Here is a 110,439-nt window from a genome sequence, read left to right on the forward strand (position 1 = left end):
AACGAACCCGACCGCGACTGGTTCGCGCCCCCTTCCGGCCAGCCGTCCCAACCTCCCCAGCCCGCCCACCCCGAAGACGCCGGCGAGCCGCCTTCGGCCCGCGCACCGCGGCACGCGCAGCCCGGACGACCGCAGCCTCCTCAGTACGGCCAACCGCCACAGCCCCGGGCACGGGGGCAGCGGCCGCAGCCCGTCCCCATGATGCCGCCCCGGCGCAGCGACGATCCGCACCCGGACCAGCAGGTCTGGCCGCCCGCCCCGCACCCCGACCCGCCGGGCGGCGAGACGCAGCCCCTCCCGGCCGTCCCCAGCGCGGGCCCCGTGCCGCGCCGGAGCATGGGCGCGCACACCCTGGGCAACTCGTTCGGCGCGCAGGGCGACAGCCCCCGGAGCCCGCGCGAGTCTCCCCCCGTCCAGCCGCCCGTCCCGCCCCCCGTCCAGCCGCCCGTCCCGCCGCCCGTCCAGCCGCCCACCTCGCCATCCAGCGAGCTGCCCGCCGAGCCGCCCGCCTCGCCACCCGCCGAGCCGCCGGCCGCCGGCCCCCCGGCCGCCGCACCGACGCCGCCGCGCCGGACGCGTACGCTCCTGCTCGGCGTGGGCGCGCTCGTCGCCTTCCTCGTGGGGGTGGGCGCCCCGACCGTGGACGCGTTCATCTTCTACCGCAGCGGCCAGCCGTCCGACATCGAGCATGTGGTCCCGAAGGGCGGGGAGCTGGCGTTCGAGCACGTGTCGTGGAAGGCCGCGATCGAGCCGATGGAGGCGCCCAGGACCACCGCGCCCGACAGGCAATGGCTGAAGATCATCATCACCAGGAAGGGCGTCGACGCCACGGGCATCAAGCTCACCGGCAAGCCCGAGTTGGAGCTGCGGGACCGCGAGGACCGCTCCTGGCAGGTGGAGGTCGCGGAGGACAACGTCGCGATCGACGACGCCGTGGTCGGCAAGCCCTACACGTACGAGGCCGTCGCCGTCGTGCCGAAGGCGGTGGCCGGCCAGGTGGAGCTGCACCTCAGGCCGAACACCACCTACCTGTCCGACACGCCGACCGACCAGCTCCTCGCGGTCCCGACGGACCCGGCGGAGCAGGAGAAGCGGAAGCACAAGGACGTGCTGGTGTTCAGGCGGTGATGTCCTCGCCCCGGAGCCGGGCCCTGGTCGCCGCGATGTCGAACGCGGCGGCCAGCACGCAGTAGCCCAGGCAGGTCACCAGCAGGTCCCCGATGAAGACGACGGGCTTGCTGGCCACCAGCCACATGTACTCGACGTCGGAGCCGATCAGCGTGCGCACGGCCCGGTCCAGGTACTGGCCGCCCACGTGCAGCCCCGAGTACAGCAGGCACGTGAAGCCGAACAGCGCCATCCCGCCCCTGATCGTGATCCGGAAGGCGTTGACCACGGGCACCCAGCGCTCCATGAAGCCGCCGATGGCCCGGTCCACGGCGCGCTGGGTGACGTCGTGGGTGCCCTCCAGCTTGTCCATGCCCTTCTCCAGCCGGGTGCCGCGCAGGGCCCGCCGGGCGTCGTCGATGGAGGTGCCGAAGATGAGCACGGCGATCGCCAGCCAGGTCAGCGGTACGGCCAGGGCCTCGATGACGTGCGGCCACATCTCCCCCACCCAGCCCCAGAAGGCCTCCCACCCGGGCACGTTCTCCTTCGCGTGCTCCCACGCCTCGGTCGCGCCGCTCACGACGGCCCGGTGCGAGGCCCAGTCCCCGCGCAGCTGGGTGAAGGTGAAGATGGCGTTCAGGCCGCAGAAGACGAACGCGAACTCGGCGAAGGCGGAGGCGACCCCCGCGAACTTCCCCGAGCCCTTCTCGACCATCCGGGAGAACAGCGCCCGGAGCCCGAAGGTCACCACCATGGCGCCCAGGGAGACCTTCCAGTCCAGGCCGACCAGGCCCATCCCGTAGGTGACCTCTTCGTCGGTGCCCTTGGCGACGTTGTTGAGCACCGTCGTGTAGAAGTCGTCGTCCAGGTTGTGGAAGCGGTCCATCGCGTAGAAGTCGGCGGCGTCCCGGTAGTACAGCTCCCAGGCCAGGTAGATGACCGCGAAGGCGGGCGCCACCCGGTTGAGCGAGACCCAGAACCGCTCGTCCTCCTGCCCGTCCTGCCTGCGGGCCCGGGTCTCCCACAGGGCGTTGCGCAGCGCCAGGAACATGCCGGTGGTGACGGTCATGGAGATCAGGATCACCACGGTCACCAGCGCCAGCGTCGCCACCAGGCGGGCCTGCCACCACGACCCGTGCGAGATCTCGGTGGCAACGTAGATCACCACCCAGCGCACCAGCTCGCCGACGGAGAACCAGAGGATCAAGGGCAGGGCGCACTTCCCCGCCAGGCGTAGTGCGTGCAGGGGCAGCGAGTACGGCGACGGCATCCGCTGAGCCGGCGCAGGCCCAGGTCGCGGGGGCGCCATCACACCTGACGAACCGGACATCTGTGGAATCGTATCGGTCTGTCCCTCTTACCGCAGCCGCAACTCCCGAAAGCGCTCTACCAGCACCTTGATCCCGACCGGGCACGTGTCACCGCCCGCGCAGTGACAAATGGATTATCCGCCGCGAAAGGCGGCCCCGAAGCCCCGCACGTGCGGCAGCATGACGGTATGGATCCGCAACCCGCGATCGACACCGATCCTCGCCTGGTGGGAGATCGATTGCGGCGGCTGCGACAGGCGCGCGGCGTCTCGCTCTCCGAGCTCGCCAAGCGCGCCGGCATCGGCAAGGCGCTCCTGTCGAGCGTGGAGACCGGCAGCCGCAGCCCCACGCTGGAGACGCTCTGGGCGATCACCGCGCAGCTCGGGGTGCCGATCGGGGCGATACTCGACGCGCCGCCCGAGCCGCAGATCATGCGCGGCACGGCGATGGAGGCCGAGCTGCTCGAGGTGTTCGAGGACGACCGCGTCACGTACGAGCTCTACCGCGTACGCGTCCCGCCCGGCCTCACCCAGACCTCCCCCGCCCACCACGAGGGCGTCAGCGAGCACGTCACGGTCTTCACGGGCATCCTCAGCGCGGGCCCCATCCACGAGCCGCTCACGGCCCGGCCGGGCGACCACATCTCGTGGATGTCCGACGTGCCCCACGGCTACCGGGCCCACGGCCCCGACATCGTCCGGGCCACCCTCCTCATGCGCTACCCGGTCAAGCCGATCTGATCCGGGCGGCAGGTGCGGCACGGGCGGTAGCCCGCGGCCCTGGCCTGGGCGATGCTGCGGAAGCCGTGCCGGTGGGCGGGCGTGATGCGCCGGGCGTTGTGGCAGGTCGGGAAGCAGACCACGCCGGTCGTGTCGCTGGCCAGGTAGAACACCCGCTCCCCGGCCAGCGCCCGGACCCGGTCCAGGTCGACGCCCTCGGCCAGCAGCAGCCGCTCCTTGGCCGCCGAGCCGAACACGTAGTCGCCCGCGACGCCGTCCGACCTGGTCACCCGGTGGCACGGGATGAGCAGCGGCACCGGGTTGCGGCCGAGCGCCGTGCCCACCGCGCGCACGGCCTTGGGCCGCCCGACGCGCGCCGCGATCCACGAGTAGGGCCGTACCTCGCCGCGCGGGATGGTCCGCGCCGCCTCCAGCACGTCGCGCTGGAAGTCGCTCATGCCGCGCAGGTCCAGCCGCAGCCCGGACGTCCGGCCCGTGCGCAGCGCGGGCAGCAGGCCGGCGGGCGGGCGCGCGGCGGGCAGCAGCGGGCGGCCGAACCGCTTCCTGAACGTCTCGGCGAACCCCTCCCCGGCGTGCACGTAGGCCACGCCCTGGTCGGTGAACGCGACCGCGAGCTCCCCGATCGGCCCCGGCACGCGTACCCAGCGGGCCGCGATCCGGTCGAGCAGCCCTTCCGGCGGTTCGGCGGCCAGTGCCGCGAGTCCGGCGAGCAGTGGATCCTGGGTCATCGGGCACCTCCCAGTGCGCGCAACCGCCTCAGCCCTCGCGAGACGTGCGATTTGACCGTCCCCTGCGGGATCTTCAGCACCATGGCGATCTCGGCGACCGGCAGGTCCACGACGTGCCTGAGCACGACCGCGGCCCGCTGCTCCGCGGGCAGCAGCCCGAGCAGCTCGGCCAGCTCGTCGCCGGTCTCCCGGCGCACCGCCGCCGCCTCGACGTCCTCGTTGGGGTCGACGGCCTCGATGGGTTCGTCCCGCAGGTCGGGTGGCGGCTTGCGGGACTTCGTACGGGCGCAGTTGCGCCAGATGTTCATGAGGATCGTCATCAGCCAGGCGCGCGGCTGGAGCTCGGCGACCCGGTCGCGCTCGTAGCCGGCCAGCGCCCGGTAGGCCCGCAGGAACGCCTCCGCGGTGAGGTCCTCGGCGTCCGCCCAGCGCCCGCTCAGCCGCAGCGCGGTCGAGAAGACCAGGCCGCGGTAGGTGCCGTAGAGCTCGGCGAACCCTTCGTCGAGGTCGTCGAGCAGCGCCTTGCGCACCGGGTCGAGACAGTCGATTTCACTCACGTCCACTACAACACCGGCGGGCCCGGACCCGTTGCACGCAAGAGGCCCGCGTCCGGCGGACGCGGGCCTCTTTCACGTTGTCTCGGGTCAGACGGCCACCGCGAGCTGGGCGACCTCGCCCAGCTTGGCCTCGACCTGGACGTCCCGGGTGACGCCGCCGCCCGCGATGATGCGGACGGTCCAGTCACCGGGGGCGGCGAAGAAGCGGAAGACGCCCTCGTCGGACACGACGACCTCACCGGTGAACTCGCCGGAGTGGTCGAGCAGCCGCGCGTAGGCGGTGCCGGCGCCGGTCACCACACCCTGGATCACGGCCTGGTTGGACAGATCGATCCCGGCCGGCAGCGCGATGGTCTGCTCCGGCGCTCCGCAACCCTGTGCTGCAGTCGACATCAGCGGGCCTCCCCCAGCTCGATCGGCACGCCCACGAGCGAGCCGTATTCGGTCCACGAACCGTCGTAGTTCTTCACGTTGGACTGCTCGAGCAGCTCGTGCAGCACGAACCAGGTGTGCGCGGAGCGCTCGCCGATGCGGCAGTAGGCGATGGTGTCCTTGCCGAAGTTGACGCCGGCCTCCTGGTAGAGGGTGCGCAGATCGTCGTCGGACTTGAAGGTGCCGTCGTCGTTGGCCGCCTTGGACCACGGGATGTTGCGGGCCGTGGGCACGTGGCCGCCGCGCTGGGCCTGCTCCTGCGGGAGGTGGGCCGGAGCGAGCAGCTTGCCGGTGAACTCGTCGGGCGAGCGCACGTCGACCAGGTTGAGCTTGCCGATCGCGGCCACCACGTCGTCGCGGAAGGCGCGGATCGCGGAGTCCTGCTCCTGCGCGACGTACTGCGTCTTGGGCCGCTCGGGCACGTCACGCACCAGCTCGCGCGAGTCGAGCTCCCACTTCTTGCGCCCGCCGTCGAGCAGCTTCACGTTCTGGTGGCCGTAAAGCTTGAAATACCAGTAGGCATAGGCCGCGAACCAGTTGTTGTTGCCGCCGTAGAGCACGACGGTGTCATCGTTGGAAATGCCGCGGTCGGACAGCAGGGCCTCGAAACCGGTCTTGTCCACGAAGTCGCGGCGCACCGGGTCCTGCAGGTCCTGGCGCCAGTCGACCTTCACGGCGCCACGGATGTGGCCCTTGTCGTAGGCGCTGACATCCTCGTCGACCTCGACGAGGACGACTCCGGGCGTGTCGAGGTTGGCCTCGACCCAGTCGGCGTCCACCAGGGCGGCGGAGCGGCTCATTGGGATACCTCCATTTTGGCGGCGGGCAGTAGACGGCGAATGAGCAGGTACATCTCGCAGCCAAGGCAGAATCCGAAGGCTGCGTTGAGGAAGGCGGCGAGAAGAGCCGCCGCCGTGGCCACCAGGGCCAGCGGCGTGATCCCGGCGAGGTATCCGGCCAGCCCCGCGACCGCGAAGACCAGCCCGACCCCCTGGGCGAAGCGGGGCGGGCGGGCATCCTCGGTCACCTTGGGAGTGCCCCGGACGAGCGCCTTGAAGAGCATCGCGTACGGCGAGCGCCATGCCGCGCCGATCGCGAAGACCACCGCCTGGACGGCGAGCAGCCAGGAACTCTCCGTCACCAGGACGGAGGCGAGGACCAGGGTGGTTACGGCCGCGCCGAAGCGCAGCGCTCTAGGATCGGCACGCATCGCGGGATGCTCCTGAAGGGGTCGATTTGGGGCGGATCTGATGTCCGCGCGAGATCGTCCTCAGGCAGCGCGACAGAGCGCGGTGGCCACGCGGCAGAAATCAACCGCGCGCCGCTTCGTGAGCAGCTCTGTCGACGGGTTCATGGCCACGACACTACTCGGCGTCTCGTCATCTGTCACATCTCGTCCGGTTGGTGAGACAACTTGTGAGACGGCTCACAGACGGGAATCCGGTACGGCAGCCGCCAGCGCGGCCAGGACGTCGGCCTTCCGCGGCTGGCCGGCGGCCTGCTTGACGATGGTGCCCGCGGCGTCGAGCACGAGCACGGTGGGCGTGCGCATGATGTCCAGCCGGCGTACGAGGTCGAGCCGGGACTCGGCGTCGATCTCGACGTGGGCCACCCCCGGCACGAGCGCGCTCACGTCGGCCAGCACCCGGCGGGTCGCCCGGCACGGCTGGCAGAACGCGGTCGAGAACTGCACGAGCGTCGCCCGTTCCCCCAGCCCGGAGCCGAGGTCGGCGGCGGACAGCCGGCCGCCGCCCGCCTCGCGTACCCGTCCGTCGCGGCGCAGGCGGACCACCCCGATCACCGTCCCGAGCGCCAGCGTCGCCAGCGCCACCCACAATCCCGTCATCGTCAGGTGCAACCGCGCGGGACCGCGTTTACTTCCGCGCGCTCTTCGGGATCACTTCCGCGTCCATCTGGGGTCAATTCCGCTCCTGCTTCCGCAGCGGCACCTCGACCAGCACCTTGCCGGCGCCGTCGACGATCTCGAACCTCGCGATCTCCCGCATCGTCTTCGTCGACTCCCGCCGGAAGACCGCCCGGTCCTGGTAGGCCTCGCGGCTGACGACCCAGCTCTCCGTGGGCTCGCGCGTGCCGTCCACGCCGACGACGACCAGGCTGCAGGTCGTGTCGACCGGCACGCCGCTGACCCGCACGCCCAGCTCCGTGCCCGCGTCCGTGGGCCAGGCCAGGACGGTGGCGCGGTAGTCGGCGGCCCTGTTCGCGCCGGTGAACTCGCGGCCCTCGGCCGCCTTCAGCGGCTGCTCCGAGGGCGGGAGATCGGCCTGCGTCTCCGGCGCGGAGCTCTGGGCCGGGCTCTGGGAGGGAACCACCTTCCGGGACGGCGCGGTGCTCCTCAACGGCTGGGCCAGCTGCGCGGAGCTCTGGTCCTGCTGCGCGCGGGTGTCGGACTCCGCCGACCCCGCCGACCGCGCCGCCGCGGGGGCCGCCGCCGAGCTCTCATTGGCCGACCTGGTCTGGATCGCCGTCCACACCGTGCCGCCCACCACCAGCACCGCCGCGGAGGCGGCCACGGCCATGAGGATCCGGCCGCGCCTGTTCCGCCTGACGCGGTCGTTCAGCAACCGGTCGAGCACCTGGCGCGGGGGGCTGGCCACCAGCTCGACGTCGCGTTCCGACACCTTGCCCAGGAACGAGGTCACGCCTTCGAGCTCCAGCAGCTCGGCGCCGCACGCCTCGCAGGTCGCCAGGTGGTGGTCGATCTCCAGCGCCTCTTCCGGATCGAGCGCGCCCAGCGCGTGGGCGCCCAGCGCGATCCGCACCTCCTCGCACGTCATCACGGTGCCAGCCCCCGTTCCTCGAGCGCCAGCTTGAGCGCGCGCAACGCGTAGTACGTACGGGACTTCACCGTGCCCGGCGGTATCCCCAGCGTCGCCGACGCCTCCTTCACCGATCGCCCCCGGTAGTAGACCTCCAGCAGCACCTCACGGTGCTCCTGCCGCAGCGCGGCCAGCGCCTCGGCCACCGCCCACGACTCGACCGCCCGCTCCAGCTCGTCGTCGGCCGGCAGGACCGCCAGGGCCTCGTCGCCGATCTCCGGCGGCCTGGCCTTCCTGGCGCGATGCTGGTCGACGACGAGGTTGCGGGCCACCGTGAACAACCACGCCCGGATCGGCCGGTCAGACAGGGCGTCGGGATGCCGCCAGGCCCGCAACAGGGTCTCCTGGACGACGTCCTCGGCCTTGCCGGAGTCACCGGTCAGTCGCAGAACGTAGCCGTAGAGCGGCCCGGCGTGCTCGTCGAAGAGGGTCTTCACAAGTTCCTCATCGGCGGTGCCCGCTGCTCTCACGCTCTCATCACGTACGGAGGGACGGAGCGGTTCAACCTCATCCACGGATCGGCACGTCAGTCGCCTCGGCCGAGAACTCCAATCCCTCGGCCACGCTCCTGACCCTGGTCACCTTCACGTCGAAGGGCAGGTCGCCCTTGAACGGGATGGTGTAGGAGACGAGGCGCGCGAACTGGTCGGGCACGCCCTGGATCTTCTCCGCCTGGATCCTGATGCCCCCGTCGGCGATCACGACCCGCATCTCGGCGTTGAACTTCACCTTGTTCACCCCCATCATCACCTCGCCCGACGCCGTGAGCCGCTGCCCGTTGCCGCCGATCTTCACCCCGCGCGGGGCGTATTTGTCGATGGTCGCCCTGGTGAGGGTGCCGCTGATGGCCACGCGACCCGCCCGGATGTTGGCTCTGTTCTGGATGATGTCGGCCAGGGGGGCCGTGACGTCGTAGGCGGCGCCCCGCAGGTTCCGCACCGGCACGTCGCCGTAGGTGAACGTGCCGAGATTGAACCGTACCTCCGGATAGCGGCCCGAGAGGGCCTGCGTGAGAAATGGGATGCCCTCAATTGTCACGGTCGGTGTGCCGGAGAGATCGGAGGCCGCCGCGATCCTGTTCGCCAGATCCCGTTCGACCCCGGCCGCCGCGACCCGATCGACGGCGACAAGGAGAACGATGAGCACGATCAGGAAAATGATCAGCTTGCGCATGGGGCTCCCTGTCTTGAGCGGGGGTCAAGAGCCTACCGACTGGCCTGTCTCATTCCCCCGCGATCCGCCCGCTCACCCGGTGGCGCCGCCGGCCGCTCAGCCACCCGCGAACGGCGGCAGCACCTCCACGGTCGCGCCGTCGCCGAGGATCACCTCGTCATGAGCGCGCTTCCCGACCGGGGAACCGTCCACGAGGAACGAACAGCGGAGCATCACTCGCGCCAGATCTGCACGATTTTGTGTGATTTTCGTCATTAGTTCACCAAGAGTGACCGCTTCGAACGGTTCCTCCGCGACACCCGCCGCCTCCTTGGCCGCCGCCCAATAACGTATCTTTCCTGTGGCCATGCCTGCCTCACAATCGGTTTCCGCTCTATTGTGCGGCGCCCTTAACAAGCTTGTTCCAGGAGACGCGCTGTTCACCTGGTGGACGCGCAATGGACGCGACTAACTCGTGGGATATCCTCCCTACAGGACCTGGGCGACGTAGCCCCCGGGTCCTTGCGTGTTTGAGGAGGCCGTAATGAGCAACCTGCTCCTGCTGACCAACGCCCTCGAGCCGTCCGCCGAGGTGCTGCCGGCGCTGGGGTTGCTGCTCCACTCGGTCCGCGTCGCTCCCGCTGAGGCGTCCGCTCTCATCGACACCCCACCCGCCGACGCGGTCATCGTCGACGCGCGCAAGGAGCTCGTGCAGGCCAAGAGCCTCTGCCGGCTGATCCGCACCACCGGCATCGACTGCCCTCTCCTGGTCATCGTGACCGAGGGCGGGCTGGCCGCCATGACCGCGGAGTGGGGCGTGGACGACGTGCTGCTCGACAGCGCCGGACCGGCCGAGGTGGAGGCGCGGCTGCGCATGGCCACCGGCCGCATCTCGCAGGCCGCGACCGAGGACGTGCCCGACGAGATCCGCAGCGGCGACCTCTCGATCGACGAGGCCACCTACACCGCGCGGCTGCGCGGCCGGGTGCTCGACCTGACGTTCAAGGAGTTCGAGCTGCTCAAATACCTCGCCCAGCACCCCGGCCGGGTGTTCACCCGCGCCCAGCTGCTGCAGGAGGTCTGGGGCTACGACTACTTCGGCGGCACCAGGACGGTCGACGTGCACGTGCGGCGGCTGCGCGCCAAGCTCGGCACCGAGTACGAGTCCCTGATCGGGACCGTCCGCAACGTCGGCTACCGCTTCGTCCCCGACCGCACCGACACCGCCAACGTCTGATTGACAGCCGGTTCCCGCTGCGCTCCACTGATGTGACAGGTCGTCGTACGGGCTGAAGCACGCCTGTCATGTCGAGGACACCGCCGTCCCAGATTGGTGGTGTTCGGGGTGGGTCTGTTCAGGTCGCTGGTGGACGAGGGCGCCCGTCCGCGTGTCTACCGCCGTAACGAGGTGATTTGCTCGCCATTGCGGCCGGCCAACCGCGTTTACGTCATCGACTACGGCTACGCCCGCGAATACGGCCCCAGCGGCGAGCGCGAGACCGTGCACGACCTTCGGGGCGACGGCGACCTCGTCGGCGAGCTGGCCTTCTGGAGCCCCGCCGACCGCGTCAAGGTGGACGCGCTGACCGAGGTACGCCTCTGGCCCATCGACCTGCGGCGGCTGCGCGAGCACGCCTCCGGCAGCACCGCCGTGGGGAACGCGCTGATCCAGGAGATGTTCGCCAGGAACATGGCCGCCCGCAGGCACGAGGCCCTGGCCCGCGCCCCCGTCGCCGCCCGGCTGGCCGTGTGGCTGCTGCACCTGGACGAGCGGTACGGGCTGGCCTCCGAGTCGGCGCCGCCGCTGTCCATGGAGACCCTGGCCGATCTCGTGGGCAGCTCCCCCGACGTGGTGCAGCGCCAGCTCGGGGAGTGGGTGCGGCGGAGGTGGCTGGTCCGGCCCGGCTACCGGCGGCTGCGGATCGCCGACCCGTCCGCGCTGCGGGCCGCCGCCGGGAGCTGGGAGCACCTGTCGGCGCCCTGGGAGGGGCGGGTGACGCCGTTCCTGACCCGGCCCGGCGGCCCCGCCGAGCCGCTGCCGGCGATCGAGGTGCCGAAGCCGCGCCAGCTGCCCGCCGCGGTGCCCGACTTCACCGGGCGGCAGCAGAGCCTGGACCTGCTCACCGCCTGGCTCGATCGGCCGCGGCGGACGAACACCATGGTCGTGCAGGGCCTTCCCGGCGTGGGCAAGACCGCGCTCGTCACGTACTGGGCGCACGTGCACGCCGACCGGTTCCCCGACGGGCAGATCGTCATCGACCTGCGGGGGCAGTCTCCGAGCCTGCCGCCGATGAACCCCGCCGAGGCGCTCGGGCAGATCCTGCGCTCGCTCGGCGTCGGCGAGCACATGCCGGCCGCCGACGAGGCCGAGCTGATGCTGCTCTACCGCAGCCGGATCGCCGGGCGCCGGCTGCTGCTCATCCTCGACAACGCCGCCGACCCCGCGCAGGTGCGAGCGCTGCTGCCGGGCAGCAAGGACTGCGTGGTGCTGGTGACCAGCAGGACGCGGATGGCGCCGCTGCGCGCCACCGGGCACGCCGACCTGATGGACCTGCCGGTGCTCGATCCGGGCAACGCGGTGGCGCTGCTGGTGGGGGTGCTCGGGGAGGACTCGCCGCGGGCCGCCGACCGGGACGCGCTGGCCGAGCTGGCGCGGGTGTGCTCGTACCATCCGTTCGCGCTGCGGATCTCGGCGGCCAAGCTGGCCGAGAACCCCGGGCTCAGCGTGCAGACGCGGGTGCAGGAGCTGCGCCGGCCCGACCGGCTGCTGGTGGGCGATCCCGAGGAGGCGTTCAGGTCGGCGCTGGACCTGGCGTACGAGTCGCTGAACCCGGCGCAGCGGCGGGCGTTCCGGCACGTCGGGCTGCTGCCGGGGCGGGACTTCACGCCGCAGGTGCTGGCCGCGGCGCTCGGCGTGCCGGTGAGCGAGGCGGTGATCGCGGTGGAGGGGCTGCACCGGGCGTACCTGGTGGAGCCGCTGCCCGGGCCGCGCTATCGGGTGCACGACCTGGTCAAGCGGCTGGCCAGGGAGCTGGGCCGGCACGCCGAGGCGGGCGTGCGGGAGGCCAGGGCGCGCCTGCTCGACCACTACCTGGCGATGGCGACCGACCCCGGCACGCCGCGCGAGTGGTTCGAGGCCGAGCGGCGCTCGCTGGTCTCGGCCGTGCGCCTGGCCGAGGAGAGCGGCGCGCAGGGGATGGCCTGGCGGCTGGCGGAGGCCGTGTTCGAGCCGTTCCGGCGGCTGCGGTACTACGAGAACAACCTGGAGGTCCAGCAGGGCGGCCTGACCTCGGCGATGCAGGTGAGCAACCGGCGGGCCATCGCGCAGATGCGCAGCAACCTGGGCTCGATCCACCGGGACATCGGGCCCTCGACGCTGGCGGCCCGGTTCATCGGGGAGGCGCTGGCCGACTTCGCCTCGCTCGGCGACGGCGTGGGGCAGGCACGCGCGCTCAACGACCTGGCCGAGGTGCACGGGATCGCGGGCAACAGCGAGGACGCCCTGCGGTACGCCGGTGAGGCGCTCGACCTCTACAAGGGGATCGGCGACCTGGCCGGGGTGGCCAGCTGCCTGCACACGCTCGCGCGGCTGCACCTGTCCCAGGAGCGGTACGAGCTGGCCCTGCAGCACGCCGGGCAGGCCCTCGACGTGCGCGAGGAGCTCGGCGACCGGCGCGGCACCGCCCAGAGCCTGATCATCCTCGCCCGCGTCCAGCAGAACCTGGGCGAGCCGAACGCGGCCCTGTCGGAGGGGCTGGAGGCGCTGTCGATCTGCCACGAGCTGGGCGACGAGCACGCCGAGGCCGAGACGCTGCTGTGCCTGGCCGAGATCTACGACCTGCTGCGGCTGCAGCACGACGCGCAGCGCGACGCGGAACGGGCGCTGGCCGGGTACACGGCGACCGGCGACCAGTACGGCTGCGGCCGGGCCCTGTGCGCGCTCGGCCGCATCGCGCGCAACGGCTCCCGGTACGACGAGGCGCTGGCCTACTACGAGCAGGCCCTGGCCGTACAGGTCGAGCTCCACCACGAGCAGGGCAAGGCCGAGACCCTGGGCGACATCGGGCTGGTGCACTGGCGGCTGTCGGACTACCTGCGGGCCGACGACTACCTGAACCAGGCGCTGACCATCAGCCGGGTGATCCGCGACGAGCCGGTCGAGGCCCGCATGCTCAACCGGCTGGCGCGGGTGCGGCGGCGGCAGGGACTGCCGCAGGTCGCCTTCGTGTACGCGCTCGAAGCCCTGGACATCGTGCAGGGCATGGGGAACCGGCGGGCCGAGGCCGACGTGCAGGAGACGCTGACGTACACGTACCTGTCGCTCGGCCGGCACAAGTCCGCGCTGCGGGCGGCCAGGGCGGCGCTGGCGATCAGGGAGGAGCTGCGCGACAACCGGGCCAGCGCGCTGCTGTCGATGGCGCAGGCGCTGCACCCGGCGGGGCGGGCGGCCGAGGCCCTGGAGCTGGCCAGGCAGGCGGTCGAGCTGCAGAACGAGAGCGGCACCAGGGACCGCTGGGCGGCGGCGCTCACCACCCTGGCCATGGTGCTGCTGGACCTGGACCGGGCGGACGAGGCGCTGGTGTACGCGCGGCAGGCCAGGGACGTGCACCTGGAGTGCGGGACGCGGCGGGACCTCGGGTGCGCGCTGCGGGCGCTCGGGCTGATCTCGGCCAGGCTCGGGCGGCGGGGGGCGGCGGTGGCGTATCTCCGGGACGCGGTGCGGACGCTCGAAGAAGTCGGCGATGTTTTCGAGGCCCAGCAAGTGTCGGAGGAACTCCGGGATTTCACGTGAATCGCCGATAAAAGTCGTGAAATCTCGGTATTGAGGTCGCAGATCTTTTCTGGATTGCCCCGTTAGCTGGTGACACCAGCTACTCCAATCGGAGGTGATCCGGATGCTCAAGAATCATCTGCGTCGAGACCTGCAGTGGTTGAAGCGACAGGCGCGCAAGGACAGGCGGATCACCGTCGCGCTGCTCGCCGGCCTGATGGCAGCCTGGGCCCGCCAGCTCTCCCCGGGTGAGGGGCCGGCCGGGTCCCCGGTGCTGCTGGGGCTGTCGTTCGCGCTGCTCATGGGGTCGGGGACGGCCTGGCTGCTGTCGGCGTACTTCGTCAGCAGGAGCCTCCGGGTGCGGCGGGAGCCGGCGGAGGAGCTGCGCTGGATCTCCCGGATCAGCAGGGGCAAGGAGTGGGCGGTCTGCTCGCTCAGCGCCTACGTGGCCTGGCACCTGCTGCAGTTCGTCACGGCGCTCATGCTGGGCTGACCGGGAGCGACCGCGTGGGGGGCCGCTCCCGGTCCACGAGGCCGGCGGCGGGGCGTCGCCTCAGGACTGGGGCCGGGGTGGCGCCCCGCCGTCTCTCACCCGGGCAGGCGGGTCCGTTCGAGGGACTCGACGCGGATGCCGGTACCGGTGTGCACGAACTGGACGATCTCCGCCGTGGGGAGCTCGGGCACGCCGAAGTCGGCGTCCGCGTGGGCGTCGCACCACGCGACGATCTCCCGCGGGTTCGCGAGCGGGCGGGCGAAGTGGACCAGGCTGACGTACCAGCGGTCGCGTACGCGGCCGTGCTCCAGGTCCCGGATGCCGCGCGACTCCATCGCGTGGGCGAAGCGCTTGCGCATCGTGACCAGGGCGTCGTCCTCCGTCCGGGCGCCCACCAGGACGCCGCCCTGATGGGGGCTCACGCCGGACAGGCGCAACCTGACCGGGGGCAGTCCCTCGGCCGCCTCGGCCAGGGCGGCGGCGTACGCGCGGCGGAGCGGGTCGTCCTCGGGGATGCGGGCGCGGTAGGGCTCCAGGGACCGGAGGGTGACGTGCAGGGTCCGGCCGCCGTGCACCCAGTGGCCGAGGGCCGGGACGGTCGCGGCCAGCTCCGTCATGCGGTCGACGACCTCGCCCTCGGGGCGGAGCACGGCCGCGGCCCCCCAGCGCCTGGCGCCCTCCACCATGGGGTCGTCATGGGTGGCTGCACCCTCCAGAAGGGCTGCCCGGCCTCTCGCTCGGAACTCGGCAAAATCGGACATTCGAGCAGTATGCCAGGATCATGTCCGCGCGACGGCCCCTCGATCCGCAGGTGGGCCGGGGTCAGGGGCGCAGGCCGTGGCGGACGATGGTGAGCATGCGGGCTCTGGCGGACGGGTCGGGGGCGTGGCGTTCGCGGTCGATGCAGCCCGTCAGCAAGGCCTTCACGTCGGCGATGTCGGCGTCCTCGCGGATCGTGCCCGCCCGCTGCGCTCCCTCCAGGAGGGCCTGCCACGCCCCCATGACGTCGTAGCGGCTCTCCGCCGCCACCGCCTCGAAGTCGAACCCGGCCCCGGCCAGCGCGTCCACCAGGCCCTTGTTGGCGGCGCCGGCCCCGACCATGGCGGCGAAGAAGGCGAAGAACGCCTCTTCGGGCCCCTCGCGCTCGGCCAGGTCCGTCGCCTGCCGCACGAGCTCCTCCATCCGGCCGAGCAGGATCGCCTGGAACAGCGACTCCTTGGTCGGGAAGTGGCGGCTGACGGTCCCCGTGCCGACGCCGGCGCGGCGGGCGATCTCGTGGACGGGCACCGACAGCCCCTCCGCGGCGAAGGTCTCGGCCGCCACCTCCAGGACGCGCGCCCTGTTGCGCTGGGCGTCGGCGCGCAATGGCCTGCTCATCCGGGTATCGCTCCAAGCTCCGTAGACAAACGGGATGGGCGTCCCGTATATTCGAGCTAACCGGGACGGCCATCCCGATTCTATCCCTCCTGACTTAGGACACGCCATGCGTATGGTCAAACTCGGCGGGGGCCTGGAGGTCTCCGCGCTCGGCCTGGGATGCATGGGGCTGAGCGAGTTCCTCGGCCCGACCGACAGGGACGAGTCGCTCGGCACGCTCAGGAAGGCCGCCGAGATCGGCATGACCTTCCTCGACACCTCCGACTACTACGGGATCGACTTCGCCAACGAGCGGCTGATCGGCGACTTCCTGGCCGGGTGGGAGCGGGACGAGGTGGTGGTCGCCACCAAGTTCGCGGCCGTCCGGGCTCCGGGGACCGGGGAGCTCGTCGGCGTACGGGCCGATCCCGCGTACGTACGCACCGCCTGCGAGGCGAGCCTGCGCCGCCTCGGTGTCGACCGCATCGACCTCTACTACCTGCACCACCCCGACCACGTCACCCCCGTCGAGGACACGGTCGGCGCGATGGCCGAGCTGGTGCGCGACGGGCTGGTCGGGCACCTGGGCCTGTCCAACGTCACCGCGGAGCAGCTGCGCGCCGGGCACCGGGTGCATCCGATCGCCGCCGTGCAGAACGAGTGGTCGCTGTTCAGCCGGGACGAGGAGGAGTCGGTCGTGCCGGTCTGCGCGGAGCTGGGCATCGGCTTCGTGGCGTACGCGCCGCTCAGCCGCGGCTTCCTGACCGGCCGCCACACCTCCACGGAGGGGCTGGCCGAGGACGACATGCGGCGCGGCCTGCCCAGGTTCGACGCCGCGAACGCGCCGCACAACGCCGCCCTGCTGGCCCCGGTACGGGAGATCGCCGAGGCCCGCCGGGTGACGATGGCGCAGGTCGCGCTGGCCTGGCTGATCCACCGGCAGCGGGCGCACGGCATCCCGGTCGTGCCGATCCCGGGCACGCGCAGCCAGGCGCGGCTGCTGGAGAACGCCGGCTCGCTGGAGATCGAGCTCGCGGAGGAGGAGCTGGCCGCGCTCGGCCCCATCGCGGCGCGGGTCGCGGGCGACCGGATGCCCCCGCCTCCCGAACTCGGTCACGACACGTGAACCGCCCCCGCCTCCCGACTTCGGTCACGACGCGTGAACCGCCCCCGCCTCCCGAGCTCGGTCAGGGTGCGTGGATCAGGGCGAGCAGGGCCGGGATCCAGTGCTCGCCGTAGCGGTCGCGCAGCTCGGGGCGGCGCCAGTCCTCGCCCGTGACCCGGCCCCGGCAGAGCGCGGTGCCGCAGCGGCAGTCCAGGGTGAAGCCGGGCTCGGCGGTGCTGGTGGCGTAGTCGTTCGTCACCTCTTCATCCGGGTGCAGGTCGCGGCGGGCGGCCAGGGTGTAGGGGCCGGTCCACCACAGGTTCGGATCGCAGCTGTGGTTGCTCTTGCCGATCGGCCGGCCCGGGGGAAGGACCAGGTGGCGGTCGGCGGCCACGGTGATGGTGTCGACGTATGGCCGGCCGGGGGCGGCGAACAGCTCCGCCAGGCGCTCCCCGGTCACCAGGCGGCCGCCCAGCCGGGCGACGACGGTGCCGGCCGGGATGGGCGCGGTCGCGAACAGGCCCTCACCCTCGATGGGCGAGGGGCGTACCTCCAGGTGCGGGTGCAGCCGGCAGTCCGGCTCGGGTTCCTCCAGCATGAGGCCAGCATCTCCCGATCAGTCGCGCCCGGGGAAGGCCGCTCTGTGCGGGCCGGTGTCCGGGTCGAACTCGTGGCGGATCCGCGCGCAGTCGTCGAGCAGCGACCCCTGCAACAGGCTCAGCTCGGCCTGCCGGGTCTGCCGGAACTCCATCACCAGCCGGCGCTGCTGGTTCTCCCCCTCGTCCAGCGCCGCGCACAGGTCCTCCAGGTCCTCCCGCCGGCCCCCGCCGACCTGGAGCATCCCGAAGTCGCGGAACGCGCGCCCCAGCGCCGCCAGCTCGTCCGCGAGGGGTCTCGGCAGGTCGGCGCCGCGCTCGCCGGGCAGGCCGCGTACGCCGGAGACGAGGTCCAGCAGCCCCCTGGCCAGGCTCCTGAGCTGGTGGCAGGCGTGGTCGAGGCAGGTGGCGGCCTCGGCCACCTGGCGCAGGCGGCGGTCGTAGCGGCGGCGGCGCGGCGACAGCCGTACCGACTCCGCCGCCTGGTCGGCCGCCGACTCCGTGTCCTCCAGCCGCTGCGACAGGCTCCTGGCGCGCTCCAGCCAGTCGCGCGCCATGTCCTGGGTCCAGCGCCCCTTCAGCCCGCGGGACATCTCCTCGGCGAGGTCGGCCAGCTCGGCGGACAGGCCGCACAGCTCCTTGCCGGCCTTGTCCACGAAGCGGGGCGGCAGGACCAGGAGGTTCGCCGCGATCCCGATGCCGGCGCCCAGGAGCACGTCCGAGAGGCGCTCGAAGCCGTACGTGCTGCCCAGCGCGAACACCAGCAGCGCCGTGATCGGGATCTGCACGTTCTGGGCGGGCAGGTTCAGCAGCCGGGTCAGGACCAGCCCGGCCACCACGAGCACGGCCAGCGTCACCGCGTTGGCGCCGATCAGCCAGATCAGCACCGTGGCCGCCCCCACGCCCACGACCACGGCCAGGATCTGCTGGGCCCCGCGCACCAGCGTGCTGTACGCGGTCGCCGACACCGTCAGCAGCACGCCGACCGGCACGAGCACCGGCAGGTCCACCTTGAGCACGTACGCCGCCAGCCACCACCCCAGCGCGCACGCCCCCGTCACCTTGACCGTCTGGGCCAGCGCCTCCCGCTCCATGCGCAGCCAGCGCCCGACCCCCATGCTCCGCACCATGGCGAGCGCCGACGCCCCGCCCGACACGATGCGTTCGAGCGGGGAGCCGGCCATCGCGCGCCCGCGTCCCGTTTCGGTCTCCATACCGGATGAGCTGCCCTTTTGCGCGGCTGATAGAGCTGCCCGCAACCGGGTAGCGGCAGGCTGCAGCGAGGGGAGTATGTCTGATGTCCGGCGATCTGATCGTTCCTGACGCCGCTCTCGGCGTGGTGGTGTTCGTGCACGGCAGCGGCAGCAGTCGGCACAGTCCGCGTAACCGTTACGTGGCCGGCGCGCTCAACGAGGCGGGGCTGGGGACGCTGCTGTTCGACCTGCTCACGCCCGAGGAGGAGGCCGACAGGGCGAACGTCTTCGACATCGGGCTGCTGGCCGGGCGGCTGCTGGAGCGTACCTCCTGGGTGCGGGAGCAGCCGGAGGCGGCGGGCCTGCCGATCGGCTACTTCGGCGCCAGCACCGGCGCGGCGGCGGCCCTGTGGGCGGCGGCCGAGCCGGACAACGAGATCGCCGCGATCGTCTCGCGCGGCGGCCGGCCCGACCTGGCCGGGCCCCGGCTCGCGGCGGTGCGCGCGCCGACCCTGCTCATCGTGGGCGGCCGGGACCCGGTGGTGATGGAGCTCAACGAGGAGGCCCAGCGGCACCTGCGCGCGGACGGGAGGCTGACCGTGGTGCCCGGCGCCACCCACCTGTTCGAGGAGCCGGGCGCTCTTGAGGCGGTAGCCGACCATGCCGGAGACTGGTTCACGACGCACTTCGCCGGCCCCAGGGGGCACCTGTGAGATGGTCCACCGTCTGCCTGGAAGCGGCGGACGGGCCCGCGCTGGCCGCCTTCTACCGCGAGTTGCTCGGCTGGACGGTCAAGGCCGAGGAGCCCGGCTGGGTGCTGCTCGCGCCGCCGGACGGCGGGCCGGGGCTGTCGTTCCAGAGCGAACCCGGCTACGTCCGGCCCACCTGGCCGGCCCGGCCCGGCAGGCAGCAGCTGATGATGCACCTCGACATCGAGGTGGACGACCTGGACGGGTGCAGCGCCCGGGCCGTGGAGCTGGGCGCCACCGTGGCGGACTACCAGCCGCAGGATGACGTCCGCGTGCATCTCGACCCCGCCGGGCACCCGTTCTGCCTCTGGGTGAACACCTCTCTCTGAAGCGGTCAGCGGCCTCGTGCGGTGATGGGTTCGGCGCCGGTGGCCTCGGCCGTCAGGCGTTCGTAGACCTCGGCCGCCGTCGTCTCGCAGCCCAGCCGGTGGCCGGTCAGCTCGCCGTGGTCGTCGCTGGATCCCGTCACGGCCAGCCCGAGGTCGCGGGCCAGGGCGCGGACGTGCTCCCGGGCGGCCGCGTCGTGGTCGAGGTGGTCGGCCTCCAGGCCGAAGAGCCCGGCGGCCGCCAGCTCCGCGATCCACTCGTCGGGGACGACCTGGCCGCGCCCGGCCGCCTTCGGGTGGGCCAGCACCGGCACCCCGCCGGCCGCCCGGACCAGGCGTACGGCCCGGTCGGGGGCCAGGGCGTAGCGGGAGACGTACGCGCGCCCGCCCGCCCCGATCCACTCCGGCGTGAACGCCAGCGCGGGCTCGGCGATCGCGCCGGCGGCGACCATGGCCCGGGCGATGTGCGGCCGCCCGACGGGACCGCCCGCGGCCAGCTCGGACACCTGCTCCCAGGAGACCGGCACGCCCAGCTCGGTGAGGCGCTCGACGGTCAGCCGGGCGCGGACCACCCGGGCCTCCCTGATGCGGGCGCACTCGGCCGCCAGCTCCGGCTCCGCCGGGTCGAACAGGTAGGCCAGCAGGTGGATGCTCCGGCCGCCGCGCCGGCAGGACAGCTCCATGCCCGGCACGAAGGTCAGCCCGGCCGGCAGCGCCTCGACGGCCGCGGCGTGCCCGGCGACGGTGTCGTGGTCGGTCAGCGCGAGCACGTCGAGCCCCCGCTCGCGGGCCCGGCGCACCACGTCGGCCGGGGGCTGCGTGCCGTCGGAGGCGCTGCTGTGGCTGTGCAGGTCTATGCGCATCGTGTTCGTCCTACACCGCCACGGTGGCCAGGGTCCTGCCGTCGAAGGTCTGGATCGTGAAGTGGTTCAGCTCGGACTCGGAGAGGCTGGTGCCGCCGTGCAGGACGAGGGGGTCGGGAGCGCCGGGCACGCCGTACCCCTTGTCCGGGACGCCCCAGCTCGCCACGACCTCCGAGCGGCCGTCGTCGCCCACGGCCATGAGGCGGCACTGCAGCGGCCCCTTCACGCCCTTGAGCTCCAGCGCCACGTGGGTGCCCCAGCCCTTGTCCTCCAGGCCGACGACCCCGGACACGCCGGTGGCGGGGTCGGTGGCGGAGTAGGTGCGGCCGGTCATGAGCAGGTCGCGGGCCGGGCCGTGGACGCTGTCGGGGTCGGGGCCGCCGGTCATGGAGCTGACGCCGAGATAGACGCCGGCCGCCACCACGAGGCACGCGGCGGCGGTCATGAAGGCGCGGTGGAAGCGGCGCCGCCGCCGCTCGGTGGCGGCGCGGCGGACCAGGAGGGACTCGACCTGCGGGTCCGGTGGTTGGGGCAGGAGGTCGTCGGGGTGCACGCTCTTGATCAGCTCGCCCATCGCGGCGAACGAGCCCACCTCGGCGGCGCAGCTCCCGCAGCCGTCGAGATGGCGCTCGAAAGCGGCCCGCTCGTCCTCCCCGAGCAGGCCGAGCGCGTAAGCGGCCACGTCCTCGTGGTGTACCTCGGTCATGGCGTCACCCCCCTGTCATCGTGACGCACCTCGATCACGGCAACGTCACCCCCCTTTCCTCCAGCGCGACCCGTAACGCGCGCATGGCGTAGTACACGCGGGACTTCACCGTGCCCACCGGCACGCCGATCGTCTCCGCCGCCTGCTGGATCGTGCGATCCAGCAGGAACGTCTCCGTGAGCACCTGGCGGTGCGCGGGTGAGAGCGACAACATCGCATCCGTGACGACGATCTCCCTGAGCAGCTGCTCGTCCTCGGCCGCCACGGCCTGGAGGCGTTCGGGGATCTCCTCGACCGTGTCGAGGGGGCGCGAGCCGGAGCGGCGGCGGTTGTCGATCACGACGCGGCGCGCGACGGTGGCCAGCCAGGGCATCAGCGAGCCGGACTCGGTCCGGAGGTCGTGGAGGTTGCGCCAGGCGCGTACGAGGGTCTCCTGGACGACGTCCTCGGCCCAGCGGCGATCGCCGCCCGTCAACCGGATGGCGAAGGCCATCAGGGGGGCGCCGTATTCGCGGTAGAGGGCACGGACCATGGCCTCGTCGGTTACGCGGTGATTCACAAGGGGGCGGGCTCCTCGAGCTGCGGATATCACGAAATATCACGCTCGGTACGCTGATAATGAGAATAGTCACTCTAGCCACGCCTGCGCGCCCGAGTCAGGTAGTTTGCCCGTCTCGCCATATAGCTAGATTTATTGGCTGAATCATGCTTCTCTCCCCTGGAGAGGGGATTATGATCATTCGGTTGACGATCCGCGACCCGGCGGCGTCCACCGCCGTCGACGTCGAGGTGACGGCGGAGCCGGAGACGCCGATCGGGTCGCTGCTGCGGTCGCTGCCCTTCCCCGTCAAGGGCCGGCCGTGTTACGTCGGAAGCGGCAAGCTCGATCCCGAGGCGACCGTGGCGGAGAGCCCGCTGGTGCCGGGGGCCACGATCAGCGTGGGCGAGCCCGAGCGCACGCAGCCCTGGCGGCCCCTGGCCGCGGCGGGCGCGATCCGGGTCTTCGCGGGCCCCGACGCGGGCCGGGTGGTCTGGCTGAGCCCCGGCAGCCACGTGATCGGCCGCGAATGGACCGACATCAGCCTGCTGCGGGACCAGCGGGTCTCCAGGCGGCACGCCCGGCTGGACGTGTCGTGGACCGGCGAGGCGACGGTGGTCGATCTCGGCTCGCGCAACGGCACGCTGGTGGACGAGACGGTCGCGCGGGTGCCGGTGGCGCTGCGGCCGGAGGGCGTGCTCCAGGTGGGCGACGACCGGATGCGCTGGGCGCCGCTGCCGCCCGCCAGGCTCAGGACCAGGCGCAGCAGGGACGGGCGCATCGACTTCGACCGGGCGTTCTCCCCGGCCCCCGCCGTCCCGGCCGCCCGGATCACCATGCCGCGCGACGAGGTGCCGCAGCGCAATATCGCGGTGGCGCTGCTTTCGTCACTGCTGCCGCTGCCCATTTCCATCGCGATGGCGATCCTGTTGAAAAGCGCGTATTTTCTCCTGTTCGGAATTCTGACGCCGATCACGTTCTTCGCCACGCAGTGGGTGGAAGGGCGGCAGCGCAGGAAGAAAGAGCGCGAGTTCGAGCAGCGCAAGCGGGAGACGGTCGAGCGGATACGGCGGCACGTCGTGCACGAGCAGTGGTTGCGGCACGTCGTCGCCCCCGACGAGGTGGACCTGACGTTCGCGGCCACGCACGAGGGGCCGGGGCTGTGGCCGCGCAACGCCGACTCCCCCGACGGGCTGACGCTGCGCGTGGGGGTGGCCGACGAGCCGGCCACGATCACGTTCGACGGCGAGCCGTGGCCGGAGTTCGTCCAGCCGGTGCTGCGCGGCGTGCCGGTCACCGTGGACCTGCGCGAGATCGGCGTGCTGGGGGTGATCGGCCCGCCGGACCCGGTGGACGCGCTGCTGCGCTGGCTGCTGGTCCAGCTCGGCACGCTGCGCGCGCCGGACGAGCTGCGCCTGGTCGTGATCACCGCGTCCGGCGGCGAGCACCTGGCCTGGACGCGCTGGCTGCCGCACCTGAACGTGGACGCCCCCGTCCCCTGCCTGGTCGGCAACACGCCGCAGACCAGGACGGAGCGGATCGAGGAGCTCAAGGACCTGGTCACCGAGCGGCTCAAGCACCGCGACCGCCGCTTCGGCGAGGACGTGGTCGTGGTCCTCGACGGGGCCCGCGCGTTACGCGACATCCCGGGCATGAAGGAGGTGCTCAGGGAGGGTCCCTCGGTCGGTGTGTACGTGATCTGCGCCGACCAGCGCAGCCTGAACGAGTGCCGGGGCGTCTGCGAGCTGGACGGCGCCGGCATGCTGCTCACCCGGGGCCGCCAGGGGCTGCCGGTGCCGGTGCAACCGGAGAGCCTCGGGGAGCAGGCCGCCGAGCGCATCGCCCGCGCCGTGGCGCCGATGCGCGACCGGCTCACGCTGGCCAGGGCGGAGAGCGTGATCCCGGCCTCCGTACGCCTGCTGGACGCGCTGGGCCTGGAGGCGCCGGGCGCGGAGGCCGTGCTGGCGCTGTGGGCCGCCGACCCGGGGCCGACCACGCGGGTGTGCGTCGGGGCCGACGGCTCCGGCCCGGTCACGGTGGACCTCGCGGCGGACGGGCCGCACACGATGCTGGGCGGGGCCACGGGGGCGGGCAAGAGCATCCTGCTGCAGACCCTGGTCACCTCGCTCCTGCTGGCCAACCGGCCCGACGAGCTGAACCTGGTGCTGGTCGACTTCAAGGGCGGCAGCGCGTTCCTGCCGTTCGAGCACTGCCCGCACGTCGTGGGGCTGATCCGCTCGACCGGCGACACGGCGGCGGACGTGTTCGACGAGAGCGCGGCGCGGCGCGTGCTGGCCTCCGTACGGGCGGAGGTGCGGCGGCGGGAGGCGATCCTGGCCCGGTACGGCGGCGAGATCGACGTCTACTGGAACGCCGGCGGCCGGCTGCCCCGGCTGGTCATGGTGTTCGACGAGTTCGCCCGCGTCCTGGAGGTCTCCCCCGACTTCCTGCGCGAGCTGGTGAACGTGGCGGCCAAGGGGCGCTCGCTGGGCATGCACCTGGTGCTGGCCACGCAGTCGCTGCAGGGCAAGCTGTCGCCCGAGCTGAAGAACAACATCTCCCTGCGCATCACGCTGCGGCAGAACGAGCCCTCCGACAGCACCGAGGTGCTCGGCGTGCCCGACGCGGCCACGATCCCGTCGCGGCTGCGCGGCCGGGGCATGATCATGCGGGTGGGCGGCGAGCAGCGCACGCCCCAGCTCTTCCAGACCGGCTACCTGGGCGACCCGCCGCCCACGGGCACGGCCTCGGCCTCGGCCCGGCCGGCGCCCTGGCCGGCGCTCGGCCTGCCGCGGCCCGAGGTGAGGGGCGCGCGGCGGGCCAGCCGTACCGACCAGGACCTGGCCATCGCGGCGGTGCTGGCGGCGGCACGCGGGCTCCCCGTCGAGCCGCCGTTCCGTCCCCTGCTGCCGCCGCTGCCCGCGGAGCTGCCGCTGGACGAGGTGGCGGGGGCGGGCGGGGTGCCGTTCGGGCTGGTGGACGATCCGGCCGGCCAGGCCCAGCCCGCGATGGCGCTGGACCTGGGCGGGACCGAGCGGCTCATGGTGGCCGGGGGGCCGCAGTCGGGGCGGACCACGTTCTGCCGGACGCTGATCTCCAGCCTGGCGGCGCGCTGCTCGCCGTCCCAGGTGTGGCTGTACGTGGTGGAGAACCAGCCGGGCGGGCTGTCCGCGTACGCGGATCTGCGGCACTGCGGGGCCGTCGCCTCTGGCGCGGAGCCCGACCGGATCAGGCGGATCGTGACGTGGCTGGCGGACGAGGTGGAGCGGCGGCGGCTGGCGCGGCTGTCGCCCGGCGGGCCCGGCGCGCCGGTCGTCGTGTTCGTGATCGACGGGTGGGAGTACTTCGAGGACCGCGGCAACCCCGACTTCTTCGAGACGCCGCTGCTGGTCACTCTGCGCGGGATCGTGGCCGGCGGGCCTCCCGTCGGCATCCACACGGTGGCCGTCGGCGGGCACGACATGTTGCGGGGGAAGACGCCGGACCTGTTCTCGCGGCGGTTGTTCCTGCCGTTCCCCCGGGAGGAGACGCGGCGGTCGTACCTGTCGTCGGGGATGGTGTCGCCGCCCGTCCTGCCCGGCCGGGCGATCGAGGCGGCCGGTGGGCTGCACGTGCAGATCTGCCTGCCGCCCGAGCGGATACCGGCGCCTCCCGTCCCGGCGCGGCACAGCCGCGAGCCGGCGGGGCGGGCACGCGCCTTCCCGCCGCTGCCGGGGAGCGTCCCGCTGAGCCGGCTGGAAGGCCCGGCCATCGGGGTCGGCGGGCCGGAGGTCGCGCCCGTCGAGCTGGACCTGTTCGAGCTGGGCCCGCACCTGGTGCTGGTGTCGGGGCCCGGCGGGTCGGGGCGCAGCAACGCGGCGCTGGTCATGGCGACCGTGCTGCTGCGCGCGGGGGTGAGCGTGCTGGCCGTCGGGCCGCCCCGCTCGCCGCTGGTGCGCTCACTGCCCGGGGCGCGGACGCTGGTGGGCACCTCGTTCGCCGACGCCGACCTGCGGGAGGCGGTCGCGGCCTTCGGGGACGGCCGGTACGCGGTGGTGGTGGACGACTTCGACCAGGTGACGATCACCCCCAGGGAGCAGGGCTTCGACACGCTGCCCACGCTGCTGCAGGACATCATCGCGCCCTCGGAGCTGGGCCGGCGCGCCCTGGTGCTGGCCGGGGACGCGACGCCGCTGCTGGAGGGGCACCGGCGGTCGCTGGCCGGGGAGGTCACGGAGGTGCTGCGGACGGGGACCCGGCTCCTCCTGACACCGGCGAACCGGGTGACCGCGCGGGAGCACGGGATGAGCCTGGAGCCCGACCAGTTCTTCGCCGGCCCGGCCGGTCGGGCGTACCTGGCCACCGCCCGCCGCGTGGAGCTGGTCCAGCTCGCGGCGCTATGAGATCTTGACCTCCGACCTGCGGATGATGACCATCGGGTGCATGCGTCTCCCCCGGGTCAAGCCCGAGCACGCCCCGCAGCGGCTCAGCGACGGCACCATCCGTCTCGGCGGAGTCATGTACGGACTGGCCTCGGAGATCAGCGATGCCGACGGCTGGGCCTGGTCCGCGCTGGCGCTCATGGACGGCACCCGCGCACCCGCCGAGATCGCCGCCCGCCTCCGCGCCGCGCACGCCGCCCTGACCCTGGAGGACGCCGACGACATCGTCGCGACGCTGCTCTCCTCCGGCCACGTGGAGGAGGCCGCGCCCGGCCCCTGCGAGGAGCTGAGCGAGCGGGAGAAGGAGCGCTACAGCCGCAGCAGGGAGTATTTCCGCTGGGTCGACCTCACCCCGCGGGACCACGGCTGGGAGCCGCAGCTCCGGCTCAAGGCCGCCCGGGTGCTGGTGGCCGGCCTGGGCGGGACCGGCAGCCACGCGGCCTGGTCGCTGGCGGCCGCCGGGGTGGGCCGGCTGCACCTGGTGGATCCGGACGTCGTGGAGCTGTCGAACCTCAACCGGCAGATCCTCTACACCGAGGCCGACCTCGGCCGGCCCAAGGCGGAGGCGGCGCTCGACCGGCTGCGCCCGGTGAACTCCGACATCGAGATCACCGCCGAGGAGGCCACGATCGACGGCCCCGAGCGGCTCGCCCGCCTGCTGCACGGCTTCGACGTGCTGGCGCTGTGCGCCGACCGGCCGCGCGAGCCGGCCGGCATCCGGACCTGGGCCAGCCGCGTCTGCGCGAGGGCCGGGATCCCGTGGGTGAGCGGCGGGTACGACGGGCCGCTCGTCAGCGTCGGCGTCTTCGGCCCCGGCGGCCCGTGCTTCGAGTGCGTACGCGCCGGCATCCCGCCGCAGCCAGGCGGCGGCTACGGCTGGCCCGGCGTGACCGGCGCGTCGGCCGGGCTGTCCGGGCAGCTGGTCGCGCACGATGTCCTGGCCCTGCTGACCGGGCTGTCGGCCACGCCGCCCGGCTATTTCCACGGGCTCGCGTTACTCGACCCCGACGCGCATGTATATGCCCGCCATCCCTCCAGGGACGAATGTGATTTCTGTTATTGATGAGGTCCGGAAAGGAACCGTAATATCCGGTTTACCGTTTCCAACTTCGCTCGGTAAGGAGTGCCATGAGCAACACCCCTGCCCCGGAACCTCAGCAGGAACGGAAGTCCCCGAAGAAGATCACCGTCCGGCGCCTGGACAAGATCGAGACCGGCGGCGTGCTCCAGCCCAGCCAGGGCACCTCAAACTGAAGGGCTGAGTTCCGAGCGCAGGGCGGCCAGGACCGCGTCGGGCTGGTCGGCGAAGAAACGGATCGAGGTGATCTCGGCGCGGCGGCCGAGCGGGCGGATCGCGGTGACCGGCTCGGCCAGCTCGATCGTCACGTTGGTCTGCGAGGAGACCGCCACGGTGAGCCGGCCGTCCTTGACCGCGACCATGCTCGACTCGTTGTAGGTGCGGCCGGCGCGTACGGCGGTGATGAGCTCGCGGGGCACCCGCAGGTCGAAGTAGGCGGCGTACCGGAGGCGCAGCTCGCCGGGGGTGATCACATGGGGACGGGTGACGCAGGCGGCGGCGAGCATGACCCCGAACAGCAGGCCGTACACGTCGGCGACGAGCACCGTCCAGCGGATCCACGCGGGGACGTCGAAGGCGACCAGGAGCAGGTCCACCACCACCGTCTCGACCGCCATCGCGAACAACATCAGCGACAGCATGAACGTCTGCTCCTTGGCGTACGTCACGACGGTCGCGCCCGGGGGCACCCCGTGCCTGCGGCGGGCGATCCACATCCCGATCGCGGCCAGGCCCTTGAGCTCGAACCCCACGATCCGTAGCGCGGCTGCGACCATCACGTTCCTCTCTCTCGGCTGCTCACCACCGATTAGAAACGTTGACGTCGCGTCAAGGTCAAGCCCCCGGCTCCCTCTCGATCGCCCGCCATGCCCGCGAAATGTCCGGTCGCTGCCCTGTTCAGGGCGTATTTCGGTGGCCGAGAATCTGTAGCCCCTGGGCGCCGCGGCCGATGAGTAATTCCGCTGTGCCGGGTCTACAGCAGGTGACCAGTTCGGGCCGAAATTACAGAAGGTCGAAGCAATGACGGAACAAATGGGCAGGGTGGTCTGCGACATCACGATCTCGGCCGACGGGTACGTGGCCGGGCTCAACCAGACCGAGGAGCACCCGTTCGGCGAGGACGGCGGCGACGGCTGGGGCGACAAGCTGCACGCCTGGATGTTCGACGATCCCGACGAGAACCGGGCCGAGGTCGAGCAGGTCGCCGCCGCCGAAGCGGTCATCATGGGGCGCAACATGTTCGGCCCGGTGCGCGGCGAGTGGGATCGGCAGTGGAACGGCTGGTGGGGCGACAATCCGCCGTTCCACGCCCCGGTCTTCGTGCTCACCCACCACGCGCGCGACCCGCAGCCGATGGACGGTGGCACCACGTACCACTTCGTCACCGACGGAATCGAGTCGGCGCTGGCACAGGCACGCGCGGCGGCCGGTAACGGCGATGTCGTGATCCTGGGCGGCGCGATCACCATCAACCAGTACCTCGCCGCCGGCCTGATCGACGAGTTGCGGCTGCACGTCGTGCCGCTCACGCTCGGCGCCGGCGCGCGGCTGTTCGAGGGTGTCCCGCCGCTGAAGCTGGAGCAGGTGAAGGCGCGAGCCGCGACCTCGGTCACGCACGTGACCTACCGCGTGCTGGCCTGAGCCGGGGATGTCGCACACGACCGCCGCGGGGTTCGCCGCCCCGCGGCAGTCGTCCCCGGACTTTCTCCGGCCCTCTTTCAGGATTTTCGTGAATGGGATTGAACCCCTCGCGGGGCGGCGGCGTACAACCTGACGGAAAACGGCAGGAGCCGATGGCCGGAGAAATGCCGGCCTCACCTGTGCGAAAGCGAATCATCGGCCTGCCTTCTGCGCTGACCGGCTGCCACGGGGATGGCGATGGAATTTCAGGGATGGAGCGACGGTCTGGCCCTGCGGCCGCGCGATTACCTGGGAAAGGGCGAATCGCTCGCCGCTGTCGTCAGGGCGGCGGGCCCGTGCACAGGAGAGGCGCTCTACCTGCTCGCGCTCGGCACCGCCGCGACCATGGCCAGGCTGCACCTGGGCGGGATCGCGGGGCTGCGGCTCAGCCCGGGCAACGTCATGATCGGGCCGCTCGGCCAGGCGTTCTTCGCGCCGGGGCCGCGTGACAGCGAGTTCCCCGCTCACGACGTCAAGGACTGGGCCGACGTGGTCGTCTTCGCGGCGACCGGGCACGAGGCGGGCGCGGGCGGGGAGCCCGACCTCGACCGGCTGCTGCCCGCGCTGCGCGCGGTGATCGACGAGTGCCGCCGGCCGGACCCGGCCGTGCGCCCGTCCGCCGTCGACCTGGTCCGCATCCTGCTCGGCCACTCCGGCGCGGCCCGCGGCGCCACGGTGCACGAGCTGCTGCTGGAGGCCGAGAGGCGGACCAGGCCGTACGAGCCGCCGCCGTACGAGGACGTCCCCGCGCCCACGCCCTTCTGGCGCAGGCCGGCGTACCTGGCCGGCCTCGCCGTCGGGGTGCTGGTCGTCGCGGTGGCGGCCGGGCTGGTGACCGTGATCTCCGGCCAGGCCCGGCGGGCTCCGGTGGACACCAGCGACGTGCTGAGCGTCATAGGCCGCCGGACGGCCACGTTCCAGCAGGAGATCCGACCGGCGCGGGGCGAACCGGAGCGCTCCGAGGGCCGCCTCAGCTTCGACCGGAACGCCGCCACGTCCTACGACATGAAGCTGACCTGCGGGAACACTCCACGCCCGGCTGTCGTGTCCCTCGTCGGGAACAGCGGCGTGGCCGACGGCGTGCCGTTCGACGCCGAGCGGCCGCCCTTCGAGCCGTGCGCCCTCCAGCGGGCGGGGACCGTGCGCCACTTCAGCTCCCCGCACGGGATCAAGGCCCTGATCGACGCGGCCGAGCCGAACGTGACCAGGACCGGCCGCACGATCACCGGGTCGGCCCTGGCCCACCGGATCAGGGGTGACGAGAGCGCCTACGCCGCCGCGGAAGGGCCGATCGAGTTCACCCTGCAGATGGACGAGCAGGGCCTGCCGGCCCGGCTCGAGCTGAGCATGGACAGCCGGGTCGGCGGCCCACGAACCGTCGAGACCGTCTACCGGGACTGGCGCGCGTTCGAGGCCATCGAGGGAGGGGCGCCGAATGGCTGAGGAATTCACCGCCGACCGCCAGGAGGCCGCGAAGGTGTCGGGCGACCTCAAGGCCATCCGCGCGGCACTGGGCGGCGGCATGGCGGGCGCGCTCGACGCGAACACCGGCTCGGAGAAGGTCGACGACGCCGTACGGAGGTTCTTCGCGGAGTCCTCCGACAACCGCGAGCGGATGGACCAGCTCCTGGAACGCGCGGCCGGCCTGCTCGACGCCCTCGTCGAGGGCACCGGCACGCTCGACGGCGAGCTGGCCGGCTCGCTCTCGACCACCTCGGGAGGCACCCGATGAAGGCACTCGGGCTCGGCGTGCTCACCGGGATCCTGGTCGCGACGATCGTGGCGTCCCTCGTGTTCGCGCTGACGGACCGGACGTCGCCGGCGACCACCACGCGCACCGCCTACACGGAGGAGCTCTCCGATGGCTGACCTGCCCTTCGGGTTCACCGTACGGGTGCCCGAATCCTGGTACGAGTTCGACGTCTGGCGCGCGGGCCGCACCGGCGACCTGGCCCGCCTGGTGGACGCCCGCGTGGCGGCCGAGCCCGCGCTCGCCCCGCACCGCTCGCTGCTGATCAAGGTGCTGCGCGAGGTCGCCGACCTGGCGGCGCGGCACGGGGCGGTGTTCGGCGCGGCGATGACCGACCACGTGGACGACGTGGGCACCGTCCTGGCCACGCTCATGGCCCTGCACACCCGGGGCCGGGCGGACCCGGAGGACAACACCGTCGAGGCGATCGCCGCGGGCGTCGGCACCATCCCGCCCCAGCCCGGCACGCCGGCCTGGCGCGACGTCGAGATCGTGGAGCTGGACGCGGGCCGCGCCGTACGCGTGACCGGCGTCGAGTCCGGCGAGCTCGAATCGGTGGTGATGCAGACCCTCATCCCGGTGCCCGGCGGGCACGGCGTGCTGGACCTGGTGCTCGCCAGCCCGCACCTGATCCTGGCCGAGCCGATGCTCGACCTGTTCGACGCGATCAGCGCCACCCTGGCCTGGTCCGGCCCCCAAGGAGAGTGAACCCGTCATGGCAGGTGGGACCCATCACCTGAGTTTCCCCCAGGTGGAGAACAGCGCGACCCGGCTGAACAAGGAGAAGGAGGACATCGAGAGCCGACTGACCCAGCTCAAGTCGATGATCGACCAGCTCGTGAGCAGCGACTTCGTCACGGAGCGGGCCTCGGGCAAGTTCCAGCAGGACTACGACCAGTGGAACAACGGCGCCAGGCAGGTCATGCAGGGCCTGGACGGCATGAGCCAGTTCCTCAAGACCGCGATCGCCAAGCACCGTGAGCTGGACGCCTCGCTCAGCGGTGGCGCGGGGGCGTGAGACCGTGCCGGGCGGATGGGAAGCCCTCGGACCGTCGAAGGCCGAGGCGGCACGTGCCCATACGGCGGTGAGCACAGCGGCGAGTACGGCGGCAGGCACAGCAGCGAGCACAGCAGCGAGCACTGCGGCGAGCACAGCAGCGAGCACAGCAGCGAGCACTGCGGCGAGCACAGCAGCGAGCACTGCGGCGAGCACTGCGGCGAGCACTGCGGCGAGCACGGCCTGGCAGCGCGGCCGCCGGTTCTTCGGCCGCGAGCCGGTGCACTTCCCGACCGGCGTCGTCCTGCTGGCCCAGACCGACGTCGAGCTGCCCGGCGTGCTGCCCCTCCGGCTGGGCCGCGTCCACCTGTCCAGCCATCGCACCGGGCGCTGGTTCGGCCGGTCCTGGGCCTCCACCCTGGACCAGCGCCTGGAGGTGGACGCCGACGGGCTGTGGCTGGCCACCGAGACCGGCGCCCTGCTCGCCTTCCCCCACCCGGAGGCGGGCCACGCGGCGTACCCGGAGGCCGGCCCCCGGCTGGCCCTGCGCGCCGCCGGGCCCGGGTACGCGGTCACCGACCCGCTCACCGGCCGCACCACCCACTTCGCCGCGACCACCGAGCCGGGCGTGCTGCCGATCGCGGCGATCACCGACCGCAACGGCAACCGCGTCGACGTCCGCTACACCGACGGCCTGCCCGCCGAGGTGACCCACTCCGGCGGCTACCGGCTCGACATCGAGACCCACCACGGCCGCGTGGTGGAGGTCCGGCTGCGCGGCGCGGGCCAGCGGCTCGTCTCCTACGCCTACGACGAGGACGGCGACCTGACCGGGGTGACCAACTCCTCCGGCCTGCCGCTGCGCTTCACCTACGACGAGGACGGCCGGCTGACCCGCTGGCACGACCGGATCGGCACCTGGTACGCCTACACGTACGACCTGGAGGGCCGCTGCGTCTACGGCACGGGCGCGGCGGGCGTGTTCAACATTGAGCTCTCCTACGGCGACGGCGTCACCCGGGCCCGCGACTCCCTCGGGCACCTCACGACCTACCACTACAACGAGCTGCTCCAGGTGACCAGTGAGACCGACCCGCTCGGCCACACCACCCGCTACCGCTGGGACCGCCACGACCGGCTGCTCGCGCGTACCGACCCGCTGGGCCGTACGACCCGCTACGCCTACGACGACGCCGGCGCCCTGCTGTCGATCACCAGGCCCGACGGCGCCACCCGCCGCTACACCCGCGACGCCCGGCACCTGCCGGTCGCCGTCACCGACTACGACGGCACCACCACGTCCCTGAGCCGCGACGAGCGCGGCAACCTCGTCGCCGGCCCGGGCGGCACCCGCGCCTACGACGACCGGGGGCACCTGATCGCGATCACCAACGCCCTCGGCCACACCCGCACGATCGAATCGGATCCCGCCGGGCTGCCCGTCGCGGTCACCGACCCGCTGGGGGCCACCACGCGCTTCGAGCGCGACGCCTTCGGCCGCGTCACGGCCGTCACCGACCCGCTGGGCCACACCACCCGCTTCACCTGGACGGTCGAGGGGCTGCTCGCCACCCGCAGCACGCCCGGCGGCGCCACCGAAAGCCGGCGCTACGACGCGGAGAACAACCTGGTCGAGCACGTCGACGCCATGGGCGAGTCCACGCGCGTCGAGCTCGGCCCCTTCGGCGCGCCCGCCGCCCGCACGACGCCGGACGGCGCCCGCCTCGAGTTCGGCCACGACAGCGAGCTCCGCCTCGCCACGGTCACCAACCCCCAGGGCCTGACCTGGCACTACGCCTACGACCCCGCGGGCAACCTCACCGAGGAGACCGACTTCAACCGCCGCCTCCTGACCTACGTCTACAACCCCGCGGGCAAGCTCACGGCGCGCGTCAACGGCGCCGGGCAGTGCACCAGCTACGTCTACGACGTCCTGGACCGGCTCATCGGCCGGCGGGCGGGCGACCGGCTCACCACGTTCCGCCATGACGCGCTGGGCCGCCTGACCCACGCGGCGAACCCGGACGCCGACCTCACCATCGCCCGCGACGCCCACGGCCGCGTCGTCGCCGAGACCTGCAACGGCCGCACCGTGACCTCCGAGTACGACGCCCTGGGCCGCAGGGTGCTGCGCCGCACCCCGTCAGGGGCCGAGACCACCTGGACGTACGACGCCCGCGACCTCCCCCTGACCCTCCGGACGGCCGGCCACACCCTCCGCTTCACCCACGACCCGGCAAGACGCGAAATATCCCGTGATTTCGGCACCGACGTCTCCCTGACCCACGTCTGGGACGACGACTCCCACCTCCAGGCCCAGACCCTGGCCAGGGGCCCGGCCCACCGGGTGGTCCAGCGCCGCACGTACGGCTACCGCAGGGACGGCCGGCTCACCGAGATCGACGACCTGCTCGGCGGCCGCCGCCGCTTCGACCTGGACCCGGTCGGCCGGGTCACCGCCGTCCACGGGACGGGCTGGTCGGAGCGCTACACCTACAACGTCTCGGGCCAGATCACCGACGCCCACTGGCCCGAGCCGGCGGACGCCCGGGGCCCGCGCGCGTACACCGGCACCATGGTCCGCCAGGCGGGCCGCACCCGCTACGAGTACGACCGCCAGGGCCGCACGATCCTGCGCCAGCGCGGGGTCCTGTCGTCCGAACCCCGCACCTGGCACTACACCTGGGACGCCGACGACCGGCTGACCGCCGTCACCGCCCCGGACGGGACCCGCTGGCGCTACCTCTACGACCCGCTGGGCCGCCGCATCGCCAAGGAACGCGCCGACGGCGCGCAGCGCACGGACTTCGCGTGGGACGGCCTCACCCTCGCCGAGCAGGCGTGCGAGGACCGCGTGACGGCCTGGGACTGGGCGCCCGGCTCCTTCCGCCCGCTGGGCCAGACCGAGCGCACGGCCATCCCCCAGGAGGGCACCGACGAGCGGTTCTACGCCATCGCCACGGACCTGATCGGCACCCCGGCCGAGCTGGTGGACGCCGAGGGGAACGTCGCCTGGCGGCTCCGGCAGACGCTCTGGGGCGCCTCCCCGGGCGCGATCACGTCGGGGACCGACTGCCCGCTGCGCTTCCCCGGCCAGTACGAGGACGCCGAATCGGGCCTGCACTACAACTTCCTGCGCCACTACGACCCGGAGGCCGGCCGCTACGCGACCGCCGACCCCATCGGGCTGAGGGGCGGGTGGGACCCGCACGCGTACGTGGTCAACGCCACGACCTGGTCCGACCCGCTCGGCTCCACGCCCTCCCCGCTGGAGCCGCCCGAGTTCCGGTGAAGACGCCGTGGCCGGGTGGAACGACCTCCCACCCGGCCGGGCGTCACAAGGTCATTCAGCCGCCTCCGCCGACAGGGCGGCAGCCGCCTGCGGCGCCTGCCGGGGCGGGATGGCGCGCAGGTTGAAGGCGAACCGGGCCACCGAGTCGGCGATCGCGTCCGCGTCCACGTCGAGCGCCGTGGCGTTGACGTTGGCGATCGTGTCGCACGCCTGGTGGTAGCAGACGTCGTACGCCACCCCGGCCGTGCCGCCGAACAGCGCCGCCTCCTCGGCGGTCTTGATGCCTTCCGCGCCGGTGAAGATGCCACCGGCCGGGATGCCGACCGCGATGAAGGGCCCGTAGTCGGAGCGCCCGTCGAAGTCGGTGCCGACGGTGGCCAGGTCACGCGAGTCGTAGTAGGCCGCGAGCTGCTGCTCGATCTGGGCCGATCCGGGCGGGCCGGCCGGCGAGCCGACGCTGTCCGAGTCGTCCCCGTCGTACAGCTTGTAGGCGTAGTTCGGCGAGGCGACCATGTCGAAGTTCAGGTACACCCTGATCCGGTCGCGCTGCGCCTCCGACAGGGATTCCACGTACTGGTCCGAGCCGAGCAGGCCGATCTCCTCGGCGGCCCAGAAGGCGAAGCGGACCTTGTTCTTGACCGGGTAGAGCGCCATCTCCTCGGCGACCTCCAGGATCGCCGCCGTGCCGGAGCCGTTGTCGTTGATGCCGGGCCCGGCGGGCACGCTGTCGAGGTGGGCGCCGACCATGACGACGTTGCGCGGGTCACCGAAGCGGGACTCGGCGATGACGTTGTCGTTGGTGCCGAGCACGAGGTTGGAGTCGACCTTGAGCCGGACGGTCGCCCCGGCGGTGGTGGCCAGCTCGTTGCCCACGGCGAAGCTGGCGAACACCATCGGCACGCCGGCCCGCCACTCGCCGATGTCCAGCGGGAACGCGTCGGTCCGCCCCGGCTGGCCCTCGTTGAACACGATGATCCCGGAGGCCCCGGCGAAGCCCGCGTTGCGGATCTTCTGGGCGAAGGCGCAGGTGCCGCGCTGGATGAGAGCGATCCGGCCGGCCACGAAGCCGGCGAAGTCCGACGCCTCGCAGCCGCTGGTCGAGCTGGACGCCGGGGTCGGCGGCAGGGTCACGTCCACGGCCTGGACCTGCGCGGTCACGTCGCCCGCCGGGGAGGGCTGGAAGGTGAAGAAGTCCTGGTTGGGCACGAACGACTTCGATGTCGGCGCGGTGAGGTCGAGCACCGGCGGGGAGTTCTCGGACCAGCTCTCGACGAAGTTGATCGGCTGGAGCGTGACCTTGTACCCGGCCTTGCGCAGCTTGCCCGCCACGTAGTCGACCGAGGCGTCGTAGCCGGGCGTGCCGGCGGCGCGGTTGCCGCCGTTGGCGGTGCCGATGGCCTGCAGGGCGTCGAGGTGCTTCTTGGCGTTGGCCCCCTTGACCTGCTTGACGAGGAGCTTGGCGAACACGTCGTCGAGCCCGCCCGCGTTGACCGGCGCGGCCATCGTCAGCGGTAAGGAGAGTGCGGCGATCAGAACGATGAGCATTCTTCGCATAGGGGTTCCCCCAGGAACAGACCGGAGATCGCGGCGATTTCCCCCGAGCCGCCGCCACCGGAACGTAACCCGGCCAGGAACCCCTGAGAAGACCCACTAATGCTGCAAATTCCGGACATTTACTCCGCGCGGCGGGCGCGGGCACGCCGCTTGCCCTCGTGCATCGCCTGTACGCGGGCGACCGGGATCGTGTGCCCCTCGGCGATGAGGTCGTCCGGCAGCCGCTGCGGCGCGGGCATGTGCTCGGCCCACGGATCACCCTCGGCCAGCAGCCCGGGCGCGGTGCGCATGGTGAAGTCGGCCGGCGCCACGCGGTCGAGGTCGGCCCAGGCCACGGGGAAGGAGACGGGCACGCCCGGCCGGATGCGGGGGCTGTAGGCGGCCGCCACCGTGGCGCCGCCCGCGCGCGTGGAGTCGAGGAAGACCTTGCCCGCGCGGTCCTCGCGGATGAACGCCGTGGTGGCCAGCGCCGGGTCCACCCGCTCGGCGCGGGCGGCCAGGGCCCGGGTGGCCGCCGCCAGGTCGTCCGGCGCCGTGCCCTCGGCCACGGGCACGAACACGTGCACGCCCTTCGCCCCGCTGGTCTTCACCGCCCCGCTCAGCCCGGCGTCGTCGAGGGCCTGGCGGACGAGGAAGGCGCCGCGCACGGCCAGCGAGAAGGAGTCGTCGTGCTCCGGCGGGTCGAGGTCGAGGATCATGTGGGTGGGGTGGTCGCCGACGAACAGCGCCGGGTGGTATTCCACCGCCCGCTGGTTCGCGAACCACAGCAGCGTCCTGCGGTCGTCGCACAGCGCGTACGTCACCTGCCGGCGCGACGCGTCCGCCCACATGGACACCGAGCGCACCCAGTCGGGGGCGTATTTGGGCAGGTTCTTCTGCACGAACGGCTCCTGGCCCGGGCGCACGCGGATGACCGAGAGCGCGCGGTCGCGCAGGACCGGGAGGATGCGGTCGCGGACCGCGTCGAGGTAGTCGACCAGGTCGCGCTTGGTGGCGCCGGCACCGTCGAACAACGGCTGGTCGAGGTTGGTCAGGGCGACCCCGTCGCGCGTCTCATCAGCGGCCACCCGCCCTACGATGCCGACACTCGAACGTGTGGTCAACATTCGCGGGCCACAATGATCCCCATGACGCGTCTCCTCTACCTCACCCGGCACAGCGAGGCCACCCCGGACGAGAGCGGCCTGACGGACGCCGGCCGCCGCCAGGCCGCGCTGCTCGGCGAGCGGCTCCGCGGCGTCCCGCTGGCCGCCGTCCACCACGGGCCGCTCCCCCGGGCCGCCGAGACCGCCCGCCTGATCGGCGAGCACCTCCCCGGCGTCCCGCTGCGCGTGTCGGAGGCCGCCGGCGACTACGTGCCGTACCTGCCGGCCAGGGAGGAGCTGCCCCCCGAGTACGCCGACCACTTCCTCGGCTTCCTCGCCCGGTTCCCCGGGGCGGAGCCGAAGCTGGCCCGCGAGGCCCTCGACCTGTTCACCGGCCCAGTGGGCGGAACGGTGGACACGACGGTGGACGAGACGGTGGACGAGACGGTGGACGAGACGGTGGACGAGACCCGCCACGAGCTCGTGGTCACGCACAACTTCCTGATCGGCTGGCTGGTACGCGCCGCCCAGGACGCCCCCGAGTGGCGCTGGCTCGGGCTCAACCACGCCAACGCCGCCCTGACCGCCATCCGCTACGCCCCCGGCCGGCCGCCCTCGCTGCTCTTCTTCAACGACATGGGTCACCTTCCCGTGGAGCTGCGCTGGACCGGCTTCCCCCCGGAGCTGCGCGGCTGAGCGCCTGTTACAGTGGGCCACTGACGCGGGGTGCCCGGAGACCCGGGCTGAGATCACACCCGTCGAACCTGATCTAGTTCGCACTAGCGAAGGGACGTCATCTCGGTGAGCGACGCACCCAGAGTCCTGTCCATCGCGGGCACCGACCCCAGCGGCGGCGCCGGCATCCAGGGCGATCTGAAGACCTTCTCCGCGCTCGGCGCCTACGGCATGACGGTCGTCACGGCGCTGGTCGCGCAGACCACCACGGGCGTGACCGGCATCCACGAGGTGCCGGCCGAGTTCGTCGCCGCCCAGCTCGACACGCTGCTGACCGACGTGCCGGCGGACGCCGTGAAGATCGGCATGCTGGGCACCGCGCCGCTGATCAAGGCGGTGGCGGCGGCACTGGACACGTACCGGCCGCCTTTCGTCGTGCTCGACCCCGTGATGGTGGCCAAGAGCGGCGACCGGCTGCTGCCGGCCGACGCCGTGGCCGAGCTGCGCGAGACGCTGCTGCCCCGCGCCGACCTGATCACGCCCAACCTGCCCGAGGCGGCGGACCTGCTCGGCGAGGAGCCGGCCCGCGGCCTGTCCGAGATGCACGGGCAGGCGCGGCGGCTGCGCGCGCTGGGCGCCCGGCAGGTGCTGCTCAAGGGCGGCCACCTGGACGGCGACACCTGCGTGGACGTGCTGGCCACGCCCGAGGGCGCGATCGAGCTGGCCGCGCCCCGCGTGGACACCCGCAACACCCACGGCACCGGCTGCACGCTGTCCTCGGCCATCGCGGCGCTGCGCCCCCGCCACGACGACTGGCCGGGCGCGGTGCGGGCGGCGAAGACCTACCTGACGGAGGCGCTGCGCGCGGCCGACACGCTCGACGTCGGGCACGGCCACGGCCCCGTCCACCACTTCCACGCCATCTGGTGAGCACGCTCCCGAAGACTGCGCCCCAAACCTGCGCCCCCAAGATTGCCGCCCCCAGATTGCCGTTCCCAAGGAGACGCGATGTTCTGCGATGACATCTGGCAGCGCACGGCCGAGCTGATGCGCGCCATCCACGAGCACCCCTTCCTCGTCGCGCTCGGCGACGGCACCCTCGACCCCGACCGGTTCGGCTTCTACATCGTGCAGGACGCCCGCTACCTGGAGGCGTTCTCCAAGGCGCTGGCCACGGCGTCCGTGCGGGCGACAGACCCCGCCGACGCGGCGTTCTGGGCCCAGAGCGCGCACACCGCGCTGGCCGCCGAGCGCATGCTGCACGCCGGCTACGCCGAGGAGCTCGGCGCCGACGCCAAGGGCCTGGCGATGTCGCCGACGTGCCTGGCGTACGCGTCGTTCCTGCAGGCCACGGCGCTCACCGCGCCCTACCCGGTGATCGCGGCGGCGGTGCTGCCGTGCTTCTGGATCTACCAGGACGTCGGTACGGCGCTGCTGAAGTACGCCACCCCGGAGCACCCGTACGTCAAGTGGATCTCCACCTACGCGGACCCGGCCTTCGCGGCCTCCGTCGAGCAGGCCAAGGGCATCGCCGACCGGCTCGCCGCCGCCGCCGACCCGGCCACCCGCGAGGCCATGGGAGAGGCCTACGGCCGGGCGGCGGCGTACGAGTGGATGTTCTGGGACAGCGCCTGGCGGCGCGAGACCTGGCCGACGGAGCGGTGGCTCGCGCCCTGACCATCACGGCGCCTTGGCCATCATCTCCTTCTCCTCGCGGGTGGCGATGAGCCCGGCCGGGGCGAGGATCTTGGACTCCTCGAACGGCGCCTCCGTGTCCGGCAGCGGCTCCCGCGTCCTGATCGCCTTGATCCACACGCGGGCCGCGTCGAGGATCACCACGATGATCAGGATGGCGAACAGCGCCGCCAGGACGCCGTCGACGGTGGAGTTGATCACGATCTGCTGCATCGCGCCGGTCGTCTTGGCGGGCGCGAGGAGCTGTCCCTGGTCGAGCGCCGTCTGATAGCGGTCACGCTGGGCGAAGAAGCCGAGCGTGGGGTCGGTCGAGAACACCTTCTGGTAGCTGGCGGTCAGCGTGACCGCCACGTCCCAGGCCAGGGGCACCCCCGTCACCCAGGCCCACTTGAGCCGGCCACTCTTGATCAGCAGCGTGGTGGCCACAGTGAGCGCGACGGCCGCCAGGAGCTGGTTGGCGATGCCGAACAGCGGGAAGAGCTGGTTGATGCCGCCGAGCGGGTCGTTGACGCCCTGGTAGAGGAAATATCCCCAGGCCGCCACGACCACGGCGCTGGAGGCGACCAGCCCCGGCCACCAGCTCACCCGTGCGATCGGCTTCCACAGGTTGCCCAGCGTGTCCTGGAGCATGAACCGCCCCACCCGCGTCCCGGCGTCGACGGTGGTGAGGATGAACAGCGCCTCGAACATGATCGCGAAGTGGTACCAGAACGCCTGCAGCCCCGCTCCCCCGAGGAACCCGGAGAAGATCTGCGAGATGCCCACCGCCAGCGTGGGCGCGCCGCCCGTCCGGGCGATCAGCGTCTCCTCCTGCACGGCCGCCGCGGCCGCCTGCAACTCCTCGGGCGTTATGACGAAGCCCATGTTGGTGACCGCCTCGGCGGCGGTCTGCACGGTGGCCCCGACGACGCCCGCCGGGGAGTTCATCGCGAAGTAGAGCCCGGGGGTCAGCACGCAGGCCGCCGTGATGGCCATGATGGCCACGAACGACTCCATGAGCATGGAGCCGTAGCCGATCATCCGGACCTGGGTCTCTTTCTGGATCATCTTCGGCGTGGTGCCCGACGAGATCAGCGAGTGGAACCCCGACAGCGCCCCGCAGGCGATGATGATGAACACGAACGGGAACAGCGACCCGGCGAACACCGGCCCCTTGCCGTTGAACGCGAAGTCGGTGAACGCGGTGGTCTGCAGCGGAGGCGCGGTGACGGCGATGCCGATGGCGATCAGCACGATGGTGCCGATCTTCATGAAGGTGGAGAGGTAGTCGCGCGGCGCGAGCAGCATCCAGACGGGCAGCACGGCGGCGACGAACCCGTACGCGATCAGCCACAGCGCCAGCGCCGACGGGCTCAGCGTGAAGAACGGCGCCCAGCTCGAGTCCTGCACCCACCCGCCGGCCACGATCGCCAGGATCAGCAGCGCGACCCCGATCACCGTGGTCTCGACGACCTGGCCCGGCCGGATCACCCGCAGGTAGAAGCCCATGAACAGGGCGATCGGGATGGTCATGGCGATGGAGAAGACGCCCCACGGCGACTGCGCCAGGGCGTTGACCACCACCAGCGCCAGCACGGCCAGCAGGATGATCATGATGGCGAAGACCGCGATGAGCGCCGCCGCCCCGCCGAACGGCCCGATCTCGTCGCGGGCCATCTGCCCGAGGCTGCGGCCGTTGCGGCGCATGGAGAAGAACAGGATCACCATGTCCTGCACGGCCCCGGCGAAGATCACTCCCGCGATGATCCAGATGGTGCCGGGCAGGTAGCCCATCTGTGCCGCCAGCACCGGACCGACCAGCGGGCCGGCCCCGGCGATGGCGGCGAAGTGGTGACCGAACAGGATCCGCCGGTCGGTCGGCTGGTAGTCGATGCCGTTGTCGAGCCGCTCGGCCGGGGTGGCCCTGCGGTCGTCGGCGCGCAGCACCTTGCGCACGATGAAGCGGGCATAGAACCGGTAGGCGATGGCGTACGAGCCGAGCGCGGCGCACAGGAGCCACACCGCGTTGACGTTCTCGCCCCTGGACAGGGCGAGCACCCCCCACCCCACGGCGCCGACGATGGCCACCGCCGTCCAGATGATGATGGAACGCAGCTTCACCGGTTACCTCCCATATATCGGGCCATATATAGGGCGCCCCAGGCAGCAGCGCAGTCCGGCGTCCGGCGGCAGATCGGTGGTGAAGCGCCGCCAGCGCCACAGCGGGCGGCAGTCGATCGTGACGGGAAGCTCGGCGAGATGCACCCAGGCGGTCGGATGGGCGTACACCAGATCGGTCGCTCCGAGGCGGCGGGCGCGACGGGGCAGGCGGGACCGGCGCAGCGGCCTTACCGAGAACTCCCCCGCGTCCGCGCAGCACAGGCCGGTCACATGCCAGTCGAAGAAGATCACTTCTTCGTCGCGCAGTGCTTCACGAGCGGCAGGCGTGAGCGTGATACGGGACATCTGTGGCTCCTGAAACCCAGGTAGCTCAGAAATTAACCCCGGCCTTACCCAAAGGTTTCCTTTCCAAAACGCGGGCGCCCCCGGTCCACCGGGACCGGGGGCGCCGCGTTTCGTCAACGGACGGTCAGGGCTGCTTCCACGGCTCGAAGTAGGCCACCGTGGCGAAGTCGACCTCCAGCGCGTCGGGCGGGGCGCCGCCGGTCGCGCTGGATCCGGTCACGAAGATCCGGACCCCGGCCTCGCCGCTCGTGTCGAGGGCGAGCGCGTGCGCGTTGTCGCCGGCTCCGACCGCGCCGTCGTAGCGGCCGGTCCAGATCGGCTCGCCGGTCGCGGCGTCGTACGCGATGGTCACGTAGTCCGTGCCCTTCGCCGCGTCGTCCGCGCTCTGCCCGGCGATGACCACCTTGCCGCCGTCCGGCGTCACCCTGACGCTCCAGGCGTAGTCCTCGCCCTTGGCCTGCCCGTCATGGCGCTGCACCCAGGACCGCTGCCCGGTGGCCGGGTCGTAGGCGATCGTGGTGAAGTCCGACCCCGTGCCCTCGCCCTCGGTGTTGCCGGTGACGTAGAGCTTGCCGCCGCCGGGCGCGAGCGTCATGTCGTGCGGGACGTCGCTCTTGTGCGCCGGGCCGTCGTAGCGGTCGGCCCACGTCTCCTTCCCCGTGGCGGTGTCGTACGCGATGGTCATCAGGTCGCTCTGCGTGTCCGGCGTGTTGCTGTTGCCGCTGAGGAAGACCGTCTTCCCGTCGCCGGCGACCACCATGGCCGAGGGGATGTCGATCCCGTTCTCCGGCCCGTTGTGCCGGGCCGTCCACAGCTGGGCGCCGGTGGCGGCGTCGTAGGCGACCGTGCCCCAGTCGGACAGGCCGGTGCCGGCCTCACCCTGGCTCTGGCCGCTGACGAAGAGCCTGGTCCCGTCCGGGGTCACCTTGATCACCCGGGCGTCGTCGGTGCCCGAGCCAGGACCGTCGTAGTGGGCCAGCCACTTCTGCTTCCCGTCGGCGGTGTCGTAGGCGACCGTGAAGTAGGACTCGTCGCCCGCCTCGGCCCGCGTGGTCATGCCGGTGACGTACGCCGTCCTGCCGTCCGGCGAGAGAGCCAGCGCGTTGCCGAACTCCGTGCCCGCGCCGGGGCCGGTGTGGCGGGCCGCCCAGAGCTGCTCGCCCGTGGCGGCGTCGTAGACGAGCGTGACGGCGTCGTTGCCGGTCTCCTTGCCGGCGCTGATGCCGACCACGAAGACCTTGCTCCCGTCGGGGCTCACCTCCAGGCCGTGCGGCTCGTCGAAGTCGCCCGCCGGGCCGGCGTAGGTCTTGCTCCACAGCTCGGCGCCGGTGGCCGCGTCGTAGGCGACGGTGGCGATGCTCGGGGTGAGCAGGCCGGGGCTGGACCCGTAGCTCGCGCCGGTCACGTAGACGCGCTTGCCGCCGGGGTCGGTGACGATGAACTCGGCGGAGTCGTTCCCGCCCGTGACGCCGTACGTGGCCGCCCACTTCTCGGGCACCGGCCGCACGAGGACGGGGACGCGTACGGCGTGCCGGCGCTCCTTCCAGGTGAGCTGCCCGCCCACGTACGCGTTCATCGGGGCCGTGGTCCGGGTGAACGTCACCGTGAACGACCTGGTCTGCCCCGCCTTCAGGGTGAGCCGGCTCGGGGAGACCTTGGCGGTGACCCCGTCCAGGCCGGTGACGGAGGCGGTGTACGTCGCGGTCGAGCGGCCGACGTTGGTCACCTCGCGGGTGACGGTCTGCGTGCCCGGCAGCCTGCCGATCGCGATCGACGGCACGTTCAGGTCACTCGCGTCGAACGAGTAGCCCTTCCCGGACAGGTCGTCGCAGGCCTTGGGCTCGACGGCCTTGGTCGTGCCGCAGAGGAAGGCCAGCCAGTCCTTGATGCCGCTGTCGTAGACCAGGCCGGGGTCGGCGGCGCCGTTCGGGGTGACGTGGCCGGCCCCCTGGCCGAAGATCACCGTCGGGTCGGTGGAGGGGCCGTCCTTGACGTCGGAGCCGGTGGTCATCAGCGCGGACTTGATCGCCATCGGCGACCAGCGCGGGTTCAGGTCCTTCAGCAGCGCGGCGAGCCCGGCGACGTGCGGGGCGGCCATGGAGGTGCCGCTGGAGACGTTGAACTCCAGCCCGTTCGCGCCCGGAGGCGCGTAGGCGGCCAGGATGTCCTGGCCGGGGGCGGTCAGGTCGGGCTTGAGCAGGTCGCCGCCGCCGGCGCTGAGCGGGCCCCGGGAGGAGAAGGCGGCGACGTACGGAGCGGGGGCGTCGCTGGTGATCTTCGCCTGCTCGACCGTCGCCGTCGCGCCGTCCGTGGCGGCGTAGTCCTTGACCGCCTGCCGGTCCTTGTCGGACAGGTGCACGGTGGGGATGGTGTGCAGGTCGGAGTTGAGCGAGTTGTCGTCGGTGTTGGTGAGGATCACGCCCGCACCGCCGGCCTCGGCGACCGCGACGCTCTTGTTGACCCGCGGCGTCACGCCACGGTCGCAGATCACGATCCTGCCCTTGACCTTGGCCGGGTCGAGCACCGCCGTGCCGCCGTTGTCCCTGGCGGCCCAGCACTGCGCCACGCGCGTGGCGTCGGCGCCGGGCAGCCCCGCCGCCGCGGCGTCGATGAGCGGCGCCGGGCCCGCCTTCGTGGCGGCCAGCGAGGCGCCGGTGTACGCGGCCCCGTTGCCGAGCGTCACCGAGCCCTGCGTGCCGCGGTTGTGCGTCCCGGCCGCGACCGTGGTCACCCAGGGGGACGGGTGCGCCACGGTGCTCGCGGCCGGGCCGCTGTTGCCGCCCGCGGCGGCGACGAAGACGCCCGCCTCCGCGGCGGCCAGGAAGGCCACCTCGGCCGGGTCGAGGAAGTCGGTGCTGGTGCCCGAGACCGAGTAGTTGATCACGTCCACGCCGTCGGCCACCGCCTGGTCGATGGCGGCGACCAGGTCGGAGTAGTAGCCGTTGGCCGTGGCGGCGTCCTGGGTGGACCACAGCGCCTTGTACGCGGCGATCCTGGCCCGCGGCGCGATGCCGCTGATCTTGCCGAACGCCGCGGCCGGGCCGGTCACGGCCACGTCATGGTTGCCGGCCGCCGTGGAGGCGGTGTGCGTGCCGTGCCCGTTGTAGTCGCGCGGCGAGGCGAACTCCCACGGGAGCTGCTCCTTGAGCGCCGCGTCGCCGCCCCAGCCGGCGTCGAAGTGCCTGGCCGCGACGATCTTGCCGTTGCACAGCGCCGCGTCCCAGGACTCGTCCGGGCTGCCGGTCGTGCAGGTGCCGTTGAACCCGCGCACCGGCTCATACGCCTTGCCGCTCGCGTCCGGGTTGGCGAAGCTCTGGCTGCTTGCCCAGATACCGCTGTCGATCACGCCGATGACCAGGCCGTCGCCGGCGCCCTTGCCCTTCCTGCCGCCGGTGGGGCCGCCGAGCTGGTCCCACAGGCCGCCGCGGGCGTCCAGGCCCAGGAACGACGGCGTCGAGGAGGTGGCCACCGAGACCTTCCGGTCCTCGGTCACGGTCAGGACGTCGGGTAACGCCCGCAGCTGCGCCGCCTGGGAGGCGGTCATGCGGGCGGCGAAACCGCCGTAGGAGTAGACGTACTCGTAGAGCTTCCTGCCGCCGACCTTCTTCAGCGCGGCGTCGTGCCGGCCCTTCAGGTGGTCGACGTACTCGGTCACCTCGGCGGAGCGAGGCTCGATCTTCTCGCCCTCGGCGGGCTTGGTCTTGGACAGGCCGGCCACGTCGCCCTCGTACGTCGCGACGGGGTCGGCGGCCATCCGCACGATGTAGGTCTTCTGCTCCTCCGAGCCCGCCATCGCGGGGGCCGAACCGGGCCAGGCGAGCCCGGCCATCGTCAGCGCGGTCACTGCCGCGGTCGTCGCCAATCGTCTGGGAAATCCAGGGGATGTGGACAGATGCATCGTCGCCCCTTCATGCGTCACCGCGCGTCACGCGGACGATCGCCGACGCTATTGAGGGGCGGGTGGCGGAGGCATCCGTACCGTATACGGATTTTTGGGCGGCACTTAACGGGAGTTGAAGATCCGGTAGCCTGTTTGCGCTGGTATATCGCCATTAGCGCAGGTAGGGGGTTGGCCGCATGCCCCTGGGACCGGCCCCCTCGGGCTCGCTGTCCGACGTGCTCATCGGCCGCCGGTCCGAGCTGGCGCTCCTGCGCTCGGTCATCGCCTCCCCGCCCTCGCTAGCCCTGGTCGAGGGCGAGGCGGGCATCGGCAAGAGCCGCCTGGTCGCCGAGCTGTTCGCGGCGCCCGACCTGGCCGGGACGCGCCGGCTCGTGGGGCAGTGCGAGCAGCTCCAGGAGCCGCTGCCGCTGTCACCCCTGCTCGACGCCTTCCGCCTGGCCGGGGACGAGCTGGCCCGCTCCCGGCCGCCCAACCCCGTGGTGGGGGCGCTGGCGCCGCTGCTGCCGGAGATCGCCGAGCACCTGCCCCCGCCGCTGCCCCCGCTGCCCGACCAGCGGGCGGAGCGGCACCGGGTGTTCCGGGCGGCGGTCGCCCTGCTGGAGCACCTGAGCCCGCTGGTGCTCGTGCTGGAGGACGTGCACTGGGCCGACGGCGGCACCCACGATTTCCTCGCCTTCCTCGCCGCCCACCTGCCGCGCGACGTGACGGTGATCCTCACCGTACGCACCGAGGCCGGCCTGCTCCCCATCCGCGAGGCGTTCGCCCGGTCTCCCTCGGGCCCCGCGCGCACGGTCGGCCTGACCCCGCTGAACCTGCCGGAGGTGGAGGCGCTCGCGGGGAGCATCCTCAAGGCCGGGCTCCCCCGCACGTTCACCGAGCCCCTCTACGAGAAGACCGGCGGCATCCCCTTCGTCGTGGAGGAGGTGCTCCGCACGCTGCTGGAGCGGCTGCCCGCGAACGAGATCCCCGCCCGCCCCGACGTGCTGGCCGGCCTGGCCGTGCCGACCGTGCTGCGGGACGTGGTGCTGCAGCGCCTGTCCACGCTCGACGACGCGGCACAGGAGATCCTCGGGGCCGCGGCCGTCATCGGCATGACCCCCGACGACCGGGTCCTGGCCGAGGTCAGCGACCGCAGCCCGCCCGAGGTGGCCAGGGCGCTGGCCCGGGCGCAGGCGGTCGGGCTGCTGCACGAGGAGGACGGCCGCTGCCGGTTCCGGCACGCGCTGGCGCGGCAGATCGTGTACGAGTCCGTGGCCGTGTCCGGGCGGCGCTGGCTGCACCTCAGGACCGCCCGGGCCCTGGAGTCCGGCGCCGGGCCCCGGCCGGTCGCCCGGCTCGCTCACCACTTCCGGCATGCCGGGCGGACCGCGGACTTCGTGGGCAACGCCGAGGCCGCCGCCGACACGGCCCTCTCCCACGGCAACGACGCCACCGCGGCCCGGTTCCTGCTCCAGGCACTGGAGATCGGCGAGCCGTCCGGCGCGGCCGCCGCCGTGTCCGGGCCGACCGGCTCGCCTTCCGGGCAGGCCGGTGAGCTGTCCAGCGAGGTACGCGTGCGGCTGGCCGTCAAGCTCGGCCGGGTGGCGGTGGACGGGCTGGCGCACGCGGAGGCCGTACCGATACTCGAGCGCCTGCTGGCCACCGAGCCGCTGCCCGCCCACCTGCGCGGCGAGCTGCGCTTCGCGCTCGGCCGCCTGCTGCGCCAGCACGGCGAGGCGCGCGCCGGCTACCTCCAGATCGAGCGCGCCGTCGACGACCTCGGCGACCGGCCCGACCTCCTGGGCCGCGCGCTGGCCGTGCTGGCCGCGCCCGAGACCGTCGTGGACCGGCACGTCGGCGAGCACGCCGCGCGCTGCGACCAGGCGGACGCGGCCGCCCGCCGCAGCGGCGACCCCGACGTCGCCATCTCCGTACGCATCGCGCGCGCCTCCCTCCTGCTGGAGCAGGGCGACCCGGCGAGCTGGCGGCTCATCGACGACCTGCTGGCCGACGACCGGCTGCGCGCCACGCCCAGGGAGCACGCCCGCGCCTGCCTCAACTGGGCCCAGGGCGCCCTGCACATCGGCCGGCTCGACCGCGCCACAGCACTGCTGGCCGAGGGCCGCCGCGTGGCCGGCCAGGCCGAGTACCTGCGGGTGACGGAGGTCGTCGCCCTGGTGACGGCCGCCGTGGACCACGCGGCCGGGCGGTGGGACGGGATCGAGGCCCGCCTGCGGAGCCTGGGCGGGGCGGCGGCCACGTTCGCCGCCGCGTCCCTGGACTCGCGCCTGCTGCTCGGGGCCCTGCTGGCCGCCACCGGCCCGGCCGACCAGGCCACGGAGTGCCTGCGCGAGGTGATCGCGATCGCGGAGCGGGTGGGGGCGGTGTGGCCGCTCATCCCGGCGCGGATGACGCTCTCGCGGCTGCTGCTGACCCTGGACGACGCCGCGGGCGCCGCCGAACAGGCCACCGCCGCCCTCGCCCTGGCCCGTGCCAAGGGCAACTGGGTGTGGGGCGCCGAGAGCGTCCTGTGCCTGGTGGACGCCCTGGACGCGCTGGATTCCCTGGACGCAATGGATGGCGGCGGGGCGGTGCGAGGGCTGGGCGCGGCGGCGGGGCTGGTGGAGGAGCTGCGGGCCGGGATCGAGGGGGCCGACGCGCCGATCGCGCAGGCCGCCCTGCTGACCGCCCAGGCCGTCCTGGCGCGCGCGGCGGAGCCCGAACGCGCCGACCGGCTGCTCGACCAGGCCCGTGCGGTGCTCCGAGCGGCCGGACTGCGTTACGAGGAGGCCCTGACCTGCGAGCGCCTGGGCCGGTGGCGCTGCGAGCGCGACACACCCGATGACGGGGCGGACGGGGGCGGGGTGCTGCTGGAGGCGGCGTTGCGTGCGTACGGGGCGATGGGGGCGGATCGCGACATCGCTCGGGTCTCCCGGGTCATGCGGCAGAACGGCGTGCCCATCCCGTACCCCTGGCGGGGCGGCCGCCCGTCCCACGGGCAGACGCTGTCGTCGCGGGAGCGCGAGGTGGCGCTGCTGGCGGCGGCGGGGAAGACGAACCAGGAGATCGCGGACGCGCTGTTCCTGTCCAGGCGCACGGTGGAGAGCCACGTCGCGAACGTGCTGCGCAAGCTCGGCCTGCCCTCCCGCAAGGAACTGCGGACCTACCCGGGAGGCTAGCCCCGGGGCGTCAGCCCACCAGGCGCCGCTCCCAGGCCCAGGCGGCGACCTCGACCCGGTTCCGCATGCCGAGCTTGGCCTGTACGGCGGACACGTGCCCCTTGACGGTGCTCAGCGAGATGCACAGCTCGGCGGCGATCTCCTGGTTGGTGGACCCCCGGGCGACGGCTCGGACGACCTCCTTCTCGCGTTCCGACAGCATCTGGACGGCCCGGCGGGCGGGCTCGGTCCTCGTGAGGTGGCGCAGCAGGCGCAGGGTGATCTGCGGCGAGATCAGCGCGTCGCCGGCGTGCGCGGCCCGTACCGCCTCGACGAGCAGGTCGGGGCCGGCGTCCTTCAGCACGAAGCCGGCCGCGCCGCCGCGGATCGCGCCGTGGACGTACTCGTCGAGGTCGAAGGTGGTGACCACGATCACCCGCAGGGGGTCGCGGATGCCTGGACCGGCCAGGGCTGCGGTGACCTCGATGCCGTCGAGTCCGGGCATCTGGACGTCCACCAGGCACACGTCGGGGCGCAGCCGGCGGGCCAGGGCGACCGCCGCGGCACCGTCCGCGGCCTCGGCGACCACGCGGATGTCGGGCTGGTCCTCGAGGATGAGGCGCAGGCAGTCCCGGATCATCGGCTGGTCGTCGGCCAGCAGGACCGTGATGCTCACGACCGCCCACCGGGTCCGGGCGGGAGGGGCAGCGTGGCGAGGACGGACCAGCCGCCCCCGGGACGCGGGCCCGCCGCCAGCGTGCCGCCGAGGGCCTCGACCCGCTCGCGCATCCCCACCAGGCCATAGCCGCCGCCTCGGTGCGGGCGGGCCGGCGGGGGCGGGGCGTCGTCCGCCACCTCGACCGCCAGCGCGCCGCCGCGCTGCGCGACGCTGACGGTCACCGAGCCGGCGTGCGGGGCGTGCCGCGAGACGTTGGTCAGGGACTCCTGGACGACCCGGTAGACGGTCCCGGCCACCTGTGACGGCCACACCGGCTCCCCGTCTGGCAGCCGCAGGGACACCGGGGGCCCGTGGAAGCGGCCGACCAGCTCCCCGAGCCGCTCGGCCGGCCCGAAGGCGGCGGATGCGCCGCCGCCGGGTTCGCGCAGCAGGCCGACGACGCGCCGGGTCGCGGCCAGCGCGTCCGAGCCGGCCAGCTCGATGTCCGCGAGCGAGCCCGCCACCCTCTCGGGGGCCTTGCGGGCGACCAGCCGGGCGGCCTGGGCCTGGAGCACGACGCAGGTGACGTGGTGCGCGACGACGTCGTGCAGCTCCCGGGCCAGCTCCAGGCGTTCGTTGCGGCGTACGCGCTCGGCGGCGTCCCTGCGGCGATCCTCGAGCACCCGCTGCCACACCCCCGTCACGAGGGCGGCGATCCAGGCCACGCCGGCCAGCACGGTCGCGGAGGCGTGCGTGCTCATGGCGAGCGGGCTGCCCAGGACGACCGCGAGCCCGCCGGCCGCGACGCCGGCGGCCTGCGGCACCGGCAGCACCCTGGCGGCCGAGCCGATCAGCACGGAGAGCCCGAAGGTCATGCCGGGCCCGGGCTCGGCGGGCAGTCCGGCGAACCGGGCGACCAGGATGGCGACCCCCGCGACCGCCAGGCCGGCGACCGCCGTCCACAGCCGGTGGCGGCGGCGTACGAGGGCGAGCAGGCACACCACCGCGCCCGCCGCGCAGTCGAACAGCCAGTAGCCGCCGCCCCAGCTGTCCGCGATCTGGTAGGCCCAGAAGGCGAGCACCACCGCGAACGCGACGCCGAGCCCGGCGTCCGCCCACCGCTCCAGCTCCCGCACAATGCACAGGTTAGGAGCCGGGGCTCAGGCGGCGTACCGGCCGAAAGTACGGTTCCGCCGCCCGTTCGCGGCCGAGGCGGGTTCCCTAGGCTGGGCACCATGGCACACGAGCAACGGGAAGTCCGCGTCGAGGTCCAGATGATCATGTCGATCGCCGACGTCGAGGCGCTGACGAACGCGGCCGTCGAGCTGATCGAGAGGGAGGGCGTCTGGCACGTCGGCCCCGACGCGACGCCCGCGCAGAAGCAGGAGGAGATCGACCGGATCAAGGCGGACCCGGCCCACGCGGTGAGCAACCTGGTCGCGTTCATGAGCCTCGACGACCAGGTCGCCAGGGCGGTCCCGGGCCTGCGGCCCGACCGGGCGAGCGTGGCGGCCAGGGTCGGCGACGCCGGCGAGTTCGACTGAGTCGCCGGCGCTCTAACACCATGGACAACATTCCGTCACGTTGTTACGTTCGCTGATGACAACGCTGTCAGTCCTGGTCTCCCCATGAGGAGCAGTGAACGCCGATGGTGTCTCGACGTAGTTTCCTCTGGGCGAACGGCGTGGTCCTCGCGGCCGGCGGGCTCGGGCTCACCCTGCCCACCTCCCCCGCCGCCGCCTCCGCCACCCGCGCCGCCGTCCCCCTCCTGCCCGGCTTCGGCCGCCCCACCCGCCTGGACTTCGCCGACATCAGCACCCTGCACGGAAACGACCAGCTACTCCTGACCACCCTCCAGGGAGTCGTCAACCGCCGCCGCCCGCGCCTCTACTTCAACTACAGCGCCGAGGACCACGACGTCCGCTGGTTGTCGAGCACCGGCGCCGCCGTCACCCGCCACGACCGCCCCCTCGACCTGATCGCCCGCCACCGCGGCGAGGTCCGCGGCGCGATCCTGCACGACCCGGCCGTCCCGGACTCGGTGAACGTCGCCACCACCCTGGCCGGGCTGGAGAACGCCGTCGCCGCCACCGCCGAGCAGGCCGCCGAGCACGGCCTCAGGGTCATCACCGACCTCCGCGGCCGCTTCGACCCGGACGACGTGCTCGCCACGTACCGCTGGCAGCTCGACACCCTGTTCCCCCGCTGCACCCACGCCCTGCTCGGCGGCCTGCCGCCCACCAGGACGGTGCGGGTGGAGGGCGTCCAGTGGCGCGAGGTCGCCAGGGAGACCGAGCGGGTGCGGGACTCCTCCAACCGGGAGGTGCGCACGTTCGACCTCAGCCCGGAGCTGTCCGGGCAGGACGGCGTCTACCTGCGCTTCCAGGACTCCCTGGGCGACGACGGCTGGGGCGCCTCGGTCGGCTCGGTCGTGGTCAGGGCCGACGGCACGCAGATCGCCTCCTTCACCCCCGGTACGGACGCCGAGACGCCGTACCTCTTCGACGGCCTCAACTCCGCCATCGGCGGGGACTCCAACCGCTTCGCCGACGGCGGCAACTACTTCGTCTACCGCTTCACCGCCCCCGCCGGCGCCCGGCAGCTCCTCGTCGAGGTGGACCTGTGGAACCAGTTCCTGGTCACCGCCACCACCACCGCCCCCACCCGGGTCGAGCCCTTCCCCTACTTCCGCGACTACACGGTGGCGACGCGCGCCATGGTCTTCTGGCTGCCGCCCAGCGGCCCCACCGGCGAGCTGCTGGACGAGATCTTCGGCAAGGTGGCGCCGACCACGCCGTACGCGGGCTGGTTCGCCAACGACGTGGCCGGGGAGTGGGGCGGCGTGGACCGGGCCTCGCAACACGCCGTCGAGGTCGTGCCCGCCGACTACTACATGAACGCCACCGTGCACGCGGGCGTCGGCGCCAAGGTCTCCGACCGCGTACGCCCGAGGCCGCCGGCAACCCTGCGCAACCGGGTCTACCTCACGCTCACCGTCGGCGAGGGCGACAACATCCAGTACTGCCAGCGCCGGATGCGGCAGATCTGGGACGACCCCGCGCGCGGGCGCGTGCCCGTCAACTGGACGGTCAGCCCGCTGCTGGCCGAGATCGGGCCGGCGCTGCTGGCGTACTACCAGCGCACCGCCACCGGCAACGACCTGCTGATCGCCGGACCCTCCGGCGCGGGCTACACCTACCCCGGCTCCTGGCCGGTGGCCGACCTGGACGCCTACACCGAGCTCACCGGCCGTTTCCTGCGCCGTACGGGGATGGACCTGGTCTACGCCTACAACCATCGCAACCCCGAAGGCGACGGCTGGGTGGCCTTCGACGAGCGGATCGTGGCCTCGTACCGGAAGAACACCCCGCTGCGCGGCATCATCCAGTCGTGGGAGACCGGTGACCTGCAGCTCCACCTGGCCGGCCGGCCTGTCATCGGGAACTTCTCGCCGCAGGGCAGAGCGCAGGAGTACCGGGACACGCTGGTGCAGCGCATCGAGGGGTGGGACGGCGGGCGGCCGCTGTTCATCGCCGGCGCGGTCAACGCCTGGAACTGGACGCCGAGCGACATCGCCGAGCTCAGTGACCTGCTCTCCGACCCGTTCGAGATCGTCCGCGGCGACGTCTTCTTCCACCTGCTGAACGATCATCTCGACGACGGCTGATCTTCCGGACCTGCCCTCCCGGACGTACACTGCGGGCATGAGCCGCTGGAGCGCCGCGTTGCTGTGCGCCTTGGCCGCAGCGACCCTGGCCGGATGCGCCGAAGACGACGAGATCTACGTCTCCAACTTCAGCGACTCCCACGGCCGGGCCTGCACGTTCGTCTACACCGCCCGGGAGGGCGAGGGCTGGAACGACAGCCGGGACGTGGACGTCAGCCAGCTCGACTGCGAATACCCGCCGGCGGGCCGCAGCCCCGGCCCGCCCGTCACCAGCCATCTCGACGCCCGGCCGGCCAAGTGACAACAAGTAGGGGTCACCGGTCGCGTTCTGACTTCACGGCATGACCGGACAGGCACCAGACTGTTGCCGCGGCCATCGCCCTGTTCTTCGTCGAAACGCGAACCGTGGCTCTTCGGCGGAGCGCCCCGCGATGGCCGTCACCATGTCCTCGGGCCGTGCGCGCCGCCGGTCGGCCCTCGCCCTCGCCCTCGCCCTGGCCACAGCGGCCCTCACCGCCCTGCTCGGCTGCTCGCCCGACCCGCCTGCCATCACCTCCCCCTCGGCCCCGCAGATCGTGAAACTGCGGGCGGCGGCCAGGGATTCGCTCACCGACCGGCTCGACCGGGCGGCCCGCACCGCCGGCGTGCGGCGGGAGCTGCCCCGGAGCGGCCTCGACCGGTGCAGGAAGGGCAACGACGACGCCAAGAACGACGAGAACTTCGCCGCGAAGTGCACGCTCACCCTGAACCGCGCCTACCTCTGGAACGGAAACGTGGACGCCCTCCTCGACCGCTTCGACAGCTGCCCCGCCGAGGTCGCCGACGTCCGGGGCTACTGGAAGGAGTTCGGCGGCAAGTTGCGCTCCCGGGGCGACTCGCACCCCTACGACCCCGGCGACCTCCCGGAGCTCGCCTGCGACGGCGTGACGATGGCGTTCGCGAGCTCCCGCAGCGAGGCCCGCCTGGACACCATGCCCGGCTCGCAGGTGTGGGATCCGGACGGGGGAATGTACAACCCGTACCACTGGGCGCCGGAGGGCGAGCCGTGGCCGGAAGCCTGGAAGCGTACGCGCGGGAAGGGGCGGTTCATGATCGCCATGACGGTGTCCGAGGACTACTGGAAGCTCGAAGAGACCTATTTCCACAGGTAGTCGTGGCGCGGCGCGGCCGGGCCGACGAAGACCTCCCCGTCGCGCACCTGCCATTCGCTCTGCCCGTCCCCCTCCTGGAAGGCGAGGAACAGCCCGCAGACCCGATCACCGTCTTCGTCGGCGGCGGGCAGGGCGGCGATCCGGCGCACCAGGTCGAGCAGGTCGTCGAGGGCGCTCGCGCGCACGGCCCTGGCGTAGCAGGCGGCCTCCAGCCAGCCGCCGTCGGGGAACGTCCAGCCGGCCGGGTCGCCGCCGTCCCGGATGGCGCGCTCCGCCTGTGACCGCTGCCCGTAGAACTCCAGCCAGCCCCGTACGTACACCCATGCGCCCATGACCACATGATGACGATCGGAGACCATCGTGGCGGACACCGCAGAGCAGTACCGGCGATTCGCGGCCATGGAGGCGCGCGGCGCGTCACCGCTCTACGAGCAGCTCGCCCTCGGCGTGGCGGGCGACCGTGACCTGCTCGACCTGCTGTCCGCCCTCCCGCCCGCCAAGCGCCAGCCCAACCTGCTCTTCGCCGCCACCCGGTACGTCAGCGGCACCCCGTCCGGCTACGACGACTTCCGGCTCGCCGTCCTCGCCAACCGCGACACGATCGTCGCGACGATGCTCTCCCGCCGGACGCAGACCAACGAGCCGGCCAGGTGCGCCGCGCTGTACCCCCTGCTCGCCTCGCTCCCGCAGCCGCTGGCACTGATCGAGGTCGGCGCCTCGGCCGGCCTCTGCCTCCTCCCCGACCGCTACGCCTACACCTACTCCTACACCGACCCGGCCGACGCCCACACCGACCGGCACGGCCACTCCTACAGCGATCCGCACGGCGACGGCCCGGTCGGGGCAGCGGACAGCCCGTTGCGACTGCACTGCCAGGTCAAGGGCACCCCGCCCGCCCGGTTCGCCGAGCCCGGCCCGATCACGGTCGCCTGGCGGGCCGGCCTGGACCTCAACCCCCTGGACGTCACCAACCCGGACGACGTCCAGTGGCTGCGCACGCTGGTCTGGCCCGGGCAACGCGACCGGCTGCGCCGCCTGAACACGGCCATCGCCCTGGCCCAGTCCGACCCGCCGCGCATCGTGCGGGGCGACCTGACCACCGCTCTCGCCGGCCTGGCCGCCCAGGCCCCTCCCTCCGCCACGCTCGTCGTCTTCCACACCGCGGTCCTCTATTACGTGCCGGAGGCGGACCGGGCCACGTTCGTGGAGCAGGTCGAACGCCTCGACGGCCACTGGATCTCCCAGGAGGGACCGGACGTCCTCCCGGACATCACCGCCCGCCTCCACCAGCCACCCCCGTCCGACACGGTCTCGTACGTGCTGGCGCTGGATCACGAACCGGTCGCCATCTCCGCGATGCACGGGGGCTGGATGGACTGGTCGGCCCGCGGGTGATCGGGGAAGGCGTACCCCCAGTCGGACACCATGTGACAATGGGCACATGCCACTCGACCCCCACCTGCTGGCCCTGTTCACCGTCACCACCATCATCGCCATGGTCACGCCGGGGCCGGACATGCTGTTCGTGCTGGGTTGCGGGATGCGCGGCGGCCCTCGGGCCGGCCTGCTGGCCACCGCGGGCGTGGCCGGCAGCGAGGCGGTTCATGTCGTGGTGGCCGCCGCGGGACTCGCGGCCCTCTTCGAGGCGGCGCCCATCGCTTTCACGGTGGTACGGATCGTCGGCGCCGCCTACCTGATCTACCTCGGCGTCCAGGCCATTCGCCACCGCAACGACCAGCCGGAGATCGAGATGGGCGGGGGCATGTCGGGCCGTCGCGCGTACCTCAGCGGCTTGATGACCAATCTGCTGAACCCGAAGATGGTGACGTTCACGATCGCTTTCCTGCCCCAGTTCATCAATCCGGCTCTGGGCCAGGTGTGGGTGCAGTTCGCCGTCCTCGGCGCCATTCTGATCGCGCTGGAGTTCGTGGTGGACGGCACGGTCGGGGTGCTCGCCGGCCGTATCGGAAAGTGGCTGCGCCACCGGCGGGCGGTCCGCCGTCGCATCGATGTCGCGACGGGAGGCATCTTCGTCGGGCTCGGCGTGAAGCTGGCCATCGATCGCTGATCGTCCGGCACGCGCGACAGCCGGATGAGACGTTCATGACGAGTCATAGGGTGCTCGCATGACGACAGGTCTCCGGCTGGCGCCCGTCACCCCGTCCAACCTCGAAACGGCCATCGCCGTGAAAGTCCGCCCCGACCAGGAGCGCTTCGTCTCGCCGGTGGTGAAGTCGCTGGCTGAGGCGTATGTCCACCCGAGAATGGCCTGGCCCCGCCTCATTCTGGACGGCGACAGCGCCGTGGGTTTCCTCATGGCCTTCCTCGACCTCGACTGGAACCACCGGGAACCGACTTCCGGTCCGGCCTGTGGCGCCTCAACGTCATTCCGGAGGCGCAGGGCCGCGGGGTCGGCCGCTTCGCCGTCGCGTCGGTCGCCGCCGAGATCAGGCGCCGCGGCGGCACCGGATGTACGTCAGCTGGGAGACGGGCGAGGGCGGTCCGGAGAATTTCTACCTGAAGCTGGGTTTCGAGCTCACCGGGGAGCAGAACAGAGGCCAGACGGTCGGGATGCTGGACCTGACCGCGGACGTCCCCGTACGTTGACCGTTCGAGCAGTTTCCGCGCCACGGGGATTGCCGGCGCAGGCCGGCACCATCCGATGCCATGGCTCTTCCTGCAGCGTTCCCGGCAGGTAACCAGCAGCCCGGCCGAGCGCCTGAGCCGGCTCGCCGCCCAGCTCTCACGACGTCCGCCGGCCCCGGTCAGCGGACAGAACCCGACCCGGCTCAGCCGGATGGTCCCCTTGAGCGTGTAAGAAGCCGGGCGCGTCGATGCCCCCGTCAATGGCGGGCCGGGCGGCGCAGGAACGACCCGAAATCACTATTCGTTGCCCCAGCGAGTGTCCACCCTCACCCTCCACTCGCACATTCCGCGTGTCCCGTCGCGGGGTGCCTGATCGCTGAGGGGCTCTGACTTTGACGGACTACGAGATCGGCGACCGCCTCACCCCACGTACCGGAGACAATCGTTCCCATCGATCAGCCCGCGACTCCGTCTCTTGAACCTCCCCCTGAAATGGATGCCTGTGCGCCTGTCGAAACTCCTTGCCGGCTGGTTCTGGCGACTCGATACGTTCTTGGGCGGCGATGCCAAACCCGGCCGCGGTCCGTGATTCTCTGCGGCGCATCCCGTGCTCCTCGGGCTGATCGCCGGCCCGGCCTTCGGCGCCTTCATCGGCGTCATCCTGCTGATCAGTGCCGTGGCCGGAGCGAAGAACGTGTTCACGCTGACGTCGTTGTTCCTCTGTCTCGCCCTCACTGCTTTCACCGGGGCGTTCTTCATGGTCATGGGCTACTTCGAACGCCGGCGTCAACGGCACCATGGCCACTACGAAGGTTGAAAGGTCGAGGTGCCTCGGCGCGGCCGCTGTCCCGCACTCCGCTGTCAGCGGTCGTGTCAGGTCGGGGACGGCCCGGTATCAGAACGCTCCGCGATCGTAGAGGCCATACCACCCGGTTCTGAAGGAGCACACCATGACCATCACCCTCACCGACCAGGACAAGCTCACCCTCCGCACCGCCGCCTGGGGCGCCGTCTCCCTCATGTCCGCCGCCGGCGCCGCCGGCTCGGCCCACAAGGTCGCCACCCACGGATCCATCGCCCTGACCTCCGCCACCGGCACCGTCGGACACGTGCTGACCAAGGCACCCAAGGGCATCAAGTACGGCAAGACCGTCGCCTCACTGGCCGACGTCGTCCTCCCCGCCCTCGCCGAGGGCATGAGCCTGCTCAAGCAGCAGGATGCGGCCGAGGCCGACAACTTCCGCGCCACCGTCCTGGTCGCCATCGACGCCTCCGCCCAGGCTCAGAAGGGCGAGCCCGGTCCGGCCCTGGTCGAGATGGCCCGCAAGATCACCCAGGCCCTCGACGCCGCCTGACGCCGGTTCCTGCTCAGGCGTTCGCTCGCCGGAGGCGTTCGGCTGAGGCGTTGGGCGGAGGCGTTCGGCTGAGGCGTTGGGCGGAGGCGTTCGGCTGAGGCGTTGGGCGGAGGCGTTCGGCTGCTCGCGTCCAGAGCGCCTTGCCCGACACTGCGGCGTGCCCGTGGAGTGATCCCCACCTGAGGTCGTGGGCTGCCGGCCACAGGCCGGCCGCCCACGCGACCTGCTGCTCTTCGGCGGTGAACGAGCGGCCCCGAGCGTCCTGGCAGGCGGCCAGGACCATGGCCCGCTGCCGCTGGATCTGCTCGGCCTGACCGAAAGCGGACGGCCGGGCGGTTAGAGCCGGCCGGGACGAGGAGGACGTTCGTCATGGACTTCCTGACCGGCGAGCGCGCCACCGTGACCGATGCGGTGGACGGCATGGGCTTCATCACCGTCCTCGCGGTGCTCGCCCTGGCCCGGCGTCGCGACCTTCCGGCGGGTCGGGCAGGGCGAGGCAGAGGGCTTCCAGCGCGGCGGTGATCGCGTGCTCGGGTGGTGTGCCGTACCCGATGACCAGGCCGTCGCGTGGTGGCATCGCGCTGCCGGGATGCCGGTACGGGCCCAGGCCGTCCACGGCCAGGCCGAGGCGGCGGGCGGCGCGGAGGGTGGCCTGCTCGGTGTCCGGGGGAAGATCGAGTACGGCGTGCAGCCCCGCGGCGATGCCGCTGACCGTGACGTGCGGGGCACGTTCGGCGAGCAGGGCGGTGAGCAGGTCACGACGATGCCGGTAGATCTTGCGCATGCGACGCAACCGGCGGTCGTAGGCGCCGCAGGCGATGAAGTCGGCGAGGGTGAGCTGGTCGGTCACCCCTGACCAGAGCTCGCGCCGGCCCTTGGCGGCGAGGACATCGTCCACCAGCCGGCCGGGCAGGGCCATCCAGCCGAGCCGGAGCGAGGGGGACAGGCTCTTGCTGGCGGAGCCGAAGTGGACGACGCGGTCGGGATCGAGGCCCTGGACGGCGCCGACCGGTTCGCGGTCGTAGCGGAACTCGCCGTCGTAGTCGTCCTCCAGCAGCAGGCCGCCCGTGGCACGGGCCCAGTCGATGACCGCGGCGCGGCGTTCGGAGTGGAGGGCGCCTCCGGTGGGGTACTGGTGCGCGGGCGTGAGCAGCACGGCCTGTGCGCCCGTGGCCGGAAGGTCCTCGACGCGCGCGCCGTGGTCGTCCACCATGAGCGGCACGGTCGTCAGCCCCACCTCGGTGAGGATGGAGCGGTGGATGTCGAGCCCGTACGCCTCGACGGCGACCGGCCCGCGCAGCACCCGGCACACCAGCCGCAGCCCGTGCGCGTAACCCGAGCAGATCACGATGTGGTCCGCCCGGGTGCGCACGCCTCTGGTCCGCGCCAGGTAGTCCGCCAGCGCCTGGCGCAGCTCCGGCCGCCCCCGGGGATCGCCCACGCCGAAGGCGTCGCTGGGCGCGGCGACCAGCGCACGCCGGGCCGAGGCGATCCAGGACGAGCGCGGGAAGGCGGCGGCGTCAGGGGAGCTGGGCATCAGGTCGTGGACGATCCACAGGCGGGACGGGCGCGCGGGGCCCCGCCGCGTACCCGGCTCCACGGGCGCGGCCCGGTGCGCGACCTGCGTGCCCGAACCTTGACGGGAGGTGAGCCAGCCTTCCTCGACCAGCTCGGAGTACGCGGCCGCGACGGTGTTGCGGGCGATTCCCAGGTCGAGGGCGAGGGCGCGATAGGGCGGAAGCCGGGTGCCGGGCGCCAGCCGTCCCGAATCGATCGCCTCGCGCAGCGCCCGCATCAACCGCACGCGGGCGCCGCCACCGCCGGTGAGCTCCAGATGCAGATCGCTGCCGCCGTCCGGGCGGCGTTCGCTCACCGCCACATCCGGCGTCGGAAATTGGCCCACGAAACATCCATGGGAATGCACCATACCGTGGGCCGATCGCGCTCCTAGGGTCATGACCATGACGAACGTTGTCGCCCAGCTCATCGCGCTGATCTTCACGGTGAACGCCTGGAACCGCATGAACGTGACGACGCGAAGGACCCCAGGCACCGAGTGACCCCGGCTCGCGGTCCTCGCCATGACGCTGGACTCCTTGGCGAAGACCTGGTTCACCCAGGCGACGGCGAGGACGGGTGGCGCACCATGAATACGTCCACCTCGTCCTCGGTCTCCACCGTGAACCCGTACCGCTCGTACAGCCGGCGGGCCGGACTGCCCTGCAGCACGTTCAGCCGAATCACGGCGTCCTCGCGGTCGCACCGCTCCAGCAACCCGCTCAGCACGGCGGAGCCGATGCCCCTGCCGTGCAGATCCGGATCCAGGTAGAAGTGCTCCAGCCAGTACGTACGTTCCGCCGGCCGCAACGCCACGCACCCGGCCGACGTGCCGTCCACCTCGATCATCCAGGTGTGCTCCGGTACGAACGCGTCCCGCAGCCGCTGCCGCACCCGGTGCTCGTCGTATCGCCCGAGCCGCTCGAGATCCGGCCTCAGCACCACGGCCCGCAACTCGGCCACCGCCTCAACATCCGCCACCAAAGCCGGACGAAGCTCCCAATCAGCCATGATCGGGATGTTATCCCCTCTGGTTGCCGTCCACTCCGGGAGCTCGACTCATCCGCCGACGCAGCGGTCTCCACCGCCTTCGGCCACATCCACGCCCCCGAGCTCGGAAGCTCCCTGTCCACCTCGACAACCCTGACGCACACGGCCTTCGAGTTCGAGTTCCTGCTCAACGAGCGCTCCGACCACGACTGGATCCTCAACAGGGAACAGAACATCGCCGTTCCGCTGGAACGTTGCGTCAGGCTGTCCTCATGGGGCCTGCCGACGGCCGCCCCGGAGATCGTTCTCTTCTTCAAAGGCGGGGGCCACCTCACCGCCGCCGAGGTGGAAGCCGCGAACGACGTACTCCGGCCGCACGATGAGCAGGACCTCTTCGCCCTCGTCCCGACCCTTACCGCAACGCAACGCTCATGGCTCGGGGAGTCGCTCGGCAAGGCACGGCCCGAGCATCCATGGCTGCCCCACCTGGCCGGGGCCTGATGACTCACCTCACCAGAGGTCGAGCAGCGGCACGCGGTGCCCATCCGGGCGTACCACCAGGTGAGGCCGGCCGTCACACTTGGGAATCGCCGCAGCGCCGTCGAGGTCGACCACAGTGACCCCGCCACAGGAGAGCGGCTTGTCATCGCGGACCTTCCCCGAACTCGAGGCCCCGCCGAAGCCTGGCTGGCCGGCCGGCCTGCTGTAGCCGAACAGCAGGGCGCCACTGGCTCGCAACCGGGGCACGTTCCGTGACCTCGCTCCCCCTCACCAGCTCAGCACCTTCGAACGGCCGATGGGGCTCGGCAGCCGCGCACGCAGCACCTGCGTGCCAAGCGGAACCAGGGCCACGCAGAGCAGGCCGGCGACCAGCACGTCAGGAATGGAGGCGCCCTTCAGCACCCCCATCCAGGTGCCTCCGGCCAACAGCAGCATCACGGCGCGGGCGGTGCCGAAGAGGCCTGAGCGCCAGGCGGCGACGGCCAGGAGAAGCGAGCCCGCGAACTGGCCGACCGAGGCCCAGACCGGTACGCGCCACGGTCCGTAGGAGATGTCGACATATTCCTTCATGATCGCGGTTGTCGCCTGGTCCAGCCCGATGACCTCGGTGAGCTGGAAGGCGGTCTGGTCGGCACCGGCGAAGTACAGGCGGGCGAAGAGCCCGGCGACCAGGAGCCCGGCGCCCCAGAAGGCGAGGCCACCGCCCACGTGTTGGGCCAGGGTGATGAACGCGGGGAAGAGCAGTATCGCTCCCAGCGCGAAGACCGCGTAGGAGAGGGTGAGCAGGGCAGGTTCTGAGGTGTAGGCGAGGAGCTGACCGTAGGCGGCGAAGGGCTGTGCCTCGGCCCATGCGTACTGCTGAGGGCTGAGGGCGGTGACCGTGCTCAGATAACGCAGCAGGAATCCGGCACACATGATCACCGGCCCCAGGACGAGCGTCCCGCCACCGATCCACCGTCCGGGAAAGAGTGTGTTCACGGAAACGATCCTGGCGAAGGCGACCCAGGCGATTCATCCGTCGATCGTCAACGCATATCCCTGTCGAAAGTAAGGTCAGCACACGCACTCCCTGGTGGCCAAGCACCGGGTTCGCCGTTCGGATCTGCACTTCCCCTCCTCCCGCGCACCGGAGTATGCCGCCCTCTGCGGCGTGCCGAGCCCCGGAGATTTCACGGCGGGACGCTGACTCGTGGCGTGTGACCTGAGAGGACTGACATAGCGCATTCTCATGCTCTTAGGCTGCTCGTCATGGACAACGGTGGAATATTTCTCCGAGTGGCGGACATCACTGCGGTGCTGGACACGGTGCTCACCACCATGCGAGCCGTAGGTGCCGACATCACTTACCGTCTGGGGGGAACGAGCGCAGCTCTTCTCCAGGGTGTTCAACTTCCTGTCGGGGACATCGACCTCCTGGCGGCGCGGCGAGAAGATGTGGATAAGTTCTGTTCCGCGCTCGCCTCGTTTCCCTGCCTTCATACTGCCTCGTGGCTTCCAGAGTCCTCGCAGTATTTCGCCAGATACGAGGTGCACAGGGTCAAGGTGGAGATAAGCATCGTTGAGAGGGAGGTGGACTCTGACGGTATGGAATGCGTTGGCCGCGGCCCATGGCAGCACTACGTGTGGATCGCGTGTGGCTCGCACCAGGTTCCTGCGGTTCGGTTGGAACTACGGTTGGCAACGGAACTCGTACGAGACAGAGCAGACCGTTACGAACCCCTCCTCGACCACATGAGCGCGCAGGGGTGCGATTTCGACCTATTGCATCAGGCTATGAGGAATCGGGGCCTGTCACCGGAACGCCAGCGCGTGGTCTGGGATCGCCTCGGCTACTCTGCTCGCACCCTGTGATAGGTGCCGAAGATTTTTCGGCAACCATGCGACTCAGAACTCGGAACCTGCGGATTATTATGCATGGTCCATCTAAAACGGCTCCGGACGGCCTCGTATCGCAACCCAAACTGCAACCCTGGCGGCCCCTGACAGATACGAACGGGAACGCTCTGACCTTCTGTTCAAGATCTCAAACGATCTTCGCCGACGTTCGGCCTCGTTCGCCGTGCAGCTCGGCGGCGTTCTCGTCGTCCGCGTGCGATCGCGTGCGTTGCGTCGATTCAAGATCGTCCACCCGCCGAGCCTCGCCAGGCTTCACCTCTTGCCTGCGCACCCCGACCGCTGCCCGATTAGGTGCCGCGACCGATCGCACTTCACCCTGCGAGAATGATGACGAGATATACGGCTGGGCAGACTACCCACCCGGACCAAACGCAACAGGCCGCGGCAATGGTCGCGTGGGCGCCCATGCTGTGCGTGCTGCCGTCAAGATCGACCACCGCCGCTTGCGCCTCTCCGGCGAGGAGGACGCCCGCAGCGGTGTCCCCGGATTGTTGCTGAGCATGATGTTGGCGTCGATCCTGCCGTCTGCCACCCATGCGAGATCTATCGCGGCTGAGCCGAACATCCGTATGCGCCGGACGCGGGCGGCCAACTCTTGTCAGGGAATGGTTGACTCCTCGGTACCGCCCTTGATGGCACGACGATCAGCCTGTGTTTCCGTGCGCCGCGCGCGCACGGCAGCCCGAGCCCGCCCGCACCAGAAACCGGTCACCCCTACCGTGTCGTCCATGCCCCGACGTTGACGAATCAGGCGGTGATCCGGGTCATCTCCCGCAGTCCCCTCCGGGTCGACTCGCAGTCCATCGCCCGCAGCCGGGCCAGCACCGGTCCGGCGTCCGCGTTGAATCGCAGCTCCTCCGGGCACCCTTCGACGATCCGCCACAGCAGCGCCATGGCCGCGCTCGAGTCGCCGTCCATCGCGTGCGCGGTGGCCACGGCCAGCAGGTGCCGCGCCTGGCGGTCCTTGTCGGGGAGGCGCTCGGCGTCGACGCCCGCCGCGAGGCGGATCGCCTGCGCGTACCGGCCCATCCGGACCGCGACCCCCACCCGGTGCAGTTCCACCTCCAGCGCGAACTCCGGGCCCAGCCGGTCGCCGATCTTGCGGGCGTGGTTCAGCAGTTCCTCGGTTCGCAGCACGTCGCTCGCCCCGGCGGCGGCGAGCGCGGCCGTCAGGTAGCAGAGCCCGGTGACCTCCAGCGACTCGGGCCGGTCTTCGATCACCGCCCGGCACAGCCAGCGCGCGTCGGCGTACCGGCCGAGCGAGACGAGCACGCCCGCCACCTCGGCCTGGGTGATCGCCGAGCCCTCCGAGGAGGCCACCGCGCGATCGGCGGCGACCAGGGCCAGCGCGTGCTGGCCGCAGCTTCGCAGCAGCGCCGCGAACAACCGGTACACCTGGGTGAGGCCGGATGTACCGGCTTCCCGGTCCGCGCCGGTGGCGGCCCTGGCCGACAGGTCGGCCATCGACAGCAGCGGCGGCAGGCGGCGGCGCGTCTCGGTGTAGCGGTGGGGCGAGCGCTGCCAGACCTCCCACGCCGCCATCACGTGCTGCTGCACCCGCGGCACGCTCTCGGTCGCCTCGCCGGGGAACCGGCCGGGTAGCAGCAGCGCGTTCCCGACCTCGTCGGATTCGCCGTGGTCGCAAGCGGGCGGGAGTTTCGTCCGGCCGCCGACGAGCTCGGAGAGATCCTCGACGCGGAGCACTTCGGCGATCCGCATGATGGTCGACAGCCGATCCAGGGGTTTCACCCCGTTCTCGACCAGGCGGAGCCATTCCTCGCTGCAGCCGACCAGGTCGGCCAGAATTCTCCGGGTAAGGCCGCGCGAGCGGCGCCTGGCCATGATCCGCGTGCCGTCAACCAAGAAATCGCCGGCCATGCCGCCACATTAGGCGAGGAAATCGAGGTCCTCGGTGGCCGGAAATGACGGCAACTCCTGGTCACCCTGGCCCTCCTGAAATGTGGGTTACGCTGGAGGGTTCGCCATGACACAACTCCAGTTGGATCTAGCCCGTCGGGCTCCGCCGACACTGCCGCTACACCGTTCGGCAGGAGGAGACCACGATGGCGATCGACGTCGAGTCGATTCGAAAGGAATTCCCGTTCTTCGAAACCGCCCCTGACGATTCCCGCCCACCCGTATACCTCGACAGCGCCGCCACCACGCAGAAACCCGCCGTTGTCCTGGACGCGTTGAACCACTACTACATCCGCGCCAACGCGAATGTGCACCGGGGCGTGTACCGGCTGGCCGTACAGGCGACCGAGCTGTACGAAGGGGCGCGAAGCAAGATCGCCACGTTCGTGCGCGCACCACGAGCCGAGGAGATCGTGTTCACCAAGAACGCGACCGAGGCCGTCAACCTGCTGGCCAACTCGTTCATCTGGGCGGACGGGCGGCTCCAAGTCGGTCCCGGCGACGAGATCGTCCTGACGGAGATGGAGCACCACTCCAACCTGATCCCCTGGCGGCTGCTGGCCGAGCGGGTGGGGGCGAAGGTCAGATATCTCGGCATCACCGACGACGGCCGCCTGGACCTCTCCGACCTGAGCGAGAAGATCAACGAGCGGACCAAGGTCGTCACGGTCGTGCACGCCTCGAACATCCTGGGCACGGTGAACCCGGTCGCAACGATCGCCGCCCGCGCGCACGAGGTCGGCGCTCTGATGGTCGTCGACGCGGCCCAGTCGGTCCCGCACCTCGGCATCGACGTCACCGCGCTGGGAGCCGACTTTGTCACGTTTTCCGGCCACAAGATGTGCGGCCCCACCGGAATCGGCGCCTTATGGGGCAGGTACGAACTCCTGGAAGCGCTCCCGCCCTTCCTCGGCGGCGGCGAGATGATCGAGAACGTCGCGGTGGACGCCATGCACTACGCCGCACCCCCGCTCAAGTTCGAGGCCGGCACACCCCCGATCGCGCAGGCCGTCGGCCTCGGCGCCGCCTGCGACTTCCTGAGCAAGATCGGCATGGACGCGATCGCCGACCATGACCAGGCCCTGATCGAGTACGCCCTGGACCGGCTCGGCGACGTGCCCGGCATCCGCTTCATCGGCCCGACCGACACCGCGAACCGGCTGCCGCTGCTGTCGTTCGTGGTGGACGGCATCCCGCTGCAGCGCATGCGAGCGAGTCTGGACGAGGCGGGCATCGCCGTCCGGTCCGGCAACCACTGCGCGCAGCTCGCGTGCAGCCGGTTCGGCGTCCCCGCCGCGATCCGGGCCTCGTTCTACCTGTACAACTCCCCCGACGAGGTCGACATCCTCGCCGAGACCCTGGAGACGGCCACGAGGTCCCGGGCCGCCGTGACCGCGGACACCTCCTTCGATGTCAGCCAGGTACGGCCGTACAAGGACATCCTGCTCCCATCGATCTTCCAGCCGTGGGCGGAGCACATGGTCGAGGCGCTGGCGCCGGCCCCCGGCACCAAGGCGCTCGACATCGGCACCGGCCCCGGCACCGTCGCCCGGGTGCTGGCCAAGGCGGTCGGCCCCACCGGCGCCGTTGTCGGCACCGACCTCAACCCCGCCATGCTCGCCCTCGCCACCGAACTACCTGCCGTCGACGGCGCCCCCATCCAGTACACGGCATGCGGCGCTACCCTGCTGCACGTCTCCGACCAGGCGTTCGACCTGATCACCATGCAGCAGGTCCTGCAGTTCGTTCCCGATCGCGGCGCGGCGCTGGCGGAGATGCGGCGGGCCGCCCGACCCGACGCGCGGATCGCCATCGCCACCTGGCAGCCGCTGCACCGCAACCCGCTCTTCCGCGCCCTGCACGATGCCGTCGCCACCGTTCTCGGCCCCGACAAGGCGGATCTTTTCGAGGAGCCGTGGTCCCTGCCCGGGATCGAGGTCGCCACGCTGGCGAAGGAGGCCGGTTTCGTCGACATCGAACTCCGCGAATGGACGCTGCCGACCACCGTTCCCGGCGGGCCTGACGCGATCTGCTGCCTATTCGACTTCTCCGCGGTCAGTCCGTACATCGGTTCGCGTCGCGCCGACCTCACGGCCGCCGTACGCGCGAATCTGGCGCACTGCACGGATGAGACCGGCGTCCACTCGGAGACCGCGGTGACCCTGGTGACCGCCCGAGCCTGACCGCCGGCTCTCTCCCACGAAGGCCACTTTCCGCCGGGAGGTGGCCTTTTCGGCGCCCTTCATCTGCCCCGGCCGTCCAATGAGAACAACGGAAACAGGCCAGCGAGCCGTCAGGGTGAACTTCACTCATGTGGCCGCCTGGTGCGGGGTGGTCTACGTCGCGTTCGTCGCGGACATCTACTCCCGGGCGATCGTCGGCTGGGCCGCCTCGCCGGCCAAGCACACCACCCTCGTGCTGGACGCCCTGGACATGGCCCTGTGGCGGCGCGAGCGCACCGGACACCCGGTCGGGCCGGGACTGATTCATCACTCGGACGCTGGCAGTCAATCCGTCATGCATCGTCGATACTGCGCGGAAGGTCTCGCTTGCCTCGTTTCATGCAGTGGGCGACACTGCAGCGTGCACTCCGAAGAGCAAGCCAGGCAAGTGGTCGACGCGTTGAGTGGCCGCATCTACACGGCGTTGCGCGACGGTGGCCTCGACGCCGAACCCGTCCTCGAACTCGCCTCCTCATTGGAGGAATGGGGTATGAGCACGCCGGCAACGCAAGAGCTCCTCGAACGCCCCGCCACCCGTCTGACCACAGCCGACCTGACCCGCCTGGGTGAGAGCCTTCTCCGAGACACCAATTTCGAGCCGACCTTCGCCCTCGAACCTCGTCTGTGGGCGACGCTGGAGCACGCGCTAAAGGTCGTGGAGCGCGACGTTCGCGCCCGAGGCATCACCGGTAAGCTCCGCCTGGTCACCCACGACTGGGACAACGGCGGTCATGCTTGGGTGGAGTTCCAGGGTGACCACCACGGCAACGGCATCTCACCCATCACGGGACGCGACCCTCAAACAGCGCTCGCCGCGGTCGCCGATGCGGTCCAAGAAACGATCATGGAGCTGATCTGGAGAGTCTGGCCCGTATGCGCTACGCACGATCTTGGCCTGCACGCCGGGTGGGAACATGGGATCGCCATTTGGTGGTGTACCGGCAATGGAACGCATACCGTCGCGCCGGTCGGTGAACTGCCCTGACCACGTCGGCGGACGCATGGGGATGCGCGCAGGAGTACGGACAGACGACCGCTATCCGGTGAGCCGGTGCTGGGGAACGAAGCATCGGATCGTCGATCGCCCCGGCCATCTACGGATGGCGAGCCCATACGGGGCGATCGTAGGGCTGTACTCGCACGGCGGCGGGGCGCTGGGGTCGGCGCGTTCGCTCGCATCGGCGGAATCGGCGGTCGGCGTGGCAGCCCGTGCTGCTGCCGCCCGGGACCGACCCCCAGGCCGCATGCCCGGGCGGCGGGCAAGCGGCGGGCCGCTTGATACCTACAAGCGGCACGACGACCGAATTGAAGGATGGCTCGGTGACGATCGGTCCGCCCAAGTCAGCTGCCGGCATGCGCCTCGTCAGCATCCCAGCGACCCGGGTAACGCTTTGGCTGGCAGGGCGCCCAGGCTCGAACCTGGAGCCTACGGATCAAAAGATCCAGTTCGGGCCGTTCCAGATCGTTCAATGCAGGTCAGAAGGTGTTCGCGGTCCATCCTGAACGCCCTCGGACAGCTCTGTACTGCAACCCGAACTGCAACCCTCAGAAAGGTCATCGGCGGCATCCGTGGAGCCCACAACGAACGCAACGACCAGCCGTATCCCTGTGATAAACACCGCCGGTAGAACGAAGAAGAGCCCGAACCCCCAAGCCTCCCGTCCCGCTGTCCAGGCAATCAGGAGCACCGCGATCAGGGCGGCGAGAGTGGTGAACAAGTAGAAGGTCTTGCGTCGCGAACTACGGGACGTCACAAAGAGAGATGCCACGGCAACAACGACAGGTACCGCGTACACAAGGATCATGGCAGCGACTATCACGCTGGACTCCTCAGCTTCCACGAGCGTTGGCAGTGCGTTGCCCTCTTGGATGCTCTCACAGAGCTTCAGGCCGGGAGCGCTTGGGCACCTAATTAGGGATCGAATGCGAAACCTGCGGATCAAAGGAAGACGATTCGATTAAGCTCCAAGCCTCTGGCCTCGGCGTCCGGTGTCCGTGGACGTTCACTGAGCTCCGTTGATGTTCCCCTCGTGGCTGTACAACCAAGCGCTATTGGCTTGGGGCATTTCCAAGCCTGTCAGGGGTTCAGGAGGGACCATGGCGGGCTGGACCCAGCAGTTCTTCCTCCCATTCCGGCACCTTGTTCAGGTCATACCGCTGGTCGGCCCTGCCGATATTTGTTGAAGACGACGTCGTATCATCTGACTTCGTACCCTGAGCTGAAGAATAGGCCTCCGCTGCGACGGTGACTACCGTGGAAATGACGAGGGAAATGCGGTTTGGGCGCTTGTCACCGGGAAAGCGGTGGCCCCATGAAGTGGCCGAACTCGGCATCACTCATGACCGAGAGCGGCCTGGCGATGGTGAAGCCGACATGGGGCCCGGCTGGCCGTTGGTGATCGGCCGGAAAGGTAGCGCCGGCGATGCGTTCCAGCATGGTGATGCAGGCGTCCTCGTGCCGGGAAATGGCGCCCTGACTCTGTCCCGAACCTCTCTCGGACGGCTGCTGTGTCTCGACCATGAGCGGGCTGAAGTCCAGGTCATGTAGGTAGGCGTCGACCGCCCCGGTATTCCAGCCGCATCGGGCGGCCGGGTCGGACTTGTCGAAGTCGTCAGGGTCGAACCCGACCTCCAGTCTCCCGTTGGCGGCGTAGGCGAAGTACGCGAATAAAGCCCCCGCCGAGCGCCACGGATCCATCGTGGAGCGGGTTTTCGACCACGGGGCGATCGAGATTCCCCAAGTCACGCAGACGGCCAGGTGGCCATCGCGGGACAGGGCCCTCATGACCTCTTGGCAGGCACATAGGTCGCTGTAGTAGGGATGTGTGACCAGGATCCCATCACCCCAGCGCATGATGGTGACGGTGCTCTCGTTGTAAGCCTCCGGCATCCGGTAGTCCACCGTCAGAGGCACTGCGCCGATCAGCGACGTGACAGTCCCGATGTCGTCGTGGGTGGTGAACACGGTGCAGAAATCCGAAACTGTGGAATAGAGCATTGTCACGCGTTCCACCGCCCAGGACGTCCAGTTACGACGCAATGCAACTGGCCTCCCCGCCTGACAAGGACAGCACCGAGCACGATCAGCCGGCCCACGCCGAGCAGCAGCCACCCGACACCGACGAGCATGAGCCACCCGAAATGCCACCCGGGAACACTCGTCGCATAAATCGTCCCGCGTCCCAGCAGTACGGCGACCGTCCCCAGACCCTGCCACTGAGGTTCATGGGAGCTGGCTGGCGAGACCGATTAGGCAGATCGCTCGTTATGTGCACCGCGTGATCCTGACTTTCGCTGGTGGCGATTCCGCCGCGCCGGTGTGTACGTATTGTGCATGAATCCACGACCGATGTCGGGAGCTCCGTTCATGGCACTCATGCGCGCTCCATCGCCGAACGGCAGCGACGGCGGGGTCACCTGAGACGGCTCGAAAACTTCGGCAACTCCGCAGGCAGCCTCAGAGGAGGAGATCTTGGACCAACTGTTCACCGTCAGCTTGGGAACCGGCTGCTGATCTTTCCGGTTGACCTGGGAAAACGGGGGTGCAGGTCAGCACGGGTCGCTTGCCCGTGAGTGACCGTGAGAGACCGCGACTGTCCGACTGTTCTGGCACGGATCTGGCACGCGATCGAGGACTTCCGCGTCGCGGCATTGTCAGTCGAGCCTGGCACCATGCAGCGTCATGAACGTTGACGAGTTCTGGCTCTTCATTCGGCGGTCCCAGGAAGTGACCAGCGATCCTGATGAACGCCTGCAGTGGCTCGCCTTCCACCTCGCGCGGAGCCCGCTGGCCCGGATCGTCGACTTCCAAGTCCTTCTCAACCAGATACGACGACGATCCGACACGTACGGCATGTGGGAAGCCGCCGACCTGATCCTCGATGGCTACTGTTCCACCGACAGCTTCTGGTACTTCCAGGCTTGGCTGATCGGGCTTGGCCGTGACACATTCGACCTCGTAGTAGCCGACCCCGATAACCTGGCCGACGTGCCCGAGGTGCGACGGCTGGCAGACCGTCCAATGCAGGAGTGGGCCGATGATGAGTGGCCAGAGTGGGAGGCGTTGTCCTACGTGGCCGCCGAAGCCTACGAAGAGGCCACCGGTGAAGAAGAGGGCGTCTACGACACGATGGCGGAGCGCGGGTACGCCAACCAGAGCGATCCCAACCCAACAGGACTTCCACGGGATTCCCGGAATCCGGCAGAGGTGGCACGGAGATTGCCCCGGCTAAGCCGCATGTTCCACTAAATAGGTCAGAGCCTTGATCCCATCTTTGGGAGCGTCAAGACTGTAGGCCCATGGCACTCGCCTGGCATCCCCTGACGCCAGATCTCATCGGTACGATTACGGCCCTCGCCCGTGCACCATGGAACGAGGGAGGGTTCGACCGAGCATGGTCACAAGCTGGATGGCCTATCCCTCCCGGCGGTTCCGGGGTCGACTTCGGCAAAGCATCACCAACTGGCCTGTCTTCACTGTTGGCGACTGGGAGATCACGCTTCCCTGGGGAGCCTGGGCAGACGACGCACGAGCGAAAATGCTCGATTTGACGTTCGCCCTGTACTACGAACCCGACGACGATGAGGACCCGGACTTGGCGCAGTTTCCTCAGACGTTGCCCTCCGCGCGGTGGCGGGTTGATCGGTCAGGAAGCCGCGAGAAGTTCAACACCGTCTGGCACTCGGCGCTCTTGTCCATCTCTCAGGCCCACGGACACCCCGACGTTGTGGGCGTGTACGAGGATAAGGACGAATGGAGCTACGCCGTTTGGCGCGTAGAAGGCCGACTTCTGGCCCTGAGCCAAGCCGAGGACTTCCAAAGCCACAGCCTGTATGACAGAGCCACCCTCCACCTCGCGGACCACCCAGCGGAATCCCCAATCCCGCAAGGGTGGGATCTCTACGGATTCCTCATGGGCGGAGAAGAAGACTGACACGCGCACCTAATGGCTCCCATTGATCGCAAAGGCCCAGGACTTGCCTTGGCTCGGCAGCAAACCGCAACCACGTTGCCCGGTGGGCCAGGGGCTGAGGAACGAAGCCCTGGACCTTCGATCGCCCCCGACCACGTGCGATGGCCAGCCATGCCGTGGCGATCGTAAGAGCTGCATCTGTGCGGCGGCGTGGCAACCCCGGTCGAAGCGTTCAGTCCGTACGGCGGGGCCGGCGTGCGGTGCCCTGCCCAGGGTCCCGCCGCCGTCCGGGACCGGCCCCCAGGCCGCACGCCCGGACTGCGGACGGACGGAGGGCGGGGATACGGCGGCGCGCCGCGCCGCCGCTTGATGTGTTCGTTGGCGGCCCACCTTGTCAAGATCATTTGATCTGGCACGAATCTGGCACGCGGGCGAGAGCAAGCCCCTACAACATCAAAGCCCAGGCACCGAATCCATCGGTCTACCTGGGCTTTCAGTCTGAGAGCGGGTGACGGGAATCGAACCCGCGCTGTGAGCTTGGGAACTCGTTCAAGATCACGCTACCTGCGCTGACGAATCGCTGACCTGGGCGTATATCGGTCCAGTAGCCGTGAGTCCCCGTGAGTCTCCGCTGATCGCTCTACGAACGGGCACGCAACGGGCACGCGGCTTGTGGCGCTGGTCTCGTTCCGGCGCGAGATCATGATCGGGTATTCGGAGCGCCTGCTGCGCCGCTTGATCTAACATCGTCGCCGTGGTGTCGTGGGCCGGAAGGTATCGGTCAGGCGACTACGTCGCCGTGTGGAATGAGATGCGTGCCTTCGGGTCGGCTGGAATGCCGGCGAGCCTGCGCGAGGATGCCGAGGACGTTGCCCGAGAAACTATGCGGCGTGTGGCTGTCAATGCTGATGCGTTGGTGGACCGGCTTTCGTCTGCGGGGTACAGGTTCGCCTGCGCTGATGCGGTCCGGCAGCCGCCGACGACGGATGATTTCGATGCCATCGCCAAGGCCGAGACCGTCCTTGGCCCCCTCCCGCTGGCGCTGCGCGCCTGCCTAGAGATGGTGGGTGTGGTTGATCTGTGCGGAGATGGAGGCTCACTGCTGCCCCACGTCCGTTACCACGAGCCGCCAGGGAAGTCTTGGGACTGCGGGCCGGATCCCCTGGTTCTTCACTCGGGCATGATGCTGCTGGACATGTTGGAATCCGCTGTGGGAGACCTCAGCCTGGGCTGCGCATGTACCGATTCGGAAGAAGACGAACAGTGCGGGTTCCACGAAGACGGCTTCTTCTTCGACATCGCACCCGATGCGGCGGCCAAGGCGAACTACAGCGGAGGCGGTCACGGTATCCATCTCCCGAACGCTAACCCCGACCCATTGGTCGAGGGCACGACGGCGGGGGAACCGATTTCGCTCATCGAATACCTACGCTGCTCGCTCTCCTGGGGAGGATTCCCCGGCTACCGCGATCGGCCTGCACACGTTCCGGTGCCCGAGTTCGTCGAGCGGCTTCGCAGCCGACTACTGGAGTTCTGAGCGCGGAACAGAGATCACGCTCATGCACCTGCGCTCTTTGCTGTGAGAGCGGGTGACGGGAATCGAACCCGCGCTGTCAGCTTGGGATCTTTTTCGACTTGCCTCTGTGCCTGCGCTGGCATTCTGTCGTGCATGTCACATGACGATCTGATCCAGCGCATCCGTAGACGGGCCTGGGATCCCGCACGCCGCCATGACCGGGTCTACGTCCCGCTGGACTGGCTCAAACGTGAGTACGGCGAGAACATCTGGAGCCGTATCCACCACACGCGGCAACCGCTCCGTGAAGGCGGCAGCATGACCCAACTCAGCTTCGACGACCCCACACTTGATCATCTCATCATGGCGGCCTTGGAAGCAGGTGCCCCCGAAGCCGTCAAGTACTTCAGCGATGTCCCGCATGAACCCCCGTACCCGCCGATCTCTGAGGCGGACTTCCGAGCCTGCGAGCAACGCATCGGTCACGAGTTACCCGAGCTCCTGCGGAGGGTGTACACGGAGGTGAGCAACGGCGGCTTCGGCCCCTCCTACGATCTCCTGGGTCTCCCACCTGGAGGACACGGGAAGTACGAGGGCGGCCCGGGCGTGCTCGAAGAATACGAGAAGTACCCGGAGGTGAGCAGCGTGCTCGGGCTCCCTCTCGTGTACGCCGGATGCTCCATGTACTGGTACATGTCGCTGACTCAGCCCGGTAACCCCGCCTATCTGTGGGATGGCGACGCATGGGACTTTCCCGACAAGCAGTCGCCCGAGGTCGGGATCGTGGCCATCTGCTCATCCCTAGCAGAGTGGTTCGACCGCTGGGTCGACGGACGCAGCCTGGAAACTTCATATCCTGAACGCCAAGATCAGCAGCAGCAAGACGGCATCGTAAGCGGACGCAACCCGGAAACCTCGCATCCGGACGATGACCCCTGGGCTATCCCCGAAAATGACCCATGGCTAGCGGCCACGGAATGGGAATACGGGGTGGAACGCGATCTGACAGATGGCGGGGATCGCCCTCCCCATTGAATCAGGCGCACTGAACCGGCTCGATAGCCCGCACTGATGCGGTGATCAGCCGCGTTGCTCGTTGAGCCAGGGTGAGGAACGAACCCTGGATCGTCGATCGCCCCCAAGCACGTACGGCGTCCAGCCATGCAGTGGCGATCGTAGGGCTGTGTCTGTGCGGCGGTGTGGCAACCCCGGTTGGGGCGTTCGGTTCGTACGGCGGGGGCGGCGTGCGGTGCCCGGCCCGGCGTGGACCGTACCGCGCCGAACACCTTCGCCACCAAGAAGGAAGCCGAGATCTGGCTGACCAAGAAGGAGGCCGAACTGCTGGCCGGCGACTGGCTGAACCCCGATCTGGGAAAGGTCGCCTTCAAGGAGTATGGTTCGACGTGGATCGACGAGCGTCCGGGACTGCGGCCGAAGACGGTCCAGCTCTACGAGGGCCTTCTCCGCATTCACCTCCTCCCGTCTTTCGGCAACTGCGCGATGAGCGAGGTCAAGGTCGCTCATATTCGCAAATGGCGCAAGCAGCTCCTCGACAAGGGGTAGGACCGGTCACCGTGGCCAAGGCGTACCGGCTGCTGAAGGCTATCTTCAACACGGCGGTGGAGGACGGGCTGATCAAGGCCAACCCCTGCACCATCAAGAAGGCGGGCAAGGAGGACTCACCCGAACGCCCCGTCCTGACCATGAAGCAGGTCTTCGTCCTGGCCGACGCCATCGAGCCGCGGTTCCGCATGCTGATCCTGCTCGCCACCTTCGCCGGCCTGCGTTGGGGCGAACTGGCCGCACTCCAGCGCAAGAACCTGGACCTGGACGCGAGCACGATCCGCGTCGTCAGCACCACGACCGAACTCAAGGACGGCTCGGTGACGATCGGGCCGCCCAAGTCCGAAGCGGGCAAGCGCCTCGTCAGCATCCCCGCGACCCTGCTCCCGGACCTCCGGAAGCACAAGGAGACGTACGCCGAGAATGGCGAGCACGGGCACGTCTTCGTCGGCCCCAAGGGTGCCAAGCTCCGCCGCGCGAACTTCACCCGCGTCTGGGCGGCAGCGCTCAAGAAGGCCGAACTCAGCGGCTTCCACTTCCATGACCTTCGCCACACCGGAAACACCCTCGCCGCCCAGTCCGGCGCGACTCTGCGGGACCTGATGACCCGCATGGGCCACTCGTCCACCCGAGCCGCGCTGATCTACCAGCACACCGCGATGGAGCGCGACAGAGCCATCGCAGACGCTCTCGGCAAGCTCGCCGAGGAAGCCCTGAAGCCCGAAGAACCCGAGCCGGACGAGCAAGATCCAGACGGATCAGGCACGTAACGGGCACGGAAGATCGAAAAGAGCCTTAGAAACGATCAAAGCCAGGTCGGAAATCCATCCCTGACCTGGCTTTTCATACTGAGAGCGGGTGACGGGAATCGAACCCGCGCTGTCAGCTTGGGAAGCTGATGTTCTACCATTGAACTACACCCGCGTACGACCCGAAGTCGCGTCCCCCACTGTAGCGGAAACTTGGCGCACAACAGCAATCCCAGCCCCACACACTTTCGGCGCGACCGGTAAGTTGCTCACCGTGTTGCTATCTGACCGTGACATCCTCGCTGCGATCGACGCCGGACGGCTCTCCCTGGAGCCGTTCGATCCGGGCATGATCCAGCCCTCCAGCATCGACGTTCGGCTCGACCGCTTCTTCCGGGTGTTCGAGAACCACCGGTACCCGCACATCGACCCGTCCGTCGAGCAGCCGGATCTCACGCGGATGGTGGAGCCCGACGGGGACGAGCCGTTCATCCTGCATCCGGGTGAGTTCGTGCTGGCCTCCACGTACGAGGTCGTCAGCCTGCCCGACGATCTGGCCTCGCGGCTGGAGGGGAAGAGTTCGCTGGGCCGGCTGGGGTTGCTGACGCATTCGACGGCCGGGTTCATCGATCCGGGGTTCAGCGGGCATGTGACGCTGGAGTTGTCCAACGTGGCGACGTTGCCGATCAAGCTGTGGCCGGGGATGAAGATCGGGCAGCTGTGCCTGTTCAAGCTCAGCTCCCCGGCCGAGCACCCGTACGGGTCCAGCAAGTACGGCTCCCGCTACCAGGGCCAGCGCGGCCCCACCCCGTCGAGGTCGTTCCGGAACTTCCACCGCACCAAGATGTGACTCAGATGAACAACAGGTGAACATCGGGGGAACAAGTAGGTGAGCGCAGCCGGTTGACCCGCCTCGCGCGCGTGGCTTTGCGATGCCCCCAAGCCACCGCAACCTGCCAAAAAGGCCCAAAACTACGCGGAACAGCGGTGTCGCACAACCAACGCCGGGTAGCCAGTAGGCGAAGGGGACATGAAGTTCGCATTTCGCCTGGTAAGCCATACCCTCTTCCACGGACCATCCCCGCACATCTGGAGAACGACGTGCGCCTGCGTCTCACGCCACGTGAGGACAGCTACTACGACCTGTTCGCCGACTCGGCGAACAACCTGGTCACGGCATCCCGTCTACTGGTCGAGATCATCAGTGACGGCTCGGACAGGGAAGCCCTGGCCGAGAAGATGCGCGCTTGCGAGCACGCCGGTGACGAACGCACCCATGCGATCATGAACCGGCTCAATGAGAGCTTCATCACTCCGTTCGACCGCGAGGACATCTACCGGCTGGCCTCGAACCTCGACGACGTGATGGACGCCATGGAGGCGGCCTCCGACCTCATCGTCCTGTACCAGATCGACCATCTCCCCAAGGACGTCGTACGACAGGTGGAGGTGCTGGAGCGGGCGGCGGAGCTGACCGCCGAGGCCATGCCGCGCCTGCGCTCGATGAAGAACCTCAACGAGTACTGGATCGAGGTCAACCGCCTCGAGAACCAGGGCGACCAGGTCTACAGGAGGCTGCTGGCCAAGCTGTTCAGCGGTGAGTACGACGCCCTCACCGTCATGAAGATGAAGGAGGTCGTCGACGCCCTCGAGGAGGCGGCCGACGCCTTCGAGCACGTGGCCAACACCGTCGAGTCGATCGCGGTCAAGGAAAGCTAGGCCCAGCTGTGGACCTCACGCTCGCCCTCGTCATCGGCGTGGTCGTCATCGCCCTTGTCTTCGACTACACCAACGGTTTCCATGACGCGGCGAACGCCATCGCGACCTCCGTCTCGACCCGGGCCCTGACCCCCAGGGCCGCGTTGTTCATGGCCGCGGCCATGAACTTCATCGGCGCCCATCTGGGCACCCAGGTCGCACAGACGGTCGGCAAGGGCATCATCGACGCACCGAACGGCTCCCACGGCCTGGTGATCGTGGCCGCGGGACTGATCGGCGCGATCACCTGGAACCTGATCACCTGGTATTTCGGCCTGCCCTCCTCCTCCAGCCACGCGCTCATCGGTGGCCTGGTGGGCGCCGCGATGGCCTCGGCCAGCGTGGTGCACTGGGACGGCGTCCTCGAGAAGGTCGTGATCCCGATGATCCTGTCGCCGCTGGTCGGGTTCTCCCTGGCCGCGGCGATCATGATCGCAATATATTGGATCTTCCGCAACAGCCAGCCGGGCAAGACCAACCGCGGCTTCCGCTACGCGCAGACCGTCTCGGCCGCCGCCATGGCGCTCGGGCACGGGCTGCAGGACGCGCAGAAGACGATGGGTGTGATCTTCCTGTCCCTCACCGTCGGCGGCTTCGCCGAGCCGACGGATCCCATCCCGCAGTGGGTCATCCTCGCCGCCGCGGGAGCGATCTCGCTGGGGACGTACGCGGGTGGCTGGCGCATCATGCGTACGCTGGGCCGGCGCATCATCGCGCTGGACCCGCCACAGGGGTTCGCCGCGGAGTCGGCGGCGGCGACCGTGCTGTACGGGGCCGCCATCGGGTTCGGGGCGCCCATCTCCACCACGCACACGATCACCTCGGCGATCATGGGTGTGGGGGCCACCAAGCGGCTCAGCGCCGTGCGGTGGGGGGTCGCGGGGAACATCGTGACCGCCTGGATCCTCACCATCCCGGCGGCCGCCCTGGTGGCCGCGCTCTCCTACTTCGTGCTCCACGCGATCGTGGAGTGAGCCGGGTCTCCGCGACCACCCCGAACCGAAGGGGCGGTCGCGGCCGGTACGTCACCCGCCCCCGTACATCACGTCCACGTCCCAGCGGGCGAAGCCCAGGGACTCGTACAGACCGATCGCCGCCGTGTTGGCCTCGTCCACGTACAGCATCGCCTGGGCGAGGCCGCGCGAGCGCAGATGGTGCAGGCCGGCCAGGGTGAGCGCCTTGCCCAGGCCGGTGCCCTGCTGCGAGGGGTCGACGCCGACGACGTAGACCTCGCCGAGCGGTTCGTGCCCGTGGTCGGAGGAGCCGTGGATCTTCGTCCAGTGGAAGCCGACGAGCCGGTCGTCGCGGAAGGCCAGGAAGAAGCCCTCGGGGTCGAACCAGGGCTCCTGCTCGCGCCGGAGCAGGTCGTCCACCGTCCAGGCGCCCTGCTCGGGGTGGTGGGCGAAGGCGGCGGCGTTGACCTTGAGCCAGCCCTCCTCGTCCCGCCCGGGCACGAACGTACGCAGGCTCACGCCCTCCGGCAACGTGTAGGGCGCCAGGGGCGCGAACAGGGAGCGGCGCATCTGCCAGAGGGAGCGCACCCGCTCGAAGCCGAAGGACGCGGCCAGGGCCCCGGCGCCCGCGTGGTCGCCGTGCGCCCACAGCCGTACGCTGCCCCCGGTCAGGTCCAGGACCGCCCGCAACAGCCGCGCGCCGTGGCCCCGGCGCCGATGGGACGGGTGGATGACGAGCTCGACGCTCGGGCCCTCGACCTCGTCGGTGGGGTCCACGTGCGCGTAGCCGACGAGCGTGCCGTCGTCCGACCGCAGCAGCAGCGATCGGGCGCGCGGATCGCCGCCGTAGCGGAGATGGAGCATCACATGTTCGTTGAGCGGGCGGACACCGTCCGCATCCGTGGCCGCCTGGACGACGTCCAGCACGCCGGCGATCTCGGGGTCGTCGAGCCGTTCACTGATCTTCACGTGCGCACTCACAGACGAACTCTAGGCGTATCACTGGCGAACAATGCCATAGGGCGGCCCCGTCAATCGTTACCTTTGCGACATTCGTTGCATAGACAGAAGCCGTAACGTCCCCTTCATGACCTCACGCACCCTCCTCCGGCTGCTCACGGCCGGAGCCGCGGCCGCGGCCGGGATCGCCTTGGCAGTGGCGCCCGCAGTCGCCGTGACGGGCGGAACCCCGAGCCACGGCAAGCAGACCGTCCCGGTCCGCCTGCTCAGCATCAACGACCTGCACGGCAACCTGGAGCCTCCCTCGGGCTCCTCCAGCCGCATCCTGGACCCCGACGGGCCCCTCGTCGACACCGACGGCTCCCTGACCGGCATCCCCGGCGGCAAATACTCGATCGCCGGCGGGGTGTCGTACCTGGCGACCTACGTCAAGCAGGCGCGCAACGAGAACACGTTGCTCGTGGCGGCGGGCGACCTGATCGGCGCGTCCCCGCTGATCTCGGCCGCCTACCACGACGAGCCCACGCTGGAGGTGCTCGGCTCGCTCGGGCTCGATACGACCTCGGCGGGCAACCACGAGTTCGACGAGGGCTACACCGAGTTGCAGCGCCTCATGAAGGGCGGCTGCCACCCCGTGGACGGCTGCTCGCCCGCCGGCGAGTGGAAGGGCACGGAGTTCGACTTCCTCGCCGCCAACGTGCTGAAGGAGAACACCGACCAGTACGCCCTGCCGCCCTACTACGTCAAGAAGATCAACGGCGTGAAGGTGGGCTTCATCGGCCTGGTGACGGCGACCACGCCGACCATCGTCACCGCCGAGGGCATCAAGGGCCTGCAGTTCACCGAGGAGGTCGCCGCGGCGAACAGGGCGTCGGCCTACCTGGCGCGCAAGGGCGTCAAGGCGCAGGTCGTCCTCGTGCACGAGGGTGACTCGATCACGCCGAACCAGAGCCCGGACGCCTGCTCGGTGAACACCGCGAACGCCGGCTCCCGCATCGCCAGGGAGCTGAACCCGCAGATCGACCTGGTCATCAGCGGCCACTCGCACCAGGCGTACATCTGCAAGACCAAGGACCCGGCGGGCCAGGACCGCTACTACACGCAGGGCTCGTCGTTCGGCCGGGTGCTCACCCAGATCGACATGAAGATCGACAAGCGCACCCGCGACGTGATCCGGTCCTCCGTCATCGCGGACAACAAGGTCGTCACGCGTACCGTGACGCCCGATCGCCAGGTCGAGGCGCAGGTCCAGACGTGGAAGGCGCGCAGCGCCGAGGTCGCCGACCGCAAGCTCGGCACGATCACGGCCGACATCAGCAGCGTCGTCAACAACACCTCGGCCGCCACGACGAAGCCGGAGACGCCGCTCGGCGACCTCATCGCGGACTCGCAGCTCGAGGCCGCCAAGGCGGGCGGCGCGGAGATCGCGCTCATGAACCCCGGCGGCATCCGCACGTCGCTGACCTACGCGCAGAAGGGCTCCGAGGGCGACGGCGTCGTCACCTACGGGGAGGCGTTCGAGGTCCAGCCGTTCAGCAACATCGTGCAGGTGCGGACGTACACGGGGGCGCAGCTCAAGGCGCTCCTGGAGCAGCAGGTCTGGACGCCCAACGCGGCCACGGGCGCGATCACGCACCGGCTGCTGCAGGTGTCGTCCTCGCTCACCTACACGTTCGACACCACCAAGCCGGTGGGCTCGCGCGTGTCCGGCATGAAGCTCAACGGCACGCCGATCACGGACACGCAGTCGATCAAGATCGCCGCCAACAACTTCCTGATGGGCGGCGGCGACGGCTTCTCGGTGTTCACGCAGAGCACCGACACGTGGAGCGGCCCGATCGACCTGGACGCGTTCACGGCCTACCTGTCCGCTCACTCCCCCATCAGCCCGTCCCCGGCGGACCGCATCACCTTCGTGAAGTGATCTGAACCCGTCCGAGAGCCGGAGGCCCGCCCAGGCGGGATCTCCGGCTCACGGGACGCCGGCGGCCGGCATCAGGAAGCTCGGTGCGCCAGCCATTTCCGCTCGACCTCCGCCTCCAGGTCCACCCCGTGATGGCGGGCCATGAGCAGCACGTGGCACACGACGTCGGCCAGCTCCGCGCGGAACTCGTCGCCGAGCTCCTCCTCCGTGCGCCCCTTCCGCCTGGCCCGGCCGGTGAGCATGAGGAAGGCCTGGGTCAGCTCACCGACCTCCTCCTGCAGTTTCAGCAGGAACCAGGTGTCGTCGCGCTCGATGCCGATCCTGTCCGCGTAGCGCTTGGAGATGGACTCGATCTCGTCGGAGAGCTCGCGCAGATCCATGCCGCCGAGTCTAGGACCGGTGCAGCGGCAGGACGGCCACGAACTTGGCGCCCGGTGAGTGCTCGGCGATCGTGAGGGTGCCGCCGTGGGCCGTGGCGATCTCCCTCGACAGGGGCAGCCCGAGGCCGCTGCCGCCCTTCTCCTTGGCCCTGGCGGCCTCCAGCCGGGTGAACCGCTCGAACACCAGCTCCCTGTCCTGCGGCGGGATCCCGTCGCCGTCGTCGGTCACCATGACGTGCACCCGCTCCTCCTTCACCACCACGTCGACGTCGATCCGGGTCGCGGTGTGCCGGTCGGCGTTGTCGAGGAGGTTCGTCAGGAGGCGCTCGAGCTGCAGGGGCGAGCCGAGGACCGGGGCCCTCTCGCACAGGTGCAGGTAGATGGGGATCTCGCGGCCCACGCGGCGGCGTACCTGCTCCTCCACCAGGCCGCACACGTCCACCACGCGGCGCTGGGTGAGCGCGCCCGCGTCGAGCTTGGCCAGCATCAGCAGCTCGTCGATGATGCCGGTGAGGCGCTCGGCGGCGGCCAGGGCCCGCGCGCCGGTGGCCGGCCAGTCGGTCTCGTCCGGATAGGTGGTGGCCATCTCCAGCTGGGCCCGCAGGGCGGAGACGGGGCTGCGCAGCTCGTGCGAGGCGTCGGCGACGAAGCGGCGCTGGGTCTCGGCCGAGCGTTCGAGGCGGTGCAGGGTGTGGTTGGTGGTGGCGGCCAGGTCGGCGATCTCGTCTCCGGTGCCGGGTACGGGGACGCGCCGGCTGAGGTCCCGGCCGGTGATCTCGGCCAGCTCGGCCCGGATGCGCTCGACCGGGCGCAGGGCGGACCTGACGGCCGCCCAGGTGGCTCCCGCGACGATGAGCAGGACGAGCGGGGTGCCGAGGAACACCAGGAGGTGGATCCAGCGGAGGGCCTGGCCGACGTCGTCGAGGGAGGAGGCCCCGTACACGGTGGCGGTCCCGGTGGGCGTGCGGACGGCGACGGCGGTCACCAGGTGGTCGGCCGGGGGTTCACCCGGGCGCGACAGCTCCATCTCCCTGGTCTCGACGGTTTCGAGCCGGCGGGGCCGGAACGTCGTGATGCGCGTGTCGCCGGGGAAGGAGGAGCTGCTCGCGAGCACCTTGCCGGAACTGGCGACCACCCCCAGGACCTGCACGCGTGGCGTCGTCCTGAGCACGCCGGGCAGCCTCCCCGTGCGCACCTCGCCCGCCACCCGCCGCACGGCCAGCTCCACCCTCGCGTGGACGACCCCCTGCAGGTTGTCCGGCACGGTGGCGAGGGTGAGCGCGGACGTGCCGATGAGGACCACCGCGGCCAGCAGGGTCGCGATCGTGGTCAGGCGCGCCCGGATCGAGCGAGGAAACAACCGTCGTGCCATCGCACCCCAGCCTCTGATGATTACTGTGTGTGACATTTACCCGCAGCCGACGCTCGCAACATGGCTTTTTGGCTTCAGTGATCAGTCTCCGGATACTCTCCGTGCATCTTTCGCTGAAGGGCCTCTTTCGCTGAGGGGCAGCTTTCGCTGAAGGCGATTCCGCTGAGGGCGTGCACGCCTTCCGCGCGGGGGATCCGGCGGCCAGGGTGGGGTGCCATGAGGGTTCTGGTGTTGGGCGGCACGGAGTTCGTGGGTCGGGCGTTCGTCGAGGAGGCGCTGGCGCTGGGGTGGGAGGTGACGACGTTCAACCGGGGCACCCACGAGCCGGTCCCGGGGGTGACCGCGTTGCGCGGCGACCGGTCGGCGCCCGGCGGGCTGGCGGCCCTGGCGCGCGGCGAGTGGGACGTCGTGGTGGACACCTGGTCGTGGGCGCCCTCGGCGGTCAGGGACACGGCCGCGCTGCTGGCCGGCCGGGCGGGCCACTACGTCTACGTGTCGAGCCGGTCGGTCTACGCCGATCCGGTGCCGTTCGGGGCCGACGAGAGCGCGCCCGTGGTGTCGGCCTCGGCCGACGACGGGGACGGCGACTACGCCAGGAACAAGGCGGGGGCCGAGCTGGGGGCGGTGGCCGCGTTCGGGGACCGGGCGCTGCTGGCCCGGGCGGGGCTGATCCTCGGGCCCTACGAGAACGTCGGGCGGCTGCCCTGGTGGCTGAGCCGGATCGCACGCGGCGGGCCGGTGCTCGCCCCCGCTCCCGGCGATCTCGGGCTGCAGCTCATCGACGCCCGCGACCTGGCCGTGTGGTGCCTGGAGGCGGCCGCGCGGGGCACCGGCGGGGCGTTCAACGTGGTGAGCCCGCCGGGGTTCACCACGATGCGGGAGCTGCTCGAAGCCTGCGTGACGGTGACCGGGTCCGCCGCCGAGCTGCGCTGGATCGAGGCGGAGCGGCTGCTGGCGGCCGGGGTGCAGCCGTGGACCGGGCTGCCGATCTGGCTGGTGGGCGACGACTACGACTTCATGCACGGCGGTGACGTGGCCAGGGCGGTGGCGGCGGGGCTGCGGGTGCGCCCGGTGACGGAGACGGTGGCCGACACATGGGCCTGGCTGCGGAGCATCGGCGGGAAGGCGCCCATGCGGCCGGACCGGCCGCTCAAGGGCCTGGATCCGGCCCTGGAGGCGAAGCTCCTGGCGGGGTGAGCCCGGACCGGAGTGACGTGCGGCGGCTGCGTACGAGGTCGTAGAGGGCCGCCACCAGGGCGACGGAGACCGACAGCACCACCACGACCAGCCCGTGCCGGAACGCCGTCGTCCAGCCGTCCCCCAGCGCCCCGAAGAACGTCGAGCCCGCCGCCGCGATGCCGACGGCCGAGCCCAGCCGCTGCCCCGTCTGCAGCACCCCGGCCGCGCTCCCACCGCCGGCCGGCGGCACCTCCGACAGGGTGATGGCCTGGTTGGGCGAGATGACCAGGCCGCTGCCCATGCCCGCGAGCAGCAGCGGCAGCGCGGTCGCCAGCCCCACCCCCTGCCCGGGCACCAGCGCGGTGGCGCCCATCGTGGCGAGCAGCCCGGCGATCACCATCGACAACCCGATGGCGACCAGCCGCCGCCCCATCCGCGACACCAGGTGGCCCCCGAGCATGGCGGCCGAGGCCGAGCCGAGCGCGAACGGGGTGATCGACAGCCCCGCCTGCAGGGGGGTGTAGCCGTGACCGCTCTGCAGGAACAGCGTGAAGATGAAGAAGATGCCGGTGAAGCCGGAGAAGTAGAACAGCGCGATGGCCGAGCCCATGGCGTACGACCGCTTGCGGAAGAGGCTCAGGTCCACCAGCGGCTCGCGCCGGTAGAGCCGCTCCCACGTCACGAACCCGCCCAGCACCACCAGTGCGGCGGGGATGAGCAGCCACTTGGCCGCCCCCTCCCACTGGTGCCGCTGGATGAACGGCAGCAGCAGCGCCGCCACGCCGACCCCGAGCAGCAGCACGCCCACCGGGTCCATGCTCTGGTGCCGCCGGTGCACGAGCTGCGGCCGGGGCAGCACCCGCCAGGCCAGCGGCAGCAGCACCATCCCGATGGGCACGTTGACCAGGAACACCCACCGCCAGCCGTGGTCGGCCCCGAACGCGGTCACCAGCGTGCCGCCGATCAGCGGCCCCGCGGCGGTGGAGACGCCGATGGTGGCGCCGAGCGCGCCGAAGGCCCGGCCGCGCTCGTACCCCTGGAACATCTGCTGGATCAGCCCGGAGACCTGCGGGTTCAGCATGCCGGCCGCCATGCCCTGGATCAGCCGGGACATGATCAGCACCTGCATGTTCCAGGCCAGGCCGCACGCGGCGCTGGAGACGGTGAAGAGCACCACGCCCCACATGAAGAGCGTGCGGCGGCTCCTGGCGTCGCCCAGCCGCCCGGCCGGGACCAGCAGGAGGCCGAACGTGAGCGCGTACCCGGACAGCGTCCACTGCAGGCCGTCCTCCGTGGCGCGCAGCCCCTCGCGGATCGACGGCAGCGCGACGTTGACGATGCTCACGTCGAGCCCCGTCATGAACGCGGCCACCAGGCACACACCCAGCGCCCGCTTTCGCGTGTCGAACTTGGACGCCCCCATCATTTGCGCTCTTGATTCCCTACAGATCGCGAAATATCGCCCACCCAGGATTTCTTTGCCGGGACGGCGCGCGGGCGGGTAACGTCCGATCATGGGCACGATGGCGGTCGAGCAGAACGGCATCAACGCGGTCCCGGAAGGCGAGCGGCGCGGCCGGCCGCGAGATCTGTTCTGGCCCTGGGCCGGCTCCAACCTGTCGCTGTTCGGCGTGGCCTTCGGCGTCTACATCGTCGGGTTCAAGCTCGGCGTGGTGCCCGCGATCATCGCCGGCGCCCTGGGCTACGCGCTGTCGTTCCTGCTCGTGGGCCTGGTGGCGATCGGCGGCGCCCGGTCGGGCGTGCCGACGATGACGCTGGGGCGGGCGCCGTTCGGCTATCAGGGCAACAAGCTGCCCGCCGCCTTCTCCTACATCTCCAACGTCGGCTGGGAGATCGTGCTCGTCACGCTCGCCGCGCAGGGCGGCGCGGAGATCCTCAAGCGGCTCGCGCCCGGCCTGCCCGCCACCACGGCCACCGCCGTGTGCTTCGTCGTGGCCGCGCTGGTGGTGATCGCCGTCGGCGTGTACGGCCACGCGATGATCATGGCGGTCCAGCGCTACCTGACGTACGCGTTCGTCGTGCTGACCGTCGTCTACATGGTCCTCATGGCCCCGAGGCTCGGCGGCGCGCTGCAGACCACGGCCGGCCCCGGAGACTGGGTGGGCGGGGTCGTCTTCGCCATGACCCTGCTGGGCCTGGGCTGGGTCAACTGCGGCGCCGACTACTCCCGCTACCTGCCCGCGAGCTCGTCCCCGCGCTCCGTGGCCCTGTGGACGACGCTCGGGGGCGCGCTGCCGCCGATGGTGCTGCTCGTGTTCGGCGTGCTGCTGGCCGGCGGTGACCCGAAGCTGGCCGAGGCGGCGGGCGCCAACCCGGTGGCGGCGCTGGCCGAGGCACTGCCGACGTGGTTCCTGCTGCCCTACCTGCTGACCGCCATCGGCGGTTTCCTGGCCGGGGCCATCATGGACATCTACTCCTCCGGGCTGTCCATGCTGGCGCTGGGCGTGCCCATCAGGCGGCACTACGCGGTGCTGATCGACGGCCTGCTCATGGTGCTCGGCGGCTACTACCTGCTGTTCGTCTCCACCAGCTTCCTGGCCACGTTCCAGGCGTTCCTGGCGATCATCGGCGTGGTGATGGCGGCCTGGGCCGCGATCTTCCTGGTGGACATGTGGCGGCTGCGGGCGGGCGGCCGGGCCTACGACGAGCGGCTGCTGCGCCCCGGCGCGCCCGCGCTCAACTGGGCCGGCCTGGTGTCGCTGGTCGTGGCGTCGGTCGTGGGGCTCGGGCTCATCACCTCGCTGGACGAGAACATCGCCAGGGTCGTCGGCTTCCTGATGAGCGACGAGCTGAAGAGCGGCACGTTCGGGACGGCGAACATCGGCGTGGTCATCGCGCTCGTGCTGGCCGGGGTCCTGTACCTCGTGCTCACCGCCGTCACGCGACCCCGGGCCGCGACGCGCGCCTGAGAGCTGCGGCTACTCTTGGTGATTGATGATGGACTTTCCGTTGCGCCTGCTGCGCTGGACGGTGGACGTCACCGCCTGCGGGCTGCTGGCGATCGCCGTGGTCACCGCGGTGCGCGAGAACCGCATGGCCGTGGCCGTGGGCGGCACGCTGCTCGCCCTCCTGTACGCCGCGAGCCCGGCGATCGAGGGCCGGCCCGTCCCCGGGCGCGTGTGGCTGGGGCTGGTGAGCGCCGGGTGGGCGGTGCTGGCCGTGGCGGCGCCGCCGTTCGTGTGGCTGGCGTTCCCGCTGCTGTTCGCGTACCTGCAGCTGCTGCCGCTGTGGGGTGCGATGTTCGGCGTGACGGTGCTGACGTCGGCGGCGATCCTGGCGGCGGCCTGGCACGCGGGCGGGCTGACCGTGCCGCTGCTGGTCGGGCCGGGCGTCGCGGCGGCCGTGGTGACGCTGCTCGCGTTCGCCTGCAGGGCGCTGCGCGCCGAGATGGAGCAGCGTCACCACGAGTGAGCTCAGCCGGTGCCGGTCAGGCCGTCACGATGGCGAAGTCCGGCACCGGCCGGTCCAGCACGGCCACCAGCCGCTGCAGCACCGTCGTGTCCCCCTCGCGCTCGACCCCCTCCACGCCCTTGCCCGACAGCAGGCCGACGAGCTGGGCCTTGGTCAGCCGGAGCGTCAGGTCGGCGCTGTCGTCGCGCGGCTCCGCCTGCTGGACGAACGCGCCGTTGGACAGCGTCGTACGGTAGCGCTCCCCCAGGTCGGTCAGGTGCCAGTCGATGGACAGGCGCTCGTGCCAGGCCCGCGGCCCGTCCACGCGGATGGCGATCGAGTCGAAGATCTGCTCCACGGTCAGGGCGGCGAAGAAGTCGGAGGAGGGCGTCTCGACGGTGGCGGACACGATGCCGTCGGCCAGCTCGTGGGCGCCCATGAGGTAGAAGTTGCGCCAGGTGGCGTTCTCGGCGCCGTGGCCGAGCCTGGTGTAGACCTCGGCCAGCAGGTCGCGGGCCTCCTTGTTGCCCTCGTCGGCGAAGACGGCGTGGTTGAGCAGCTGGACGGCGAAGCGCAGGTCGTTCTCGTCGATGTAGCGCCTGGCGAACGCCACCACGGCCGCGCCGCCGCCCAGGCACTCGACGTACCTGGTCGCGCTCTCCCTCGGCGGGTGCGGCCACAGGTTCGCCGGGTTGCCGTCGAACCAGCCCAGGTAGCGCTGGTAGATGGCCTTGACGTTGTGGCTGACCGAGCCGTAGTAGCCGTGCGTGTGCCACGCCTGCTCCAGCTCGGGCGGCATGTGCACGGCCTCGGCGATCTCGGTCCCGGTCAGGCCCTTGTTGAGCAGGCGCAGGGTCTGGTCGTGCAGGTAGGTGTACATGTCCCGCTGCTGGGAGAGGAAGCGCTCGATGCGCTCGCGGCCCCAGGTGGGCCAGTGGTGCGAGGCGAAGGCCACCTCGGCCCGGTCGGCGAACAGGGCGATGGCCTCGGTCAGATACCGCGCCCAGGCGCGGGCGTCGCGGACGGCGGCGCCGCGCAGGGGCAGGACGTTGTGCAGGTTGTGGGTGGCGTTCTCGGCCAGGCACAGGGCGCGGCGGTCGGGGAAGAGGAAGTTCATCTCCACGGGGGCCTCGGTGCCCGGCGTGAGCTGGAAGATCATCCGCACCCCGTCGACCGTCTCCTCCTGACCGGTACGCGTGATCTCGACCGTGGGCGGGATGAGCGACATGGTGCCGGTCGAGGCGGTCATGCCCAGGCCGGCGCCGATCTGGCCCTCCGGGGAGCGGGGCAGGGCGGGGCCGTACATGTAGACGGCCCGGCGGATCATGGCCGGGCCGGCGAAGACGTTCTCGGTCACCGCGTGCTCCATGAACCCGGCGGGCGCCAGGATGGGCACGTCGCCGCCGGTCACCCCGCGTACGCCGCCGAAGTGGTCGGCGTGCGCGTGGGTGTAGACGACGCCGGTGACGGGGCGGTCGCCGCGGTGGGCCCGGTACAGCTTCAGCGCGGCGGCGGCGCACTCGGTGGAGATCAGCGGGTCGATGACCACGACGCCGCGCTCGCCCTCGGCCAGCGTCATGTTCGACAGGTCCAGCCCGCGCACCTGGTAGATGCCGTCCGTGACCTCGTACAGGCCCTGCCGGGTGCAGAGCTGGCTCTGCCGCCAGAGGCTCGGATGGGCCGTCCGCGGGCAGTCTCCCTGGAGGAAGTCGTAGGAGTCGTTGTCCCACACGACCTGGCCGTCGGCCGTTCTGATCACTGCCGGGCTGAGCTTCGCGATGAACCCGCGGTCCGCGTCCTCGAAGTCGCCCCTGTCGTGAAATGGAAGGTCTGCCATGCCTAGCCGCATGCCCCGCATACCGGACAAATAGCTCAATAGAGCTCCTTAATAGGATGAATCTCCGGCAAGAGGATGTGATTGGCTTGCCGGATGGAAGCCTGTGTGTTCGACCTCGACGGTGTGCTGGTGGACTCCGAGCCGGTGTGGGAGGAGGTGCGCCGGGCGTTCGTCGCCGACCATGGCGGCACCTGGCAACCCGACACCCAGTCCAGGCTCATGGGCATGAGCACCGGGGAGTGGGCCTCATACCTGCACGAGCTCGGCGTGGCGATGGCACCCGACCAGATCGCCCGTGGGGTCGTGGAGCAGATGGCCGAGCGTTACCGCGACGGGGTGCCGCTGATGCCCGGGGCCGTGGAGGCGGTGCGGCGGCTGTCGGCGGAGGTCACGCTGGGGCTGGCCAGCTCCTCCCCGCGCCGGCTGATCGACGTGGTGCTGGACGCGGCCGAGCTGGAGGAGTGCTTCGCGGCGACCGTCTCCACCGAGGAGGTGCCGCGCGGCAAGCCGGCGCCCGACGGCTACCTGGAGGCGGCCCGGCGGATGGAGGTCGACCCGCGCGGCTGCGTGGCGGTCGAGGACTCCAGCAACGGGCTGCGCTCGGCGTACGCGGCCGGCATGCGCGTGATCGCCGTGCCGCACCCCCGCTACCCGCCCGCGCCCGACGCGCTGGCCCTGGCCTGGCGGGTGCTGCCGGACCTCGACGCGCTCACCACGGGGTCGCTCTCGTAAAGAGTCACCCCCGGTGGCTACGATTACGGAATCGTGCGAGACATCACGGTTTTCAGCGGCAGTGCCCATCCCGAGCTGGCCGAGGAGATCTGTGCCCACCTGGGCACCCCCCTGCATCCCGTCCAGATCAACCGCTTCGCCAACGACGTGCTCGAAGTCCAGCTCCAGGCCAACTGCCGCGAGCGCGACGTGTTCCTCATCCAGCCGCTCGTGCCGCCGGTGCAGGAGCACCTGGTCGAGCTGCTGCTCATGCTCGACGCCGCCCGCGGCGCCTCGGCGGCCAGGACGACGGTCGTGATGCCGCACTACGCCTTCGCGCGCTCCGACAAGAAGGACGCCCCGCGCATCTCGATCGGCGCGCGGCTGGTGGCCGACCTGATGGTCACCGCGGGCGCCAACCGGGTGCTGGCGATGACGCTGCACTCGCCGCAGGTGCACGGCTTCTTCAGCGTGCCCGTGGACCACCTGCACGCGCTGCGCGAGCTGGCGGAGCACTTCCGCGGCTACGACCTGTCGAACACGGTCGTCGTCTCCCCCGATCTCGGCAACGCCAAGGAGGCCGCGCACTTCGCCCGCCTGCTCGGCACCGGGGTCGCGATGGGCGCCAAGCAGCGGTTCAGCGACGACCGCGTCGTGATCAGCTCGGTGATCGGCGAGGTGGCGGGCAAGGACGTGATCATCCTGGACGACGAGATCGCCAAGGGCAGCACGGTGATCGAGCTGCTCGACCGGCTGCGCGAGCAGGGGGTCCGGTCCGTACGCATAGCGTGCACGCACGGCCTGTTCGCCAGTGGGGCGCTCGAGCGGCTGAGCGCGCTGCCGGAGGTCGAGGAGATCGTCTGCACCAACACCGTGCCGCCGCCCAAGCCCTGCGACAAGCTCACCGTGCTGTCGATCGCGCCCGCCCTGGCCGAGGCCATGCGCCGGATCCACGACGGCGAGTCGGTGAGCGCCCTGTTCAGTACATCCTGAGGAGCTGCCCCGTCACCCGGCGCCCCTGGTGGGAGGCCAGGAACGTGATCACCTCGGCCACGTCCTCGGGCTGGGCGATCTCCCGCAGCACCCCGCTGCCGGCGACCGCCTTCTCCACCTCCTCGTTGATCCAGCCGGTGTCGGTGACGGGCGGGTAGACCATGTTGGCCGTGATGCCGTAGCGGCCGAGCTCGTGCGCGGCCGACATGGTGTAGTTCTCCTGGGCCGCCTTCGCCGCGCCGTAGCTGACCTCGGTCGGGAAGCCGTCGGGGCCGCCGGAGGTCAGCCCGATGATGCGGCCCCAGCTCGCGCCGCGGGCCAGGTGCCGGCGGGCGAACTCGGCGATCAGCAGCGCCGGCGCGCGCACGTCCACCGCGAACTGCCGGTCGTACGTCTCGGCGTCCACCATGCGCAGGGGGCGGCCGAAGCCGTCTCGCTCGCTGGGCGTGAAGGTGTCGCTGAGCCAGCCGCTGGCGTTGTTGACCAGGATCTCCACCGGGCCGAACGCCTTCTCGGCCTGGTCGAACAGCGCCTTCGGGGTCTCGGGGTCGGCCAGGTCGGCCTCGACCGCCTGCGCGGTGCCGCCCGCCTCCCGGATGCGCCGCACCACGTCGTCCGCGCTGCCCGCCCGCACCCGGTCGTAGGTCTCCGGATAGGCCGGTTCGTTCAGGGGCGCGAGCCGCTTGTAGGTCAGGAAGACCGCGGCTCCCTCGGCGGCCAGCGCGGTCGCGGCGGCGGCGCCGATGCCGTGATTGGCGCCTGTGATCAGAGCGACCTTTCCTGTCAGCCGTGAATCGATCATAGTTGCCATCATGCACGCAGCGACGGAACGCCTGCTAAGGCATTTTCTGGAGGGTGTCCAACCGGCCGTTCCCCTGGTGGCGCTCTGGGCGCACGGCTCCCTGGCAGCCGGCGACTACCAGGAGGAACGCAGCGATCTCGACCTGGTCGCGGTGCTCGACACCCCCGCGACGATGGACCACTGGCGGCGGATCAAGGCGGTGCACCGCCGGATCCGCCTGCCGCTGGCGGATCGGCTGCACTGCTCCTACCTGGCCAGGCAGGAGCTGGAGGATCTCTCGGCCGAGCACATCACGTGGGCGTTCGGGCAGATCTTCCGCCGGCCCGTCACGGCGGTCACCCGGCGCGAGCTGCACGAGGGGGCCAGGGTGCTGTACGGCCCGCCGCCGGCCGAGCTGCTGCCGCCGGTGTCGGACGAGGAGCTGGCCCGGTTCGTCCGCGCGGATTTACGTGACTACTGGCTGGTCAAGGCCCAGGAGCGGCGGCGCTGGCTGAAGGACATCTGGGTCGACCTGGGCATGGTGACGGTCGCCAGGGCCACGGTCACGCTGCGGGAGGGCCGGCTGATCAACAAGCGGGAGGCGCTCGACGTGCTGGCCGACCTGGGCGCGCCCGAGCAGGTCGTGGCCGACATCCGCGCCCGCCGGTACGGCACGCCGGCCCCGGTGCTGAGCCGGTTCAGGAGGGGGCGGCTGGCACGGGCGTTCGTCAGGTCGGCGATCAGGCGGGCCCTGGCCTGAGACGAACGGTCTCACCAGACAGGATGGCAATGCGCGTCCCGGTTGTTGATGCACATAGTGTTTAGCGCGAATCACCACCTGAACCTGGGAAAGGGCGGCAAATGGGGGAGAGCAGGCAGTCCTATCTGTTGGCCGCGGCGTCGGCGGTGTCGCTCCTGCGCGATCCGGCCGTGGCGGCGTCATGGGACAAGCCGAGCGCGCTCATGGAGTTCAGCGTCGCGGGGCTGGCCGGACACCTGGCGCACCAGCTCGTCAGGGTCGGCGACGTGCTCGTGCCGAACGGCGACGCCCAGGAGCCGATCACGCTCCTCGATCACTATTCGCGCTCGCCATGGGTGCAGGCCGGGCTCGACCACGAGAGCAACCTGAGCGTGCGGCGCGGCGGTGAGGCGGCCGCGGCGGCGGGCCCCTCGGTGCTGGTCGAGCGGGCCCAGGCACTGCTGGAGCTGCAGAGCGCGGCGCTGACCGCCGAACCCGCCGACCGGGTCGTGCACCTGCCGTGGTCGGGCTGGTCGCTGCGGCTCGACGACTTCCTGCTCACCCGGCTGGTGGAGCTGGTCGTGCACGCCGACGACCTGGCGGCCAGCGTGGGGGTGGAGACCCCCGAGCTGCCCACGTCGGTGATCGACCCGGTGGTCGAGCTGCTGGCCCGGCTGGCCGTGCACCGCCACGGGCCCACGGCGGTCATCCGCACGCTGAGCCGGGCCGAGCGGGCGCCGGCCACCATCAGCGCCTTCTAGGAAGTGATCATGCGCAGGGCCGTGACCACTTCACGGCCCGACAGCGCGCTGTCCGGGTCGAGCAGCCACTGTGACAGGAATCCCGTCAGCATGGCCTGGTAGACCGTTCCGGTGAGGCGCTCGCGCTCGGGATCGGTGCCCGGTGCGATCCCCTCGAACAGCTCCGCGAGCCCCACCCGCGCCTCCTTGATGGCGTTGGTGAGCTGCTCGCGCACCTCGGGCACGTGGTCGATCTGCCCGAGCAGCTCGAACTGCGTCACCCACAGCGGCCGCAGCCGCTCGAACGACTCCACCACCCGGTCCCACGCCGCCTCGAACCGCTCCAGCGGCGTGGCCTCCGGCTTGACGTCGGCCGACAGGGTCGCCCCCAGCTCGTCTCCCCACTCCCGCATCGCCTCGAACAGCGCCTCGTTCATCAGCGCTTCCTTCGACCTGAAGTGGTAGCCGATGCCCGCCAGGCTCACGCCGGACGCGTTGGCTATGTCACGCGCGGTCGTGCGCGAGTAGCCCTTCTCGATCAGGCACCGCTTCGCCCCCGCCAGCAGATCTTCCCTGTTTCCCATGCCCAGAGGCTAACACATCCGTCCTAGACAAGCGTCTGAGACGTATGTACTGTCATCGGCATGACAAACATCCTCATCTCCGGCGCGAGCATCGCCGGCACCGCGACGGCGTACTGGCTGCGGCGGCACGGCCACACCGTGACCGTGGTCGAGCGGGCCCCCTCGATCCGCGAGGGCGGCTACAAGGTGGACATCCGCGGCGCGGCGCTGGAGGTCGTCGAGCGCATGGGCCTGCTGGACGCGATCCGCGCCAGGAGCACGGACATGCGCGTCGCCACCCACTACGACGCCAAGGGCCGCCCCGTGGCGACCCTGGACGCCGACCTGTTCGGCGGGCGCCTCGGCGACGACGTCGAGATCATGCGCGGCGACCTCAACGAGCTGCTGTACGACCTGACCCGCGACGACGTCGAATACGTCTTCGACGACTCGGTCACCGGCATCGCCGAGGACGGCACGGTGACGTTCGAGCGCTCGGCGCCCCGCACGTTCGACCTGGTCGTCGGGGCCGACGGCGCCCACTCCAACACCAGGCGGATCGCCTTCGGCGAGGAGTCCCGGTTCGCCCGCGACCTGGGCTACTACATTTCGATCTGCACCGTCCCCAACACGCTGGGCCTGGACCGCGAGGAGGCCGTGCACGCGGCCGTCGGCAGGACCGCGAACGTCTACAGCACCCGGCAGGACACCGGCGCGAAGGCCCTGTTCATGTGGTCGTCGGCGCCGCTCGCCTACGACCACCGCGACGTGGCCGGACAGAAGGAGCTGCTGGCGCGGGCCATGGACGGGGTCGGCTGGCAGGTGCCCGCGCTGCTGGAGGGCGTGCGCGACGCCAAGGACTTCTACTTCGACTCGGTCTCCCAGATCCACATGGACCGGTGGTCGACGGGGCGCGTCGTACTCGTGGGCGACGCCGGCTACTGCGCCTCGCCGGCCTCGGGGCAGGGCACGAGCCTCGCGCTCGTGGGGGCGTACGTGCTGGCGGGCGAGCTGGCCACCGGCGGCGGGACGGACGGGTACGAGCGGGAGCTGCGGCCGTTCGTGGCGGCCAACCAGGCGCTCGGCCCGGCCAACGTGAAGGGCATGGTCATGGGGTCGCGGGCGGCGCTCTGGTTCCAGCTCAGGATGATGCGGCTGCTCCCGCACCTGCCGGGCCGCGACCGGATGGTCGAGCGGATCACCGGCCCCATCGCCCGCGCGGCCGACGCCATCTCGTTGAAGAACTACATGGAATAAAGCGTTCCGTTCTGATACTCTGAGAGCAGAACGTTCCGTTCCGAGAGAATCAGAGGTTTGTCATGATCTTCCTCGTCACCGGTGCCACCGGGACCGTCGGCCGCCTCGTCGTCGAGGAGCTGCTCCAGGCCGGGCAGCAGGTGCGGGCCCTGACCAGGAACCCCGCCAAGGCCGGCCTGCCCGAAGGCGTCGAGGTCGTCGCCGGAGACCTCGCCGAGCCCGACTCCGTGGCCGCCGCCTTCGAGGGCGTCACCGGGGTGCACTTCATCAACTTCGCGGGCGACGACTACGCGCCCCTGCCGGACGGCGCCCGGCTCGTGGAGCTGGCCGTCAAGGCGGGCGTGCGGCGGGCCACGGTGCTCGGCGGGCGCGAGGACGGCGCGCTGGAGCAGGCGCTGGCCGCGACCAACCTGGAGTGGACGCTGCTGCACCCGGTCGAGTTCATGTCCAACACGCTGCGCTGGTGGGCCCGCACGGTCAGGACCGAGGGCGTCATCAAGGAGCCGTACGCCGACCGGCTGAGCGCTCTGGTGCACGAGCGCGACATCGCCGCCGTGGCCGCGACCGTGCTGGTCGAGGGCGGACACGGCGGCAGGACGTACACGCTGACGGGCCCCGAGGCGATCACGCTCAGGGAGAAGGTGGCCATCCTGGGTGCCTCGATCGGCAGGGACGTGGCGTTCGTGGAGCTGACCGTGGACGAGGCGCGGGCCAAGTGGGCCGCCGACGGCATGGGCGAGCAGACCATCGAGTTCCTCGTCAACGCGCTCGGCAACACGCCGGAGGTGGGCTACACCGTCGTCCCGACCGTGCGCGAGGTGACCGGCCGGGACGCGCGCGGCTTCGCTCAGTGGGCCTCGGAGAACGCCGACGCCTTCCGCGAATGATCGGTGACCTCCGGGTAGCTCTCGACCGGGGTCCGCATGCCCCGCAGGTGCAGGTCGAGGAAGCTCGCCAGGTGAGCGCGGGTGATCTCCAGCGCCCGCGCGCCGCCGAGCTCCTGGGCGGGCAGGCCGAGCTGCTCGCGCAGCACGGCGTGGTCGACGAAGGCCGAGTGGTCGGTCCCCTTCACCGTGATCCAGCGCTTCCAGCCGGTCAAGTCGGCCCAGGCCGCCCGCCACGAGGTGTCCTTGCCCTCCGGCGTGTGCGACGCGGCCGTGCCGATCAGCATGAACGGCCGCTTGAGCGGCCTGCCGACCTCGAAGGTGCCGTCCAGGTTGACCCCGGCCTTGATCCGGGGGTCGGCGAGCATGGTCCGGGCGGCGGCGTACCCGCCGATCGAGTGGCCCACCATGGCGATCCGCGACCGGTCGACCATCCGGCCCCACCGGCCCCTGGTCAGCTCGTCCAGGACGAACCGGACGTCCTTCACCCGGCTCGCGGCCACCTTGGCGCTGTCCTGGCCCGCCACGCAGGCCAGGCAGGAGGTGGTGCGGCCGTCGGGGAACGTGGTGCCCACCGACTCGTACGTGTGCTCCACGGCCGCCACCAGGTATCCCCGGCTGGCGAAGTCCTCGGCCAGCGAGGTCAGGGTGGCGCGCGGGAAGCTGAACCCGGGCGACATGACGACCAGCGGCCTCCTGCCTCCGGCGGCCGGGGCGTTCCGGCGGGCGTGCGTCCTGACCTCGGTGAGCGCGTCCTTCGGGACGGGGAGGTCCTTGAGCACCGCCTCCGACTCCTGCGGGGTCACGTACGGCGCCGGCTCGCCGGTGGCCTTCCTGGCCGGGTACCAGAGCGTGACCATGAGCTCGCGCTCGTCCGCCTCGGGGTTCCACGGGTCGGGGCGGCTCCTGTCGACCAGGTGCAGGCTGGTCGTGCCCACGGGCTCGGACCCGGTCGGCTCGGGCAGGGCGAGCTCCGCCGCCTGCGCCTGGGTGGCGGCGGTGCCCACGATGATCAACGACATGGCCGTGACGGCCGCGGTTCTACGCATGGGGACCACGCTGGCGGCACAACCCCTCCGGGCGCCCGCCCCGATCGTCGATGGGCTCCTACTACTTTCGTCGTAAAGCCCCTTCCGGCCCGCCCCATACGCTGTGACCATGCGGTTCGTTCTGCTCGGCGCCGGCGTGTGCGCGCTCTCGCTGCTCAATCTGCACGGGCAGGCCGGAGTCCCGTCGAGCCTGCCGGCCCCGGTGCTGGTCGCGATCGCCGCCGTCGCGGGCGTAGCCGCCTGGCACGTGCGGCGGTCCTGGTGGCCGCTGGCCGTCGTGGGCGCGATCACGTACGCCTGGCTCGTGATGTGGGCGCCGCTGCTGGTCGCCTCCTTCTACGCGGGCCGCACGCTCAGCCGCCGCGGCCTGGTCGGCTACATCGCCGGCTGCCTGGTGGCGTGCGGGATCTCCGCGCTGGTCGGGGAGTGGCAGAACGGCCTGCACGAACTGCTGACCGCGAGCCTGGGCAACGCGCTGTTCATGGCGCTGGGCATGATCGGGCTGCCGCTGGCGGTGGGGCTGTGGACGCGGGCCAGGGGCGAGGTGCTGGAGGCGGCCAAGGAGCGCGCCGAACGCCTCGAACGCGAGCAGGTCATGCGGGCCGAGCAGGCCAGGGCGCAGGAGCGGGCCAGGATCGCCAGGGAGATGCACGACGTCGTGGCGCACCGGGTCTCGCTGATCGTGCTGCATGCCGGGGCCCTGGAGGTGCGCACGGGCGACGAGGAGGCCGCGCGGGCCGCCGCGCTGATCGGCGGGATCGGCCGGGAGGCGCTGGCCAACCTGCGCGACGTGCTCGGCGTGCTGCGCTCTCCCCCGCACGGGACGCTCGACGCCGGCTACCGGCCGCCGCCCACGCTCGGTGACCTCGACCGGCTGCTCGACCAGTCCCGTGCCCTGGGCATCGCGGTGACCAGGCACGACGAGGGCGATCCGCGGCCGGTGGAGGCGACCGTGGAGCGGACCGCGTACAGAGTGGTGCAGGAGGCGCTCACCAACGTGCACAAGCACGCCGGGGACGCCGGCACGGACGTGCGCATCCGCTACGGGAGCGGGGAGCTGGAGGTGGAGGTGCGCAACCAGGCGCCCGGAGCGCCGCGCGAGGAGCTGCCCGGCGCGGGCTGGGGGCTGGTGGGGCTGCGGGAGCGGGTCGAGCTGCTCGGCGGCACGCTGCGGACCAGCGCCGAGGACGGCGGCGGCTTCCTCGTCAGCGCCAGGATCCCGGCGTGATCAGGGTGCTGCTCGTGGACGACGAGGAGCTCGTCCGGTCGGGGCTGCGGCTGATCCTGGAGGCCGCGGGCGACATCGCGATCGCCGGGGAGGCCCGCGACGGCGACGAGGCCGTCTCGGCCGTGCGGCGGCTGCGGCCCGAGGTGGTGCTGATGGACGTACGCATGCCGGGCACGGACGGCCTGATCGCCGCCGCCCGCCTGCTCGCCGAGCCCGACCCGGCCAAGCTGATCATGCTGACCACGTTCGACCTCGACGAGTACGTGCACGAGGCCCTGCGCCTGGGCGCGGTCGGCTTCCTGCTCAAGGACACCCCGCCGAGAGAGCTGGCCGCCGCCGTCCGCACGGTCGCCGCCGGCCAGGCCATGCTCTCCCCGTCGGTCACCAAGCGCCTGATCGCCTCGTACGCCGACCGCGCCCCCTCCCGCGCGGAGGCCGCCCGCCGGCAGCTCGCCGGGCTCACCGGCAGGGAGGAGGACGTCATCAGGGCGCTGGCCCGCGGCCTGTCCAACGCCGAGATCGGCCGCGAGCTGCGCCTGACGGAGGCCACGGTGAAGGCGCACGTCAGCCGGGTCCTGGCCAAGCTCGGCCTGGCCAACCGGGTCCAGGCCGCCATCCTGGTCCACGACGCCGACCTCGGCTAGGAGGTCACCTCGGCGTAGTGGCAGGCGGTCTGCGCCCCGGGCACCGCGGGCAGGATGTCCAGCGGCTCCGAGCGGCACCGGCCGTCCACCCCGGCCTCGGCCGCCTTCCCGGAGGCCAGCACCTGGCAGCGGGCGTGGAAGCGGCAGCCGCCGGGGATCCTGGTCGGGTCCGGCGGCTCGCCGGTCAGCACCACCCGCTCGGGCGACTCGGGCAGCACCGACATCAGCGCCTGCGTGTACGGGTGCCGCGGCGCGGTCAGCACCTGCTCCACCGGCCCCGACTCGACGATCCTGCCCAGGTACATCACGGCCACCCGGTCGGCGATGTTCCAGGCCAGGCCCAGGTCGTGCGTGACGACCAGCGCCGACAGGCCCAGCTCGTCGCGCAGCTTGAGCAGCAGGGCCAGGATCTCGCCGCGTACGGAGGCGTCCAGCGAGGCCACCGGCTCGTCGGCGACCAGCACCTTCGGGTTCAGCGCCAGCGCGCCCGCGATCACCACGCGCTGCCGCTGGCCGCCCGACAGCTCGTGCGGGTAACGCAGGAAGAACCGGTCCGGCGGCCGCAGCCCCGCCCTGGACAGGGCCGTGGCCACGACGTCCCGCTCGTCCGGGAGGCCGTGGATGCGCGGCCCCTCGGCGACGGCCTCGTACACCGTGTGCCGGGGGTTGAGCGAGCCGGTCGGGTCCTGAAGGACGAGCTGCACCTGCCTCCGGTACGCCTTGAGCGCCTTGGAGCCGTAGCTCAGCGCGGCGCCGCCGTAACGCACCTCACCGGAGGTCGGGCGTTCGAGGCCGAGCAGCGTGCGGGCGAGCGTGGTCTTGCCGCAGCCCGACTCGCCGACCAGGGCCACGATCTCGCCCTCGCCGATGGCCAGGTTCACGCCGTCCACGGCGCGGGCGCGGCGGCCCCGCGAGGAGAACTCGACGTGCAGGTCTCGGGCCTCCAGCAGGGTCGCCCGGGTCGTCCCGACCGCCTCGGCGGTGGTCCGCGTCTCGGTCATGAGGCCTCCTCCTTCGCCCTGACGTGCACACAGGCCGCCGTACGTCCGGCTCCCGCGGGCCACAGGTCCACGTCCAGGCTCGCGCATTCGTCCAGCGCGACCGGGCAGCGCGGGTGGAACGCGCAGCCGCCGGGCAGTTGCATCGGGTCCGGCGGGTCGCCGCCCAGGCCCTTGGGGGCCATCCGCGAGGCCGGGTCGCCCACCGTCGGGAACGCCGCCGCCAGGGCCCGGCTGTAGGGGTGGCGGGCGTCGTGGAACACCTCGCCGGACGGGCCGTGCTCGACGACGCGGCCGGCGTACATGACGGCGAGCTGGTCGCACACGTCGGCCAGCACCGACAGGTCGTGCGAGATCATGATCAGCGAGATGCCGTGCTCGGCCACCAGCTCCTTGATCAGGGTCAGGACCTGCGCCTGCACCATCACGTCGAGCGCGGTGGTCGGCTCGTCGGCGATGATCAGCCGGGGCGAGCAGGCCAGCGCCATCGCGATCATCACGCGCTGCCGCTGCCCGCCGGACAGCTCGTGCGGGTAGCTGCGCGCCCGCCACGCGGGCAGGCCGACCTGGTCGAGCAGCTCGGCCACCCGCTTCCGGGCGGCGTCGGGCCTGGCCAGGTTGTGCACCAGCAGCGGCTCGGCGATCTGGTCGCCGATCCTGCGTACGGGGTTCAGGCCGTGCTGGGCGCCCTGGAAGACGATCGACGCCTCGGCCCACCGTACGGCCCGCATGCGGCCCCAGTTCATGGTGAGCACGTCCTCGCCGTCGAGCAGGATCCGGCCGCCGACGCGCGCGTCCTTGGGCAGGAGCCGGAGGAGCGCCATGGCCAGCGTCGATTTGCCGGATCCCGACTCGCCGGCGACTCCGAGTGCCGCTCCGGAGTCGAGCGTCAGCGACACACCGCGCACGGCGGGCACCTCGCCCGAGGCGATCCGGTACGTCACCGACACGTCATCGAGCTCTAGCAAGCTGCTCATGCGCCCCTCCTGAGCCGGGGGTTCAGCACGGCCTCCAGGGCCCGGCCGACCAGGGTGAACGCCATGACGACGACGAGGATGGCCAGACCGGGGATCAGGATGTACCACCAGGCGCCCTGTGTGGCGGCGCCCCAGTCGTACGAGCCGCGCAGCATGGTGCCCCACGAGGTCTTGTTCGAGCTGACCCCGAGGAAGGCCAGCGTGGATTCGGTGACGATCGCGCTGGCGACCTCGAGGGTGGTGCTGGCCAGCAGCAGCGGCGCCACGTTCGGCAGCACGTGCCGGGTGGTGATGTGCCAGTGCCCGGCGCCCAGGGCCTTGGAGCGCTCGATGTAGGGTCTGGCCTCCACGGCCAGGGTCTGGGCCCTGATCAGGCGGGCGGTGGACGGCCAGGTGGTGATGCCGATGGCCACGATGATGGTGAACGTGCTCCCGCCCAGGATGGCCGCCAGCACCAGGGCCGTGACCAGCGACGGCAGCACCAGGAACCAGTCGGTGACCCGCATGAGCACCCCACCGGACCAGCCGCGGAAGTGCCCGGCGGCGATGCCGACGACCGTGCCGATCACGATGCTGAGCAGGGCGGCGAGGAAACCGATGAGCAGCGACGTGCGCGAGCCCCACCAGACCATCAGCAGGATCGAGCGGCCGGACTCGTCGGTGCCGAACGGCTCGCCGAGGCTGGGCGCCGCCCAGCGCTCCCCGGTGCCCTCGATCACGCTGGTCACGCTCTCGTCGATGAACAGGGGCGCGACGAGCGCGAGCAGCACCGCGACGACGAGGACCACCAGCCCGGCGATCCCGGCCCGGTGACCGCGGAAGTCGGCCCAGAAGCGGCTCAGCGCCTGCTTCTTGCGGGCCGTGGCGACACTCGTCATGCGGACCTCACCCTCGGGTCGAGCATGTGGTAGACCACGTCGGCCAGCGTGTTCATGACGATCACCGCCACGGTGATCAGCATGAACGTGCCCTGCATGAGCGTGAAGTCCGGCACCCTGACCGCCTCGTAGAACAGCTGGCCGAGGCCGGGCCAGGTGTAGATCGTCTCCACCGTGACCGCGCCGCCGACCACGAAGCCGATGCGCATGAACACCAGCGTCACCGTCGGCAGGAGGGCGTTGGGCACCGCGTGGCGGCGGCGCACCTCGTCGTCGCGCAGCCCCTTCGCCCTGGCCACGGTCACGTAGTCCTGGCTGACCTCCTCCAGCAGCGAGGAGCGCATGACCAGCAGGTACTGCGCGTAGACCACGGCCACCAGCGTCAGGCACGGCAGGACCATGTGGGAGGCCACGTCCAGCACGTACGCGAACCCGTCGGGCGCGTCCACGCTCTCGATGCCCCGGAACGGGAAGATGCCGGGGATGGGCCCGATGCCGACGCCGAGCACCATCATCAGCAGCAGCCCGAGCCAGAACGTCGGCACCGACCACAGCAGCAGCGACGCGCCGGTGGAGAACCGGTCGAACCGGCTGCCGTGCTGCCATCCGGCCCGCGTGCCCTGCCAGATGCCCAGGCTGACCGCGATGACTAGGCCGGTGCCGGCGAGCAGCAGGGTCGGCCCGAGCCGCTCGCCGATCAGGTCGAGCACCGGCCGCTTGTACTCGTAGGAGGTGCCCAGGTCGAGCCTGAGCGTGTCACCGACGAAGTCGAGGAACTGGTCGATCAGCGGCTTGTCCAGGCCCAGCCGCCGCCGTTCCAGGTCGAGCTGGGCCGGGGTCATGTTGCGCCCCTGGGCCAGGTTGCGCACGGGGTCGCCGGGCAGCAGCCGGAACACGAAGAACGTGCCGACGATCACCATGGCGATGCTGAACAACGCCCCACCCGCCTTCGACAGCGCGTACTGCAGCGTGCCGCGGCGGGTGGGGCGGTCGTCACCAGGGCCCGCCGCCTGGACGGCGGGCCCTGCTGTTTCCAGCGGAGTTGTCATTCGCGTTCGTCGGCGGTGCTCTTGCGCCGCCTGGTCAGGAGGAAGGCCGCCAGTCCGATGACCACCACGGCTCCGGCGACGCCGCCCCAGATGAGGCCGGTGTTGGAGTCGCCGCCGGCGCTGCCGCTCGCCGCCGTGGCCTTGACGTCCACGGTGTAGAACGGCCAGTAGCCGCTGCCGCCGTACAGGAGGCCCTTGTCCTCGGGGATCGGGGTGATGCTGGTGATCCGGTCCTTGCGGTAGCCCTCGAGGTCATTGGTGTAGTAGATCGCGATGACGGGAGCGTCGGTGTAGAGCCGCTCCTGCATCTGCTTGATGATCTCGGCGCGCTTGGGCCGGTCGAGCTCCTTCTGCTGGTCCTTGTAGAGCTGCTCGAACTTGTCGTCGCAGTAGAAGGACTCGGTGCCGCCGCCCTCGCCCGTCGCGGTCGGCCGGCGGCTGCACAGGTGCGTGGCCAGGACCTCTTCGGGGTCGGGGTTGACCGACCAGCCGCTGATCGCGATGTCGAACAGGCCGGTGACGCCGGTCTCCTCGCTGAACTTGCTGGAGTCGAGCTTCTTGGTGGTCAGCGTGATGCCGACCTCCTTGAAGAAGCCGGTCAGGTATTCGGCGAGCTTGTCCTCGATCGGCGTGTCGGTGTGGATGCTGAAGCGGAACTCCAGCTTGCGGTCGCCGTCGGGCATCGTACGGACGCCGTCGGCGCCCTTCTTGTAACCGGCGTCGTCGAGGATCTGGTTGGCCTTGGCGACGTCGTAGGCGACCTTGGTGTCGCCGGTGGCCTCCCAGAAGAAGTCCTTGTACATCGGCGGCACGATCGAGCCGTCGGCCGGCTTGGCCAGGCCGTTCTGCACCTCGTCGACCAGCTTCTGCTTGTCGATGGCGTAGTGCAGCGCCTGGCGCACCTTCGGGTCCTTCAGCGCCGGGTGACCGTCGCCGAGGGGCTTGTCGTCGCTGGTGGTGGCGCCGTGGTTGATCTGCAGGTACGACGCGCGCCGGCCCTGGGTGTTCCACGCCTCGATGTTCGGGTCGTTCTGGATGGCCTCGAACTCCGGCGGGTTCAACCGGCCGATCAGGTCGATGTCACCGTTCTTCAGCCCGGCGATCGCGGCCTGCGGGTTGTCGTAGAAGATGACCTGCAGCTCGTTGATCTTCGGCGCGCCCCGCCAGTAGTTGGGGTTGGCCTGCAGCTTGACGTACTGGTCCTTCTTGTGCTCGACCGCGATGTACGGCCCGCTGCTGACGCTCGGGTACTTCTCGGCGTCGTAGTTGGCCATGTCGGTGACCGACTCCCAGACATGCTTGGGCATGATCGGGACCGGGTTCTCCAGCATGGACGCCTGCGGAGCCTTGAGCTTGATGACCAGGTCCTGGCCGTTGGCCGTGACGCTCTCGAAGTTCTCCACCGCCGGGCCGTTCGCCGTCTTGGCGGCCTCGTCGGTCATCATCTTGTTGAACGTCCAGGCGGCGTCCGCGGCCGTGACCGGCTGGCCGTCGGACCACTTGGCCGTGCGGATCTTGAAGGTCCACGTGAGCCCGTCCTCGGACGTGGTCCACGACTCGGCCAGGTCGGGGCTGGGCTGCAGCGTCTTGCTGTCGGGCACCGTGAGATAGCCGTACATCCAGCGGTGGATCGACGTCGAGACCAGCCGGACCGCGAGGAACGGGTTCATCGAGTCCATGGACTGTGTCGCGCCGACGCGTACGATCTTCTTCCCCGCCGCCGGGTCCTGGGCAAGGGCCGCGGTGGTGCCCTGACCGGCCACTAATAGCGCGACGCCCAGCACAGCCAGGCGCGCGAACCATTTCCTCATAAGTGCCTCACCTTCAGGCGGGGGATTCCTGTGTAGAGAAAGGCACACCATACGGAGACCGCGTGTCAACGAGTGGCGGAAAATTGTTTCATTCTCGTTTCCTTCAGCGGTGTAAATTTTCAGTGCCCATGGCACTACTGTGACCTGGTGCCCCGTCCTCTCTCCGGCCTGACCGTCGTCGCGATCGTCGCGTGCGGGCTCGGGATCCGGGCGCTGTGGGACGGCCCCGTGCCCAAATACGCGGGCGACGCGCTCTACACGGCGATGATCTACGCCGTAGCGGTCTTCGCCGCGCCCCGGGTGCGGCCGTGGGTGGCCGCGGCGGTGTCGGCCGGGCTGAGCTGGGTGATCGAGTTCGCCCAGCTCGGGGAGATCCCGGAGGTGCTGCGGCCGCTGCTGGGCAGCACGTTCAACCCGCCGGACCTGCTGTGGTACGCCGTGGGTGCCGCCGCCTCCTGCGCCGCCCACCTGCTGTGGCTCAGGCGCCGGAGCTAGCCGACGAGCGTCTGCGTGCCGAGGACGGCGAGGAGCGCGAGCCGTTCGGCGTCCCGCGTGCCGGGCTCGGCCGTGTAGACCATGATGCGCAGATCGCTGCCGGCCACGCTCAGCACGTCGCAGTCCAGCGCCAGCGCCCCCACCTGCGGATGATCTATGACCTTGCGCGCGGCCTGCTGCCGGCCGACGACCCCCGCGTCCCACAGCTCGGCGAACCGGGCGCTGTCCGCCCGCAACCGGGCGATCATGCGGCGCAGCTGCCGGTCCGCCGGGTAACGGCCGGCGGTGTCGCGCAGGTCGGCGACCAGCCCGGCCTCGAACGCGCGGCGTTCCTCCGGCGTGTGCCGGACCCGGCTGCCCAGGCCGGCGAAGTTGCGCCACACGCCGTTGCGCTCGTTGCCGCGCCACCCGGACGGGTCGCCCATCAGCGCCGCGTACATCGGGTTGGCCAGGAGCAGCGTCCAGGCCGCGTCGTAGACCCCGACAGGCGTGCCGGACAGCCGGTCCAGCAGCCGCTGCACGCTCGGGGTGATGTACGCGGGCACCGTCTCCGGCCCCGGCGGCACCAGCCCGGCCACCCGGAACAGGTAGGCGCGCTCGTCCCCCGACAGCCGCAGCGCCCGCGCCAGAGCCTCGACGACCTGCGGCGACGGGTTGGCCGCCCGGCCCTGTTCGAGGCGGGTGACATAGTCGGCGGAGATCCCGGCCAGCAGCGCCAGCTCCTCGCGGCGCAGCCCGGCCGCGCGCCGGTGCCCGCCCGCCGGCAGCCCGGCCGACTCGGGCGCGACCCGGTCGCGCCAACGACGCACCGCCTGCCCGAACTCCCGCACCGCCATGCCACCAGTCTGCCCCGTCGACCGGCGTTCGTCCTGGTACCCGTGGTCCCAGGAAAACCGGACGAGTGGCTGGTCAGGCCGGTCGGCCGGAGGCTGGGCACATGACGACGACACTCATCACAGGTGCGAACAAGGGACTGGGCTTCGAGACCGCCCGCCGGCTCATCGCCGCGGGCCACACCGTCTACGTGGGCAGCAGGGACGCCGGACGCGGTCGCCTGGCCGCCGAGCGGCTGGGCGCGCGGGCGGTCCTCCTCGACGTCACCGACGACGCCTCCGTGGCCGCCGCGGCCAAGGCCGTCGAGGCGGACGGCGGGCTCGACGTGCTGGTCAACAACGCCGGCATCGAGGGCCGGACGGAGAGCGGCGGCGTGATCGGCGCCGCGGAGCTGACCGCCGACCGGATGCGGACGCTGTTCGAGACGAACGTCTTCGGCGTGGTGCGCGTCACGCACGCGTTCCTGCCCCTGCTGCGGCGCTCCGCCGCGCCCGTCGTGGTGAACGTCAGCAGCGGCCTGGGCTCCATGGCCCGGGTCACCGCCGCCGGCACGCCGACGTACGCGTATCCGGGGGTCGCCTACCCGGCGTCGAAGGTCGCGGTCAACATGCTGACCGTGCAGTACGCCAAGGCGTTCCCGGAGCTGCGGATCAACGCGGTCGAGCCCGGCTTCACCGCGACGGACCTGAACGGGAACACGGGCACGCAGTCGGTCGAGGAGGGGGCCGAGATCATCGTCCGGATGGCCCTGATCGGCCCCGACGGCCCCACCGGCGGCTATTTCGACGCCGAGGGCCCGCTCCCCTGGTGACCCCGCACGGCCGGCCCGCGCCCGGGCCGGCCAGGGGCTCACCTCAGTGGCAGCCGCCCGTGCCGCAGCACGATCCGCCGGCCTGCGGGAGCAGGTCGACCTTGCCCCCCAGCTCGTAACCGGCCTCCACCACGGCGGCGTCGATCAACGCGACGTCGAGCGGCGCCGCGCTCGTCACGGTCACCGCCCCCGCCGCCAGATCCACCTCGACGCCGCTCACCCCGGCCACCTTGCCCACCTCAGCGGTCACCGCGCTGACGCAGTGACCGCAGGTCATGCCCTCAACCTGGTACGTCGTGACGGTCATGGATCTCTCCTCGCTCTCGGCTCCTTGACGGCACTATATACCCCCCCAGGGTAAATACGCATACTTCAGCCACCCTCGGAAAGAGGGGTGGAAACACGCAGCCCAAAGGGGAGTACACATGCTGGACGGCAAGACCATCGCTTTCCTGGTCGCCCCTGAAGGGGTCGAGCAGGTGGAGCTCACGGAACCCTGGAAGGCGGTCAAGCAGGCGGGCGGCACGCCCAAGCTCGTCTCCACCGCCTCCGGCCGGATCCAGGGGTTCAACCACCTGGACAAGGCCGACAAGTTCGCCGTCGACGAGACGGTGGCCAACGCGGAGGCCGCCTCGTTCGACGGCCTCGTCCTGCCCGGGGGCGTCGCCAATCCGGACTTCCTGCGGACGGTGCCGGAGGCCGTCCAGTTCGTCCGGGCCTTCTTCGACTCGGGCAAGCCGGTGGCCGCCATCTGCCACGCGCCCTGGACCCTGGTCGAGGCGGACGTCGTCCGCGGCCGTACCCTCACCTCCTGGCCCAGCCTCCAGACCGACCTGCGCAACGCCGGGGCGACCTGGGTGGACAAGGAGGTCGTGGTGTGCACGGACGGGCCGAACATGCTGGTCACCAGCCGTAAGCCGGACGACCTGAAGGCCTTCTGCCAGGCCGCCACCGACGCCTTCGGCGGCTGACCCGAGCGCTCGGGCCCGGGCTCAGCCCGGAGCTCAGGCCAGAGCTCGGGCGAAGGCCCGGACGAGGCCCAGACGAGGCCCGGACGAGGGCTCAGGCGAGGATGGCGCGGGCCAGCCCCCGAACCGAGGACTTGAGCCGTGCCACCCCGCCCTCGGCCATCACGTGCCGGGCCAGGTCCGCGTCGAACGACCCGAGCAGGGCGTGGGCGGCGAACTCCGCGTCCAGACCCGGCCCGGCCTCGGCGATCAGCGCCGTCACGTGCGCATGCCACCGCAGATAGGTGGGATCGCGGTACTTGTCCTCGGCGCACGCCCGCTCGTGCGCCGAGAAGAGCGCCAGATTGCGCTGCGCCAGCTCGGCCAGCTCGTCCAGGAAGGCGAGCAGCCGCTCCTCCGGCGGCGAGCCGGGCCCGAGCGCCGACCCCGGCGACTCGATGGCCTGCGCCAGCGCCGAGGCCCGCTCGGCGAGCAACTCCTGGAACAGCCCGGTCCGGCTGCCGAAGCGCCGGAAGAGCGTCCCCTTGCCGACCCCCGCCGCCGCGGCCACCCGGTCGAGCGAGATGTGCTCGGCGCCCCGGGAGGCCAGCAGCTCTTCCGTCGCACGCAGGATCGCCTCCCGGTTGCGGGTCGCATCCGATCTCACGCACACCCTCCTCGGTTGCAAGCGGACCGCCGGTCCTCATAGTATCCCGCCATCGAAGCGGACCGACAGTCCGCATGCTCGGAAGGTGGAGTGAGACATGCGCGCATTGGTGGCCGGCCCCGGAGCCAGGGGACGCCTGGCGGAGGTTCCCGAGCCCGTGCCCGGCACCGATCAGGCCCTGGTGGAGGTGCGCCACGTGGCCGTCAACCACAGCGAGCTCCGCCACATGGACCGGTTCCCGGCCGGCACGGTGCTCGGCTACGACGCCGCCGGGATCGTGATCCGCCCCGCCGAGGACGGCACGGGCCCGGGGGCGGGCGCCAGGGTGGCGGCGTTCGGGGCGGGGGCGTGGGCGGAGCGGGCGGCGTTCGGGACGGACTCGCTGGCCGTCGTACCCGCGGGGGTGAGCATGGTGGCGGCCGCCGCGCTGCCGATGGCCGGCATCACGGCCCTGCGCGCGCTGCGGGCGGCCGGCGTGGGTCCGGGCTCCCGCGTGCTGGTGACCGGCGCGTCCGGCGCGGTGGGACGGCTGGCCGTACGGCTCGCCGCCCTGGCGGGCGCGTACGTCATCGCCTCCACCCGGCGCCCGGCCCCCGCCTGGGAGGGCCTCGTGGAGCCGGTGACCGGCCTCGACGGCATCGACCCCGTGGACGCGGTCATCGAGCTCGTGGGCGGCCCTACGCTGGTGGCCGCGTGGGGCCTGCTGAAGCCCGGCGGCAACCTCCAGAGCATCGGCTGGGCGGCCGGGCAGGCGGCCGTCTTCCCGCCGGACTCCACCTTCTCGCTCGGCACGGCGAGGTCCCTGCACTCCTTCGGCGACGTCGCCGCCCCCGCCGCCGACCTCGCCCACCTCCTCGGCCTGATGGCCGCCGGCGAGCTGTCCGTAGAGGTCGGCTGGCACGGATCCTGGGAACGCCTGGAGGAGGCCCGAGCGGCCCAGCTCGACCCCGCGACCACCGGCAAGATCACCCTGGCGGTCGGCCACCACCGGGCTGACGAGATCGAAACCCTCGTGTAACGCCTTGTCCCCTGGCGCGAAATGGTCTAGACGTAGACCAAAAGGAGCGTCCTCCACGCCCCCAGGGAGACCTCAATGACC

109 protein-coding genes, 1 tRNA gene, 1 pseudogene and 1 riboswitch (1 of these 112 only partly in view) are annotated in these 110,439 nt (G+C 71.0%); of the genes and pseudogenes, 60 read left to right on the forward strand and 51 right to left on the reverse strand.

The annotated features are described in order from the left end of the window. Positions 1-1,128: pseudogene (locus tag ACTWPW_RS18305) on the forward strand (hypothetical protein); the annotation flags it as partial. Here ACTWPW_RS18305 and ACTWPW_RS18310 read toward each other — a convergent pair. Continuing rightward, complete coding sequence (locus tag ACTWPW_RS18310; protein WP_443169371.1) at positions 1,118-2,377, reverse strand: hypothetical protein; 1,260 nt, start codon at positions 2,375-2,377, stop codon at positions 1,118-1,120. The pseudogene ACTWPW_RS18305 and the gene ACTWPW_RS18310 sit on opposite strands and share 11 nt — an antisense overlap. 228 nt (positions 2,378-2,605) lie before the next feature. On the opposite strand from ACTWPW_RS18310, the gene ACTWPW_RS18315 reads away from it, so the two are divergent. Next, positions 2,606-3,157, forward strand: coding sequence for a helix-turn-helix domain-containing protein (locus ACTWPW_RS18315; protein WP_375116951.1), 552 nt, complete (start codon positions 2,606-2,608; stop codon positions 3,155-3,157). On the opposite strand, the gene ACTWPW_RS18320 is transcribed toward ACTWPW_RS18315, so the two are convergent. The 11 genes from ACTWPW_RS18320 to ACTWPW_RS18370 form a co-directional block, all read right to left on the reverse strand. Then, on the reverse strand, positions 3,136-3,885 hold the full coding sequence (locus ACTWPW_RS18320; protein WP_443169372.1) for a methylated-DNA--[protein]-cysteine S-methyltransferase: 750 nt from the start codon (positions 3,883-3,885) through the stop codon (positions 3,136-3,138). The genes ACTWPW_RS18315 and ACTWPW_RS18320 overlap by 22 nt on opposite strands. Next, the gene (locus tag ACTWPW_RS18325; RefSeq protein ID WP_375116950.1) at positions 3,882-4,442 is read right to left on the reverse strand and encodes an RNA polymerase sigma factor; all 561 of its coding nucleotides are present in this window, start codon (positions 4,440-4,442) and stop codon (positions 3,882-3,884) included. Before ACTWPW_RS18325 ends, ACTWPW_RS18320 begins: the two co-directional genes overlap by 4 nt. Positions 4,443-4,529: 87 nt before the next feature. Then, positions 4,530-4,835: a DUF1416 domain-containing protein gene (locus ACTWPW_RS18330; protein WP_364119846.1), complete on the reverse strand. Its 306-nt coding sequence runs from the start codon at positions 4,833-4,835 to the stop codon at positions 4,530-4,532. Next, entirely contained in the window at positions 4,835-5,674 is an 840-nt protein-coding gene (locus ACTWPW_RS18335; RefSeq protein WP_364119849.1) for a sulfurtransferase, read from the reverse strand. The genes ACTWPW_RS18330 and ACTWPW_RS18335 overlap by 1 nt, the downstream gene beginning before the upstream one ends. After that, positions 5,671-6,084, reverse strand: coding sequence for a DUF4395 domain-containing protein (locus ACTWPW_RS18340; protein ID WP_364119852.1), 414 nt, complete (start codon positions 6,082-6,084; stop codon positions 5,671-5,673). The genes ACTWPW_RS18335 and ACTWPW_RS18340 overlap by 4 nt, the downstream gene beginning before the upstream one ends. A gap of 60 nt (positions 6,085-6,144) precedes the next feature. Continuing rightward, positions 6,145-6,228, reverse strand: coding sequence for a putative leader peptide (locus ACTWPW_RS18345; protein ID WP_350668905.1), 84 nt, complete (start codon positions 6,226-6,228; stop codon positions 6,145-6,147). Between the two features lie 72 nt (positions 6,229-6,300). Next, positions 6,301-6,720, reverse strand: a complete 420-nt coding sequence (locus ACTWPW_RS18350; RefSeq protein WP_364119855.1) for a thioredoxin family protein — start codon at positions 6,718-6,720, stop codon at positions 6,301-6,303. 73 nt (positions 6,721-6,793) lie between these two features. Beyond that, a complete protein-coding gene (locus ACTWPW_RS18355; protein WP_443169473.1) occupies positions 6,794-7,669 on the reverse strand; it encodes an anti-sigma factor family protein in 876 nt (291 codons plus the stop codon). Next, positions 7,669-8,181, reverse strand: coding sequence for a sigma-70 family RNA polymerase sigma factor (locus ACTWPW_RS18360; RefSeq protein ID WP_364119857.1), 513 nt, complete (start codon positions 8,179-8,181; stop codon positions 7,669-7,671). The genes ACTWPW_RS18355 and ACTWPW_RS18360 overlap by 1 nt, the downstream gene beginning before the upstream one ends. A gap of 37 nt (positions 8,182-8,218) precedes the next feature. Then, the gene (locus ACTWPW_RS18365; protein ID WP_375116949.1) at positions 8,219-8,884 is read right to left on the reverse strand and encodes an LmeA family phospholipid-binding protein; all 666 of its coding nucleotides are present in this window, start codon (positions 8,882-8,884) and stop codon (positions 8,219-8,221) included. Between the two features lie 96 nt (positions 8,885-8,980). Next, the gene (locus ACTWPW_RS18370) at positions 8,981-9,232 is read right to left on the reverse strand and encodes a MoaD/ThiS family protein (protein WP_375116948.1); all 252 of its coding nucleotides are present in this window, start codon (positions 9,230-9,232) and stop codon (positions 8,981-8,983) included. 175 nt (positions 9,233-9,407) lie between these two features. On the opposite strand from ACTWPW_RS18370, the gene ACTWPW_RS18375 reads away from it, so the two are divergent. The 3 genes from ACTWPW_RS18375 (at position 9,408) to ACTWPW_RS18385 (ending at position 14,127) form a co-directional block, all read left to right on the forward strand. Continuing rightward, on the forward strand, positions 9,408-10,100 hold the full coding sequence (locus ACTWPW_RS18375; RefSeq protein WP_357891132.1) for a response regulator transcription factor: 693 nt from the start codon (positions 9,408-9,410) through the stop codon (positions 10,098-10,100). Between the two features lie 108 nt (positions 10,101-10,208). Beyond that, positions 10,209-13,655 (forward strand): tetratricopeptide repeat protein, encoded by a 3,447-nt coding sequence (locus ACTWPW_RS18380; RefSeq protein WP_443169373.1) that lies wholly within the window; start codon positions 10,209-10,211, stop codon positions 13,653-13,655. A gap of 103 nt (positions 13,656-13,758) precedes the next feature. Further along, positions 13,759-14,127 (forward strand): hypothetical protein, encoded by a 369-nt coding sequence (locus ACTWPW_RS18385; protein WP_443169374.1) that lies wholly within the window; start codon positions 13,759-13,761, stop codon positions 14,125-14,127. A gap of 95 nt (positions 14,128-14,222) precedes the next feature. Here the strand turns inward: ACTWPW_RS18385 and ACTWPW_RS18390 are convergent, their stop codons facing one another. Together ACTWPW_RS18390 and ACTWPW_RS18395 are read right to left on the reverse strand one after the other, a co-directional pair. Beyond that, complete coding sequence (locus ACTWPW_RS18390; protein WP_375116945.1) at positions 14,223-14,888, reverse strand: hypothetical protein; 666 nt, start codon at positions 14,886-14,888, stop codon at positions 14,223-14,225. Positions 14,889-14,949: 61 nt separating this feature from the next. Next, positions 14,950-15,504, reverse strand: coding sequence for a TetR/AcrR family transcriptional regulator (locus tag ACTWPW_RS18395; protein WP_443169375.1), 555 nt, complete (start codon positions 15,502-15,504; stop codon positions 14,950-14,952). A 106-nt stretch (positions 15,505-15,610) separates the two neighbouring features. Here ACTWPW_RS18395 and ACTWPW_RS18400 point away from each other — a divergent pair, with 106 nt between their 5' ends. Beyond that, the gene (locus tag ACTWPW_RS18400; protein WP_443169376.1) at positions 15,611-16,609 is read left to right on the forward strand and encodes an aldo/keto reductase; all 999 of its coding nucleotides are present in this window, start codon (positions 15,611-15,613) and stop codon (positions 16,607-16,609) included. Between the two features lie 61 nt (positions 16,610-16,670). On the opposite strand, the gene ACTWPW_RS18405 is transcribed toward ACTWPW_RS18400, so the two are convergent. Together ACTWPW_RS18405 and ACTWPW_RS18410 are read right to left on the reverse strand one after the other, a co-directional pair. Beyond that, positions 16,671-17,186 (reverse strand): SET domain-containing protein, encoded by a 516-nt coding sequence (locus ACTWPW_RS18405; protein ID WP_443169377.1) that lies wholly within the window; start codon positions 17,184-17,186, stop codon positions 16,671-16,673. An 18-nt stretch (positions 17,187-17,204) separates the two neighbouring features. Next, positions 17,205-18,398 carry an FUSC family protein gene (locus ACTWPW_RS18410; RefSeq protein ID WP_443169378.1) on the reverse strand — a complete coding sequence of 398 codons (1,194 nt, stop codon included), beginning with the start codon at positions 18,396-18,398 and terminating at the stop codon, positions 17,205-17,207. A gap of 83 nt (positions 18,399-18,481) precedes the next feature. Here ACTWPW_RS18410 and ACTWPW_RS18415 point away from each other — a divergent pair, with 83 nt between their 5' ends. Together ACTWPW_RS18415 and ACTWPW_RS18420 are read left to right on the forward strand one after the other, a co-directional pair. Next, complete coding sequence (locus ACTWPW_RS18415; protein ID WP_443169379.1) at positions 18,482-19,090, forward strand: dienelactone hydrolase family protein; 609 nt, start codon at positions 18,482-18,484, stop codon at positions 19,088-19,090. Then, a complete protein-coding gene (locus tag ACTWPW_RS18420; protein WP_375116939.1) occupies positions 19,087-19,455 on the forward strand; it encodes a VOC family protein in 369 nt (122 codons plus the stop codon). Before ACTWPW_RS18415 ends, ACTWPW_RS18420 begins: the two co-directional genes overlap by 4 nt. Positions 19,456-19,460: 5 nt before the next feature. Here the strand turns inward: ACTWPW_RS18420 and ACTWPW_RS18425 are convergent, their stop codons facing one another. The 3 genes from ACTWPW_RS18425 to ACTWPW_RS18435 are packed head-to-tail and all read right to left on the reverse strand — an operon-like array spanning position 19,461 to position 21,580. Next, a complete protein-coding gene (locus tag ACTWPW_RS18425; protein WP_443169380.1) occupies positions 19,461-20,315 on the reverse strand; it encodes a PHP domain-containing protein in 855 nt (284 codons plus the stop codon). 10 nt (positions 20,316-20,325) lie between these two features. Further along, a complete protein-coding gene (locus ACTWPW_RS18430) occupies positions 20,326-21,021 on the reverse strand; it encodes an anti-sigma factor family protein (protein ID WP_443169381.1) in 696 nt (231 codons plus the stop codon). Positions 21,022-21,055: 34 nt separating this feature from the next. Then, the gene (locus ACTWPW_RS18435) at positions 21,056-21,580 is read right to left on the reverse strand and encodes a sigma-70 family RNA polymerase sigma factor (protein ID WP_375116937.1); all 525 of its coding nucleotides are present in this window, start codon (positions 21,578-21,580) and stop codon (positions 21,056-21,058) included. 173 nt (positions 21,581-21,753) lie between these two features. Between ACTWPW_RS18435 and ACTWPW_RS18440 the strand changes: the two genes are divergently transcribed. The 3 genes from ACTWPW_RS18440 (at position 21,754) to ACTWPW_RS18450 (ending at position 27,234) form a co-directional block, all read left to right on the forward strand. Beyond that, a complete protein-coding gene (locus tag ACTWPW_RS18440; RefSeq protein WP_443169382.1) occupies positions 21,754-25,941 on the forward strand; it encodes an FtsK/SpoIIIE domain-containing protein in 4,188 nt (1,395 codons plus the stop codon). Between the two features lie 40 nt (positions 25,942-25,981). Continuing rightward, on the forward strand, positions 25,982-27,043 hold the full coding sequence (locus ACTWPW_RS18445) for a HesA/MoeB/ThiF family protein (protein WP_443169383.1): 1,062 nt from the start codon (positions 25,982-25,984) through the stop codon (positions 27,041-27,043). 65 nt (positions 27,044-27,108) lie between these two features. Continuing rightward, positions 27,109-27,234 carry a hypothetical protein gene (locus ACTWPW_RS18450; protein WP_375116934.1) on the forward strand — a complete coding sequence of 42 codons (126 nt, stop codon included), beginning with the start codon at positions 27,109-27,111 and terminating at the stop codon, positions 27,232-27,234. Here ACTWPW_RS18450 and ACTWPW_RS18455 read toward each other — a convergent pair. After that, positions 27,226-27,837 (reverse strand): hypothetical protein, encoded by a 612-nt coding sequence (locus tag ACTWPW_RS18455; protein WP_443169384.1) that lies wholly within the window; start codon positions 27,835-27,837, stop codon positions 27,226-27,228. The two genes, ACTWPW_RS18450 and ACTWPW_RS18455, sit on opposite strands and share 9 nt — an antisense overlap. A gap of 241 nt (positions 27,838-28,078) precedes the next feature. Between ACTWPW_RS18455 and ACTWPW_RS18460 the strand changes: the two genes are divergently transcribed. The 7 genes from ACTWPW_RS18460 (at position 28,079) to ACTWPW_RS18490 (ending at position 34,777) form a co-directional block, all read left to right on the forward strand. Beyond that, a complete protein-coding gene (locus ACTWPW_RS18460; protein ID WP_443169385.1) occupies positions 28,079-28,699 on the forward strand; it encodes a dihydrofolate reductase family protein in 621 nt (206 codons plus the stop codon). 237 nt (positions 28,700-28,936) lie between these two features. Further along, entirely contained in the window at positions 28,937-30,181 is a 1,245-nt protein-coding gene (locus tag ACTWPW_RS18465; RefSeq protein ID WP_443169386.1) for a hypothetical protein, read from the forward strand. Further along, on the forward strand, positions 30,174-30,470 hold the full coding sequence (locus ACTWPW_RS18470) for a hypothetical protein (protein WP_443169387.1): 297 nt from the start codon (positions 30,174-30,176) through the stop codon (positions 30,468-30,470). The genes ACTWPW_RS18465 and ACTWPW_RS18470 overlap by 8 nt, the downstream gene beginning before the upstream one ends. After that, positions 30,467-30,607, forward strand: coding sequence for a hypothetical protein (locus tag ACTWPW_RS18475; RefSeq protein ID WP_375116929.1), 141 nt, complete (start codon positions 30,467-30,469; stop codon positions 30,605-30,607). The genes ACTWPW_RS18470 and ACTWPW_RS18475 overlap by 4 nt, the downstream gene beginning before the upstream one ends. Then, positions 30,600-31,196, forward strand: a complete 597-nt coding sequence (locus ACTWPW_RS18480; protein ID WP_375116928.1) for a hypothetical protein — start codon at positions 30,600-30,602, stop codon at positions 31,194-31,196. Before ACTWPW_RS18475 ends, ACTWPW_RS18480 begins: the two co-directional genes overlap by 8 nt. A gap of 7 nt (positions 31,197-31,203) precedes the next feature. Next, positions 31,204-31,506 carry a WXG100 family type VII secretion target gene (locus tag ACTWPW_RS18485; RefSeq protein WP_375116927.1) on the forward strand — a complete coding sequence of 101 codons (303 nt, stop codon included), beginning with the start codon at positions 31,204-31,206 and terminating at the stop codon, positions 31,504-31,506. 259 nt (positions 31,507-31,765) lie between these two features. Continuing rightward, positions 31,766-34,777, forward strand: coding sequence for an RHS repeat-associated core domain-containing protein (locus tag ACTWPW_RS18490; protein ID WP_443169388.1), 3,012 nt, complete (start codon positions 31,766-31,768; stop codon positions 34,775-34,777). Between the two features lie 51 nt (positions 34,778-34,828). On the opposite strand, the gene ACTWPW_RS18495 is transcribed toward ACTWPW_RS18490, so the two are convergent. Together ACTWPW_RS18495 and ACTWPW_RS18500 are read right to left on the reverse strand one after the other, a co-directional pair. Beyond that, positions 34,829-36,331 carry a M28 family metallopeptidase gene (locus ACTWPW_RS18495; protein ID WP_443169389.1) on the reverse strand — a complete coding sequence of 501 codons (1,503 nt, stop codon included), beginning with the start codon at positions 36,329-36,331 and terminating at the stop codon, positions 34,829-34,831. A gap of 119 nt (positions 36,332-36,450) precedes the next feature. Beyond that, positions 36,451-37,398, reverse strand: coding sequence for a DNA polymerase domain-containing protein (locus tag ACTWPW_RS18500; protein WP_375116924.1), 948 nt, complete (start codon positions 37,396-37,398; stop codon positions 36,451-36,453). 60 nt (positions 37,399-37,458) lie between these two features. Between ACTWPW_RS18500 and ACTWPW_RS18505 the strand changes: the two genes are divergently transcribed. The 3 genes from ACTWPW_RS18505 to ACTWPW_RS18515 all read left to right on the forward strand — a co-directional run bounded on the left by ACTWPW_RS18505 (position 37,459) and on the right by ACTWPW_RS18515 (position 39,768). Further along, a complete protein-coding gene (locus ACTWPW_RS18505; protein WP_443169390.1) occupies positions 37,459-38,112 on the forward strand; it encodes a histidine phosphatase family protein in 654 nt (217 codons plus the stop codon). Between the two features lie 16 nt (positions 38,113-38,128). Then, positions 38,129-38,224, forward strand: a riboswitch (TPP riboswitch). Further along, positions 38,218-39,021 carry a bifunctional hydroxymethylpyrimidine kinase/phosphomethylpyrimidine kinase gene (gene thiD, locus ACTWPW_RS18510; protein ID WP_443169391.1) on the forward strand — a complete coding sequence of 268 codons (804 nt, stop codon included), beginning with the start codon at positions 38,218-38,220 and terminating at the stop codon, positions 39,019-39,021. Its footprint overlaps the riboswitch before it by 7 nt. A 78-nt stretch (positions 39,022-39,099) precedes the next feature. Beyond that, positions 39,100-39,768 (forward strand): TenA family protein, encoded by a 669-nt coding sequence (locus ACTWPW_RS18515; RefSeq protein WP_443169392.1) that lies wholly within the window; start codon positions 39,100-39,102, stop codon positions 39,766-39,768. A gap of 3 nt (positions 39,769-39,771) precedes the next feature. On the opposite strand, the gene ACTWPW_RS18520 is transcribed toward ACTWPW_RS18515, so the two are convergent. From ACTWPW_RS18520 to ACTWPW_RS18530, 3 genes are all read right to left on the reverse strand, one after another. Then, positions 39,772-41,886, reverse strand: coding sequence for a carbon starvation CstA family protein (locus ACTWPW_RS18520; RefSeq protein WP_375116920.1), 2,115 nt, complete (start codon positions 41,884-41,886; stop codon positions 39,772-39,774). 3 nt (positions 41,887-41,889) lie between these two features. After that, positions 41,890-42,231 (reverse strand): hypothetical protein, encoded by a 342-nt coding sequence (locus ACTWPW_RS18525; RefSeq protein WP_364119947.1) that lies wholly within the window; start codon positions 42,229-42,231, stop codon positions 41,890-41,892. 124 nt (positions 42,232-42,355) lie between these two features. Then, positions 42,356-46,075, reverse strand: coding sequence for a S8 family serine peptidase (locus ACTWPW_RS18530; RefSeq protein WP_443169393.1), 3,720 nt, complete (start codon positions 46,073-46,075; stop codon positions 42,356-42,358). 233 nt (positions 46,076-46,308) lie between these two features. Here ACTWPW_RS18530 and ACTWPW_RS18535 point away from each other — a divergent pair, with 233 nt between their 5' ends. Then, positions 46,309-49,290 (forward strand): AAA family ATPase, encoded by a 2,982-nt coding sequence (locus tag ACTWPW_RS18535; protein ID WP_443169394.1) that lies wholly within the window; start codon positions 46,309-46,311, stop codon positions 49,288-49,290. 10 nt (positions 49,291-49,300) lie between these two features. Here ACTWPW_RS18535 and ACTWPW_RS18540 read toward each other — a convergent pair whose 3' ends face one another. Both ACTWPW_RS18540 and ACTWPW_RS18545 read right to left on the reverse strand, forming a co-directional pair. Further along, positions 49,301-49,945, reverse strand: a complete 645-nt coding sequence (locus ACTWPW_RS18540) for a response regulator (protein ID WP_375116917.1) — start codon at positions 49,943-49,945, stop codon at positions 49,301-49,303. After that, positions 49,942-51,063, reverse strand: coding sequence for a sensor histidine kinase (locus ACTWPW_RS18545; RefSeq protein ID WP_443169395.1), 1,122 nt, complete (start codon positions 51,061-51,063; stop codon positions 49,942-49,944). The genes ACTWPW_RS18540 and ACTWPW_RS18545 overlap by 4 nt, the downstream gene beginning before the upstream one ends. A 99-nt stretch (positions 51,064-51,162) precedes the next feature. On the opposite strand from ACTWPW_RS18545, the gene ACTWPW_RS18550 reads away from it, so the two are divergent. The 4 genes from ACTWPW_RS18550 (at position 51,163) to ACTWPW_RS18565 (ending at position 54,745) form a co-directional block, all read left to right on the forward strand. Next, on the forward strand, positions 51,163-51,471 hold the full coding sequence (locus ACTWPW_RS18550) for a hypothetical protein (RefSeq protein WP_364119961.1): 309 nt from the start codon (positions 51,163-51,165) through the stop codon (positions 51,469-51,471). Between the two features lie 104 nt (positions 51,472-51,575). Continuing rightward, positions 51,576-53,594: a GxGYxYP domain-containing protein gene (locus ACTWPW_RS18555; RefSeq protein ID WP_443169396.1), complete on the forward strand. Its 2,019-nt coding sequence runs from the start codon at positions 51,576-51,578 to the stop codon at positions 53,592-53,594. A gap of 37 nt (positions 53,595-53,631) precedes the next feature. Continuing rightward, on the forward strand, positions 53,632-53,895 hold the full coding sequence (locus ACTWPW_RS18560) for a hypothetical protein (RefSeq protein WP_375116913.1): 264 nt from the start codon (positions 53,632-53,634) through the stop codon (positions 53,893-53,895). 130 nt (positions 53,896-54,025) lie between these two features. Then, on the forward strand, positions 54,026-54,745 hold the full coding sequence (locus ACTWPW_RS18565; protein WP_443169397.1) for a hypothetical protein: 720 nt from the start codon (positions 54,026-54,028) through the stop codon (positions 54,743-54,745). Here the strand turns inward: ACTWPW_RS18565 and ACTWPW_RS18570 are convergent. Then, complete coding sequence (locus tag ACTWPW_RS18570; RefSeq protein WP_375116911.1) at positions 54,730-55,077, reverse strand: hypothetical protein; 348 nt, start codon at positions 55,075-55,077, stop codon at positions 54,730-54,732. The genes ACTWPW_RS18565 and ACTWPW_RS18570 overlap by 16 nt on opposite strands. A gap of 28 nt (positions 55,078-55,105) precedes the next feature. Here ACTWPW_RS18570 and ACTWPW_RS18575 point away from each other — a divergent pair, with 28 nt between their 5' ends. From ACTWPW_RS18575 to ACTWPW_RS18595, 5 genes are all read left to right on the forward strand, one after another. Then, positions 55,106-56,140, forward strand: a complete 1,035-nt coding sequence (locus ACTWPW_RS18575) for a DUF2332 domain-containing protein (RefSeq protein WP_443169398.1) — start codon at positions 55,106-55,108, stop codon at positions 56,138-56,140. Positions 56,141-56,186: 46 nt separating this feature from the next. Then, complete coding sequence (locus ACTWPW_RS18580) at positions 56,187-56,813, forward strand: LysE family translocator (protein ID WP_443169399.1); 627 nt, start codon at positions 56,187-56,189, stop codon at positions 56,811-56,813. A 401-nt stretch (positions 56,814-57,214) separates the two neighbouring features. Further along, entirely contained in the window at positions 57,215-57,352 is a 138-nt protein-coding gene (locus tag ACTWPW_RS18585) for a hypothetical protein (RefSeq protein ID WP_375116908.1), read from the forward strand. 586 nt (positions 57,353-57,938) lie between these two features. Then, positions 57,939-58,148, forward strand: a complete 210-nt coding sequence (locus ACTWPW_RS18590) for a hypothetical protein (RefSeq protein ID WP_443169400.1) — start codon at positions 57,939-57,941, stop codon at positions 58,146-58,148. 133 nt (positions 58,149-58,281) lie between these two features. Then, positions 58,282-58,686, forward strand: a complete 405-nt coding sequence (locus ACTWPW_RS18595; protein ID WP_375116906.1) for a hypothetical protein — start codon at positions 58,282-58,284, stop codon at positions 58,684-58,686. 430 nt (positions 58,687-59,116) lie between these two features. On the opposite strand, the gene pdxR is transcribed toward ACTWPW_RS18595, so the two are convergent. From pdxR to ACTWPW_RS18610, 3 genes are all read right to left on the reverse strand, one after another. Beyond that, the gene (pdxR, locus tag ACTWPW_RS18600; RefSeq protein ID WP_443169401.1) at positions 59,117-60,589 is read right to left on the reverse strand and encodes a MocR-like pyridoxine biosynthesis transcription factor PdxR; all 1,473 of its coding nucleotides are present in this window, start codon (positions 60,587-60,589) and stop codon (positions 59,117-59,119) included. A 209-nt stretch (positions 60,590-60,798) separates the two neighbouring features. Continuing rightward, positions 60,799-61,254: a GNAT family N-acetyltransferase gene (locus ACTWPW_RS18605; protein ID WP_375116904.1), complete on the reverse strand. Its 456-nt coding sequence runs from the start codon at positions 61,252-61,254 to the stop codon at positions 60,799-60,801. Between the two features lie 747 nt (positions 61,255-62,001). Then, on the reverse strand, positions 62,002-62,712 hold the full coding sequence (locus ACTWPW_RS18610; RefSeq protein WP_443169402.1) for a hypothetical protein: 711 nt from the start codon (positions 62,710-62,712) through the stop codon (positions 62,002-62,004). Between the two features lie 270 nt (positions 62,713-62,982). Here ACTWPW_RS18610 and ACTWPW_RS18615 point away from each other — a divergent pair, with 270 nt between their 5' ends. Beyond that, entirely contained in the window at positions 62,983-63,585 is a 603-nt protein-coding gene (locus ACTWPW_RS18615) for a hypothetical protein (protein ID WP_443169403.1), read from the forward strand. Positions 63,586-64,377: 792 nt separating this feature from the next. Here ACTWPW_RS18615 and ACTWPW_RS18620 read toward each other — a convergent pair. Further along, complete coding sequence (locus tag ACTWPW_RS18620; protein ID WP_443169404.1) at positions 64,378-65,508, reverse strand: helix-turn-helix domain-containing protein; 1,131 nt, start codon at positions 65,506-65,508, stop codon at positions 64,378-64,380. A 185-nt stretch (positions 65,509-65,693) separates the two neighbouring features. Between ACTWPW_RS18620 and ACTWPW_RS18625 the strand changes: the two genes are divergently transcribed. After that, complete coding sequence (locus ACTWPW_RS18625) at positions 65,694-67,730, forward strand: SufS family cysteine desulfurase (protein ID WP_443169405.1); 2,037 nt, start codon at positions 65,694-65,696, stop codon at positions 67,728-67,730. A gap of 115 nt (positions 67,731-67,845) precedes the next feature. Then, positions 67,846-68,754: a DDE-type integrase/transposase/recombinase gene (locus ACTWPW_RS18630; RefSeq protein WP_443169406.1), complete on the forward strand. Its 909-nt coding sequence runs from the start codon at positions 67,846-67,848 to the stop codon at positions 68,752-68,754. A gap of 481 nt (positions 68,755-69,235) precedes the next feature. On the opposite strand, the gene ACTWPW_RS18635 is transcribed toward ACTWPW_RS18630, so the two are convergent. Together ACTWPW_RS18635 and ACTWPW_RS18640 are read right to left on the reverse strand one after the other, a co-directional pair. Beyond that, positions 69,236-69,574, reverse strand: coding sequence for a hypothetical protein (locus ACTWPW_RS18635; protein ID WP_443169407.1), 339 nt, complete (start codon positions 69,572-69,574; stop codon positions 69,236-69,238). Positions 69,575-70,059: 485 nt separating this feature from the next. Next, positions 70,060-70,773, reverse strand: a complete 714-nt coding sequence (locus ACTWPW_RS18640; RefSeq protein ID WP_443169408.1) for a hypothetical protein — start codon at positions 70,771-70,773, stop codon at positions 70,060-70,062. A gap of 678 nt (positions 70,774-71,451) precedes the next feature. Here ACTWPW_RS18640 and ACTWPW_RS18645 point away from each other — a divergent pair. From ACTWPW_RS18645 to ACTWPW_RS18670, 6 genes are all read left to right on the forward strand, one after another. Then, positions 71,452-72,018, forward strand: coding sequence for a DUF4240 domain-containing protein (locus ACTWPW_RS18645; RefSeq protein WP_375114861.1), 567 nt, complete (start codon positions 71,452-71,454; stop codon positions 72,016-72,018). Between the two features lie 145 nt (positions 72,019-72,163). Continuing rightward, positions 72,164-72,703 carry a hypothetical protein gene (locus tag ACTWPW_RS18650; protein ID WP_443169409.1) on the forward strand — a complete coding sequence of 180 codons (540 nt, stop codon included), beginning with the start codon at positions 72,164-72,166 and terminating at the stop codon, positions 72,701-72,703. Between the two features lie 733 nt (positions 72,704-73,436). Continuing rightward, positions 73,437-74,219, forward strand: a complete 783-nt coding sequence (locus ACTWPW_RS18655) for a hypothetical protein (protein WP_443169410.1) — start codon at positions 73,437-73,439, stop codon at positions 74,217-74,219. 132 nt (positions 74,220-74,351) lie between these two features. Continuing rightward, on the forward strand, positions 74,352-75,233 hold the full coding sequence (locus ACTWPW_RS18660) for an SMI1/KNR4 family protein (protein WP_443169411.1): 882 nt from the start codon (positions 74,352-74,354) through the stop codon (positions 75,231-75,233). A 228-nt stretch (positions 75,234-75,461) separates the two neighbouring features. Further along, positions 75,462-75,761 (forward strand): N-terminal phage integrase SAM-like domain-containing protein, encoded by a 300-nt coding sequence (locus ACTWPW_RS18665; RefSeq protein ID WP_443169412.1) that lies wholly within the window; start codon positions 75,462-75,464, stop codon positions 75,759-75,761. 11 nt (positions 75,762-75,772) lie between these two features. After that, positions 75,773-76,531: a tyrosine-type recombinase/integrase gene (locus ACTWPW_RS18670; protein ID WP_443169413.1), complete on the forward strand. Its 759-nt coding sequence runs from the start codon at positions 75,773-75,775 to the stop codon at positions 76,529-76,531. 83 nt (positions 76,532-76,614) lie between these two features. Here the strand turns inward: ACTWPW_RS18670 and ACTWPW_RS18675 are convergent. After that, positions 76,615-76,685 (reverse strand) — tRNA-Gly (locus tag ACTWPW_RS18675). A gap of 99 nt (positions 76,686-76,784) precedes the next feature. Between ACTWPW_RS18675 and dcd the strand changes: the two genes are divergently transcribed. From dcd to ACTWPW_RS18690, 3 genes are all read left to right on the forward strand, one after another. Continuing rightward, positions 76,785-77,360: a dCTP deaminase gene (gene dcd / locus ACTWPW_RS18680; RefSeq protein ID WP_375114855.1), complete on the forward strand. Its 576-nt coding sequence runs from the start codon at positions 76,785-76,787 to the stop codon at positions 77,358-77,360. Between the two features lie 251 nt (positions 77,361-77,611). Further along, positions 77,612-78,229, forward strand: a complete 618-nt coding sequence (locus tag ACTWPW_RS18685) for a DUF47 domain-containing protein (RefSeq protein WP_106243913.1) — start codon at positions 77,612-77,614, stop codon at positions 78,227-78,229. An 8-nt stretch (positions 78,230-78,237) separates the two neighbouring features. Next, positions 78,238-79,242, forward strand: a complete 1,005-nt coding sequence (locus ACTWPW_RS18690; RefSeq protein ID WP_443169414.1) for an inorganic phosphate transporter — start codon at positions 78,238-78,240, stop codon at positions 79,240-79,242. A gap of 51 nt (positions 79,243-79,293) precedes the next feature. On the opposite strand, the gene mshD is transcribed toward ACTWPW_RS18690, so the two are convergent. Then, on the reverse strand, positions 79,294-80,202 hold the full coding sequence (gene mshD, locus ACTWPW_RS18695) for a mycothiol synthase (protein WP_443169415.1): 909 nt from the start codon (positions 80,200-80,202) through the stop codon (positions 79,294-79,296). Positions 80,203-80,308: 106 nt separating this feature from the next. Between mshD and ACTWPW_RS18700 the strand changes: the two genes are divergently transcribed. Then, entirely contained in the window at positions 80,309-82,105 is a 1,797-nt protein-coding gene (locus ACTWPW_RS18700; protein ID WP_375114852.1) for a bifunctional metallophosphatase/5'-nucleotidase, read from the forward strand. 71 nt (positions 82,106-82,176) lie between these two features. Here the strand turns inward: ACTWPW_RS18700 and ACTWPW_RS18705 are convergent, their stop codons facing one another. Both ACTWPW_RS18705 and ACTWPW_RS18710 read right to left on the reverse strand, forming a co-directional pair. Next, positions 82,177-82,485, reverse strand: coding sequence for a pyrophosphatase (locus ACTWPW_RS18705; RefSeq protein WP_375114851.1), 309 nt, complete (start codon positions 82,483-82,485; stop codon positions 82,177-82,179). Between the two features lie 10 nt (positions 82,486-82,495). Further along, entirely contained in the window at positions 82,496-83,857 is a 1,362-nt protein-coding gene (locus ACTWPW_RS18710; RefSeq protein ID WP_443169416.1) for a sensor histidine kinase, read from the reverse strand. A 216-nt stretch (positions 83,858-84,073) separates the two neighbouring features. On the opposite strand from ACTWPW_RS18710, the gene ACTWPW_RS18715 reads away from it, so the two are divergent. Then, positions 84,074-85,054, forward strand: a complete 981-nt coding sequence (locus ACTWPW_RS18715; RefSeq protein ID WP_443169417.1) for an NAD-dependent epimerase/dehydratase family protein — start codon at positions 84,074-84,076, stop codon at positions 85,052-85,054. Here ACTWPW_RS18715 and ACTWPW_RS18720 read toward each other — a convergent pair. Continuing rightward, positions 85,008-86,462: an MFS transporter gene (locus ACTWPW_RS18720; RefSeq protein WP_443169418.1), complete on the reverse strand. Its 1,455-nt coding sequence runs from the start codon at positions 86,460-86,462 to the stop codon at positions 85,008-85,010. The two genes, ACTWPW_RS18715 and ACTWPW_RS18720, sit on opposite strands and share 47 nt — an antisense overlap. An 88-nt stretch (positions 86,463-86,550) precedes the next feature. Here ACTWPW_RS18720 and ACTWPW_RS18725 point away from each other — a divergent pair, with 88 nt between their 5' ends. Both ACTWPW_RS18725 and ACTWPW_RS18730 read left to right on the forward strand, forming a co-directional pair. Beyond that, a complete protein-coding gene (locus ACTWPW_RS18725) occupies positions 86,551-87,966 on the forward strand; it encodes a purine-cytosine permease family protein (protein ID WP_443169419.1) in 1,416 nt (471 codons plus the stop codon). A gap of 25 nt (positions 87,967-87,991) precedes the next feature. Beyond that, positions 87,992-88,468, forward strand: a complete 477-nt coding sequence (locus ACTWPW_RS18730) for a hypothetical protein (protein WP_443169420.1) — start codon at positions 87,992-87,994, stop codon at positions 88,466-88,468. A 16-nt stretch (positions 88,469-88,484) separates the two neighbouring features. On the opposite strand, the gene ACTWPW_RS18735 is transcribed toward ACTWPW_RS18730, so the two are convergent. Further along, a complete protein-coding gene (locus ACTWPW_RS18735; protein WP_443169421.1) occupies positions 88,485-90,284 on the reverse strand; it encodes an alkyl/aryl-sulfatase in 1,800 nt (599 codons plus the stop codon). A gap of 93 nt (positions 90,285-90,377) precedes the next feature. Between ACTWPW_RS18735 and ACTWPW_RS18740 the strand changes: the two genes are divergently transcribed. Together ACTWPW_RS18740 and ACTWPW_RS18745 are read left to right on the forward strand one after the other, a co-directional pair. After that, a complete protein-coding gene (locus ACTWPW_RS18740) occupies positions 90,378-91,016 on the forward strand; it encodes an HAD family hydrolase (protein WP_375114844.1) in 639 nt (212 codons plus the stop codon). 33 nt (positions 91,017-91,049) lie between these two features. Next, positions 91,050-91,988 (forward strand): ribose-phosphate diphosphokinase, encoded by a 939-nt coding sequence (locus ACTWPW_RS18745; protein ID WP_375114843.1) that lies wholly within the window; start codon positions 91,050-91,052, stop codon positions 91,986-91,988. Here the strand turns inward: ACTWPW_RS18745 and ACTWPW_RS18750 are convergent. Then, a complete protein-coding gene (locus ACTWPW_RS18750; protein ID WP_443169422.1) occupies positions 91,975-92,790 on the reverse strand; it encodes an SDR family NAD(P)-dependent oxidoreductase in 816 nt (271 codons plus the stop codon). The genes ACTWPW_RS18745 and ACTWPW_RS18750 overlap by 14 nt on opposite strands. A 10-nt stretch (positions 92,791-92,800) precedes the next feature. On the opposite strand from ACTWPW_RS18750, the gene ACTWPW_RS18755 reads away from it, so the two are divergent. Together ACTWPW_RS18755 and ACTWPW_RS18760 are read left to right on the forward strand one after the other, a co-directional pair. Beyond that, entirely contained in the window at positions 92,801-93,529 is a 729-nt protein-coding gene (locus ACTWPW_RS18755; RefSeq protein ID WP_375114841.1) for a nucleotidyltransferase domain-containing protein, read from the forward strand. A 101-nt stretch (positions 93,530-93,630) separates the two neighbouring features. After that, a complete protein-coding gene (locus tag ACTWPW_RS18760; protein WP_375114840.1) occupies positions 93,631-94,269 on the forward strand; it encodes a maleylpyruvate isomerase N-terminal domain-containing protein in 639 nt (212 codons plus the stop codon). On the opposite strand, the gene ACTWPW_RS18765 is transcribed toward ACTWPW_RS18760, so the two are convergent. Next, complete coding sequence (locus ACTWPW_RS18765) at positions 94,266-94,832, reverse strand: TetR/AcrR family transcriptional regulator (RefSeq protein WP_443169423.1); 567 nt, start codon at positions 94,830-94,832, stop codon at positions 94,266-94,268. The genes ACTWPW_RS18760 and ACTWPW_RS18765 overlap by 4 nt on opposite strands. Before the next feature lie 60 nt (positions 94,833-94,892). On the opposite strand from ACTWPW_RS18765, the gene ACTWPW_RS18770 reads away from it, so the two are divergent. Together ACTWPW_RS18770 and ACTWPW_RS18775 are read left to right on the forward strand one after the other, a co-directional pair. Next, on the forward strand, positions 94,893-96,068 hold the full coding sequence (locus ACTWPW_RS18770; protein WP_443169424.1) for an FAD-dependent monooxygenase: 1,176 nt from the start codon (positions 94,893-94,895) through the stop codon (positions 96,066-96,068). A gap of 62 nt (positions 96,069-96,130) precedes the next feature. After that, on the forward strand, positions 96,131-96,955 hold the full coding sequence (locus ACTWPW_RS18775) for an NAD(P)H-binding protein (RefSeq protein ID WP_443169425.1): 825 nt from the start codon (positions 96,131-96,133) through the stop codon (positions 96,953-96,955). On the opposite strand, the gene ACTWPW_RS18780 is transcribed toward ACTWPW_RS18775, so the two are convergent. Beyond that, positions 96,916-98,001, reverse strand: a complete 1,086-nt coding sequence (locus ACTWPW_RS18780) for an alpha/beta hydrolase family protein (RefSeq protein WP_443169426.1) — start codon at positions 97,999-98,001, stop codon at positions 96,916-96,918. The genes ACTWPW_RS18775 and ACTWPW_RS18780 overlap by 40 nt on opposite strands. 109 nt (positions 98,002-98,110) lie before the next feature. On the opposite strand from ACTWPW_RS18780, the gene ACTWPW_RS18785 reads away from it, so the two are divergent. Together ACTWPW_RS18785 and ACTWPW_RS18790 are read left to right on the forward strand one after the other, a co-directional pair. Further along, positions 98,111-99,229: a sensor histidine kinase gene (locus tag ACTWPW_RS18785; protein ID WP_375114835.1), complete on the forward strand. Its 1,119-nt coding sequence runs from the start codon at positions 98,111-98,113 to the stop codon at positions 99,227-99,229. After that, positions 99,226-99,873, forward strand: coding sequence for a response regulator transcription factor (locus tag ACTWPW_RS18790; RefSeq protein WP_364127466.1), 648 nt, complete (start codon positions 99,226-99,228; stop codon positions 99,871-99,873). Before ACTWPW_RS18785 ends, ACTWPW_RS18790 begins: the two co-directional genes overlap by 4 nt. Here ACTWPW_RS18790 and ACTWPW_RS18795 read toward each other — a convergent pair. From ACTWPW_RS18795 to ACTWPW_RS18815, 5 genes are read right to left on the reverse strand one after another with little or no spacing between them, the layout of a single operon-like run. Beyond that, positions 99,870-100,874: an ABC transporter ATP-binding protein gene (locus ACTWPW_RS18795; RefSeq protein ID WP_375114833.1), complete on the reverse strand. Its 1,005-nt coding sequence runs from the start codon at positions 100,872-100,874 to the stop codon at positions 99,870-99,872. The genes ACTWPW_RS18790 and ACTWPW_RS18795 overlap by 4 nt on opposite strands. Beyond that, the gene (locus tag ACTWPW_RS18800) at positions 100,871-101,848 is read right to left on the reverse strand and encodes an ABC transporter ATP-binding protein (protein ID WP_375114832.1); all 978 of its coding nucleotides are present in this window, start codon (positions 101,846-101,848) and stop codon (positions 100,871-100,873) included. The genes ACTWPW_RS18795 and ACTWPW_RS18800 overlap by 4 nt, the downstream gene beginning before the upstream one ends. Further along, a complete protein-coding gene (locus ACTWPW_RS18805; RefSeq protein WP_375114831.1) occupies positions 101,845-102,726 on the reverse strand; it encodes an ABC transporter permease in 882 nt (293 codons plus the stop codon). The genes ACTWPW_RS18800 and ACTWPW_RS18805 overlap by 4 nt, the downstream gene beginning before the upstream one ends. Further along, entirely contained in the window at positions 102,723-103,775 is a 1,053-nt protein-coding gene (locus ACTWPW_RS18810) for an ABC transporter permease (RefSeq protein ID WP_375114830.1), read from the reverse strand. The genes ACTWPW_RS18805 and ACTWPW_RS18810 overlap by 4 nt, the downstream gene beginning before the upstream one ends. Then, positions 103,772-105,586, reverse strand: a complete 1,815-nt coding sequence (locus ACTWPW_RS18815) for an ABC transporter substrate-binding protein (protein WP_443169427.1) — start codon at positions 105,584-105,586, stop codon at positions 103,772-103,774. Before ACTWPW_RS18815 ends, ACTWPW_RS18810 begins: the two co-directional genes overlap by 4 nt. Before the next feature lie 147 nt (positions 105,587-105,733). On the opposite strand from ACTWPW_RS18815, the gene ACTWPW_RS18820 reads away from it, so the two are divergent. Continuing rightward, complete coding sequence (locus ACTWPW_RS18820; protein ID WP_375114828.1) at positions 105,734-106,081, forward strand: ribosomal maturation YjgA family protein; 348 nt, start codon at positions 105,734-105,736, stop codon at positions 106,079-106,081. Here ACTWPW_RS18820 and ACTWPW_RS18825 read toward each other — a convergent pair. Further along, complete coding sequence (locus tag ACTWPW_RS18825; protein WP_375114827.1) at positions 106,078-106,917, reverse strand: helix-turn-helix transcriptional regulator; 840 nt, start codon at positions 106,915-106,917, stop codon at positions 106,078-106,080. The genes ACTWPW_RS18820 and ACTWPW_RS18825 overlap by 4 nt on opposite strands. Before the next feature lie 101 nt (positions 106,918-107,018). Here ACTWPW_RS18825 and ACTWPW_RS18830 point away from each other — a divergent pair, with 101 nt between their 5' ends. After that, positions 107,019-107,726, forward strand: a complete 708-nt coding sequence (locus ACTWPW_RS18830) for an SDR family NAD(P)-dependent oxidoreductase (protein WP_443169428.1) — start codon at positions 107,019-107,021, stop codon at positions 107,724-107,726. Positions 107,727-107,769: 43 nt separating this feature from the next. Here ACTWPW_RS18830 and ACTWPW_RS18835 read toward each other — a convergent pair whose 3' ends face one another. After that, positions 107,770-108,033, reverse strand: a complete 264-nt coding sequence (locus ACTWPW_RS18835) for a heavy-metal-associated domain-containing protein (protein ID WP_375114825.1) — start codon at positions 108,031-108,033, stop codon at positions 107,770-107,772. A gap of 118 nt (positions 108,034-108,151) precedes the next feature. Here ACTWPW_RS18835 and ACTWPW_RS18840 point away from each other — a divergent pair, with 118 nt between their 5' ends. Beyond that, a complete protein-coding gene (locus tag ACTWPW_RS18840) occupies positions 108,152-108,697 on the forward strand; it encodes a type 1 glutamine amidotransferase domain-containing protein (RefSeq protein WP_375114824.1) in 546 nt (181 codons plus the stop codon). Between the two features lie 91 nt (positions 108,698-108,788). Here ACTWPW_RS18840 and ACTWPW_RS18845 read toward each other — a convergent pair whose 3' ends face one another. Next, a complete protein-coding gene (locus ACTWPW_RS18845; protein ID WP_443169429.1) occupies positions 108,789-109,340 on the reverse strand; it encodes a TetR/AcrR family transcriptional regulator in 552 nt (183 codons plus the stop codon). A gap of 97 nt (positions 109,341-109,437) precedes the next feature. Here ACTWPW_RS18845 and ACTWPW_RS18850 point away from each other — a divergent pair, with 97 nt between their 5' ends. Next, the gene (locus tag ACTWPW_RS18850; RefSeq protein WP_375114822.1) at positions 109,438-110,358 is read left to right on the forward strand and encodes a zinc-binding dehydrogenase; all 921 of its coding nucleotides are present in this window, start codon (positions 109,438-109,440) and stop codon (positions 110,356-110,358) included. 75 nt (positions 110,359-110,433) lie between these two features. Then, positions 110,434-110,439, forward strand: partial view of an amino acid permease gene (locus ACTWPW_RS18855; protein WP_375114821.1) — the 5' portion only. It continues 1,524 nt past the right edge of the window; the window shows 6 of its 1,530 coding nt (coding positions 1-6); the start codon lies at positions 110,434-110,436; its stop codon lies beyond the right edge, outside the window.

It is taken from the genome of Nonomuraea sp. KM90, assembly GCF_052246675.1.
Lineage (GTDB): Bacteria > Actinomycetota > Actinomycetes > Streptosporangiales > Streptosporangiaceae > Nonomuraea.

What these genes read in the sequence shown, in the direction of transcription:
- ACTWPW_RS18805 (WP_375114831.1), bottom strand. Translation starts at nt 102,726, where the DNA reads ATGACGAGTGTCGCCACGGCCCGCAAGAAGCAGGCGCTGAGCCGCTTC.
- ACTWPW_RS18780 (WP_443169426.1), bottom strand. Translation starts at nt 98,001, where the DNA reads ATGCGTAGAACCGCGGCCGTCACGGCCATGTCGTTGATCATCGTGGGC.
- ACTWPW_RS18560 (WP_375116913.1), top strand. Translation starts at nt 53,632, where the DNA reads ATGAGCCGCTGGAGCGCCGCGTTGCTGTGCGCCTTGGCCGCAGCGACC.
- ACTWPW_RS18720 (WP_443169418.1), bottom strand. Translation starts at nt 86,462, where the DNA reads ATGATGGGGGCGTCCAAGTTCGACACGCGAAAGCGGGCGCTGGGTGTG.
- ACTWPW_RS18850 (WP_375114822.1), top strand. Translation starts at nt 109,438, where the DNA reads ATGCGCGCATTGGTGGCCGGCCCCGGAGCCAGGGGACGCCTGGCGGAG.
- ACTWPW_RS18450 (WP_375116934.1), top strand. Translation starts at nt 27,109, where the DNA reads ATGAGCAACACCCCTGCCCCGGAACCTCAGCAGGAACGGAAGTCCCCG.
- ACTWPW_RS18585 (WP_375116908.1), top strand. Translation starts at nt 57,215, where the DNA reads ATGTACGTCAGCTGGGAGACGGGCGAGGGCGGTCCGGAGAATTTCTAC.
- ACTWPW_RS18425 (WP_443169380.1), bottom strand. Translation starts at nt 20,315, where the DNA reads ATGCGCATAGACCTGCACAGCCACAGCAGCGCCTCCGACGGCACGCAG.
- ACTWPW_RS18395 (WP_443169375.1), bottom strand. Translation starts at nt 15,504, where the DNA reads ATGAGCAGGCCATTGCGCGCCGACGCCCAGCGCAACAGGGCGCGCGTC.
- ACTWPW_RS18700 (WP_375114852.1), top strand. Translation starts at nt 80,309, where the DNA reads ATGACCTCACGCACCCTCCTCCGGCTGCTCACGGCCGGAGCCGCGGCC.
- ACTWPW_RS18650 (WP_443169409.1), top strand. Translation starts at nt 72,164, where the DNA reads ATGGTCACAAGCTGGATGGCCTATCCCTCCCGGCGGTTCCGGGGTCGA.
- ACTWPW_RS18505 (WP_443169390.1), top strand. Translation starts at nt 37,459, where the DNA reads ATGACGCGTCTCCTCTACCTCACCCGGCACAGCGAGGCCACCCCGGAC.
- ACTWPW_RS18315 (WP_375116951.1), top strand. Translation starts at nt 2,606, where the DNA reads ATGGATCCGCAACCCGCGATCGACACCGATCCTCGCCTGGTGGGAGAT.
- ACTWPW_RS18350 (WP_364119855.1), bottom strand. Translation starts at nt 6,720, where the DNA reads ATGACGGGATTGTGGGTGGCGCTGGCGACGCTGGCGCTCGGGACGGTG.
- ACTWPW_RS18645 (WP_375114861.1), top strand. Translation starts at nt 71,452, where the DNA reads ATGAACGTTGACGAGTTCTGGCTCTTCATTCGGCGGTCCCAGGAAGTG.
- ACTWPW_RS18390 (WP_375116945.1), bottom strand. Translation starts at nt 14,888, where the DNA reads ATGTCCGATTTTGCCGAGTTCCGAGCGAGAGGCCGGGCAGCCCTTCTG.
- ACTWPW_RS18625 (WP_443169405.1), top strand. Translation starts at nt 65,694, where the DNA reads ATGGCGATCGACGTCGAGTCGATTCGAAAGGAATTCCCGTTCTTCGAA.
- ACTWPW_RS18355 (WP_443169473.1), bottom strand. Translation starts at nt 7,669, where the DNA reads ATGACGTGCGAGGAGGTGCGGATCGCGCTGGGCGCCCACGCGCTGGGC.
- ACTWPW_RS18375 (WP_357891132.1), top strand. Translation starts at nt 9,408, where the DNA reads ATGAGCAACCTGCTCCTGCTGACCAACGCCCTCGAGCCGTCCGCCGAG.
- ACTWPW_RS18770 (WP_443169424.1), top strand. Translation starts at nt 94,893, where the DNA reads ATGACAAACATCCTCATCTCCGGCGCGAGCATCGCCGGCACCGCGACG.
- ACTWPW_RS18785 (WP_375114835.1), top strand. Translation starts at nt 98,111, where the DNA reads ATGCGGTTCGTTCTGCTCGGCGCCGGCGTGTGCGCGCTCTCGCTGCTC.
- ACTWPW_RS18405 (WP_443169377.1), bottom strand. Translation starts at nt 17,186, where the DNA reads ATGCTGGAGGAACCCGAGCCGGACTGCCGGCTGCACCCGCACCTGGAG.
- ACTWPW_RS18565 (WP_443169397.1), top strand. Translation starts at nt 54,026, where the DNA reads ATGGCCGTCACCATGTCCTCGGGCCGTGCGCGCCGCCGGTCGGCCCTC.
- ACTWPW_RS18495 (WP_443169389.1), bottom strand. Translation starts at nt 36,331, where the DNA reads ATGCGAAGAATGCTCATCGTTCTGATCGCCGCACTCTCCTTACCGCTG.
- ACTWPW_RS18470 (WP_443169387.1), top strand. Translation starts at nt 30,174, where the DNA reads ATGGCTGAGGAATTCACCGCCGACCGCCAGGAGGCCGCGAAGGTGTCG.
- ACTWPW_RS18795 (WP_375114833.1), bottom strand. Translation starts at nt 100,874, where the DNA reads ATGACCGAGACGCGGACCACCGCCGAGGCGGTCGGGACGACCCGGGCG.
- ACTWPW_RS18755 (WP_375114841.1), top strand. Translation starts at nt 92,801, where the DNA reads ATGCACGCAGCGACGGAACGCCTGCTAAGGCATTTTCTGGAGGGTGTC.
- ACTWPW_RS18535 (WP_443169394.1), top strand. Translation starts at nt 46,309, where the DNA reads ATGCCCCTGGGACCGGCCCCCTCGGGCTCGCTGTCCGACGTGCTCATC.
- ACTWPW_RS18465 (WP_443169386.1), top strand. Translation starts at nt 28,937, where the DNA reads ATGGAATTTCAGGGATGGAGCGACGGTCTGGCCCTGCGGCCGCGCGAT.
- ACTWPW_RS18335 (WP_364119849.1), bottom strand. Translation starts at nt 5,674, where the DNA reads ATGAGCCGCTCCGCCGCCCTGGTGGACGCCGACTGGGTCGAGGCCAAC.
- ACTWPW_RS18480 (WP_375116928.1), top strand. Translation starts at nt 30,600, where the DNA reads ATGGCTGACCTGCCCTTCGGGTTCACCGTACGGGTGCCCGAATCCTGG.
- ACTWPW_RS18525 (WP_364119947.1), bottom strand. Translation starts at nt 42,231, where the DNA reads ATGTCCCGTATCACGCTCACGCCTGCCGCTCGTGAAGCACTGCGCGAC.
- ACTWPW_RS18440 (WP_443169382.1), top strand. Translation starts at nt 21,754, where the DNA reads ATGATCATTCGGTTGACGATCCGCGACCCGGCGGCGTCCACCGCCGTC.
- ACTWPW_RS18485 (WP_375116927.1), top strand. Translation starts at nt 31,204, where the DNA reads ATGGCAGGTGGGACCCATCACCTGAGTTTCCCCCAGGTGGAGAACAGC.
- ACTWPW_RS18840 (WP_375114824.1), top strand. Translation starts at nt 108,152, where the DNA reads ATGCTGGACGGCAAGACCATCGCTTTCCTGGTCGCCCCTGAAGGGGTC.
- ACTWPW_RS18750 (WP_443169422.1), bottom strand. Translation starts at nt 92,790, where the DNA reads ATGATCGATTCACGGCTGACAGGAAAGGTCGCTCTGATCACAGGCGCC.
- ACTWPW_RS18660 (WP_443169411.1), top strand. Translation starts at nt 74,352, where the DNA reads ATGTCACATGACGATCTGATCCAGCGCATCCGTAGACGGGCCTGGGAT.
- ACTWPW_RS18310 (WP_443169371.1), bottom strand. Translation starts at nt 2,377, where the DNA reads ATGCCGTCGCCGTACTCGCTGCCCCTGCACGCACTACGCCTGGCGGGG.
- ACTWPW_RS18570 (WP_375116911.1), bottom strand. Translation starts at nt 55,077, where the DNA reads ATGGGCGCATGGGTGTACGTACGGGGCTGGCTGGAGTTCTACGGGCAG.
- ACTWPW_RS18735 (WP_443169421.1), bottom strand. Translation starts at nt 90,284, where the DNA reads ATGGCAGACCTTCCATTTCACGACAGGGGCGACTTCGAGGACGCGGAC.
- ACTWPW_RS18460 (WP_443169385.1), top strand. Translation starts at nt 28,079, where the DNA reads ATGACGGAACAAATGGGCAGGGTGGTCTGCGACATCACGATCTCGGCC.
- ACTWPW_RS18760 (WP_375114840.1), top strand. Translation starts at nt 93,631, where the DNA reads ATGGGGGAGAGCAGGCAGTCCTATCTGTTGGCCGCGGCGTCGGCGGTG.
- ACTWPW_RS18330 (WP_364119846.1), bottom strand. Translation starts at nt 4,835, where the DNA reads ATGTCGACTGCAGCACAGGGTTGCGGAGCGCCGGAGCAGACCATCGCG.
- ACTWPW_RS18605 (WP_375116904.1), bottom strand. Translation starts at nt 61,254, where the DNA reads ATGGCTGATTGGGAGCTTCGTCCGGCTTTGGTGGCGGATGTTGAGGCG.
- ACTWPW_RS18765 (WP_443169423.1), bottom strand. Translation starts at nt 94,832, where the DNA reads ATGGGAAACAGGGAAGATCTGCTGGCGGGGGCGAAGCGGTGCCTGATC.
- ACTWPW_RS18365 (WP_375116949.1), bottom strand. Translation starts at nt 8,884, where the DNA reads ATGCGCAAGCTGATCATTTTCCTGATCGTGCTCATCGTTCTCCTTGTC.
- ACTWPW_RS18635 (WP_443169407.1), bottom strand. Translation starts at nt 69,574, where the DNA reads ATGATCCTTGTGTACGCGGTACCTGTCGTTGTTGCCGTGGCATCTCTC.
- ACTWPW_RS18345 (WP_350668905.1), bottom strand. Translation starts at nt 6,228, where the DNA reads ATGAACCCGTCGACAGAGCTGCTCACGAAGCGGCGCGCGGTTGATTTC.
- ACTWPW_RS18705 (WP_375114851.1), bottom strand. Translation starts at nt 82,485, where the DNA reads ATGGATCTGCGCGAGCTCTCCGACGAGATCGAGTCCATCTCCAAGCGC.
- ACTWPW_RS18730 (WP_443169420.1), top strand. Translation starts at nt 87,992, where the DNA reads ATGATGGACTTTCCGTTGCGCCTGCTGCGCTGGACGGTGGACGTCACC.
- ACTWPW_RS18810 (WP_375114830.1), bottom strand. Translation starts at nt 103,775, where the DNA reads ATGACAACTCCGCTGGAAACAGCAGGGCCCGCCGTCCAGGCGGCGGGC.
- ACTWPW_RS18410 (WP_443169378.1), bottom strand. Translation starts at nt 18,398, where the DNA reads ATGGAGACCGAAACGGGACGCGGGCGCGCGATGGCCGGCTCCCCGCTC.
- ACTWPW_RS18740 (WP_375114844.1), top strand. Translation starts at nt 90,378, where the DNA reads ATGGAAGCCTGTGTGTTCGACCTCGACGGTGTGCTGGTGGACTCCGAG.
- ACTWPW_RS18800 (WP_375114832.1), bottom strand. Translation starts at nt 101,848, where the DNA reads ATGAGCAGCTTGCTAGAGCTCGATGACGTGTCGGTGACGTACCGGATC.
- ACTWPW_RS18815 (WP_443169427.1), bottom strand. Translation starts at nt 105,586, where the DNA reads ATGAGGAAATGGTTCGCGCGCCTGGCTGTGCTGGGCGTCGCGCTATTA.
- ACTWPW_RS18725 (WP_443169419.1), top strand. Translation starts at nt 86,551, where the DNA reads ATGGGCACGATGGCGGTCGAGCAGAACGGCATCAACGCGGTCCCGGAA.
- ACTWPW_RS18825 (WP_375114827.1), bottom strand. Translation starts at nt 106,917, where the DNA reads ATGGCGGTGCGGGAGTTCGGGCAGGCGGTGCGTCGTTGGCGCGACCGG.
- ACTWPW_RS18595 (WP_375116906.1), top strand. Translation starts at nt 58,282, where the DNA reads ATGACCATCACCCTCACCGACCAGGACAAGCTCACCCTCCGCACCGCC.
- ACTWPW_RS18555 (WP_443169396.1), top strand. Translation starts at nt 51,576, where the DNA reads ATGGTGTCTCGACGTAGTTTCCTCTGGGCGAACGGCGTGGTCCTCGCG.
- ACTWPW_RS18415 (WP_443169379.1), top strand. Translation starts at nt 18,482, where the DNA reads ATGTCCGGCGATCTGATCGTTCCTGACGCCGCTCTCGGCGTGGTGGTG.
- ACTWPW_RS18580 (WP_443169399.1), top strand. Translation starts at nt 56,187, where the DNA reads ATGCCACTCGACCCCCACCTGCTGGCCCTGTTCACCGTCACCACCATC.
- ACTWPW_RS18835 (WP_375114825.1), bottom strand. Translation starts at nt 108,033, where the DNA reads ATGACCGTCACGACGTACCAGGTTGAGGGCATGACCTGCGGTCACTGC.
- ACTWPW_RS18445 (WP_443169383.1), top strand. Translation starts at nt 25,982, where the DNA reads ATGCGTCTCCCCCGGGTCAAGCCCGAGCACGCCCCGCAGCGGCTCAGC.
- ACTWPW_RS18620 (WP_443169404.1), bottom strand. Translation starts at nt 65,508, where the DNA reads ATGGCCGGCGATTTCTTGGTTGACGGCACGCGGATCATGGCCAGGCGC.
- ACTWPW_RS18515 (WP_443169392.1), top strand. Translation starts at nt 39,100, where the DNA reads ATGTTCTGCGATGACATCTGGCAGCGCACGGCCGAGCTGATGCGCGCC.
- ACTWPW_RS18615 (WP_443169403.1), top strand. Translation starts at nt 62,983, where the DNA reads ATGGACAACGGTGGAATATTTCTCCGAGTGGCGGACATCACTGCGGTG.
- ACTWPW_RS18830 (WP_443169428.1), top strand. Translation starts at nt 107,019, where the DNA reads ATGACGACGACACTCATCACAGGTGCGAACAAGGGACTGGGCTTCGAG.
- ACTWPW_RS18340 (WP_364119852.1), bottom strand. Translation starts at nt 6,084, where the DNA reads ATGCGTGCCGATCCTAGAGCGCTGCGCTTCGGCGCGGCCGTAACCACC.
- ACTWPW_RS18475 (WP_375116929.1), top strand. Translation starts at nt 30,467, where the DNA reads ATGAAGGCACTCGGGCTCGGCGTGCTCACCGGGATCCTGGTCGCGACG.
- ACTWPW_RS18320 (WP_443169372.1), bottom strand. Translation starts at nt 3,885, where the DNA reads ATGACCCAGGATCCACTGCTCGCCGGACTCGCGGCACTGGCCGCCGAA.
- ACTWPW_RS18550 (WP_364119961.1), top strand. Translation starts at nt 51,163, where the DNA reads ATGGCACACGAGCAACGGGAAGTCCGCGTCGAGGTCCAGATGATCATG.
- ACTWPW_RS18400 (WP_443169376.1), top strand. Translation starts at nt 15,611, where the DNA reads ATGCGTATGGTCAAACTCGGCGGGGGCCTGGAGGTCTCCGCGCTCGGC.
- ACTWPW_RS18775 (WP_443169425.1), top strand. Translation starts at nt 96,131, where the DNA reads ATGATCTTCCTCGTCACCGGTGCCACCGGGACCGTCGGCCGCCTCGTC.
- ACTWPW_RS18710 (WP_443169416.1), bottom strand. Translation starts at nt 83,857, where the DNA reads ATGGCACGACGGTTGTTTCCTCGCTCGATCCGGGCGCGCCTGACCACG.
- ACTWPW_RS18370 (WP_375116948.1), bottom strand. Translation starts at nt 9,232, where the DNA reads ATGGCCACAGGAAAGATACGTTATTGGGCGGCGGCCAAGGAGGCGGCG.
- ACTWPW_RS18385 (WP_443169374.1), top strand. Translation starts at nt 13,759, where the DNA reads ATGCTCAAGAATCATCTGCGTCGAGACCTGCAGTGGTTGAAGCGACAG.
- ACTWPW_RS18430 (WP_443169381.1), bottom strand. Translation starts at nt 21,021, where the DNA reads ATGACCGAGGTACACCACGAGGACGTGGCCGCTTACGCGCTCGGCCTG.
- ACTWPW_RS18715 (WP_443169417.1), top strand. Translation starts at nt 84,074, where the DNA reads ATGAGGGTTCTGGTGTTGGGCGGCACGGAGTTCGTGGGTCGGGCGTTC.